Source organism: Micromonospora sp. NPDC049274, assembly GCF_040678875.1.
Classification (GTDB): Bacteria; Actinomycetota; Actinomycetes; order Mycobacteriales; family Micromonosporaceae; genus Micromonospora.
Map to the genome: position 1 here is coordinate 57,672 of NZ_JBFAQS010000010.1, position 115,343 is coordinate 173,014.

The 115,343-nt window shown below is 71.6% G+C and carries 105 protein-coding genes (2 of these 105 cut by a window edge); 61 read left to right on the top strand and 44 right to left on the bottom strand.

Going from position 1 to position 115,343, the window contains the following annotated elements; genetic code table 11:
• Nucleotides 1-557 carry the 3' portion of an MFS transporter gene (locus tag AB0K10_RS19855; RefSeq protein WP_363685406.1) on the top strand. The gene continues 769 nt to the left of window position 1, outside the view, so the window shows 557 of its 1,326 coding nt (coding positions 770-1,326); its start codon lies beyond the left edge, outside the window; it ends in the stop codon at nt 555-557.
• Between the two features lie 74 nt (nt 558-631).
• Complete coding sequence (locus AB0K10_RS19860; RefSeq protein WP_363685407.1) at nt 632-1,360, top strand: metalloregulator ArsR/SmtB family transcription factor; 729 nt, start codon at nt 632-634, stop codon at nt 1,358-1,360.
• A 189-nt stretch (nt 1,361-1,549) separates the two neighbouring features.
• Here AB0K10_RS19860 and AB0K10_RS19865 read toward each other — a convergent pair whose 3' ends face one another.
• From AB0K10_RS19865 to AB0K10_RS19885, 5 genes are all read right to left on the bottom strand, one after another.
• Complete coding sequence (locus AB0K10_RS19865; RefSeq protein ID WP_363685409.1) at nt 1,550-1,969, bottom strand: YchJ family protein; 420 nt, start codon at nt 1,967-1,969, stop codon at nt 1,550-1,552.
• A 37-nt stretch (nt 1,970-2,006) separates the two neighbouring features.
• Entirely contained in the window at nt 2,007-2,777 is a 771-nt protein-coding gene (locus AB0K10_RS19870) for an SGNH/GDSL hydrolase family protein (RefSeq protein WP_363685741.1), read from the bottom strand.
• A 79-nt stretch (nt 2,778-2,856) separates the two neighbouring features.
• Nucleotides 2,857-3,963, bottom strand: coding sequence for a magnesium and cobalt transport protein CorA (locus AB0K10_RS19875; RefSeq protein ID WP_363685411.1), 1,107 nt, complete (start codon nt 3,961-3,963; stop codon nt 2,857-2,859).
• A gap of 86 nt (nt 3,964-4,049) precedes the next feature.
• On the bottom strand, nt 4,050-4,661 hold the full coding sequence (locus AB0K10_RS19880) for a class F sortase (protein WP_363685413.1): 612 nt from the start codon (nt 4,659-4,661) through the stop codon (nt 4,050-4,052).
• A gap of 86 nt (nt 4,662-4,747) precedes the next feature.
• On the bottom strand, nt 4,748-5,242 hold the full coding sequence (locus AB0K10_RS19885; RefSeq protein WP_007459435.1) for a hypothetical protein: 495 nt from the start codon (nt 5,240-5,242) through the stop codon (nt 4,748-4,750).
• 318 nt (nt 5,243-5,560) lie between these two features.
• On the opposite strand from AB0K10_RS19885, the gene AB0K10_RS19890 reads away from it, so the two are divergent.
• The gene (locus AB0K10_RS19890; protein WP_363685415.1) at nt 5,561-6,868 is read left to right on the top strand and encodes an MFS transporter; all 1,308 of its coding nucleotides are present in this window, start codon (nt 5,561-5,563) and stop codon (nt 6,866-6,868) included.
• 47 nt (nt 6,869-6,915) lie between these two features.
• Nucleotides 6,916-8,169, top strand: a complete 1,254-nt coding sequence (locus AB0K10_RS19895; protein WP_363685417.1) for a lycopene cyclase family protein — start codon at nt 6,916-6,918, stop codon at nt 8,167-8,169.
• A gap of 76 nt (nt 8,170-8,245) precedes the next feature.
• On the opposite strand, the gene AB0K10_RS19900 is transcribed toward AB0K10_RS19895, so the two are convergent.
• Complete coding sequence (locus tag AB0K10_RS19900) at nt 8,246-9,352, bottom strand: serine hydrolase domain-containing protein (RefSeq protein WP_363685419.1); 1,107 nt, start codon at nt 9,350-9,352, stop codon at nt 8,246-8,248.
• 75 nt (nt 9,353-9,427) lie between these two features.
• Complete coding sequence (locus AB0K10_RS19905) at nt 9,428-10,156, bottom strand: tyrosine-protein phosphatase (protein WP_363685421.1); 729 nt, start codon at nt 10,154-10,156, stop codon at nt 9,428-9,430.
• Nucleotides 10,157-10,237: 81 nt separating this feature from the next.
• On the opposite strand from AB0K10_RS19905, the gene rnhA reads away from it, so the two are divergent.
• The gene (gene rnhA, locus AB0K10_RS19910) at nt 10,238-10,711 is read left to right on the top strand and encodes a ribonuclease HI (RefSeq protein WP_363685423.1); all 474 of its coding nucleotides are present in this window, start codon (nt 10,238-10,240) and stop codon (nt 10,709-10,711) included.
• Nucleotides 10,712-10,877: 166 nt separating this feature from the next.
• Here rnhA and AB0K10_RS19915 read toward each other — a convergent pair whose 3' ends face one another.
• The 3 genes from AB0K10_RS19915 to AB0K10_RS19925 form a co-directional block, all read right to left on the bottom strand.
• Nucleotides 10,878-11,114, bottom strand: coding sequence for a preprotein translocase YidC (locus AB0K10_RS19915; protein ID WP_266241643.1), 237 nt, complete (start codon nt 11,112-11,114; stop codon nt 10,878-10,880).
• Nucleotides 11,115-11,368: 254 nt separating this feature from the next.
• Complete coding sequence (locus AB0K10_RS19920) at nt 11,369-12,256, bottom strand: pentapeptide repeat-containing protein (protein WP_363685425.1); 888 nt, start codon at nt 12,254-12,256, stop codon at nt 11,369-11,371.
• 74 nt (nt 12,257-12,330) lie between these two features.
• On the bottom strand, nt 12,331-13,437 hold the full coding sequence (locus AB0K10_RS19925) for a DUF5919 domain-containing protein (protein WP_363685427.1): 1,107 nt from the start codon (nt 13,435-13,437) through the stop codon (nt 12,331-12,333).
• A gap of 163 nt (nt 13,438-13,600) precedes the next feature.
• On the opposite strand from AB0K10_RS19925, the gene AB0K10_RS19930 reads away from it, so the two are divergent.
• Nucleotides 13,601-14,209: a hypothetical protein gene (locus tag AB0K10_RS19930; RefSeq protein WP_363685429.1), complete on the top strand. Its 609-nt coding sequence runs from the start codon at nt 13,601-13,603 to the stop codon at nt 14,207-14,209.
• Nucleotides 14,210-14,218: 9 nt separating this feature from the next.
• Here the strand turns inward: AB0K10_RS19930 and AB0K10_RS19935 are convergent, their stop codons facing one another.
• Complete coding sequence (locus AB0K10_RS19935) at nt 14,219-15,025, bottom strand: SDR family oxidoreductase (RefSeq protein WP_363685431.1); 807 nt, start codon at nt 15,023-15,025, stop codon at nt 14,219-14,221.
• A gap of 43 nt (nt 15,026-15,068) precedes the next feature.
• On the opposite strand from AB0K10_RS19935, the gene AB0K10_RS19940 reads away from it, so the two are divergent.
• Nucleotides 15,069-15,671, top strand: a complete 603-nt coding sequence (locus AB0K10_RS19940; RefSeq protein WP_363685433.1) for an MBL fold metallo-hydrolase — start codon at nt 15,069-15,071, stop codon at nt 15,669-15,671.
• Nucleotides 15,672-15,716: 45 nt separating this feature from the next.
• On the opposite strand, the gene AB0K10_RS19945 is transcribed toward AB0K10_RS19940, so the two are convergent.
• The 7 genes from AB0K10_RS19945 to AB0K10_RS19975 form a co-directional block, all read right to left on the bottom strand.
• Nucleotides 15,717-17,147: a DUF6297 family protein gene (locus AB0K10_RS19945; protein ID WP_363685435.1), complete on the bottom strand. Its 1,431-nt coding sequence runs from the start codon at nt 17,145-17,147 to the stop codon at nt 15,717-15,719.
• Nucleotides 17,144-17,767: an ABC transporter ATP-binding protein gene (locus AB0K10_RS19950; RefSeq protein WP_007459467.1), complete on the bottom strand. Its 624-nt coding sequence runs from the start codon at nt 17,765-17,767 to the stop codon at nt 17,144-17,146. The genes AB0K10_RS19945 and AB0K10_RS19950 overlap by 4 nt, the downstream gene beginning before the upstream one ends.
• A gap of 71 nt (nt 17,768-17,838) precedes the next feature.
• Entirely contained in the window at nt 17,839-20,217 is a 2,379-nt protein-coding gene (locus AB0K10_RS19955; RefSeq protein ID WP_363685437.1) for a tetratricopeptide repeat protein, read from the bottom strand.
• Nucleotides 20,214-21,983 (bottom strand): hypothetical protein, encoded by a 1,770-nt coding sequence (locus tag AB0K10_RS19960; protein WP_363685439.1) that lies wholly within the window; start codon nt 21,981-21,983, stop codon nt 20,214-20,216. Before AB0K10_RS19960 ends, AB0K10_RS19955 begins: the two co-directional genes overlap by 4 nt.
• Complete coding sequence (locus tag AB0K10_RS19965; protein WP_363685441.1) at nt 21,980-23,257, bottom strand: extracellular solute-binding protein; 1,278 nt, start codon at nt 23,255-23,257, stop codon at nt 21,980-21,982. Before AB0K10_RS19965 ends, AB0K10_RS19960 begins: the two co-directional genes overlap by 4 nt.
• Nucleotides 23,254-23,886, bottom strand: coding sequence for an ATP-binding cassette domain-containing protein (locus tag AB0K10_RS19970; protein WP_363685443.1), 633 nt, complete (start codon nt 23,884-23,886; stop codon nt 23,254-23,256). The genes AB0K10_RS19965 and AB0K10_RS19970 overlap by 4 nt, the downstream gene beginning before the upstream one ends.
• Nucleotides 23,887-23,975: 89 nt before the next feature.
• Entirely contained in the window at nt 23,976-24,959 is a 984-nt protein-coding gene (locus AB0K10_RS19975) for a WYL domain-containing protein (protein ID WP_363685445.1), read from the bottom strand.
• 44 nt (nt 24,960-25,003) lie between these two features.
• Between AB0K10_RS19975 and AB0K10_RS19980 the strand changes: the two genes are divergently transcribed.
• The 4 genes from AB0K10_RS19980 to AB0K10_RS19995 are packed head-to-tail and all read left to right on the top strand — an operon-like array spanning nt 25,004 to nt 28,438.
• Nucleotides 25,004-25,483, top strand: coding sequence for a hypothetical protein (locus AB0K10_RS19980; protein WP_363685447.1), 480 nt, complete (start codon nt 25,004-25,006; stop codon nt 25,481-25,483).
• Nucleotides 25,483-25,956 (top strand): hypothetical protein, encoded by a 474-nt coding sequence (locus tag AB0K10_RS19985; RefSeq protein WP_363685449.1) that lies wholly within the window; start codon nt 25,483-25,485, stop codon nt 25,954-25,956. Before AB0K10_RS19980 ends, AB0K10_RS19985 begins: the two co-directional genes overlap by 1 nt.
• A gap of 56 nt (nt 25,957-26,012) precedes the next feature.
• Complete coding sequence (locus AB0K10_RS19990) at nt 26,013-27,539, top strand: NAD(P)/FAD-dependent oxidoreductase (protein WP_363685451.1); 1,527 nt, start codon at nt 26,013-26,015, stop codon at nt 27,537-27,539.
• A gap of 23 nt (nt 27,540-27,562) precedes the next feature.
• Nucleotides 27,563-28,438, top strand: coding sequence for an SDR family NAD(P)-dependent oxidoreductase (locus AB0K10_RS19995; protein ID WP_363685453.1), 876 nt, complete (start codon nt 27,563-27,565; stop codon nt 28,436-28,438).
• Here AB0K10_RS19995 and AB0K10_RS20000 read toward each other — a convergent pair whose 3' ends face one another.
• From AB0K10_RS20000 to AB0K10_RS20010, 3 genes are all read right to left on the bottom strand, one after another.
• On the bottom strand, nt 28,439-29,908 hold the full coding sequence (locus AB0K10_RS20000; protein ID WP_363685455.1) for a cryptochrome/photolyase family protein: 1,470 nt from the start codon (nt 29,906-29,908) through the stop codon (nt 28,439-28,441).
• A gap of 75 nt (nt 29,909-29,983) precedes the next feature.
• Nucleotides 29,984-31,159: a low temperature requirement protein A gene (locus AB0K10_RS20005; protein WP_363685457.1), complete on the bottom strand. Its 1,176-nt coding sequence runs from the start codon at nt 31,157-31,159 to the stop codon at nt 29,984-29,986.
• Nucleotides 31,160-31,169: 10 nt separating this feature from the next.
• Nucleotides 31,170-31,589 carry a hypothetical protein gene (locus tag AB0K10_RS20010; RefSeq protein ID WP_363685459.1) on the bottom strand — a complete coding sequence of 140 codons (420 nt, stop codon included), beginning with the start codon at nt 31,587-31,589 and terminating at the stop codon, nt 31,170-31,172.
• A gap of 188 nt (nt 31,590-31,777) precedes the next feature.
• Here AB0K10_RS20010 and AB0K10_RS20015 point away from each other — a divergent pair, with 188 nt between their 5' ends.
• Nucleotides 31,778-32,863: an S-(hydroxymethyl)mycothiol dehydrogenase gene (locus AB0K10_RS20015; protein ID WP_363685461.1), complete on the top strand. Its 1,086-nt coding sequence runs from the start codon at nt 31,778-31,780 to the stop codon at nt 32,861-32,863.
• Nucleotides 32,863-33,492 carry an MBL fold metallo-hydrolase gene (locus tag AB0K10_RS20020; RefSeq protein ID WP_363685463.1) on the top strand — a complete coding sequence of 210 codons (630 nt, stop codon included), beginning with the start codon at nt 32,863-32,865 and terminating at the stop codon, nt 33,490-33,492. The genes AB0K10_RS20015 and AB0K10_RS20020 overlap by 1 nt, the downstream gene beginning before the upstream one ends.
• Before the next feature lie 68 nt (nt 33,493-33,560).
• Here AB0K10_RS20020 and tsaA read toward each other — a convergent pair whose 3' ends face one another.
• The 3 genes from tsaA to AB0K10_RS20035 form a co-directional block, all read right to left on the bottom strand.
• On the bottom strand, nt 33,561-33,989 hold the full coding sequence (gene tsaA, locus AB0K10_RS20025) for a tRNA (N6-threonylcarbamoyladenosine(37)-N6)-methyltransferase TrmO (protein ID WP_363685465.1): 429 nt from the start codon (nt 33,987-33,989) through the stop codon (nt 33,561-33,563).
• 57 nt (nt 33,990-34,046) lie between these two features.
• Nucleotides 34,047-34,682, bottom strand: a complete 636-nt coding sequence (locus tag AB0K10_RS20030; RefSeq protein WP_363685467.1) for a malonic semialdehyde reductase — start codon at nt 34,680-34,682, stop codon at nt 34,047-34,049.
• 204 nt (nt 34,683-34,886) lie between these two features.
• Nucleotides 34,887-35,363, bottom strand: coding sequence for a MarR family winged helix-turn-helix transcriptional regulator (locus AB0K10_RS20035; protein ID WP_363685469.1), 477 nt, complete (start codon nt 35,361-35,363; stop codon nt 34,887-34,889).
• 120 nt (nt 35,364-35,483) lie between these two features.
• Here AB0K10_RS20035 and AB0K10_RS20040 point away from each other — a divergent pair, with 120 nt between their 5' ends.
• The 3 genes from AB0K10_RS20040 (at nt 35,484) to AB0K10_RS20050 (ending at nt 37,970) form a co-directional block, all read left to right on the top strand.
• A complete protein-coding gene (locus tag AB0K10_RS20040; RefSeq protein WP_363685471.1) occupies nt 35,484-35,936 on the top strand; it encodes a VOC family protein in 453 nt (150 codons plus the stop codon).
• Nucleotides 35,920-37,032: a DUF3626 domain-containing protein gene (locus AB0K10_RS20045; RefSeq protein ID WP_363685473.1), complete on the top strand. Its 1,113-nt coding sequence runs from the start codon at nt 35,920-35,922 to the stop codon at nt 37,030-37,032. Before AB0K10_RS20040 ends, AB0K10_RS20045 begins: the two co-directional genes overlap by 17 nt.
• Before the next feature lie 209 nt (nt 37,033-37,241).
• Nucleotides 37,242-37,970: a hypothetical protein gene (locus AB0K10_RS20050; protein WP_363685475.1), complete on the top strand. Its 729-nt coding sequence runs from the start codon at nt 37,242-37,244 to the stop codon at nt 37,968-37,970.
• A gap of 72 nt (nt 37,971-38,042) precedes the next feature.
• Here the strand turns inward: AB0K10_RS20050 and AB0K10_RS20055 are convergent, their stop codons facing one another.
• The gene (locus AB0K10_RS20055) at nt 38,043-39,455 is read right to left on the bottom strand and encodes a hypothetical protein (RefSeq protein ID WP_363685477.1); all 1,413 of its coding nucleotides are present in this window, start codon (nt 39,453-39,455) and stop codon (nt 38,043-38,045) included.
• A gap of 272 nt (nt 39,456-39,727) precedes the next feature.
• On the opposite strand from AB0K10_RS20055, the gene AB0K10_RS20060 reads away from it, so the two are divergent.
• The 4 genes from AB0K10_RS20060 (at nt 39,728) to AB0K10_RS20075 (ending at nt 43,534) form a co-directional block, all read left to right on the top strand.
• Nucleotides 39,728-40,039 carry a MazG-like family protein gene (locus AB0K10_RS20060; RefSeq protein WP_363685479.1) on the top strand — a complete coding sequence of 104 codons (312 nt, stop codon included), beginning with the start codon at nt 39,728-39,730 and terminating at the stop codon, nt 40,037-40,039.
• A gap of 696 nt (nt 40,040-40,735) precedes the next feature.
• Complete coding sequence (locus tag AB0K10_RS20065) at nt 40,736-41,296, top strand: hypothetical protein (RefSeq protein WP_363685480.1); 561 nt, start codon at nt 40,736-40,738, stop codon at nt 41,294-41,296.
• A gap of 553 nt (nt 41,297-41,849) precedes the next feature.
• Entirely contained in the window at nt 41,850-42,821 is a 972-nt protein-coding gene (locus AB0K10_RS20070; protein WP_363685482.1) for a pirin family protein, read from the top strand.
• 44 nt (nt 42,822-42,865) lie between these two features.
• Nucleotides 42,866-43,534: a hypothetical protein gene (locus tag AB0K10_RS20075; protein ID WP_363685484.1), complete on the top strand. Its 669-nt coding sequence runs from the start codon at nt 42,866-42,868 to the stop codon at nt 43,532-43,534.
• A gap of 248 nt (nt 43,535-43,782) precedes the next feature.
• On the opposite strand, the gene AB0K10_RS20080 is transcribed toward AB0K10_RS20075, so the two are convergent.
• Nucleotides 43,783-44,451, bottom strand: a complete 669-nt coding sequence (locus AB0K10_RS20080; RefSeq protein WP_363685486.1) for a DUF1345 domain-containing protein — start codon at nt 44,449-44,451, stop codon at nt 43,783-43,785.
• 33 nt (nt 44,452-44,484) lie between these two features.
• Entirely contained in the window at nt 44,485-44,757 is a 273-nt protein-coding gene (locus AB0K10_RS20085; RefSeq protein ID WP_363685488.1) for a DUF2795 domain-containing protein, read from the bottom strand.
• Nucleotides 44,758-44,936: 179 nt separating this feature from the next.
• Between AB0K10_RS20085 and AB0K10_RS20090 the strand changes: the two genes are divergently transcribed.
• The 8 genes from AB0K10_RS20090 (at nt 44,937) to AB0K10_RS20125 (ending at nt 49,189) form a co-directional block, all read left to right on the top strand.
• Nucleotides 44,937-45,347 (top strand): DUF2267 domain-containing protein, encoded by a 411-nt coding sequence (locus AB0K10_RS20090; protein ID WP_363685490.1) that lies wholly within the window; start codon nt 44,937-44,939, stop codon nt 45,345-45,347.
• Between the two features lie 208 nt (nt 45,348-45,555).
• Nucleotides 45,556-46,578 carry a TerC/Alx family metal homeostasis membrane protein gene (locus AB0K10_RS20095; RefSeq protein WP_363685492.1) on the top strand — a complete coding sequence of 341 codons (1,023 nt, stop codon included), beginning with the start codon at nt 45,556-45,558 and terminating at the stop codon, nt 46,576-46,578.
• Between the two features lie 76 nt (nt 46,579-46,654).
• On the top strand, nt 46,655-47,254 hold the full coding sequence (locus AB0K10_RS20100; RefSeq protein ID WP_363685494.1) for a sulfite oxidase-like oxidoreductase: 600 nt from the start codon (nt 46,655-46,657) through the stop codon (nt 47,252-47,254).
• Between the two features lie 7 nt (nt 47,255-47,261).
• On the top strand, nt 47,262-48,026 hold the full coding sequence (locus AB0K10_RS20105; RefSeq protein ID WP_363685743.1) for a ferredoxin reductase: 765 nt from the start codon (nt 47,262-47,264) through the stop codon (nt 48,024-48,026).
• A 31-nt stretch (nt 48,027-48,057) separates the two neighbouring features.
• Entirely contained in the window at nt 48,058-48,351 is a 294-nt protein-coding gene (locus AB0K10_RS20110; RefSeq protein WP_363685496.1) for a DUF6510 family protein, read from the top strand.
• 41 nt (nt 48,352-48,392) lie between these two features.
• A complete protein-coding gene (locus tag AB0K10_RS20115; RefSeq protein ID WP_363685498.1) occupies nt 48,393-48,812 on the top strand; it encodes a hypothetical protein in 420 nt (139 codons plus the stop codon).
• A 12-nt stretch (nt 48,813-48,824) separates the two neighbouring features.
• Nucleotides 48,825-49,010 carry a Scr1 family TA system antitoxin-like transcriptional regulator gene (locus tag AB0K10_RS20120; protein ID WP_363685500.1) on the top strand — a complete coding sequence of 62 codons (186 nt, stop codon included), beginning with the start codon at nt 48,825-48,827 and terminating at the stop codon, nt 49,008-49,010.
• Entirely contained in the window at nt 49,001-49,189 is a 189-nt protein-coding gene (locus AB0K10_RS20125) for a DUF397 domain-containing protein (protein WP_363685502.1), read from the top strand. Before AB0K10_RS20120 ends, AB0K10_RS20125 begins: the two co-directional genes overlap by 10 nt.
• A 63-nt stretch (nt 49,190-49,252) precedes the next feature.
• Here the strand turns inward: AB0K10_RS20125 and AB0K10_RS20130 are convergent, their stop codons facing one another.
• The gene (locus tag AB0K10_RS20130; protein ID WP_363685504.1) at nt 49,253-50,146 is read right to left on the bottom strand and encodes an LLM class flavin-dependent oxidoreductase; all 894 of its coding nucleotides are present in this window, start codon (nt 50,144-50,146) and stop codon (nt 49,253-49,255) included.
• Nucleotides 50,147-50,443: 297 nt separating this feature from the next.
• Between AB0K10_RS20130 and AB0K10_RS20135 the strand changes: the two genes are divergently transcribed.
• Together AB0K10_RS20135 and AB0K10_RS20140 are read left to right on the top strand one after the other, a co-directional pair.
• Nucleotides 50,444-51,160, top strand: coding sequence for a VOC family protein (locus AB0K10_RS20135; RefSeq protein WP_363685745.1), 717 nt, complete (start codon nt 50,444-50,446; stop codon nt 51,158-51,160).
• A 245-nt stretch (nt 51,161-51,405) separates the two neighbouring features.
• Nucleotides 51,406-52,266, top strand: coding sequence for a class I SAM-dependent methyltransferase (locus AB0K10_RS20140; RefSeq protein WP_363685506.1), 861 nt, complete (start codon nt 51,406-51,408; stop codon nt 52,264-52,266).
• Nucleotides 52,267-52,348: 82 nt separating this feature from the next.
• Here AB0K10_RS20140 and AB0K10_RS20145 read toward each other — a convergent pair whose 3' ends face one another.
• Nucleotides 52,349-53,080, bottom strand: a complete 732-nt coding sequence (locus AB0K10_RS20145) for a VOC family protein (protein WP_363685508.1) — start codon at nt 53,078-53,080, stop codon at nt 52,349-52,351.
• Nucleotides 53,081-53,189: 109 nt separating this feature from the next.
• Here AB0K10_RS20145 and AB0K10_RS20150 point away from each other — a divergent pair, with 109 nt between their 5' ends.
• Nucleotides 53,190-53,717 (top strand): GNAT family protein, encoded by a 528-nt coding sequence (locus tag AB0K10_RS20150; RefSeq protein WP_363685510.1) that lies wholly within the window; start codon nt 53,190-53,192, stop codon nt 53,715-53,717.
• 52 nt (nt 53,718-53,769) lie between these two features.
• On the opposite strand, the gene AB0K10_RS20155 is transcribed toward AB0K10_RS20150, so the two are convergent.
• A complete protein-coding gene (locus tag AB0K10_RS20155) occupies nt 53,770-55,221 on the bottom strand; it encodes a M20/M25/M40 family metallo-hydrolase (RefSeq protein ID WP_363685512.1) in 1,452 nt (483 codons plus the stop codon).
• A gap of 119 nt (nt 55,222-55,340) precedes the next feature.
• Here AB0K10_RS20155 and AB0K10_RS20160 point away from each other — a divergent pair, with 119 nt between their 5' ends.
• Both AB0K10_RS20160 and AB0K10_RS20165 read left to right on the top strand, forming a co-directional pair.
• A complete protein-coding gene (locus AB0K10_RS20160; RefSeq protein WP_363685514.1) occupies nt 55,341-57,494 on the top strand; it encodes a glycogen debranching N-terminal domain-containing protein in 2,154 nt (717 codons plus the stop codon).
• A 46-nt stretch (nt 57,495-57,540) separates the two neighbouring features.
• Entirely contained in the window at nt 57,541-58,842 is a 1,302-nt protein-coding gene (locus AB0K10_RS20165) for an NAD(P)/FAD-dependent oxidoreductase (RefSeq protein WP_363685516.1), read from the top strand.
• 23 nt (nt 58,843-58,865) lie between these two features.
• On the opposite strand, the gene AB0K10_RS20170 is transcribed toward AB0K10_RS20165, so the two are convergent.
• The 3 genes from AB0K10_RS20170 to AB0K10_RS20180 all read right to left on the bottom strand — a co-directional run bounded on the left by AB0K10_RS20170 (nt 58,866) and on the right by AB0K10_RS20180 (nt 62,030).
• Nucleotides 58,866-59,978, bottom strand: coding sequence for an AI-2E family transporter (locus AB0K10_RS20170; protein ID WP_363685518.1), 1,113 nt, complete (start codon nt 59,976-59,978; stop codon nt 58,866-58,868).
• A gap of 115 nt (nt 59,979-60,093) precedes the next feature.
• Nucleotides 60,094-60,885, bottom strand: coding sequence for a fused MFS/spermidine synthase (locus AB0K10_RS20175; protein WP_363685520.1), 792 nt, complete (start codon nt 60,883-60,885; stop codon nt 60,094-60,096).
• 170 nt (nt 60,886-61,055) lie between these two features.
• On the bottom strand, nt 61,056-62,030 hold the full coding sequence (locus AB0K10_RS20180) for a DUF2267 domain-containing protein (RefSeq protein WP_363685522.1): 975 nt from the start codon (nt 62,028-62,030) through the stop codon (nt 61,056-61,058).
• A gap of 201 nt (nt 62,031-62,231) precedes the next feature.
• Here AB0K10_RS20180 and AB0K10_RS20185 point away from each other — a divergent pair, with 201 nt between their 5' ends.
• A complete protein-coding gene (locus AB0K10_RS20185) occupies nt 62,232-62,546 on the top strand; it encodes a hypothetical protein (RefSeq protein WP_363685524.1) in 315 nt (104 codons plus the stop codon).
• Between the two features lie 93 nt (nt 62,547-62,639).
• Here AB0K10_RS20185 and AB0K10_RS20190 read toward each other — a convergent pair whose 3' ends face one another.
• Nucleotides 62,640-62,984 (bottom strand): STAS domain-containing protein, encoded by a 345-nt coding sequence (locus AB0K10_RS20190; RefSeq protein WP_363685526.1) that lies wholly within the window; start codon nt 62,982-62,984, stop codon nt 62,640-62,642.
• 58 nt (nt 62,985-63,042) lie between these two features.
• Entirely contained in the window at nt 63,043-63,441 is a 399-nt protein-coding gene (locus tag AB0K10_RS20195; protein WP_363685528.1) for an STAS domain-containing protein, read from the bottom strand.
• Nucleotides 63,442-63,651: 210 nt separating this feature from the next.
• On the opposite strand from AB0K10_RS20195, the gene AB0K10_RS20200 reads away from it, so the two are divergent.
• The 5 genes from AB0K10_RS20200 to AB0K10_RS20220 all read left to right on the top strand — a co-directional run bounded on the left by AB0K10_RS20200 (nt 63,652) and on the right by AB0K10_RS20220 (nt 68,131).
• Complete coding sequence (locus AB0K10_RS20200; protein WP_363685530.1) at nt 63,652-65,418, top strand: PP2C family protein-serine/threonine phosphatase; 1,767 nt, start codon at nt 63,652-63,654, stop codon at nt 65,416-65,418.
• A complete protein-coding gene (locus AB0K10_RS20205; protein ID WP_363685532.1) occupies nt 65,415-66,461 on the top strand; it encodes a cobalamin-dependent protein in 1,047 nt (348 codons plus the stop codon). Before AB0K10_RS20200 ends, AB0K10_RS20205 begins: the two co-directional genes overlap by 4 nt.
• A gap of 107 nt (nt 66,462-66,568) precedes the next feature.
• Nucleotides 66,569-66,916 carry an STAS domain-containing protein gene (locus AB0K10_RS20210; protein WP_363685534.1) on the top strand — a complete coding sequence of 116 codons (348 nt, stop codon included), beginning with the start codon at nt 66,569-66,571 and terminating at the stop codon, nt 66,914-66,916.
• A gap of 70 nt (nt 66,917-66,986) precedes the next feature.
• The gene (locus tag AB0K10_RS20215; protein WP_354861669.1) at nt 66,987-67,430 is read left to right on the top strand and encodes a response regulator; all 444 of its coding nucleotides are present in this window, start codon (nt 66,987-66,989) and stop codon (nt 67,428-67,430) included.
• A 179-nt stretch (nt 67,431-67,609) separates the two neighbouring features.
• Nucleotides 67,610-68,131, top strand: a complete 522-nt coding sequence (locus tag AB0K10_RS20220) for an ATPase (RefSeq protein ID WP_363685536.1) — start codon at nt 67,610-67,612, stop codon at nt 68,129-68,131.
• Between the two features lie 8 nt (nt 68,132-68,139).
• Here the strand turns inward: AB0K10_RS20220 and AB0K10_RS20225 are convergent, their stop codons facing one another.
• The 3 genes from AB0K10_RS20225 to AB0K10_RS20235 all read right to left on the bottom strand — a co-directional run bounded on the left by AB0K10_RS20225 (nt 68,140) and on the right by AB0K10_RS20235 (nt 70,736).
• On the bottom strand, nt 68,140-68,988 hold the full coding sequence (locus AB0K10_RS20225) for a hypothetical protein (RefSeq protein WP_363685538.1): 849 nt from the start codon (nt 68,986-68,988) through the stop codon (nt 68,140-68,142).
• Between the two features lie 321 nt (nt 68,989-69,309).
• Entirely contained in the window at nt 69,310-69,735 is a 426-nt protein-coding gene (locus tag AB0K10_RS20230; RefSeq protein ID WP_363685540.1) for an OsmC family protein, read from the bottom strand.
• Between the two features lie 71 nt (nt 69,736-69,806).
• Nucleotides 69,807-70,736, bottom strand: coding sequence for a serine/threonine-protein kinase (locus AB0K10_RS20235; RefSeq protein WP_363685542.1), 930 nt, complete (start codon nt 70,734-70,736; stop codon nt 69,807-69,809).
• Between the two features lie 198 nt (nt 70,737-70,934).
• Here AB0K10_RS20235 and AB0K10_RS20240 point away from each other — a divergent pair, with 198 nt between their 5' ends.
• From AB0K10_RS20240 to AB0K10_RS20250, 3 genes are all read left to right on the top strand, one after another.
• Nucleotides 70,935-71,165 (top strand): hypothetical protein, encoded by a 231-nt coding sequence (locus AB0K10_RS20240; RefSeq protein WP_363685544.1) that lies wholly within the window; start codon nt 70,935-70,937, stop codon nt 71,163-71,165.
• Nucleotides 71,166-71,266: 101 nt separating this feature from the next.
• Entirely contained in the window at nt 71,267-72,013 is a 747-nt protein-coding gene (locus AB0K10_RS20245) for a response regulator transcription factor (RefSeq protein ID WP_039906116.1), read from the top strand.
• A gap of 43 nt (nt 72,014-72,056) precedes the next feature.
• The gene (locus AB0K10_RS20250) at nt 72,057-73,526 is read left to right on the top strand and encodes a HAMP domain-containing sensor histidine kinase (RefSeq protein WP_363685747.1); all 1,470 of its coding nucleotides are present in this window, start codon (nt 72,057-72,059) and stop codon (nt 73,524-73,526) included.
• 49 nt (nt 73,527-73,575) lie between these two features.
• Here AB0K10_RS20250 and AB0K10_RS20255 read toward each other — a convergent pair whose 3' ends face one another.
• On the bottom strand, nt 73,576-74,433 hold the full coding sequence (locus AB0K10_RS20255; protein ID WP_363685546.1) for an arginase family protein: 858 nt from the start codon (nt 74,431-74,433) through the stop codon (nt 73,576-73,578).
• Between the two features lie 180 nt (nt 74,434-74,613).
• Between AB0K10_RS20255 and AB0K10_RS20260 the strand changes: the two genes are divergently transcribed.
• The 4 genes from AB0K10_RS20260 to AB0K10_RS20275 all read left to right on the top strand — a co-directional run bounded on the left by AB0K10_RS20260 (nt 74,614) and on the right by AB0K10_RS20275 (nt 79,690).
• Nucleotides 74,614-74,763 carry a hypothetical protein gene (locus AB0K10_RS20260; RefSeq protein WP_007459587.1) on the top strand — a complete coding sequence of 50 codons (150 nt, stop codon included), beginning with the start codon at nt 74,614-74,616 and terminating at the stop codon, nt 74,761-74,763.
• Between the two features lie 14 nt (nt 74,764-74,777).
• Nucleotides 74,778-76,208: a class I SAM-dependent methyltransferase gene (locus AB0K10_RS20265; RefSeq protein ID WP_363685548.1), complete on the top strand. Its 1,431-nt coding sequence runs from the start codon at nt 74,778-74,780 to the stop codon at nt 76,206-76,208.
• A complete protein-coding gene (locus AB0K10_RS20270) occupies nt 76,201-78,216 on the top strand; it encodes a sulfatase-like hydrolase/transferase (RefSeq protein WP_363685550.1) in 2,016 nt (671 codons plus the stop codon). Before AB0K10_RS20265 ends, AB0K10_RS20270 begins: the two co-directional genes overlap by 8 nt.
• Nucleotides 78,217-78,406: 190 nt before the next feature.
• Entirely contained in the window at nt 78,407-79,690 is a 1,284-nt protein-coding gene (locus AB0K10_RS20275; RefSeq protein WP_363685552.1) for a citrate synthase, read from the top strand.
• Nucleotides 79,691-79,912: 222 nt separating this feature from the next.
• Here the strand turns inward: AB0K10_RS20275 and AB0K10_RS20280 are convergent, their stop codons facing one another.
• Together AB0K10_RS20280 and AB0K10_RS20285 are read right to left on the bottom strand one after the other, a co-directional pair.
• Nucleotides 79,913-80,557, bottom strand: coding sequence for a maleylpyruvate isomerase N-terminal domain-containing protein (locus AB0K10_RS20280; RefSeq protein ID WP_363685554.1), 645 nt, complete (start codon nt 80,555-80,557; stop codon nt 79,913-79,915).
• A gap of 297 nt (nt 80,558-80,854) precedes the next feature.
• Nucleotides 80,855-82,318 (bottom strand): glycosyltransferase family 4 protein, encoded by a 1,464-nt coding sequence (locus AB0K10_RS20285; protein WP_363685556.1) that lies wholly within the window; start codon nt 82,316-82,318, stop codon nt 80,855-80,857.
• Nucleotides 82,319-82,653: 335 nt separating this feature from the next.
• Between AB0K10_RS20285 and glgX the strand changes: the two genes are divergently transcribed.
• The 8 genes from glgX (at nt 82,654) to AB0K10_RS20325 (ending at nt 95,656) form a co-directional block, all read left to right on the top strand.
• Entirely contained in the window at nt 82,654-84,771 is a 2,118-nt protein-coding gene (gene glgX, locus AB0K10_RS20290) for a glycogen debranching protein GlgX (RefSeq protein WP_363685558.1), read from the top strand.
• A 1-nt stretch (nt 84,772) separates the two neighbouring features.
• Nucleotides 84,773-87,079, top strand: coding sequence for a malto-oligosyltrehalose synthase (gene treY, locus AB0K10_RS20295; RefSeq protein WP_363685560.1), 2,307 nt, complete (start codon nt 84,773-84,775; stop codon nt 87,077-87,079).
• On the top strand, nt 87,076-88,800 hold the full coding sequence (treZ, locus tag AB0K10_RS20300; RefSeq protein WP_363685562.1) for a malto-oligosyltrehalose trehalohydrolase: 1,725 nt from the start codon (nt 87,076-87,078) through the stop codon (nt 88,798-88,800). The genes treY and treZ overlap by 4 nt, the downstream gene beginning before the upstream one ends.
• Before the next feature lie 363 nt (nt 88,801-89,163).
• Nucleotides 89,164-91,146, top strand: coding sequence for a hypothetical protein (locus AB0K10_RS20305; RefSeq protein WP_363685564.1), 1,983 nt, complete (start codon nt 89,164-89,166; stop codon nt 91,144-91,146).
• Between the two features lie 185 nt (nt 91,147-91,331).
• The gene (locus tag AB0K10_RS20310; RefSeq protein ID WP_363685566.1) at nt 91,332-92,522 is read left to right on the top strand and encodes a helix-turn-helix transcriptional regulator; all 1,191 of its coding nucleotides are present in this window, start codon (nt 91,332-91,334) and stop codon (nt 92,520-92,522) included.
• A gap of 543 nt (nt 92,523-93,065) precedes the next feature.
• Nucleotides 93,066-94,250, top strand: a complete 1,185-nt coding sequence (locus tag AB0K10_RS20315) for a helix-turn-helix domain-containing protein (RefSeq protein ID WP_363685749.1) — start codon at nt 93,066-93,068, stop codon at nt 94,248-94,250.
• A 112-nt stretch (nt 94,251-94,362) separates the two neighbouring features.
• Entirely contained in the window at nt 94,363-94,524 is a 162-nt protein-coding gene (locus tag AB0K10_RS20320) for a hypothetical protein (RefSeq protein WP_363685568.1), read from the top strand.
• Nucleotides 94,511-95,656 carry a helix-turn-helix transcriptional regulator gene (locus AB0K10_RS20325; RefSeq protein ID WP_363685570.1) on the top strand — a complete coding sequence of 382 codons (1,146 nt, stop codon included), beginning with the start codon at nt 94,511-94,513 and terminating at the stop codon, nt 95,654-95,656. The genes AB0K10_RS20320 and AB0K10_RS20325 overlap by 14 nt, the downstream gene beginning before the upstream one ends.
• A gap of 44 nt (nt 95,657-95,700) precedes the next feature.
• Here AB0K10_RS20325 and AB0K10_RS20330 read toward each other — a convergent pair whose 3' ends face one another.
• Nucleotides 95,701-96,492 carry an SDR family oxidoreductase gene (locus tag AB0K10_RS20330; RefSeq protein WP_363685572.1) on the bottom strand — a complete coding sequence of 264 codons (792 nt, stop codon included), beginning with the start codon at nt 96,490-96,492 and terminating at the stop codon, nt 95,701-95,703.
• Nucleotides 96,493-97,200: 708 nt separating this feature from the next.
• Entirely contained in the window at nt 97,201-97,500 is a 300-nt protein-coding gene (locus tag AB0K10_RS20335; protein WP_363685574.1) for a hypothetical protein, read from the bottom strand.
• A gap of 278 nt (nt 97,501-97,778) precedes the next feature.
• Here AB0K10_RS20335 and AB0K10_RS20340 point away from each other — a divergent pair, with 278 nt between their 5' ends.
• The 7 genes from AB0K10_RS20340 (at nt 97,779) to AB0K10_RS20370 (ending at nt 115,236) form a co-directional block, all read left to right on the top strand.
• Nucleotides 97,779-100,562: a CHAT domain-containing protein gene (locus AB0K10_RS20340; protein WP_363685576.1), complete on the top strand. Its 2,784-nt coding sequence runs from the start codon at nt 97,779-97,781 to the stop codon at nt 100,560-100,562.
• A gap of 1 nt (nt 100,563) precedes the next feature.
• The gene (locus tag AB0K10_RS20345; protein ID WP_363685578.1) at nt 100,564-100,743 is read left to right on the top strand and encodes a hypothetical protein; all 180 of its coding nucleotides are present in this window, start codon (nt 100,564-100,566) and stop codon (nt 100,741-100,743) included.
• A gap of 9 nt (nt 100,744-100,752) precedes the next feature.
• Complete coding sequence (locus AB0K10_RS20350) at nt 100,753-101,493, top strand: DUF6338 family protein (RefSeq protein ID WP_363685580.1); 741 nt, start codon at nt 100,753-100,755, stop codon at nt 101,491-101,493.
• A 183-nt stretch (nt 101,494-101,676) separates the two neighbouring features.
• Nucleotides 101,677-101,934: a hypothetical protein gene (locus tag AB0K10_RS20355; RefSeq protein WP_363685582.1), complete on the top strand. Its 258-nt coding sequence runs from the start codon at nt 101,677-101,679 to the stop codon at nt 101,932-101,934.
• Between the two features lie 59 nt (nt 101,935-101,993).
• A complete protein-coding gene (locus AB0K10_RS20360) occupies nt 101,994-102,281 on the top strand; it encodes a hypothetical protein (RefSeq protein WP_363685584.1) in 288 nt (95 codons plus the stop codon).
• A 401-nt stretch (nt 102,282-102,682) separates the two neighbouring features.
• Nucleotides 102,683-113,689, top strand: coding sequence for a hypothetical protein (locus AB0K10_RS20365; RefSeq protein WP_363685586.1), 11,007 nt, complete (start codon nt 102,683-102,685; stop codon nt 113,687-113,689).
• 428 nt (nt 113,690-114,117) lie between these two features.
• Nucleotides 114,118-115,236 (top strand): tetratricopeptide repeat protein, encoded by a 1,119-nt coding sequence (locus AB0K10_RS20370; protein ID WP_363685588.1) that lies wholly within the window; start codon nt 114,118-114,120, stop codon nt 115,234-115,236.
• A gap of 4 nt (nt 115,237-115,240) precedes the next feature.
• Here AB0K10_RS20370 and AB0K10_RS20375 read toward each other — a convergent pair whose 3' ends face one another.
• Nucleotides 115,241-115,343, bottom strand: partial view of a CHAT domain-containing protein gene (locus tag AB0K10_RS20375; RefSeq protein ID WP_363685589.1) — the 3' end only. Its footprint extends 2,696 nt past the window's final position; only the last 103 of its 2,799 coding nucleotides appear in the window; its start codon lies beyond the right edge, outside the window; it ends in the stop codon at nt 115,241-115,243.

Genomic DNA, 115,343 nt, shown 5'->3' on the forward strand with positions numbered 1-115,343 from the left:
AAGGCGTGACGCAGGTCCGGACACGGCCCCCCGTGCGAGCTGCCGTGCTGCTGGTCGCGGTGGTGGCCGCCGACTGGGGCGCGCTGGACGAGTACACCCCACTGCTGGCCGTGGACACCGGTGTCGGCGCGCGGGCCGTACCGCTGCTGCTCCTGCTGCTGTGGGCCGGCGTGACAATCGGTGGGCTGCTCGCCCCGGCGGGGGAGCGGCTGGGCCGCCGGGGTTATGCCGCACTGCTCGGCCTGGTCGCCGTCACGCTGGCCGGGGGTGCTCTCGTCCGGCACCCGGCCGGTTTCGTGCTGCTCGCGGTGGCGTTCGGTGCCGCCCAACTGGCCACCGTGCTGGCCGACGCGCGGTTGCAGGCGCGGATCACCGGCAACAGTCGGGCCACCGTCACCTCGCTGGCCGGCATGGCCACCGACCTGCTGATCATCGGGACGTACGCCGGCTACGGTCTCGTCGCCACGGCGGCCGGCAACGCGGTGGCGTTCGCGGTGGTGGCCGGGGCGTACGTCGTCGTGGCGCTGGTGTTGCTGGTCCGCCGGCGAAGCGCGTGACCTGGGCCACCTGTGCGTAGAGTTATGTCGGAAATCGTTGACGTGTCGGGAAGCTCCGACGCATCATTGCCGACGTGCCCGACGACGACCTCTTCCTCGCCCTGGCGAACCCGGTCCGCCGACGGCTGCTGGAAATCCTCACCGACGGTCCCCGGACGGCCGGCGACCTCGCCGCCAGCTTCGAGCTGAGCCGACCGGCCGTCGCCGAGCACCTGCAGATCCTGCGGCGGGCCGGGCTGGTTCACGACCAGCCCGCCGGACGACAACGGCACTACCACCTGACCGCCGAGCCACTCGCCCAGGTGGGCGACTGGCTCCATCCATTCGAGCGGTTCTGGCGTCATCGCCTCCGCACCCTTGCCGATCTGCTCCAGGAGGAACCCGTGACCGAAACCGCCACCATCGCCGTCGACCAGTTCATCGCCGCCGCGCCGTCGAAGGTCTGGCGCAGCCTTACCGAGCCCGAGTTGCTCGCCCGGTGGTGGGTGCCCGGGGACGTGGCCGCCGTGGTCGGCCACCGCTTCCACCTGCAGATGCCCGGCTGGGGCGCGGTCGCCTGCGAGGTCGTCGAGGTCGAGCCCGAGCGGCGCCTGGTCTACACCTTCAACGAGAACTGGACGCTGACCTGGCGGCTGGTCCCCGAGGGCACCGGCACTCGTCTGTTCCTGGACCATTCGGGATTCGACCTCGACGACCCGCGGAGTCGCGACGCCTTCGCTCGAATGGGGCCGGGTTGGCGTGACACGATCGTGCCCGCGCTCGGCCGTGTGGCGGCCGACCTGGCGGACGAGTCGGGCGTGTAACGGCGGGATCCCCGGCGGTGGGCCTCGTCGACCCGCTCGCGGCTCTCGGCCGACAACCCCACGATGACCTCCCGGCTGGTCGCCGGGTCCGTGGCGGGCACACCCGTCTCCGGACGCTGACCCGGGCCTTCGACTCGCCGACCGCGTCGAAGCCGACGACGATCCGGGTGGGACCGGCCCGCGCAGGAGTCAGATTTGGTCGCCGTCGAGGTAGACCCAGCGGCCGTCCTCGCGGACGAACCGGCTGTGTTCGGTAAGCGTCCCCGGCCGGCCCGCCTCCCGGTAGTGGGCGTGGAACGTCACAGTGCCGGTGGCGTCGAGCAGACCGCCGCGCTCGGTCTCGGCGATCTCCAGCCGGGTCCACCGCTGCCCCGGGGTCAGTTCCAGCCGCGCGGGCCGGGTCGACGAGTGCCAACTGCGCAGCAGGTAGTCGGCGTCGCCGAGGGCGAAGGCGCTGAACCGGGAGCGCATCAGCGCCTCGGCTGTCGGCGCCTGGGCGGTGCCGCCGTGGACCGGTGAGCAGCAGTCGGCGTACGCCTGGCCGGAGCCGCACGGGCAGACCCGTCCGGCCGTCGCGTTCGCCCGCCGGCCACCCGTACCCCTGCCCATCCCGCCATCCTGCCGCACCGCCGGGCGGCCCCGGCCGTCAGCCCTCCAGCGGCACCGGCAGCGGAACCGGTCGTTTCGCGATCCGGTCGTCCCCGGAGGACCGGCCCCGCAGGTGCCGGGCCACCCAGGGCAGCAGGTGCCGGCGGGCCCAGGCCAGCTCGGCGCCGAGCACCTCGGCACGACGCCGCAGCGGCGCCGGCGGCAGCGGCGCCGTCCAGGAGTCGTCGAACCCGGGCAGACCCGCGGTGTACGCCAGGGCGGCGGCGATCCGCGCGTGCCCGGCGCTGTTGGCGTGCAGCCGGTCGTCGCTCCACAGCCTCGGATCGGAGGCGACGGGATGCGCGCCGAGGTCGAGCAGCGTGGCCCCGGTCTGCGCGGTGGCCGCCCGCAGGGCCTCGTTGAGCGCCAGCATCCGGCCCCGCAGCGGCCGGGCCAGCGGCATCACCGGCGCCGGGTCCGGCATGGTGAACGTCAGGACGGTGGCGCCCTGCCCGACGAGCGCCCGCTGCATCGCCGCGACGTCCTCGGCGACCTGGGCCGCGTCGAAGGAGGGGCGCAGCACGTCGTTCATGCCGGCGACCACGGTGGCCAGGTCGGGGGCGAGATCGAGGGCCGGCTGGAGCTGCTCGGCGCGGATCAGCGCGGTGGTCCGGCCGCGGATGGCCAGGTTCGCGTACTCCAGGCCGCCCTGGGAGCGCGCTACCGCCAGGGCGAACCGGTCGGCCCAGCCCCGGTAGCCGCCGGCGCCGTCCGGATCGTCGAGCCCCTCGGTGGTGCTGTCACCGATCGCCACGTACCGCTGCCACATCACCCGGGCGAGGTTAGCCCCCGCCCGACACGTGCCGACCGCTGACCCGGCAGACCTCCGTACACGATCGCGGGGAGGGTCAGAGCCAGCCGGAGCGGCGGAACAGGCGGTACAGGGCCAGGGCGATCGCCGCCATCAGGGTCAGGGCGCCGGCGTAGCCGTAGCGCCAGGCCAGCTCGGGCATGTGCTCGAAGTTCATGCCGTAGAGGCCGGCGATGCCGGTCTGGGTGGCCGCGATGGCCGCCCACGCGGCGATCTTGCGCATGTCGTTGTTCTGCTCGACGGCGAGTTGCGCCAACCGGGACTGCACGATCGAGGTGAGCAGGTCGTCGTACGCGGCCACCCGGTCCACCGCCCGCGCCAACCGGCCGTCCACGTCCACGAACCAGCGGTGCAGGGCGCGCGGCGGTCCGTCGGTGTCCGGGTCGAGGAGTGTCCGTACGGGCGTCTGGAGGGGGAGCACGGCCCGCTTGAACTCCACCACCTCCCGTTTGAGCTGGTAGATGTGCTGGATGTCGGCCGAGCGGTCGCGGGCGAACACCGCCTCCTCGACCCGCTCCAGGTCCCGCTCCACGTGCCCGGCCACCTCCAGGTACGTGTCGACCATCCGGGCGCAGACCGCGTACGCCACCGCCCAGGGTCCGGCGGCCAGCAGCGCGGGGCGGCGCTCGATGTCGGCGCGGACGTCGCGCAGCGCCCCGGCGGCGCCGTGCCGCACGGTGATGGCGAACCGATCGCCGAGCAGGACCATCACGTCGCCGGTGTCGATCACCTCGGAGGTGTCGGTCAGCTCGGCGTGCTCCACGTACCCCGCGGTACGCAGCACCAGGAGGGTGACCGGCCCGTTCCGCTGCATCGTGGGCCGGTGCCCGTCGGCGAGCGCCTGCTCGACGGTCAGCTCGTCGAGGCCGAAGGTGCGGCCCACGGCGGCGAGCACCGCCGGGCCGGGCTCGTGCAGTCCCAGCCAGACGAAGGCGTCGCGGCCGCGCCGGGCACGGGCGTACGCGTCGGCGTAGTGCGGCCGGCCCGGCTCCCGTCGACCGTTGACGTAGACGGCGCAGTCGACAACGGCGTCCGGATTGGACCGGCGAGGGGTGGGGGAGTCGGCGTCGGGGCGGCCGAGCAGCCATCGGGCCAGGGCGCGTACGCCACGACCGGCCCGGTCCCGTACCGCTCGCTGATCCACGCGTGCCTCCCCGCCGCCGGCGCCCCCGATCAGGGATGGCGCCATTCTGCCGAGCGGGGTCCAGCTTCCGACAGGGGGCCGCCGGCTCAGGCGGTGCGGGTGGCGAAGACGACGATGTTGTCCACGTAGTTGCCTGTCGCGTCGTCGAACGGGCCGCCGCAGGTGATCAGGCGCAGCCCTGCGGCGTCCGCCGGCCCGTAGACCAGGCCGCTGGGAAAGGCATTCTTGGGGTACGCGTGGACACCGTCCACTGTGAACGTGGTGACCCGTGTGTCGGCGCGGGTGACCTGGATCTCCTGGCCGGCGCGCAGTCGTCCCAGGTCGAAGAAGACCGCCGGGCCGGCCGGGGAGTCGACGTGGCCCACCAGGACGGCGTTGCCGGTCTCGCCGGGGCTGACCCCGTGCCGGTACCAACCGGCCACTGTCGGCTTGTCCAGCGGCGGGACCTCCAGCACCCCGGCGGCGTCCACGCCGACGGCGACGATCTCGGCGCGTACGCCGATGGCGGGAATCCGCACCTGGACGGGCGCGGCGCGGGGCAGCGGCGCCAGGTCGGGCGCGGGCCGGGAGCGTGTCGGCGCGTCGGCCGGCGGCCGTGGGGGGCGGTCCGGCTCGGCGGTGAGACCGACGGTGATCAGCCCCAGCCCGGACACGGCGAGCAGGGCGACCACCGCCGGCAGGGTCCGCCGCCACCACACGTGCTGACCTCCGTGGGGATCGTCGGGTGCCCGTGCCGGTGTCACCGGCACGGGCACCCGTTCTCAGGGATGGAGCGCGTCGCCGGTCAGGCGACGGTGGACACCGGACGACGCCGGCGGAACAGGACCACCGCGCCCGCGGCGGCGGTGCCGAGCAGGGTGCCTCCGGCGGCGAGGGCGCCCGCGTCACGACCGTCGCGGTTGTCGCCGCCCGAGCCGGCCGGCGCGCCACCGATCGGGGTGACGGTGAACGTGGCGCTGCCCGCCGAGCTGCCGTCGCCGCAGGTCGCGGCCACCGTGTACGTGCCGAGTGTGAACCCGGCGGTGAACAGTTCGGCGCTGAGCCCGCCGCCGGCGGCGGCCGTGGTGGATCGGACGTTCTCGTCGCGGTTGGGTCCGGTGACCCGGAAGATGACGTCACCGGACTTCGGGTTGCAGGTCGTCGCGGTGAGTACGACGGTTCCTCCGACCGGGGTGGTGGCCGGTGACACGACGGTGTCGGCCAGTGCGGCGCCCGGCAGCAGGAGCGTGCCGAGGCCCACGCCGAGCGCCGCCGAGCAGAGTGCTGTTGAGACCTTCATACGCGTCTTCCCTCACTTTTCGTCCGCTGACTGCGTGGGACGTCGTTCGGGTGGCCAACTCCGTGACTAGCACCGGTGTGCCCAACACTAGGTGGGTTGGCCCCCCGATCAGGTGAAAATGAGAAACCTTCGTTGCCGTCACGTGTCCACCCGAAGACGGGGGTGAGCAGCCGTTAGGCCCGGACGGCCCGACCGGCGTCGGTGCTCCGGTCGATGTCGCTCCGGTCCGGCTGTCACTCCTGGGTCGATGGCGAGGTATCGGGTGACCACGACTCGATTGCGGTGTCGGCCGGCCTTCTGCCGACCGGAAAAGCACAGGTGGCGGCGGGAGACGCGCTGGTATGTTCCCTGGCCGTGGCACGGGACATGGACGGCGGTATGGGGACGGGGTTCGCCCGGCTGTGGGCAGCCAGCACCCTGTCGGCTCTGGGCAGCGGGCTGGCCACGGTAGCCGCGCCGTTGTTCGTCGCCTCGCGTACCGACGACCCGCTCGTGGTGGCCGCGGCCTCCGCCGTGGCCTGGCTGCCCTGGCTGCTCTTCGCCCTGCCCGGCGGGGTGCTGGCGGACCGGATGGACCGCCGCCGCCTGATGATCGTCATCGACCTGGTCCGGGTGGTCGCGCTGGCCGTCCTGGCCACGGCGATCATGACCGGCCGGGCCGGGGTCGCGCTGCTGTACGTGGTGCTGTTCGTGATCAACACCGGCGAGATCGTGTTCCGCGCGGCCAGTCAGGCCATGCTGCCGACAGTGGTGCCCCGACACCGCCTGGAGCGCGCCAACGGCTGGCTCGGCGGCGGCGCCACACTCATGAACAGCATGCTCGCCGGCCCGCTGGGCGGCTTCCTCTTCGCGCTGGCGGCGGGCAGCCCGTTCCTCGTCAACGCCGTCACATACGCCCTCAGCGCGGTGCTGGTGGCGTTGATCAGCGGCGACTTCCGGGCCGCCGGCAGCGACCCGAGCGCGCCCCGGACCCGCTCGATGCGCGGGGAGATCGTCGAAGGGCTGCGCTGGCTGGCCCACCAGCGGTTGCTGCGCACGATGGCCGTGCTGATCGGCCTGCTCAACGTGACCCTCACGGCGGCCCTCGCGGTGCTGGTGCTGCTGGCCGACGAGCGGCTCGGCCTCGGCTCCGTCGGCTACGGACTGCTGTTCACCTGCATGGCCTGCGGCGGAGTGCTCGGCGCGCTGCTCGGCGACCGGCTCGTCGCCTTGATCAGCGCCACCTGGACGGTGCGGATCGGCCTGCTGATCGAGGCGGGGTTGCACCTGGCGTTGGCCGCGTCCCGCAGCACCGTCGTGGTGGGGATCGCGCTCTTCGCCTTCGGCGTGCACGGCGGCCTGTGGAACCTCGTGGCGAACTCGCTGCGCCAACGACTCACCCCACCGAATCTGCAGGGGCGCGTGGCCAGCACCACCATGTTCGTGGCCGCGGGCGGCAACTGCGTGGGCGCGCTGCTCGGCGGGCTGCTGGCCGCCCAGTTCGACATCACCGCCCCGTACTGGGTCGGGCTGGTCGTGGCGATCGGCGTCTCCGCCGCCACCTGGCGGGTCTTCAACCGCGACGCGGTAGCGCGCGCCTACGCCGACGAGCCTGGGGTCGAGCAGCGACCCGCCCCGGTGCCCTGAGGGGCGCGGCGCGCGGCCCGGCCGGACGGTGTGGCAGCGTGGTGCGGGTGACCGATTCCGCGCCGCTCGACGTCGATCTCGCGCTGCTCGGCGGCGGTGGCGCTGCCTCGCTGCTGCTCGCCGCGCTGGACCGGCACGGCGTCCGCGACCTGCGGATCGCGGTCGTCGACCCGGTCCGTCGGCGCGGCCAGGACCGCACCTGGGCGTTCTGGGGTCACCCGAGCACCGACCTGGACCCGCTGCTCAGCGCGAGCTGGCGGCAGGTCGAGGTGGCGACGCCCGCGCGGCGTCGCGTCCTCGACCTGACCCCGCTGCAGTACGCCATGCTGCGCTCCGGCCCGGTCTACGACCGGGCTGCCGAGGCCGAGCGTCGGCTGGACGCCATCCGGATCGCCGCCCCGGCCGAGGCGGTGACCGACGACGGCGCCCGGGTGCTCGTCCGCACCGGCGGTGGGCCCACCGTGCGGGCCGGCTGGGTGCTCGACTCCCGCCCCCGGCCACCGGCGCGAGCGGGGCGGACGACCTGGTTGCAGCACTTCCGCGGCTGGTGGCTGGAGGCCGACCGGCCGGCGTTCGACCCGGCGCGGGCGGTGCTCATGGACTTCCGCACCCCTCAGCCGGCCCGGGGCGTCTCCTTCGGGTACGTGCTGCCGGTCAGCGACCGCTACGCCCTGGTCGAGTACACCGAGTTCTCGCCCGGCCTGCGCACCGACGCCGGGTACGACACGGCGCTCGCCGGCTACCGCGACCTGCTCGGGCTGGACCCGGCCGGGCTGCGCGTCCGCGAGGTGGAGAACGGGGTGATCCCGATGACCGACGCGCCGTTCCCGGCCCGGCCCTCGCCCCGCGTCGTACGCCTCGGCACGGCCGGCGGCGCGACCCGGCCCTCCACCGGCTTCACCTTCTCCGCCATGTACCGCCAGGCCGACCAGGTGGCAAGCGCGCTGGCCTCCGGCCGCCCGCCGGTGCCGGCGCCCGCGTACCCGGCGCGGCACCGCTGGATGGACGCGGTGGCCCTGCGCGCGCTGGACCGGGGCGGCGTCGGCGGCCCGGAGTTCTTCGACCGGCTCTTCGACCGCAACCCGCCCGAGCGGGTCCTGCGCTTCCTCGACGGCCTCACCAGCCCGGCCGAGGAGATCGCGATCATGAACTCCACCCGACTGCTGCCGATGATCGCCGCCACCGCCGGCGACGCGGCGCACCGCGTCCGTGACCGGCTGCGGCCCGCCCGGCCCGTACCGCCCGTCCCGGCGGCCGTGGTGGGCGGACCGCAGCGGCGAGTCGCCGACGCGGAAACCTGAGCCGGGCCGGGCCGCGCGGCCGTGGTGGGCGGACCGCAGCGGGCCGTCGCCGACCCGGAACCCTGAGCTGGGCCGGTCAGCGCCGGGCCGCCACCGCGTCGCGGACCAGCGCCCGTAGGTCCTCCATCGGGTCGCCGTCGCCGGCGCCGAGCAGCGTCTTCGTCGCCGCGACAGTCAACCCCAGCTCCGGGTACGCGTACGCGAGGCTGCCGCCGCTGCCGGCCGCGCCGAACGAACCGTCGGCGTCCACCGCGTACCCGAGACCCCAGGTCGCCTCCTGCCCGAACACCCACTCCGGCCCCGCCCCGGCCGGCGTCGTGGCGGTGCGCAGTCGGGCCGGCGAGATCAGCCGGACGCCGTCCACCTCGCCGATCAGCGCGGCGAGCATCCGCGCCGCCGCGCGGGCGGTCATGGTGCCGGTCGCCGGCACCTCGGCGGCGAGGACGTCCGCCCGGCTGCCCACCTCCGCTCCCGGCCGGACGCCGGGCGGGGCGACCCGGTCGAAGTTCGGCAGGTTGGCGCTCGCGAAGTCGAACAGCGCGGCCATGTTGCGGTCCTCGACCCGGGCCAGCCGGGCCAGGTCGGCGGCCGGCACCGCGAGGTACAACTCGTCGGCCACCCCGAGCGGCCCGGCCACGTCCTCGGCGAGCACCGTCGAGACGCGTCGGCCGGTCACCCGGCGGACCACCTCACCGATGAGCCAGCCGAAGGTCCACGCGTGGTACGCCTTCACCTCGCCCGGCGGGGCGATCGGCTCGGCGTCGGCCACGATGGCGCACATCCGCTCCCAGTCGGTGAAGTCCTCCGGCGTCACGTCCGCAGGCAGGGCGGGCACACCGGCGGTGTGGGTGAGCGCGTGCCGCAGGGTGACGGTGTCCTTGCCGTGCCGGCCGAACTCCGGCCACACCTCGGCGATCCGCAGGTCGTAGTCCACCTCGCCGCGCTCGGCCAGCACGTGCACCACGGTCGTGGTGAGGACCTTGCCGGTGGACACGCTCCAGATCGGCGTGTCGGCGGTCAACGACCGGCCGGTGGCCCGATCGGCGCTGCCGGCGTGCACCTGAAGGATCGGCTCGCCGTCGAGGTACGCGGCGACCTGCACCCCGGACTCCCGTCCGCTGGCGATCAGCTCGTCAATCGTCTTACGTACGTCGGCCCGCAGGCCGTCCCAGTTCCCGTTCACGACGGTCGACTCTGACAGACCGGTCCCCGATCGCGCGCCCGATTATGGGCCAGGCCCGGCGGGACTCGTGCGGCTTCAGTCGGTGAGCAGCCGTTCGCGCAACCGGGCGGTCAGCGCGTCGTCCACGCCGAGCCGTTCGGTGGCATAGCCGACCACTGACCCGTGCGTGGCCGTCAGGTCAGCCAGGAAGTGGCGGATGATCGCTTCCGGGGCACGCCCGTACCCCGGCCACACCAGCGCACGGTCCGGGTTCAGGGCCTGCCAGTCGGCGACCAGGCGTGCGGTGGCCAGTTCGGTGAGCGCGAAGTCGGCGGCGATCTGCTCCTCGTCCACACCGAGCAGGGCCAGCAGCAGGGCGGCGAGCAGCCCGGTGCGGTCCTTGCCGGACGCGCAGTGGAAGACCAGCGGAGCATCGGCGGCGGCGATCACGTCGAGGGCCTCGCGCAGCTCGGCGACGCCGTCCTCGGCGACCTCGGCGTACCGATCGGCCAGGTGGCGCCACGGGTCCACCGCCGGGTCGATGACCGCCTGGTCGTAGGGGCGGTGCTCGATGCTCAGGTTGTGCCAGGCCAGCCCGTCGATCTCCGGTGCCCGGCCGCGCGCGGCGATCTCCCACGGGTATCGCAGGTCGATCACCGTACGGACGCCGAGCGCCTGGAAGCGGTCCAGGTCGGCGCCGGACAGCTTGCCGAGCGAATCCGACCGGTAGAGCAGGCGCCAGCGCAGCGTGCGTCCGTCGGCGGCGCGGTAACCACCGAGGTCGCGGAAGTTGTGCAGGCGGTCGAACGTGACGTGCCGATCCATCCGGCCGACCCTAGTGGGTCCGGCCCGGCGCGGCTGCCCCGACCGGGGAGGACGACGTCAGCGCCCGGTAGGTTGCCTGCCATGGTGGATGCGGCGGCCGGCAGGGGCGTACAGATCTGGACCGACGGGGCGTGCAGCGGTAACCCCGGGCCGGGCGGCTGGGGCGCCCTGCTGCGCTACGGCGACCACGAGCGGGAGCTGTGCGGCGGCGAGGCCACGCCGACGACCAACAACCGGATGGAGCTGATGGCGGCCATCCAGGCCCTGGAGAGCCTGAACCGGCCGGTCACCGTCGAGTTGCACACCGACAGCACCTACGTGCGCAACGGCATCACGAGCTGGCTGGCGTCGTGGAAGCGCAACGGCTGGCGGACCGCCGCGAAGCAGCCGGTCAAGAACGCCGACCTGTGGCAGCGGCTGGAGGCGGCCTGCGAACGCCACGAGGTCACCTGGCTGTGGGTGAAGGGGCACAACGGTCACCCGGAGAACGAGCGTGCCGACGGTCTGGCCAACAAGGGCATGACCGAGGCACGGGCGGCGCTGGCCGGCCGCTAGGGCTGTGTGTGCTGTTGAGCGGTATACCTCAGAGGTATAAATATGACTCTGAGGTATACCGCTCACACCAGCATCCGCCCCCACGGAGGTGACTGACGGTAACGGCCGGCTACTCCCACCGCCCCAGCCAGGGCTGGGCCGTGCTCGTCCAGGTCGTCCGCTCGGGTCAGCGGGTCGCGTCGGGGTGTCCCGGCATGCTCGATCCACCGCCGCTGCTGCCGGACGAGCCCCCGGCGACCCCCGAGTTGTCGCCCTCGGTCACGATGTCCGGCCGTTCGTCCGTGTCGGCCGGGGGCGGGACCTCGGTGTCCGCCTCGACCTGCACCAACGGCACCTGACCGGCCTCGTCCTCGCTGTGCTGCGGGTCGCCCGGCAGCTCACCGTCACGCTTTCGGTAGCCCACGCCGTGCCCCCCGTCGATACCGGACCGCGTCGGCCGTGGCTACCCGGCGTCGTCACCCACGAAACCTCGCCGGTAGGCAGTCGCCGCTTCGCTGCGCGGGGCCGCCTCCGGCGGGGCGCTCGGCAGGCGCAGGGTCCCCCGGCCGGCGCCGTGGACCCGCTCGGCTGGCGCAGGTTCCGCCGGCGTCCTCGTACCGCTCGGCAGGCGCAGGGTCCGCAGGCCGACGCCGCGTACCCCCGCTTGTCGTGCCGCCGTCAGCGGCGGCGGCCCCGGCGGGTGGGGGCGGCGGCCCGTGCGGGGCGGCGCACCGGCGTGAGCGCGAGCGCCGTCCAGTGCGCCGGCCGGGTCAGCGTCGCCGGCAGGCCGGTGCGGACGTCACCGCGGGCGGCGTCCACCTGGGCCTGGTGCAGGAACAGGGTGGCGCGCAGGTCCGCGCCGCGCAGGTCGGCCCCGCGCAGGTCGGCGCCCGTGACGTCGGCCAATGTCAGGTCGACGCCGCGCAGGTCGGCGCCGACCAGCAGCGCGCCGCGCAGGTTGGCCCGGCGCAGGTCCGTCCGGCGTAGGTCCGCCCCGAGGAGCTGTGCTCCCCGCCGATCGATCCCGCCCGGGGATCGGGCCGCGTCGCTGGCGCGCGACAGCAGCGGGTTGACGCGGGCCCGGTGGGCGTCGACGTCCACGGCGCGCAGCCGCGTCGGATCGCTCTGGGCGAGTGCGGCGATCTCGGCGCGAGCGCGATCCAGCTCGGCGCGCAGCGCGGCCGGTGGGCGCAGCGACACCGCCTCGGTGAGATACCAGAGCAGTTCGTGCAGCGGGCGCAGCACCGTGAACGCCTCGGCCATCGCGGGCAGCGTCTCCGGGGCGTCCCGCCAGTCCCGCCCACCGAAGGTGACCTGGGCGACCTGCTGGCCGGCCCCGAAGCAGTCGAAGACCGTGCAGCCGGCAAACCCCCGCTCCCGTAGCTCGGTGTGGATGCCGCAGCGGTGGTCCGGGCGCAGGTTCGGGCAGGCACGCCCGGCCGGCTTGTCGATGGCGAAGTCGGCCGACGCCGCGAAGGCGGGAACCACGCAGCACAACCCGAAACAGCGCGCGCAGTCGGCGCGCAGCTGCGCCGACCGCGACGGCGGCGCGGGATGGGTCGACACGGGGAACGGTCCTCCTGGCGATCGAGGCGGCGACCCATTGTCTCGCGCCGCGGCGCAACCCGGCGGGGCGGGGTTCACCGTCCGTGCGCGTCGTCTTCCGCCGCGGAGCGGGGAGCGGGGGTACGCGAACCGTCCGGTGGCGGCACCAGCCGGCGGATCTCCCGCTGACCGTCGCCGCCGCCGTACTTCTGGTCGAAGTGCCTGCGGACGGTCGCAACCGGCGTGCGGTCCCCGTCGACCGGCTCCGCCAGGGCGAACACCCCGGGGGCGCCGCCCGGCGCGCGCGGTGGCAGCACCGCCCGCACGGTCAGCGGCCCCCTCGCCTTGAACCCGCCGCAGTCGACGTAGTGCTGCCCCTCCACGCTCACGTAGGGCACCTGCATCTCGATCACGTCGGAGTCGTCGTGGCGCAGCATGACGGCGACGGACCAGTACCGCTCCAGGTTGACGGTGGCCTGCTCGTGCTCCCACAGCTCTTCGAAACGCGCGTGCACGAACCCGCCCCACGGGCTGTCCATGTCCACTTCGAGCTGGGGCACGTTGAACGACAGCTTCCCGATCGGGAAGAACGAGATCAGCGCGCGGCTGTCCCACTGGTAGAGCTGGATCGACGGGGACGCGTCGTAGAGCCGAACCTGCAACCGGTGCCGCAGTCGGGCGTCGAGGGTGTCCTGGAACAGCGCCAGGTGCCGCAGGTTGGTGCGGATCTGGCGCGGCACGTCCACCCGCTGCCGCTCCAACTCCTCGGAGCGCTGCTGCGCGGCCGTGCAGTCCGGGTCGAGCAGGAGCAACTGCACCTGCGCCCCGTTGGCGAGCGCCGCCCGCATCCCCCGTAGCGCCTCCTCGCGTTGCGTGTCCTCCAGCAGGATCGTCCAGGTGTCGAGGATCCGCACCCGGCGTCCGGAGCGGTGCAGCCGGGTCACGAACGCGTGCTGGTCGAAGCTCAGGTGCTCCTGCACCCGCGCCCTGCGGGCCTCCTCGAACAGCGGGTCGAAGATGACGTACGAGATGGCGGCCAGGACCACGCTGGAGCCGATGTTGAGCAGCAGGTCGCTGAGGAAGCCGCTGCTGCGCCAGGCGGCCAGCAGCATCACGAGGGCGATCCCGAGCAGCGCCCCACCGACGCCGAAGGCACGTCGTTGCCGGCCGCCACGGTCGCCCCGCCCCGCCCACTCGGGCATCCGTGCCCCTTCCGTCCTGGCCACCGATCATCGAGATGCGGAGGATACGTGCCGGCTTTGCCGCTCGCTGTCCCGTTCGTGAGGGGCAGTTTCCTCGGCCCGGCCCGCCGTACCGCTCGTAGGGTGACGGTATCGGAGTCGCGCGAGCGCGGAAGGTGACGGTGTGGACGACGCGGAACGCGAGAAGGCGCTGTTGAGCGTCCTCAGCACCGAGCACTACGCCCTACAGACGTCCCGCTCCGGCACGATCGACGAGGCCACTGGCCGCGCCACCATCTTCCTGTCCGTGCTGTCGGCGGCCCTGATCGGCCTCGGCTTCGCCGCAGGCAACGAGAAGGTGGTCCGGCCCTACCTGGGCGCGGTGTTGCCGATCCTGGTGATCATCGGGGTCCTGACCTTTCTGCGGCTGGTGGAGACCACCGTGGAGAACTCGCTGGACCTGAGGCGGATCCAGCGCATCCGTGCCTACTACCACCATCGTCTGGCCAGCGAGCACGACTTTTTCGCCGACGCGGTGGTCTCCGAGGACACTGCGGAGGCGGCCTGGACGCTGGTGGGCACCCGGCCGGGGCGCTGGGAGTTCCTGCTCACCACAGCGGCGCTCGTGGGTGCGGTCAACGCGGCGCTGGTCGGGTCGGGCGTCGCCCTGCTGCTCGGCATGGTCGGGCACTGGCACTGGCTGATGGTCGTGGCGGGGGTGGCGGTCGCGCTGGCGGCGTTCGCGGCCCAGTTCGTGTACATCGTCCGGATGTCGGCGGGATCCAGGGCCTGAGGGTCCCCCTCAGACCCGACGCCAGTCGTCGCTCGTGAGCGCGTTGGCCTGCGGGCCCATCAGCAGCATGCCGCCGTCCACGGGCCAGGACGCCCCGGTGACGTAGCTGGCGGCGGGGGAGGCCAGCAGTGCGACCACTGCCGCCACCTCGCGGGCGTCGCCGGGCCGCCCCACCGGTACGCCGGGCCGCTCCTGGGTGAACGGGTCGACGTCCTCCTGACCGGTCATCGGTGTGGCGATCTCGCCCGGAGCGACGGCGTTGACGGTGATCCCGTCGGCGGCCAACTCCTGGGCCATCACCCGGGTCAGCAGGCCCAGGCCACCCTTCGCGGCGCAGTACGCGGCGGAACCCACCCGGGGCGCGTGCTCGTGGACGCTGGTGATGTTGATGATCCGTCCGCCGGCGCCGGCGGCCCGCATCCGTCGCGCGGCCCGCTGCGCGCAGAGAAAGGGCGCGTCGAGGTCCACGGCGAGCACCTCACGCCACTGGTCCCACTCGGTGTCGACGAACGGCGTCGAGGCGCCGGTGCCGGCGTTGTTGACAAGCACCCCGATCCCGCCGAGCCGGTCGGCCAACTCGTCGATCACCGCCGCCGCGTCCGGCAGGCGGGTGAAGTCCGCCTCGGCGATCTCGCAGCGCCGCCCGGTGGCGCGGACCTCGGTAGCGGTCCGCTCGGCGCCGTCGGGGTCGCCGTACCAGGTGATGCCGATGTCGAACCCGGCCTCGGCCAGGGCGACCGCGCTGGCCTTGCCGATGCCGGAGTCCGCGCCGGTGACCACGGCGATCCTCGGGTAGGTGTCGTATCGCTGGGGCATGCGGTGCGCAGTACCCCGACCCGGCGCGGCGTACCGTCGCCGGATGCGGATCACCCGATTCACACACTCCTGCGTCCGCGTCGAGCACGACGGTGGGGTGCTGGTCGTCGACCCGGGCACCTGGAGCGAGCCGCGGGCGCTCGTCGGCGCGGACGCCGTCCTGGTCACCCACGAACACACCGACCACGTGGACGTGCTGCGCCTGGCCGGGCTGGGCGTCCCGGTGTACGCCCCGGAGGGCGCCCGGCTACCCGACCTCGCCCCGCTGCCGGTGACGCCTGTGCGTGCGGGGCAGCGCTTCACCGCCGCCGGCATCACGGTCAGCGCGCACGGTGGTCGGCACGCCGCCATCCACGAGGGGAAGCCGGACTGCCCCAACCTCGGCTACCTGATCGGCGACGGGCTCTACCACCCGGGCGACTCGGTGCACGTGCCGGACGAGCCGGTGCACACCCTGCTCGTTCCCGCCCAGGGGTCGTGGCTGCGCCTGGACGAGGCGATCGGCTTCGCCCGCGCGGTGGGCGCCGCCGCCGCGTACCCCATCCACGACGCGCAGCTCAACGAGCGCGGCCTGGCCAGCGTCGCCGGTTGGTTCGCCGAAACCATCCCCGGCTACCGCCACCTCACCCCCGGCGACACCGCCTGACCGGCGTCGCCCCCGCGGCTGCGGCCGAGGGGCCGGCCGGCGCGCTCAGCCCAGGAAGAGCTGGACGAGCACCAGCACGGCCAGCAGCGCCGGCCCGCGTGAGCCCTGGCGCAGCAGGTCGACAGGAATCATTCCGAACGGCGTGTTGACAGTCGCGCCGCCGTAGTTGATCGGCGGACGGGTGCCGGCCCGCCAGGCGGCGGCCACCACCCCGACCGCCAGCGTCGGCACCAGCCAGGCCGGCCCGGCGTCGAGGGTCGGCAGGCTCGGCAGGGTCAGCAGCCACCACAGGACCGCGCCGACCGCCGGCACCGCCACGTGGATTCCTCTCAGCGCCGCGTCGCTGCCGCCGAGGGCTCGGCGCAGCCCTGGTGACCGGCTGACCGCGCGCAGGCCACCGGTGAGCCGGTCGGTGGCGACGTACGCGAACACCACCTGCGTGGCGCCGGCGAGCCCCGGCAGGGCGAGCGCGGCGGCGTACTGGACGCCGATCAGCCCCGCCCAGATCAGCAGGGCGCTGGGGTGGCGGCGCAGCCGGCGTACGTCGGCCTGCAGCAGCGCCCACCACGCGGGGCCGGGCAGGAAGCGGCGGCTGCGGACCCGGCCGATGCGCCGCCACCGCCGGCTCTCCACCAGGCTGGTGAGCATGCTCGGGTCGAGCAGGATCGTTGCCGTCGCGGCGGCGTTGGCGAACTGCGCGCCTGTCGTCAGCGTGGCCCGGTCCACCCGGGGCAGCGCCCGCACCGCGAGGACCGTGCCGAGGACCGCGAGGGGCACCCCGACGGCGACCAGCGCGCCGGTCGGCAACGCCGCCGGCCGGGGCAGCGCGTCGCCGAGGCGACCGGCGATCACCACCACTGTCGCGACGGCGGCGGCCGCCACCATCGGCGCTGCCCCGACCACCGTCGGCCAGCGGCGACCGGCCCGGCTGCTCTGGGCGACGACGCTCAGGGCGAGCGCGGCGGCGCCCCACCCGGCGCCGGCCGCAGCGGCCCAGCCCACGGCGCCCAGGTCGGTGACGCCGCCCAGCACGGCCACGGCCACCGCGAGCAGCGCGGTGCCGGCGGCCGCGCCGGCCAGCAGGACGCCGAGGCGCGGCGCCAGCCAGGCCCGCCTGTCGACCGGGGCGCTTGTCACCCAGCTCTGGGTGGCCGGGGTCACCAGCAGCGGACCGAGCGCGCGCAGACCTCGCCAGGCGAGCCCCGCGCCGGCCAGCAGCGCGGCCACCGCCAGCCACCAGCGCACCCCCTCATCGGCCCGGCCGACGGTGGGGGAGACCAGCACGTCGCGGCTGGCGCTGACCGCGAACCAGCCGTACATGCCCACGAAGAGCACGACGACGTACGCGTCGCCCAGCACGTCGCCGAGGGAGTGCTCGTGGTGGCGGCGGCGGGCCCGGCGCAGGTGTGTGCGTACCTGGCGGGCGCTGGGCAGCCCGGCGGGCACCTCGGCGATCGTGGCCGGCGGGGCGCTCACCGACCGATCTCGATCCGCTCGTCGACCACCGCGTCGATCAGCTCCGGGTCGTGCGAGGCCAGCAGCACGGCGGTGCCGGCGTCCCGTTCCCGGCGCAGCCGGTCGGCCAGCCACTGCCGGCCGCGGACGTCCAACCGCTGCTCGGGCTCGTCCAGGATCAGCACCCGTCGTGGGCGCACGAAGCACGACGCCAGCGCCAGCCGGCGGCGCTGCCCACTGGACAGGGTCACCGGCAGCTGGTCACGGGCCGGCTCCAGGCCCAACTCGGCGAGCACCTCCTCGACCGGCTCGGCGTCGCCCCCGTGGGCGTACGCGACCAGCTCCAGGTGCTCGACCACCGACAGGTCGGGGAAGAAGTCGATGTCGTCCAGGGCGGCCGCGACCAGCGCCCGCACCTGCGGATCGGTCTCGTCGGCCCGGCGGCCCTGCACCAGCACCTCACCGGCGTCCGGACGGTCCGCGCCGACCACGCACCGCAGCAGGGTGGTCTTGCCGCTGCCGTTGGGGCCCAGCACCACCGCGATCCGGCCGGCCGCCAACGTGAAGCTCACGTCGTCGAGCACGACCAGGTTGCCGAAGTTGCGGCTGAGTCCCCGCACCGAGAGAGCGTCCACGGTCACACACTCTCCCAGACCCGCGCCACCGGCCAACGTGAGCGATGGACATCACGCCGCCCGGCGGGACCCACAGCTCAGGGGCCGGCCGGCGGCGGGTCGGCGTCGCGCTCCAGGCGCTCGTCCGCGGCGGCCAGCGCCCGGTCGTCGTCGACCTCCTCGGCCACCGTCGCCGCGTCCGCCCAGAGCCGCCGCGCCTCGGCCCCGTCGCCCAGCGCGGCGGCGGCGTCGCCCAGGTACAGCAGGGTGCGGCCCAGCCCCGCCGTGGGCGGGGTCTCCGCCCGCAGCCGCCGGCTCTCGGCCAGCAGCTCGTACGCCGCCCGCGCCTGCCCCGGCGTGCTGGTCAGCAGCGTCGCGCCGGCGTTGAGCAGCGCCGCGGCGCGGCTGGTCGGGTCGTTCACCGACTCGTACTCGCGCAGCGCGGCCCGCCACGCCTGCGCCGCGTCCAGGTGCTCGCCGAGCGTGGCGTGCACCAGCACCAGGTTGGTCAGCGCCGCCGCGTAGCCGCGCGCGTCACCCACCGACCGGAACGTGTTCGCCGCCCGCACCAGGTGGTGGTGCGCGGTGTCCAGCTCACCTCGGGCGAGTTGCGCCGCGCCCAGGCCCAGGTCGGTGAGCGCGTGACCGGACTGGTCGGCGGACGAGCGGTGCCGGCGGGACAGCTCCAGGTGCTCCACCGCGTCGTCGAGCTGCCCGAGGTCGAGCAGCGCCAGCCCGAGATTCATCCGCGCCTGCGCGGTGCCCCGGCGGCCGCGTTCGGCCACCGCGAGGGTGAGCGCCGCCGCCGCGCCCTGCGGGTCGTGCCGGCGTCGCCGCAGCACGCCGAGCTCGTTGTGCGCCCATCCGGCGATCTCCGGCCGGTCGTCGGCCGTCGGGGTGGCCAGGACCGTACGGCAGACCTGCTCCCACTCGTCGAGCCGCTCGACGTGCGCGAGCCACCCGCACAGCGCCACGGCCAACCGGAACCACCACCGGCGGACCCGCCGGGGCAGCGTCTCGGCCGCCCCGGCCGGCACCCGGACCACCGCCAGCAGCAGCTCCTGGTGCAGGTCGAACCAGCCGTACGGGTCGTCGTCGAGCGGTAGCGACCACTCCCGGTCCGGTGGGGAGCCGAGCACGGCCAGGTTGGCCGCGTGTCGTTCGGCCCGGCGGGCCAGGTGCCGGGTCAGCCGGGCCTGCGCGGCGACCCGGGAGCGGGCCGGTTCGGCGTCGCGCAGGTGCAGTCGGGCGTTCGCGGCGAGCAGCGGGCGGACCTCGTACCTGTCGCCGGGCGCCCCCACCACGAACGCGGCGGCGGCCAGCTGGTCGAGGAGCGCGCTCACCCGCTCGGGGTGGCGGCGGGCCAGCGCGGCGATTGTCGGCCGGTCCACCGGGGCGGGGGCCAGCGACATCAGTCGGTACAGCCGGCGGGCCTCGCGGGTCAGCGCCCGGTAGGCGGTGTCGCGTTCGGTGACGAGCTGGGCCGCCGGCGAGACGGCGACCCGCTGGTGCGGCGGGGTACGCACCGCGCGGCGCAGCGCGTCCAGCACGTCGGAGTGCCGCCAGCCGTGCTGGGCGGTGCGGTAACCGAGCGCCCGTACGGTGCGGGGTTGCCGCCCGCACAGGTCGACGATCTCGCGTACCGCCGGGTCGGTGCGTGGGTCGGCGCGGCGGATCCGGGCGGCGGGCGCGGCCCCACCGGCCGCCGCGAACAGCTCGACGGCCTCGTCCGGGCCGGGCTCGGCGAGCCAGTGCTCCACGACTCCGTTGAGACCGCTGAGCGCGGGGCCGCCGGCCAGCAGCAGTCGGCAGGTGCGGGCGGTCGGCGGCAGCAGCGCGCGGACCTGTTCGGGCCGGTCGACGTTGTCCAGCACCAGCAGGATCTTGCGACCGTCGAGTTTGCGGCGTAGCGCGGCGGCGGCGGCCGCGAGGGCGTCCGGGCGGCCCGACGTCGGTGGCGTGGTGCCCAGGACGCCCGCCAGCGCGGTGAGCACCTGCCGCGGGGAGCGGGGATGACCGCCGCGGCGCAGGTCGAAGTGATATTGCCCGTCCGGGAAGTCGTCGCGGAGCAGGTTCGCCGCCTGGACGGCGCAGGCGGACGTGCCGACCGCCCGCCGGCCCAGCACCGCCACCGCGTGCTCGCGGGCGAGCAGGTCGAGCACCGCTTGGACGTGCTCCTCGCGGCCGGCGAACCCGGCCGTGTACGGGAGGGTGGGTACGTCGGTCTGCGGTGTGGTGACGACGTCGGTGGGCTCCGGGCCGGTCTCCCGGATGGCACGACGTCGGCGTAGCTCGAACACCACGAAACCGAGGCCGCCGAGGACCGCCAGCACGATGCTGGCCGGGCCGAGCACGCTCGCCGCGAACTCGGAGAGCAGGTTGCTGGCCAGGTTGCCGAACACCCCGCTGAGCAGCGTGCCGATCGTCACGAGCACCGGCCAGCGCGGCACCCGGCCGTTACCGGTGGGGCCGGTCACCGGACGCCCCCGGAGACCAGCCCGGCGACGAGCTGCCGCCGCGCCAGCACCATCAGCACCACCGGAAGCACCGAGGCGAGCACCGATCCGGCGGCCAGAACGCCACTGTTGGACACGAAGCCGCGGCTCTGGCCGGCCAGGAACAGCCCGACCGGGGTGGCCTCCGGCCCGCTGAACAGCAGACCCACCGCCAGGTCGTTCCAGACCTGGACGAACTCCAGCACCGAGACGGCGATCACGGCCGGCAGGTTGTGCCGGGCCAGCCGGTGCAGGGTGCCCCACCAGCGCCGACCACCCAGCCGGGCGCCGCGCACCTGCTCGGCGGGCAGGTCGGCGAACGCGTTGCGCAGCACCAGCACCGCGAACGGCACCCCCAACGCCACGTGCACGATGGCAAGCCCGCGGGAGGTGCCGGAGGAGAGCACGACGCCGAGCACCTCGTTGACCGGCCCGGCGATCACCTGCACAGGCACGACGGTGGCGGCCATCAGCAGCAGCCCGGTCGCCTGCGCGGCCGGCCCGGTCAGCCACGCCAGCGGGTACGCGGCCAGCAGCGCGATCACCAGCACCGTGGCGGTGACGACTGTCGCCAACAGCAGCGTGAAGCCCAGCGCCCGCCACAGCTCGTCACCGCCGAGCAGCGCCGCGTAGGAGCCCGTCCCGGGCGGGGCCGACCACCAGCCGCGGGCGGCGGCGTCCACCTGCCCGTGCGCGGATGTCGCCACGAGCACGACGAGCGGGATCAGCCAGACCACCGCGCCGCCCGCGGCGAGCAGCCGGAACAGCCGTCGCGGCGGCGGCGTCGTCGGTGCGGGCCCGGGTGTCGCCTCGACGCGGGGCGGCGGCCACGCCTGACGGACGAAGAACGCCGCCACCAGCATTCCGGCGACCACCGCGACCAGCCAGACGACGCCGAGCGCGGCCCCCTGGCCGGTGGTGGTGCCGCCCGAGGTCTGCCAGACCCGCAACGCCAGCACCGCCGCGTCGTCGCGGACCGACCCGGGCGTCATGACGAGGATCAGGTCGAAGGTGCGGCTGGTGCCGAGCGCCACCAGCGCGAAGACCACCGCGACGGTGCGCAGCAGCAGTGGCCGCCACTGCGCGTCCCACAGGACGTGTCGTCGTCCGCCGCCGTAGGCGCGGACCGCGTCGGCAAGGCTCGGCGGCAGCCGGTCCAGTGCGGCCCGGAAGACAAGCACCGCCAGACCCACCCACGCCCAGACGAACGCCGACATCAGCGCCACCGTGACCAGGCCCGGCCCGAGCAGTTGCGGCGCGTCGTCGGCCGAGCGGCCGGTCAGCCGTGCCGCGAGCAGGGTGGCCAGGCCCCGGGTCGGGTCGGGGTCGTACATGAGGCGGAAGGTCACCCCGGTGACGACGAGCGGCAACGCCACCGGCACCAGCAGGATCAGGCGGACCAGCCCACCCTCGCCGGAGCGGCGGGACGCCACGGCGAACAGGTAGCCCAGCGCCGTCACCACCGCCGGCACCAGGATCGCCCACAGCACCGTGCGGCCGACCACCGCGCCGGTGCCGGGCGCGGCGAGCGCGGCGCGGAAGTGCTGCGCGCCGACCCAGCGACCGTCGGTGGTGACGCTGGCGTGCAGCGTACGCAGCACCGGCCACAGCACCAGCCCGCCGAGCAGCAGCGCCGCCGGCAGCAGCAGCGCGGACGTCGCCCCGGCCGCCGGATAGGCCCGTCCGCGCCGGGGCGGGCCCACGTCGTCGAGCACCGCCAGCTCGCCGAGCACCTTGACCTGGCTCATCGGCCACCGCCCGCGTCGCGGGCCGCCGCCGCGAGCTGCCCGGTGGCCCGGCGAACCGCCTCACCGGCGGAGACACCGTCGGTGACGTCGGAGAAGAAGTCCTGCATGATCCGCCAGATGCCCACCCCGTCGGAGCCGGTGAACGCCCCGGGCAGTTGGTCGGAGAGGTCGAAGTGCAGGGTGTCCGGACCGCGCATCTCGCGGGCCAGTTGGCGACGGACCGGGTCGGCGTAGTCGGTGAGCGCGATGGTGGTGTTCGGCGACAGGTAGCCGCCGGCGCGCAGCCACGGCCGGAACGAGTCGGCCCGGGTCAGCCACTCGACCAGCTCCACCCCGCCCCGGGCGTCGGCGAACACCACCGCCACGTCCCCGCCCACGATCAGGGCGCCGCCGCCCGTGCCGGCGCTCGGGAACCGGAAGGTGACAGGCTCCTCCGGGCCGCGCCGGAACCGGCCGACCACCTCCGCGGTGAAGTCGGCCTCGAAGACCATCACCGCCCGTCGGGAACGCACCACCTGGATCACCGACTCCTCGTACTGGGTGAGCAGGGCACGCCTGCCGCCGCCGGGGAAGGCCCCGTCGATGCTCCACAGCTCGGCGAGCCGGTCCAGGGTGTCGCGCACCGGCCGGCCCTGCCAGTCGGCGTCCGGCCCGGCGAGGGCGTCGTAGGCGCTCGGCGCGAGGTCGGCAAGCACGTTCTCGAACCAGTCGGTGAGCACCCACCCGTCGGCCGCGCCGATCGCCAGCGGCGCCGGGCCTCCGTCGCGCCGTGAGAGCGCGCCGAGGCGGCGGGTCAACGAGACCAGCTCGTCCCAGCTGGTCGGCTGCTCGGGCAGCATCGAGGGCAGGTGCCAGACCAGGGACTTGTGCGCGGCCTTCACCCAGACGCCGTAGCGCTGCCCGCCGGTCAGCAGCAGGTCGCTGAGCCCGATGGGCACCGCGTACTCGGTCGAGGGGCGCACCGGGCGCAGCCAACCCCGCGCGGCGTACTCCGTCACCAGGCCGGGACGCGACAGGATCGCCACGTCCGGCGAGGTGCCCGCGAGGTGTCGGGCGCGGAGGAACGCGTCGATGTCGTTGCCGGCGCTGACCACGCGCACCGGGTCGGGATAGGTGGCCACGACCTCCCGGAAGCGGTCCAGCTCGCTGCCGCTCCACACCACCGCGACCTGCACCGAGCGGCCGCCGCCGGCACACCCGGCCGCGGTCGCCGCCGCGCCGGCCGCGGCGGCCCGCAGCAGCGTACGCCGGGTGAGCCGGCCGGCCGGCGTCACCGCAGCGCCTCGTCGGGCTCGGTGACCAGCTCGTGGTGGCGGGGGATCTCGGCGAGCGTCGCCGGGTCGGCGGTGCAGACGAGCACGGCCACCCCCGGCGCGTCCGGCGGCGCGAGTCGGGGCAGCAGGTCACCGAGGCGACTGCCGCCGGACGGGTCGACAGGCAGGTCGACGACGAGCACCTCGGGCAGGCAGACCGCGGCGCGGGCCAGCGCCACCCGGAACCGCTGGGCGTCGGAGAGCAGGTGTGGCAGCAGATCCAGTGTCGGCGCGAGCTCCAGCCGGTCCACCACCGTCGCCGTCCAGTCGTCGGCCACCTCGTGCACCCGTTCGCGTTTGCGCTGGCCGTACTCGATGTTGCGGCGCACGGTGAGCTGCGGCAGCAGCGCGCCGCCGGCGGGTACGTAGCCGATCTGCCGGCGCGGCGGCGCGAGAGCCGTGACGTCCCGGTCGCCGACCATGATCCGCCCGGTGACCGGTGCGGCGAGCCCAGCGAGGACCCGGGCCACGGCCGTGCCGACCCGGGGCGGCGCGACCAGGGCGAGCGTCGCGCCGGACGGGACGTCGAGGGTCACCGGCCCGGTGCCGGGGACGGCGACCAGTGCGCGTAGTCGTAACGTGGCCCTCACCTCCGGTGACCGCTGATGCCCGTCCCAGGGTGGCACACCCTGCCGACAGTCGATGTCCCGCCGATCTTCCACTGTGGAAGAGGGGGTGGCTACTGGCCGGCGGGGGCGTAGAGGGCTGCCAGCGCGGCGGCGGTGGCGGCCAGGCGATCGCGCAGCGCGACAGGGGTCAGGACCTCCACGTCGGCGCCGAGGCGCAGCAGCTCCCCGTGGGCGTGGGTGAGCGACTCGATCGGCAGGACCGCGGTCACCCAGCCGCGCGCGTCGGGCGGCCCGGCGCTGGCGTCCACCGCGGACACCACCGGGTCGCCGCCGATCTCCCGCAGCCGCTCCCGACCGGCGGGGGACAGCCGTACGGTGGCCTCGTCGCGGTGCAGCCGGGCCCGGAACCGCACCACGTGCTCCCGCCACCAGGCCGGCAGGTCGAAGTCTGCCGGCCGGTCGAACTCCTGCGCCAGCGGGGTCAGCGCGAGGATCTGGTTGACCCGGTAGGTCGCCGGCTCGACCCGGCCCGGTCGGGTGGCCACCACGTACCACCGGCCGCCCTTGAGCACCAGGCCGTACGGCTCCAGCACCCGTGTCACCTCGCCGCGCCAGCCGCGGTAGCGCACCTCGACGCGCTGCTGCCGCCAGACGGCCTCGGCGGTGCGGGCCAGCTCGGGGGAGGCGTCGCCGTCGGCGTACCAACCGGGTGTGTCCAGGTGGAAGCGCTGCGACAGCTGGGTCGCCCGGTCGCGCAGCGGCTCGGGGAGCGCGGCGTGCAGCTTGCGTTGCAGCGCGGCCACCACGTCGCCGTCGCCCAGCTCCCCGGCCGGGCCGGGCAGTCCGGCGAGGAAGAGCCGGTCGGCCTCGTCGGCGGTCAGGCCGGTCAGCCGGGTCCGCCAGCCGTCGACGAGTTGGTAGCCGCCGGCGTGCCCGGCCTCCCCGTAGAGCGGGACGCCGGCGGCGTGCAGCGACTCCACGTCCCGGTAGATGGTGCGCGGGGAGACCGACAGCCGCTCGGCGAGCTGCGCGGCGGTCAGCCGGCCGTGCGACTGGAGCAGCAGCAGGACGGAGAGAAGTCGACTGGCCCGCACTTCACTGACACTAGCTGTCAGGGGACGGGTTCTACCGTCCCGGCATGGCATTTCACGACAAGGATCTACGAACGCCGGGACCGGTCACGGTGGATGGTTGGCAGCTCAAGCGTTACCACATCGACCAGCCGGAGCGGCCCATCGAACCGGAGGTGGAGAAGGCCGCGTACGACCAGGTGCCCCTACTGTTGGTCGACATCATCGACGACGGCACCCCGGCCGCCGGGTGGGTGGTGCTGCACCGGGGCGCGGACACCGGTGCCTACCTGCTGGCGTACACCTGGGTGTGGGACAACGCGGTGGAGGTTCGTGTCGCCGCGGCCGGGCAGCCGGCGCTGGACTGTCCCGACGACGACCCGACCCACTTCGTCGAGGTACGTCGGCCCGCCGTCGGCTGCGTCTGGGAGCTGGCGGTGCTGGAGCACGAGCGGGCCGCCTGGGTCCGGCACATGCTGGCGCCGGAGGCTCCCGACCTGACCGGCTACCTGAGTGACACGCGAGCGGAAGGGCCGGTGGGCCGCTGATGGGCGACTTCGACTTCTACGTGGGCACCTGGAACGTGGTCAACCGGCGGCTGCGCGAGCGGCTGACCGGGTGCGACGAGTGGGAGGAGTTTCCCGGGGTGTCGGTCGCGCACAGCTTCTTCGGCGGGGGCGGCAACTTCGACGAGATCACCTTTCCGACCAAGGGTTTCTCCGGCGCCACGATCAGGATCTTCGACCCGGCGAGCGAGCTGTGGTCGATCTACTGGATGAACAGCGGTCGCGGCGAATTGGAGCAGCCGCCGATGGTGGGGCGTTTCGTCGACGGGGTGGGGCGCTTCTACGCCGACGACCAGCACGAGGGGCGTCCGGTGCGGTGCCGGTTCATCTGGTCGGGCATCACCGCGACCACGGCCCGCTGGGAGCAGGCGTTCTCGGTCGACGGCGAACGCACCTGGGAGACGAACTGGATCATGGAGTCCACCCGGGCGTCCGACCAGGTCACCGCGCACTAGGTGCCGGGTGTCCGGGGCGGTGTTAGTGTCCGTTCACCGCCCCGGAACCGAGGTTCGTGATGCCCTCCGACCACGTCGACGTGCTCATCATCGGCGCCGGCCTGTCCGGCATCGGCGCCGCCTGCCACCTGCGCCGCGACTGCCCCGACAAGACGTACGCGGTGCTGGAGGCCCGTGACGCCATCGGCGGCACCTGGGACCTGTTCCGCTACCCGGGCATCCGGTCCGACTCGGACATGTTCACCCTCGGCTACTCCTTCAAGCCGTGGGCCGACGCCACGGCCATCGCCGACGGCGCGGCCATCCGCGCCTACGTGCGGGAAACCGCCCGGGAGTACGACGTGCAGCGGCACATCCGCTTCTCCCACCGGGTGGTACGCGCCGAGTGGGACAGCGGCACCGCCCGCTGGACGGTGCACGTCCGGCGCACCGACACGCCTGGGAGCGACACCGCCGCGACCGTGGTGTTGACCTGCTCGTTCCTGTTCGCCTGCACCGGCTACTACCGCTACGACGAGGGCTACACGCCGGCGCTGCCCGGCGTCGACGCGTACGCCGGGCGGCTGGTGCACCCGCAGCACTGGCCCGACGACCTCGACCACACCGGTAAGCGGGTGGTGGTCATCGGCAGCGGCGCCACCGCCGTGACAGTGGTGCCGGCCATGGCGCAGCGAGCCGCGCACGTGACGATGCTGCAACGCTCACCCACGTACGTCATCGCCCTGTCCTCGCGCGACCGGCTGGCCGGCGCGCTGCGGCGCTGGCTGCCGGCGAAGTCCGCGTATCGGGTGGTGCGGTGGAAGAACGTGCTGCTCTCCACTGTCAACTTCCAGCTCAGCCGACGCGTGCCTGGCCTGGTCAGGCGGCTGCTGCGGCGGGGCGTGAAGCGTCGGCTGCCGGTCGGCTACGACGTGGACCGCCACTTCTCGCCCCGCTACGACCCCTGGGACCAGCGGCTCTGCGTGGCGCCCGACGGCGACCTGTTCACCGCCGTGCGGGAGGGCCGGGCCTCGGTGGTGACCGACACCATCGACACGTTCACCGCGCACGGCGTCCGGCTGACCTCCGGCGACGAGTTGCCCGCCGACATCGTGGTCACCGCGACCGGGCTGAACCTGCTCGCCCTCGGTGGCCTGACGCTGCGCGTGGACGGCGTCGACGTCGACCTGTCCGACACCGTGGCCTACAAGGGCATGATGCTCTCCGGCGTGCCCAACTTCGCGCTGACCATCGGCTACACCAACGCGTCGTGGACCCTCAAGGCCGACCTGGTCGCCGGCTACGTCTGCCGGCTGCTGCGTCACCTGGACCGCACCGGCCAGCAGGTCGTGACCCCGCTCCCGCCGCCCGACGCGCGGCGGGTGCCGCTCATCGACCTGCGTTCGTCCTACGTGCTGCGCGGCGTCGACGTGCTGCCCAGGCAGGGCGCGCGGGCGCCGTGGCGGCTGCACCAGAACTACGCCCGTGACGTGCTGCTGATGCGGCACGGCCGGCTCACCGACGAGGGGGTGCGGTTCTCGCGCGCTGGCGAGGTGACCGCGCCCGGCAGCACCAGACGTCCCGTCGCGTCCGAGCGTCGGTAACCGCCAGCAGAGGAGCACCGATCATGCAGAGGTTCGACTTCGCCGGCGCGACAGCCGTGGTCACCGGAGCGGCCAGTGGCATCGGTGCCGCGTTGGCGCACGGTCTGGCCCGCCGGGGCAGCGATCTGGTCCTGCTGGACCGCGACGCCGAGCGGCTGGGCGCGGTCGCCGCCGCGATCCGCGCCGACCACCCCGATCGACAGTTGCACACGTACCTCGTGGACCTCGCCGACGCGGCGGCCGCCGCCCGCGTCGCGGTGGAGATCCGCCAGCGGCATCCCCGCGTCCGGTTGCTGGTCAACAACGCAGGCGTCGGCCTCGGCGGTCGGTTCGACCAGGTCACGTTCGACGAGTTCAGCTGGGTGATCGACATCAACTTCCGGGCCGTGGCGCAGCTGACCCACGCGCTGCTGCCCACCCTCAAGGCCGAGCCGGGCGCGCACCTGGTCAACATCTCCAGCCTGTTCGGGCTGATCGCGCCCGCCGGGCAGACCGCGTACGCGGCGAGCAAGTTCGCCGTCCGCGGCCTCACCGAGGCGCTGCGCCACGAACTCGTCGACGACGGCATCGGCGTGACGTCGGTGCACCCCGGCGGGATCCGCACCCGGATCACCGAGAACGCCCGGGTCGGCAGCGGCGTGTCGATCGAGGAGTACACCGCCGGTCGGGCCCAGTTCGAGAAGCTGCTCACCATCGCGCCCGAGCGGGCCGCCGAGGTGATCCTGCGCGGCGTCGAGCGGCGTCGGGGCCGGGTGCTGATCGGCTGGTCGGCGAAGCTGCCCGACCTGCTGGCCCGGCTCCTACCGGCCTCGTACAACCGGCTGCTGGTCGTCGGCCTCAACGCCGGCGTCGCCCGGCCCGCCGCGCAGCCGCCGGCACCGGCTGCCGACACCGCCTGATCACGGTGCGGTGCTGCCCCGCTTCTCCTCCTGCGCCACCACCGCGTCGCGACGCTCCGGCTCGTCGCGGCGGGCCAACTCCGCGGCGAGCCGCGGGTCGGCCACCAGCCGTTCCCGGTTGCGGTGCAGGAAGCTCTCGAAACCCCCGGTGTACGGGCAGGCCAGCTCGCCGAGCGCCCGTTCCGGGGTGTAGCGGCAGCCGCCGCAGTAGTCGCTGATCTCGTCGATGTCCGTGCCGTCCACCGCGTACGGGCGGGTGTCCACCCTGGCCAGGTCGGCGTACTGGCTCATGCCGATGACTGTCGCGTTCATCACCCAGTCGGTGCCGTCGACGAAGCAGCGCCGGAACCAGTCCGCGACCTCGGTGGGACGCCAGCCGCGCTGCAACGCGTAGTTGCCCAGCACCAGCAGCCGGGGGCTGTGGTGCGTCCACGCCCGGTCCCGGACGGCGGCGAGCACGTCGGCCAGGCAGCGCGCCTCCACCGCGTCGGCGTCCAACTCGGCGAACCACTGCGGCATCGGCTCGGTCGCGGCCAGCCAGTTCGCGCCCCGGAACTCGGGCTCGTGGTACCAGTACAACTGCCAGAGGAACTCCCGCCAGCCGAGCAGCCCCCGGATGAACGGCTCCACCGCCGTACGGGGGGCGGCGCCGGACCGCCAGGCCTGCTCGGCGGCACGGACGGCCGGCTCGGGGTGCAGCAACCCCAGGTTGAACGACGACGACAGCGTCGAGTGCGCGAACAGCGGGTCGTCGGCGCTCATCACGTCCGCGTAGCGGCCGTACCCGGGCAGCCGGTACGTCAGGAAGTGCGCCAGCCGGGCCTGCGCCTCGGCGTGCGTGGCGGGGTGCTGCCGGGGGCCGTCGCGGCCGACGAACCGGACCCCGTCGGCCTCCCACCGGTCCAGATCGTGGCGGACCTGCGCGTCGATGTCGTCCTCGACGATCGGAGGCGGAGGCGGTGGCGTCGCCGACGCGGCCGGGGCCTCCGCCCGGGGACGACGTGGCGTCGGGGCCCCACCGATTCCCCGGGCCGGCCCGCTCAGCACGTCGTGCCAGCGACGGGCCTGCCGGTAGAAGTCAGCCATCCGCAGCGGCCCGCGACGGATGCGGTCCGCCCAGGCCACGAAGTCGGCCTGGTCGGTGATGAAGCCGCGCGGTGGCAGCACTGTCAACCCGGGCACCGAGCGGGCGAAACCCAGCGCGGCCCGGGAGTGCGGGTGGCACACCTCCACCGGCTCGGCGACCTGCGCGAGGGCCTCGCGGAACGTGTCGGTACGCAGCAGCAGCGCCCGGTCGCCCAACTCGGCGGCGCGGTGGCGCAGGGCGGAGAGGATCAGGTGCGCCTTCTGCCGGTGCAGCGGTCGACGGCGAAACAGCTCCCGGATCTCCACCAGCAGGACCGGCTGATCGGGGTCGTCGAGGAAATGTGGCCCGAGTTGGTCGGCCAGCAACCATCGGCGGCGAGGCATGCCGCGATTCTGCCCAATTCTGGGCCGTACCGCGCGTCGGCAGGCCGGGTGGTCGATGCCTGATCCAGATCGGGGTCAGGCCGCAGGCGTCGCGGACGCCCCGGCGTCGCGTCCGCGCAACAGCACAGTCAACGTGACGAGCGCGACAAGCAGCAGCGCGAGCACCTGCACCGGGGCCGGACCCAGCGGTACGAGCAGCGCCAACCCGGCGACGACCGGGTAGGCGACGACCACCGCGCCGTGCTGCTGGCGGCGGACGAGCAGCACCCAGACCGTCAGCAGGTAGACGGCGATCGGCACGGCCACCGCGTAGGCGGCTGTCGTCGCGGAGACGTGCGCCAGGTGCCGCTCGTGGTCCACCGCCACGGGCAGGCCGGCCCCGAGCGCGGCGATCGCCCCGAAGATCAGGTAGTGGCCGTAGCCCCAGATGAGCGAGTACGGCAACCGGTCCGGCGCCTCGACCGGACGGTCGAAGTAGAGCCACCAGAGCGCGAACACGATGACCGCGCCGGCCGCCGCGAGTGCCCAGAGACCATGGTCACCCGCGTCGAGCCCGGTCTGGATCGCCACCGAGATCGCCAGCACCGCCTCGCCCAGCACGATCAGCGTGAACAATCCGTACCGCTCGCCGATGTGCCCGGGATGCCACGGCGTCATCCCGGGACGCTCGGCCACCGCCGGCACCAGCAGATCGGCGAGTGCCAGCAGCACGAACGCCGCGACGCCCCAGCCGTCGGGCAGCGCCAGCCGCAGCAGCCAGCCGAGCTGCACCACTGTCACGCCTATCGCGTAGCGGCGTGCCGCCGCGCGGTGCGCCTGATCGCCGGCGGCCGCCCGGATCCACTGCGCGACGGCGGCCAGCCGCATCACCACGTACCCGTACGTGATGACTGTGAAGTCACCGTCGGTGAAGGCGCGTGGCACCCCGGCCGCCAGGATCAGCGCCCCGGTGATCTGCACCAGCGTGGTGATCCGGTAGACGTCGTCGTCGGTGTCGTACGCCGAGGCGAACCAGGTGAAGTTCATCCACGACCACCAGATCGCGAAGAACACCATCAGGTAGCTGGGCAGCGCGTGGCCGAGGTGGCCCTCGGCGACGTCGTGGTGCAGGCTGGTCGCCGCCTGCGCCACGGCCACCACGAAACACAGGTCGAAGAAGAGCTCCAGCGGGGTGGCCGCGCGGTGCGGCTCGTCGCGGCGGCGGGGCCTCATCGGCCGGTAGAACGGCCGTACCGAACGAGTGTGGCTCACCGCAGCTATCTCAGCCGCGCCGACGGCCGTGAGTCAACCCCTCCAGCACCAGGGTCAGGCCAGCGCCCACCAACCAGACGTCCTTGGCCAGCCCGGCACCCTGCTGGGTCGGGCGGATGCTGCCCGGCTCGCGCATCCCCGGCGTCTTCAGGTACAGCTGCACGAGGCCCGCGCCGAACGCGGTCAGGCCGAGCCCCACCAGGGGCGCCGGGACGAACGGCGCGAGCAGCGCGGCCCCCAGGGCGATCTCCGAGTACGACAGCAGCTTGGCGAACCGCGGCGGCTCGAACTGACTGAGCTGCGGCATGGCCGCCACCGCCATCCCGTGCATGGCCTGCGCGGCCTCGCCCTCCAGGTTCCGCTTGCCCAGACCCGAGTTGAGGAAGTACGCGCCGATGCTGACCCGCAGCGGCAGGTGCGCGAATTTCATGATCACTCCTGGTGGCCGTGGTCCGAATTGTGGCCCGCGTACCCCGCGTGACAGCCGATAACCGCACCGCCCGGTCGACTGGGCCGGCCGTGATGATCGCGGTAGGTTCGCCGGGGGCCCACCGCCGAGCCCGGTTCACCCGCCTGCCCGGCGTCCGGTCCCGCCGCACACCACCAGCAGGAGGCGAAGTGAGCCAGGAAGTCCGGGGAGTTATCTCCCGCAGCAAGGGCGCGCCGGTCGAGGTCACCACCATCATCGTGCCCGATCCCGGCCCCGGTGAGGCGATCGTCCGGATCCAGTCCTGCGGGGTCTGCCACACGGACCTGCACTACCGCGAGGGTGGCATCAACGACGACTACCCGTTCCTGCTCGGGCACGAGGCGGCGGGGGTCGTCGAGCAGGTGGGCGACGGCGTCACCGACGTCGCCCCGGGCGACTTCGTGGTGCTCAACTGGCGGGCGGTCTGTGGGGTCTGCCGGGCGTGCCGCCGTGGTCGGCCCTGGTACTGCTTCAACACGCACAACGCCGCGCAGCGGATGACCCTCACCGACGGCACGGAACTCGCCCCGGCGCTGGGCATCGGCGCGTTCGCCGAGAAGACGCTCGTGCACGCCGGCCAGTGCACGAAGGTGAACCCTGCCGCCCGGCCGGCCGCCGTGGGCCTGCTCGGCTGCGGCGTGATGGCCGGGCTGGGCGCGGCGATGAACACCGGCAACGTGACCCGCGGCGACTCGGTCGCGGTGATCGGCTGCGGCGGTGTCGGGGACGCGGCGGTCGTCGGCGCGGCCCTCGCCGGCGCCACCACGATCGTCGCGGTGGACACCGACAGCCGGAAGCTGGACTGGGCCCGGAAGTTCGGCGCCACCCACACCGTGAACGCCTCCGAGACCGACCCGGTCGAGGCGATCCGTGCCGCCACCGGCGGCTTCGGCGCCGACGTGGTGATCGACGCGGTGGGTCGACCGGAGACCTGGAAGCAGGCGTTCTACGCCCGGGACCTCGCCGGCACCGTGGTGCTGGTCGGCGTGCCGACGCCGCAGATGCAGGTCGAGTTGCCGCTGCTGGACGTCTTCGGGCGTGGCGGCGCCCTCAAGTCCAGCTGGTACGGCGACTGCCTGCCCAGCCGGGACTTCCCGATGCTCACCGAGCTGTACCTGCAGGGTCGTCTCGACCTGGACGCCTTCGTCACCGAGGAGATCGCCCTCGACCAGGTCGAGAACGCCTTCGACCGGATGCACCACGGCGACGTGCTCCGCTCGGTGGTGGTGTTCTGATGACCGCTCGGGTCGACCACGCGGTCACCTCCGGCACGTTCTCCCTGGACGGGCAGACGTTCGAGGTCGACAACAACGTCTGGGTGATCGGCGACGACGAGGAGTGCGTCATCCTCGACGCGCCACACGACGTGGCCGCGATCCTCGCGCTGGTGGGCGACCGTCGGGTCCGGGCCATCCTGGCCACCCACGCCCACGACGACCACGTACGAGTGGCCCCCGAACTGGCCGAGGCCACCGGCGCTCCGGTGCTGCTGCACGCCGCCGACCGGGTGCTCTGGGACCTGGTCCACCCCCACCTGCCGCCACACGGCGAGTTGTGGGACGGGCAGAGCATCGAGGTGGCCGGCACCGCGCTGTGGGTGCTGCACACCCCCGGGCACAGTCCCGGCGCGTGCAGCTTCCACGCCCCGGACCTTTCGGCGGTGTTCACCGGCGACACCCTGTTCCAGGGTGGGCCGGGCGCGACCGGTCGCTCGTACAGCGACTTCGACACCATCGTGCAGTCGATCCGGACCCGGCTGCTGACCCTGCCCTCGGAGACGGTCGTGCACACCGGGCACGGCGACGACACCACGATCGGCGCGGAGGCCCCGCACCTACCGGAGTGGCTGGCACGCGGGCACTGACGGTGGCAGGTCGGCCGGGCTGCGTGTTGCGGTCGTGCTGCGGGTCGCGGGCGGGCTGGCCCTGCGGCTCAACGTTCGTCGGCGGCGCCCAGCACCGGCTTGACGTCCAGGACGGGTGTGCCGTCCAGGGCCTCCAGGTCGGCCACCTCGACGCGCAGCCCGTCCACCGCCAGCACCCGCACCCGGTGCAGTCCGATCGGGTTGGGCCGGTGCGGGGAGCGGGTGCTGAACACGCCCGTGCGGGGGCGGGTCTCGTCTCCGCGCGGGTGCACGGTCAGCACGTCGCGCCGGGCGCGGTCCAACCAGGTCAGCACCAGCAGCTCCGCGCCGGCCGACAGGTCGCTCAGGGCCCGCTCGACCCGCGGCTCGAAGATCAGCCACGCCGTCGGCGCCCCCTCGTCGCCCTGCCGGGGCGCACTCGCCGCGTCGGTCAGCGGCGAGGCGACCCGACCGACCGGGCGCAGCAGGTACGCGTCGTCGCCGTACGTCTCGACCATCGTCGCTCCCTTCCCGACTGTCAGCCTAGGTGCGGGGTTGGGAAAGCCCGAGCTTGTTCAGACCCACTGCAACACGTCGTCGTTGCCGAGGCGGGGGAGGCGGGCGTACCAGGGGTCCCTGCCCGGGTGGCCGATGTTGACCACCAGGATCGAGTGGAACCGGCCGTCCGGGAAGAACTCGGCGTCGACGGCCGCGGTGTCGAAACCGCTCATCGGCCCGGCCGCCAGTCCCTGAGCGCGGACGGCGAGGATGAAGTAGCCGGTTTGGAGCGTCGCGTTGAACGAGGCGCTTCCCACGCGCAGATCGTCGTTGCCCGCGAAGACGTCCTTCAGCTCCGGCTTGTGCGGCAGGAGGGCCGGGATGTACTCGTGGAACCGGGTGTCCATGGCCAGTACGGCGACCGCGGGGGCAGCGGCCGTCTTGGCTCGGTTGCCCTCGTCCATGTGTTTCACGAGCCGGTTGCGGCCCTCGCCCTCGCGCACGAACAGCACCCGCAGCGGCTGTGAGTTGGCAGAGGTCGGCGCCCACTTGGCCAGCTCCCAGATGTCGGTCAGCTCGGCGTCGGTCACCGGGGTCTCGGCGAAGGTGTTGGCCGTGCGGGCACCGGTGAACAGCGTGTGCTTCCCCTGCTCGTCCAGGCGGCTGAGCCGGTGCTCCCCGGAGCTGGTGACATCGCTCGGAACGGAACTCATGGTAGGCCTCGATTCGGTTGACGTGTGAACCAAAGCGTACGGCGATCTGGTTAACGCATCAACCAAAGTGTGGCGGTGGCGGTGTGAGCCCGGCCTCCCTCGGACGGGTGCCGGGTGAGATACACAGAACGGCCCTGAGCGCGTGCTCAGGGCCGTGGTGGGTTGCTCGTGGCGGGGCCGGGTCGGAGAGCCGCCGGGAGGAGGTCAGCCTCGCGTGGCGGGATCCAGCGCAGCGAGTCGTCGGCGCACCTTGTCCGTGATCGTGGCCAGGGTCTTCAGCTCGGTGGGGGTGAGCTGGTCGACAACCGCTTCGCGGGCATCGGCGACGTGCTGCCGGGCGGCGGTGGTGATCAGCTCCATGCCCTGCGGGGTGATGGTGACAGTCGCCCCCCGCTGGTCGACCTCCGAGCGCTCACGCACCACCAGGTCGCGTGCCTGCATGCGGGAGAGGTGTTGGGACAGCCGGCTCTTCTCCCAGTGCAGCAGAGCTCCGAGCTCGAACGATCGCAGCCGCCCGTCGGGCGCCTCCGACAGGTGTGCCAGCACCCGGTAGTCGGCGTGCGAGAGGCCGCAGCCGGTGCGGAGCCGGCGATCGATGAAAGCCGCCAGGCCCTCATCCATCAACATCAGGCCGCGCCACGCCCGCTGCTCCTGCTCGTTCAACCAGCGCGGCTCCGTCACGCCCACGAGTCTACCAATGGTTGAGGCGTCAACCATGTGGCGATCACTGTCGGCCCTCGTCAACGATGTGCCGCCACACGATCGTCAGGACGCGCCCCGGGCGTTGTTAAGATCCGGCGCATGGTCGCCGAGCACCCCGTACCCGTCGTCCGTCAACTGCGCCTCGTCGTGGAGGCAGCGGACCACGAGGCAGCGGTGGCGTTCTACCGGGACGCCCTGGGCCTGCCCGAGGAGGCGGCGTTCACCGGTGACGGGGACGCCCGGGTGGTGATCCTGGACGCCGGCCGGGCCACCCTGGAGATCGCCAACCCCGCCCAGAAGCGCATGATCGACGAGGTCGAGGTGGGCCGGCAGGTCGCTCCGCGCATCCGGGTGGCCTTCGAGGTGGACGACGCTCGGGCGGCCACGGCCCGACTGGTCGCCGCCGGGGCGAGCGAGATCGCGCCGCCGACGCGTACACCGTGGCAGTCGCTGAACTCCCGCCTGGACGCCCCGGCGGACCTGCAGATCACCGTCTTCGAGGAGCTGGGCACGCCGGCAGCCGTGGACCCCGGACATGACGGCGACGTCTGAGCGGGGTGGGCTCCGCGCCGCCGCCCTCACCTCGGCGCAGGTGGCTGCCCTCGCGTACGTGCGGTCGTCGGCCGTGGTCGAGCGGCCCGCGGCGCTCGCCGCGATCGAACGGGAACTCGTCGCCGCCGACGTCGGCCACCGGCCGGAACTACTGCTCGCCGCGGCAGCCGACCGTGGCCGGCTCACCGTCAACTTCCACCCCGATCGCCTGTGCGCCGACGGGCGGGCCGTCGCGTCCGCGCTGGCCGAGGACGGGGTGTACCGCAGTCAGTTCGTCACGGGGATCTCCAACGGTGGGCTGACCGCGTACCCGGGTGGCGACCGCGACCGGTGGGAACACCGGATGTTCGGCGGCGCGTACCAGCGGTCCGGGGTGGCACCGACGGATCGGCCCACGTACGGCGGACTGAACCTGCTCGACCACGCGGACGGCGCCTGTCCCCGCTTCGGCTCCTGTCACCTGCGGCTACGCCCGGAGGTGCTGGCCCGGGCGACCTTCTGCCTCGGCGACAGCCACCTGGACCCCACCGTGGTGGGTACGGCCGATGCGTTCGAGGCGGTCCTCGCCGGACTGCTGGCCGGCGTCGCCGGCACGGGCGAGTGCCTGGGCCGGTCCGGGACGGACGTCGCCATCCTGGCGCGGACGTTGCTGGAGGCGTCGAGCGCGCGGGCCACGGTCGGGCGCGCGCTCGACGACTACGTGGAGGCCCAGATCCACGGCCCCCTCGACCTCGCGCACGACGTCGAGGAACTGGTGGTGGATCCGTCGTTCGCCGGCACCCCGACCGGGGCGACGCTGGAATCGATCGCCCAGCGTTACGGGTTTCCGCTGCGCTGGCACCCCGGCTTCACGCTGGCCGTCGACCGTGTCGACGCCGAGTTCCGGGGCCCCGCGATCCCGGTGCTGGCCGCTCGGCTGCACCGGGAGTTCGCCCGGCCGGGCGCCCCGGTGGACGCGGCGCTGATCGGTCGGGGCGCGGTGTCGGTGGTGACCGAACCGGAGCGGTGGGCGGATCGGGGTCCGATCGCGGACACCCTTCAGCACCTCAAGCAGCTCTGGCACGTTCTCGTCTGGTCCGGCGAGCCCTCGCGCTGACAGTTTCGCCCGTTAGGTGAGGGCTGAGCCCTCGCGTCCCATTTCCCCGGGGTGACCAGGACCGCACCTCGCGGCTGCCCGGCATTTCCGGAATGACCGACACGTCAACCCGGTTGTGTCCCCGTACCGCCGGAGCCCAACCCCTTTCCGCGGTCATCTCCCGAGGAGCGTTCACCCCGGAGCGCTCCGCACGATCGAAAGGAACCATCGTGAAGCCCGACTTCACTCGATGGCTCCCCGCCATCGCTAAGGACTCGTATCGCAAGACCGCGTTGAGCGTGGCGGGTGTGGCTGCCCTCGGCGGTCTGGCCCTCGCACCGACCGCGGCCGCCGCGCCGGTCACCTCCGGCCCGCACCAGGGCGCCGTCGCCGCCATCGACCTCGCCACCGGCAAGGCCACCACGGCCAAGGCCGCCACCGCGGCGCACCACGAGGAGCAGCCCGTCGAGTCCGGGCTGACCACCGGCTCCGCCACCGGCAAGCCGCCGGCCGGCAAGCCGAGCCGCGACGAGCTGATCCCGCACGGCATCGAGGGCGCCCAGTCGCGCATCCCGCTCGACGGCGCGCAGCTCGACAACGCCCGCAAGATCGTGGACGCGGCCAAGAAGACAGGCGTCGGCGACCGTGGCGCGGTGATCGGCGTCGCCACGTCGTTGCAGGAGTCGAAGCTCTACAACCTCGGTCACCTCGGCGCGTACAACGACCACGACTCGCAGGGCCTGTTCCAGCAGCGTCCGTCGTCCGGTTGGGGCACGCCCGAGCAGATCACCGACCCGGAGTACGCCGCCACGGCGTTCTTCAGCGCCCTCAAGAACGTGGGCGGCTGGCAGGACCTGCCGCTGACCGCCGCCGCGCAGACCGTGCAGGTCTCCGCCTTCCCCTACGCGTACGCGCAGTGGGAGGAGCAGGCGGCGGACGTCGTCCAGCAGCTCTGGTGACACCACACGCACACGCCGGCCGGTTCCCCACTCGGGAGCCGGCCGGCGTCGTCGTGTCCGAAAGGTGCTGCCTCAGCAGGCCGCGTACAGGCGGCGGGTACCCAGCCCGGCGGCGTACGCGGCCCGGTCGCTGAACCGGCAGCCGTACTCGGGTCGGGCCACCACCCCCGGATCGGTCACCGTGTCGCCGGCCGGGCGCTCGCCGGTGCGTACCCAGGTCACCAGGTCGTCCCAGGCGGCGCCGGCCTCGGCCGGGCTGAACTCGCAGTGCTGCGCGGCCCGGATGGCCCGCTGCACCACCAGCCGGCTGCGACCGTTGCGTGCCACGTCTGTGGCGTACGCCTGCTCCATGCTGAACGGAACGAACATGTCGCCCAGGTCGTGCAGGCTGACCACGGGGGCGCTCGGCCGCCCGGCGATCTTCGGCACCTCGGTCAGCGTCGGCAGGAGCCGCTGCACGATGTTCTCCGGGGCCACCCGCTGCACGGACGAGTTGACGGTGACGGGGCTGTTCGGGGTGTAGCGGGTCAGCAGGTTTGTGGAGATCTGGCTGGGCCGCTGGGCGGGGGAGTCGCCGCCGTCGGTCACCGCGATGGAGAAGAGGAAGTCCTTCCAGACCGCGAAGGCCGCCTCCGCGCCGGGCCGTGGCCCGCCCGACCGGTTCACGGTGATGGCCCGCAACTGCTTGCCCCGGTCGGTCGTGGTGTCCGGACCGGTAGGCGTGAGCCCCGCCAGCCCAAGCGCCACCTGGATGCGCGGCACGGCGTTGCTCAGGTAGTCGGCAGGCGTCGGGTAGGCCCGCACTCCCGCGAGGGCCTGCGCGACCAGGTTGTAGTCGAGATAGAAGTCCAGCAGAGTCTGGTCACCGAGCACGCCGCACATGGGCAGCGCTCCGTCGTAATAGCCGGGGTACTGCTCCAGCGAGCGCCCGATGACGTACCCGCCCATCGACACTCCGGCCAGGTAGGTGCGGTGGGGTCTGCGCACCATCCGCCCGAAGTGGTCGGCGAGGTCTTTCGTGCTCAGCACCCCCGAGCGGATGTCGAAGCCGTTGCGGTCGTACGACGACGACGCCCACGCGTACCCCTGCGTCAGCAGCCGCTGGCGTAGCTCGAAGGCCGGCGGCTCCGGCGAGAGCACCGTGCCCTGGCCACGGTAGCCGTGCGCCCACACGACGAGGTCACCGTTCCATCGGGCGGGAACTTCGATGATGTACGCGGCGTGCCGGTGCACGCCCTGGCGTACCGTCGTGGGTTTGCCGGCCACCTCCAGCGGCGCCAGCGGTGGGTTCTGGAAGGTGTAGCCGGGCAGCGGCTGGTCGTCGTGGGGGTCGTGGCCGGCGTTGCCGGCTGCGGCGGCGGTGGATCCGGCGGCGGTGGATGTGGCGGCGGTGCTGGGTGCGGCGCCGAGCAGCCCGACGGTGAGGGTCAGTGTCGCGGTGGTGGCGACCAGGCGGCGCAGGGTGCGAATGGGTACGGACAGCATCGATGCTCCCCATCGGACGGATGTCGCCTGCGGGGCGACCAGGCGGGACGGTTGCCTACCGGCCGGTAGCGTCCTGAACCTAGGACTGCCGTCGACAGGAGTCAATGCCTGAGCTGACCGGCCGGTCAGAGTCGCCTGTCCGGCCGATCAGACCAGCCCGAGTCGTCCGTGGGCGGCCGTGTGACCTGGAGGATGCCCGGCGGCGCGGTGCGCCCCTCGATTGTGCGGGCCGGGTGTGTGGTTGGTCGGGGCCGTCGGGTTGACTGGTCGCCGTGGACGACTCGATCTGGGCGGCGGCCCGGGCTGCGCGGAGCTGGCTGGACGGGGCGAACGGCACCGGGCAGACGGAACTGACCTGCCGCATCCTCAAGCTCACCGAGGAGGCGGGGGAGGCATCCGCAGCCTGGATCGGTCTGCTCGGGCAGAATCCGCGCAAGGGTGTCACCCACACCCGCGAGGACGTGGCAGCCGAGTTGGCCGACGTGGCGTTCACCGCGCTCGTGGCCATCGAGAGTCTGGGACTCGACGCGCAGGCCGTGGTGGGGGCCTGTGCCGGAAAGGTCCGCTCTCGCCTCGAGGGGTGACACCAACCCCTCCCTTGATCGACTCGACTTCGCCGATGTCGCGGTAACAACCCACGTCGGATACCCCGATATCACCGAACCCGAGTGGATCGCCGTACGAGCCCCGCCGTCCGACCCGCGTCCCGGCGGGTCAGTTGGGCGCGGTGACCGGTGTGCACCGTGCCGGATGAGTGGGATGTCCGGTTGTCGGCATCATGGGGTGTGACCGGCGGCATCCGCGGGCTGGAATCGTGGCCAGCCGGTGGTCGTTACACATCCTGACGATCGCAGGACCACGGCCAGCCCCGCCGCCCCCGTCGTGGGGGTGGGAATGGCCGGCCCGGTCGGATGGTTGCAGATCCCCGAACGACCGCAGGCCCGCCGAGCGCACCCGCTAGATCCGGTAACCACGGCGGGGCTGATCGGCCCGCACGGCCATCTGCTGCCGCACACCCGCTCACCCGGCCGACCCGCCAGCGAACTGACCCGCCGGCCTCGGGAATCACCCCGGCCCGACGGTCGTTACACACGGTCCCGGCGCCACGAGCCCACCGCTCGCAGGCCGCCACCCCCGGTGCCGCAAGCCCCGCTCGCAGGCGCCGCCTCCCAGACTTTTCCCCCGTGAATTGTGCAGCGCCGGACGAGGTGCTCACACCCGCGCCGGACCGACCCCCATCGGTCGCGTGGGTGTTCCTACCCCCGAAGGAGCTACCCCTCATGAACACGATCTTCCGTAAGAGCATGCTGTCGGTTGCTGGTCTCGCGTTCGCCGGTGGTGTCTTCGCCGGCCCGATCGCCGCCCACGCCAACCCGGTCGACGCCAAGCCGGTCGCCGTCGCCGTGCAGACCAGCGCGCCGAAGCCGCAGGGCGACCAGTCGCACATCGACCTCAACGACGAGCAGACCGCCAACGCCAAGGCGATCATCGCCGCCACGAAGAAGGCCGGCCTGCCCGAACGCGCCGCGATCATCTCCATCGCCACCAGCCTGCAGGAGTCGAAGCTCGACAACCTCGGCCACCTCGGCGACGCCAACGACCACGACTCGCTGGGCCTGTTCCAGCAGCGCCCCTCCTCCGGTTGGGGCACCCCGGAGCAGATCACCAACCCGGAGTACTCCACCACCGCGTTCCTCAAGGGCCTCAAGCAGGTTGACGGCTGGCAGGACATGCCGCTGACCGAGGCCGCGCAGACCGTACAGGTCTCCGCCTACCCCGACGCCTACGCCCAGTGGGAGCAGCAGGCCACCGACCTGGTCGCCCAGCACTGGAACAGCTGACCCACCGCACGATCCCAACCGACTGGCCGGCACCCGAACCCGGGGTGCCGGCCAGCGGCATGTCCGGCGCATCCTGCCCCGCCCGCCCCGGCCCGGCTTCGCCCCGGCCCGGCTTCGCCCCGGCCCGGCTTTCGCCCGGGCCTGGTTCCGCCCGAGCCCGGCTGCGCCCAAGCCCGGCTTACCGAAGGGTGCGGCGTCGTGCCGTGCGCAGGGTTCGGCGTAGTGCCGTGCGCGCAGGGTTCGGCTTCACGCCGGTTGCGGCTCGCCTGGCCCGGCTCGCACGCTGTCTGGCTTCAAATCTTGGACAGTTTCCGTTCGGGCCGAACGGAAACTGTCCAAGATCTCGACGCTCGGAGTGTCGCAGGGGCCGGCCGGCGGCGGCGGGCTTGGTGAGAGGGCATCGAAGTCGCGACCGGAACTGGTGCAAGGGCTACGCGGGCCCGAGCCGAGATCGGAAGCTGTCCAGGATCTACCGACACGATGTGGTGGGTCGGCGGTCACCCCGGACGGGAAGCGCCGCAGCCAGGGGAGGGCGCGAGCGTACAGTCGGGCGGTGGAGCGTACCGAATCGATGCTGGCACAGACCCGACCGCCCGGCGTGGCCGACGTCGATCCCGGCAGCGTGCTGCTGCCGGGCCACGACGTGCCGCTGGGGCGGTACACGACGGTCCGGCGGTTGTTGCCGCAGCGGCCCCGGCGGATGGTCGGCGCGTGGTGCTTCGTGGACCATTTCGGCCCGGACGACGTGGCCCAGCGACCCGGCATGGAGGTGCCGCCGCACCCGCACACGGGTCTGCAGACGGTGACCTGGCTGCTCGACGGCGAGATCATTCACCGGGACAGTCTCGGCAACGTCCAGGCGATCCGGCCCGGCCAGCTGAACGTCATGACCTCCGGGCACGGCATCGCCCACTCGGAGCGGTCGCCGGCCACGCACCCGCCGGTCATGCACGGTGTGCAGCTCTGGGTGGCGCTGCCGGACCCCGCGCGGGCGGGCGACGCGGACTTCGCCCACCACGCCGACCTGCCACGCTGGCGAGACGGCGACGTGGACGCGACCCTGCTCGTCGGCGAGTTCGCCGGCCAGCGGTCCCCTGCTGTGGTGCACACCCCGCTGGTGGGCGTGCAGCTCGAGCTGGGCGGGTCGGCGCCGACCACACTGCCGTTGCGGCCCGATTTCGAGTACGCCGTGCTGGCGATGTCCGGCTCCGCGGAGGCCGCCGGGGTGGGTTTCGAGCCGGGAGCGCTGCTGTACCTGGGTTCGGGTCGACGTGAGGTGACAGTGCGCGGCGGTGCGGGGGCACGGCTGTTGCTGCTGGGCGGTACGCCGTTCGAGGAGCCGCTGGTCATGTGGTGGAACTTCGTGGGCCGCTCGCACGAGGAGGTCGCCGCCGCCCGGGAGGACTGGATGGCCGGCCGGCGTTTCGGGGTCGTGGCCGACGACGCGGCGTCACCGCTGCCGGCGCCCGCCCTGCCCACCACCCGACTCAAGGCCCGCGACCGCACCGGGGGCCTGCACGGCTGACCGGACGCGGCGGTTGACCGACGGCGGCGCGGGTAGTCGCCGGCATGGCGACGACTCTGATCACGCCCGTGGAGGACCGGAAACGCCTGGCCCGCCGCCTGGCCGGCAGTGGACGGGGCTTCGCCGAGCAGTACGGCTTCCGGGTGACGAACAATCCGGCGAGCCTGTTCCAGGTGCTCTACCTGGCGGTGCTGCTCGCCCGGCGGGGTGACTTCCGGCGGGCGTTGGACGGCGCGCGGGCGCTGCGCGACGAGGGGTGGGACAGCGCCGCACGGATGGCCCGGTCGCTGCACCGGGACCGGGTGCGGGTGCTGCGCGACAGTGGGCAGCGCGGTGACGTCGACGCGTTGGCCGACGTGCTGGGCGATCTGGCACGGACGGTCGTCGAGCGGTACCGGGGTGACCTGCGCCGGTTGCGCGCGATGGCGCATCACGAGCCGGCTGCCGAGCGGTCGCTCCTCACCGACCTGCCCGGGGTGGACGAGCAGGTCGTCGACCTGTTTCTGCGCGAGGCGCAGGCGTTGTGGCGGGAGGTGGCCCCCGTCGCGGACCGGCGGGCGCTGGTGGCGGCCCGCCGGCTCGGACTGGGCCGCTCGGCCGATGACCTCGCCGGGTTGGCCAGCGGCGAGTCGGAACAGCTGGCGTGGCTGGTGGGGGCCCTCGCACGGGTGGATCTGGAGCACCGGTACGCGGAGCTGACCGGTCACTCCTGACGTGCCCTGGCCCACAGTTCGGCAAAAACTGACCGTACGGAGGATGTTCTGTCGTATGGTTGTACCCGGCAGTGCTGGCCGCTCGGTTCGAGCGGCCGTCCACCGCCTGGTGACCGCGACCGGTTCGGGAGCGGTTCACCGCCTGGGCAGGCCTGCGTGGCGCCCCCGGTCGCGGTTCGTGGCCACGGGGCGCCCGCCTGTCCCGGCGAACTCCCGCCCCGTGCCAACCCCGGGCCGCGGTCGAGCGCTCAGTGGGCCAGTCCCGCCAGCAGGTTCACGGTGACGGCGATGATGAACGCGCCGAACAGGTACGACACCATCGAGTGCCGCAGCACCGTACGGCGCATCTCATTGCTGGTCAGGTTGGTGTCGGAGACCTGGAACGTCGCTCCGATGGTGAACGCCACGTACGCGAAGTCCGTGTACCGGGGCGGTTCCGGCTGGTTGAAGTTCACCCCGCCGTCGGGGCCGGTGTAGTAGATCCGGGCGTAGCGGGCCGCGAAGACTGTGTGCACCACCAGCCAGGACAGCAGCACGCTGAGGACGCCCAGCCCGCCGTACAGGTCACGATGCAGGCCGGGCGGCGCCGCGTGGGCGCTGGCCACGACGAGGCCGACGGCCAGCAGGCTGGCGAGGCAGGCGATCAGCAGCACCACGTCCCGGGTGGCCCGGTTGGGGTCCTCGTGCACGGCGAGTTGGGCGGTGCGGGCGGCGTCCATCGGCCAGAGCTTGCGCCACACCAGCACCAGCCAGCTCAACGCGGCGGCGTCCCAGCCTGCCAGTGGGGCGAGCGACGGCGACAGTGTCAGGGCGAAGGCGCAGCCGGCGATGACGCCGGCCACCGCCACGACGACGAGCTGCGTCGCCGCCGGGGTGTGCCCGTCCGGGGGGCGGGACAGCGGACCGGTGCCGGTCATCGGCGGCTCACGGTCGGGTCCGCCACCGCCGGGTCAGATGCCGCGCAGATGCTGCGACACCCGGTTGTGCTTCTTGTCCCGGGCCTGCTCGGCGCGTTGAGCGGGGCCCACCTCGGGGGCGGCCTCGATGCCTGCGGACCGGGCCACCTCATTGCCGTTGGCGTAGTCGACGGGCGGCAGGGCGCGCAGCGCCTTCAGCACGTCCGGCGGGGCGCCCTCGCGTTCGGCCTCGCGGACCACGTCGTCCTTCTCGGCCGGGTAGTCCAGGCTCGACAGGTACTGCAGGACGTCCGCGTAGCTCGCCATGTCTGGGGCTCCCTCGGGGCATCGATGTGGTCACGACCGGCGGCGGTTACCCGCCCGCCGCCCGCTCACGCCGACCCGAGCGAGGAAATCGCCCGCGCCGGCGGAGAAAGGCGGCGTCGTTTCCACGGCACGGCCGCGGGTACCCGCAGGCGCCGTCGACAAGCCCGAGGGAGTACGCGATGAACTACGACACCTTCGTCGATCAGGTTTCCCAGCGCACCCGGACGTCGTCCGAGCAGGCGGTCGAACTGACCCGGGCGGTGTTGGAGACGTTCGCCGAGCGGCTGACCGGCGGTGAGGTGCTGGACCTGGCCGCGCAGCTTCCGCAGCCGCTGCAACTGGTGCTCAAGCCGAGCCCGAGCACCGAACAGGCGGACCGGTTCGGTGCGGCGGAGTTCGTGGCGCGCGTCGCGTTGCGTGCCCGGGTGCAGGAGCCGGCCGCGCGCGATGCCGTCCGCGCGGTGTTCACCACCCTGCGCGAGGCGATCACGGGCGGGGAGTTCGACGACGTGGCGACCCAGTTGCCGCGTGACTACCGGGGTCTCGTGGAGCAGGCGATGGCGCCGGGCGCGACGTTGCGCCGCTCCTGACCGGTACGGGCGCACAGCGGTTGGCCAGGGCAACCATCGACGTCCGGCTTGGCGTGTCGATCGGGCCTGGCCTAACCTTGTCGTGCGAGGGGAGTACTTCCCACGAACCATTCCGGTCAGTACGGCACGCCCGGCGTGCCTCGGGTGGTTGCCCATCTTCGATGGGTGAAGGAGACCTCGAACATGACACGGTGTTCGAGGAGACCCCATGACCGAATTGTCATACCTGTCCGCGGCGAGCGACCTGTCGTCGGTGGGTACGCCCACGCTCTGGGCGCTGACCATCGCCGGCGTGGTGCTCCTGCTGGTGCTGGACTTCCTGGTGACGCGCAAGCCGCACGAGGTGTCCATGCGGGAGGCGCTCGGCTGGTCGGCGTTCTACGTCGCGCTGCCGCTCGCGTTCGGCGGTTGGGTCTGGTCCCGCTACGGCTCCGAGCAGGGCGTGCAGTACCTGACCGGTTACCTCGTGGAGAAGTCCCTCTCGGTCGACAACCTCTTCGTCTTCATGCTGCTGCTGGCCGCGTTCGCGGTGCCGGTCGTGCTCGCCCAGCGGGTGCTGCTCTACGGCATCGCCGGCGCGCTGGTGCTGCGGGCGGTCTTCATCGCCCTGGGCGCGGCGGCGTTGCAGACCCTCGACTTCGCGTTCCTGCTGTTCGCGATCATCCTCATCGCCACCGCGGTGAAGCTGCTGCGCGACGCCCTCTCCGGGCACCAGCAGGAGGTCGACATCAACACGATGCGCTCGGTGAAGCTGCTGCGCAGGATCATGCCGGTGGTCGACGAGTACCACGGCGCGCGGATGACCGTGCGACAGGGCGCGAAGCGGGCACTCACCCCGTTCGCCCTGGTGGTGGTCGCGGTGCTGGCCACCGACGTGGTCTTCGCCGTCGACTCGGTGCCGGCCGTCTACGGCATCACCGAGGACCCGTACCTGGTGTTCGCCACCAACGCGTTCGCCCTGCTCGGCCTGCGGGCGCTCTACTTCGTCCTGCACGCGGCGCTGAGCCGGCTGGTGCACCTCAGCTACGGCCTGGCGATCATCCTGGCGTTCATCGGCCTGAAGCTGGGCCTGCACTGGGCGCACGGCATCTGGGCGAGCGTGCCGCAGATCCCCACCCTGGCCTCGCTCGGCGTGATCATCGGCGTGCTGATCGTGGTGACCCTGACCAGCCTGCGCGCCACCCGGGGCGACACACCCGAGCAGCGCGAGGTCGTCACGGAGCGGCACTGACCACGCCGCGCCGGGCCGACGAGGGGGTACGCGGGAAAACTCCCGCCCCGGCCGGCCCGGGTGGTACGACTGTGCCATGGGAATCGTGTCACCGGGCTTCTCGGGTCGGCCTCGAACGCAGGAGCCGGCCCTGCCACCCGGCCAGTACCTGACCGAGGACTTTCCGGTGCTGTCGGCCGGCCCGACACCCCGGGTCTCGCTGGACACCTGGGAGTTCGTCATCTCCGCCGAGAACGGCACCGAGTACCGGTGGTCGTGGCAGGAGCTGATGGCGCTCCCACAGGAGACGCCGATGGTCGACATCCACTGCGTCACCCACTGGTCGAAGCTCGGCACCACCTGGACCGGCGTCTCCCTGGACACCCTGCTCGACGGCGTGGACACCGGCGCGCACTTCGCGCTCGCCCACTCGTACGGCGGGTACACGACGAACCTGCCGCTGGACGACCTGCGCGGCGGCCGGGCCTGGGTGGCGCACACCTTCGACGGCGCGCCGCTGCCGGCCGAGCACGGCGGCCCGGCGCGGCTGCTGGTGCCGCACCTGTACTTCTGGAAGTCCGCCAAGTGGGTGCGCGGCATCCGGCTCAAGACGATGGACGAGCCGGGATTCTGGGAGACGGCCGGCTACCACGACTACGGCGACCCGTGGCGCGAGCAGCGGTACCAGGGTGACTGAGCGGGCCGTGGCGACGGGCACCCCGGCCCGCGCGCCGATCAGGTGGCAGGTGGCGCGGCTGGTGGAGCGCCGGGTCGAGACGGCGACCGCGCAGACGCTTGTGCTGGAGGTGCCGGACTGGCCGGGGCACCTGCCCGGACAGCACGTCGACGTGCGGTTGACAGCGCCGGACGGCTACCAGGCCGCCCGGTCGTACTCGATCGCCGGGCCGGCAGTGGACGGCCCCGGTGGCCCGCGCATCGAGGTGACAGTCCAGCGGGTGCCCGACGGCGAGGTGTCCCCGTACCTCATCGATGTCTTCGGCGCCGGCGACCCGGTGGAGGTCCGCGGACCGCTCGGTGGCTGGTTCATCTGGCGGTCGGAGGACACCGCACCGGTGCAGCTGGTCGCGGGTGGCTCCGGCATCGTGCCGCTGATGGCGATGATCCGGGCGCGGCGAGCGGTCGGCAGCAAGGTGCCGTTCCGGCTGATCTACTCGGTGCGTACGGCGCAGGACGTGATCTACGCCGACGAGCTGCGCCGCCGGGGCCGCGACGACTTCGGCCTCGACGTGGCGTACGTGTACACCCGTGAGGCGCCCGACGGCTGGCGCGGCGAGCCGCACCGGGTCGGACTGGCCGACGTGAACACCCATGGCTGGCCGCCGGACCTGGAACCGCTCACCTATGTGTGCGGCCCGACCGGGTTCGTGGAGGCCGTGGCCGATCTGCTGGTGGGCCTGGGCCACTCGTCGCGGCGGATCAGGACCGAACGCTTCGGCCCCACCGGCTGAGAGCCCGCCCCGCAACGTCGAGGAGACCCCGATGACCGAGATGTCGTACCTGGACGGCAACATGCTCGACGGCCCGATGCGCGAGCTGTTCACCGTCGACCTCAGCACCGCGATGGGCCGCTGCGAGAACTGCGGGATGACCGGCTCGATAGCCAGCCTGCACGTCTACTCGCACGCCCCGGGCCTCGTCGCGCGCTGTCCGTCCTGCGAGTCGGTGATGGTGCGGCTGGTCCGCGCGCCGGACCGGGCCTGGCTGGACATGCGCGGCGTCACGTACCTCCAGGTGCCGATGCCGATGGAGCAGACGCTTCCCGAGCCGCTCTGACCGCTCGCTCGGCGCTCGCGCCGCTGCGGCAGACTGGCCGGATGGGCACCGGTCGGTGGCACGGCGTACCCCTGCGGGTCCGGCTGGTCGTGTCGGCGGCCGTGCTGGTCTTCGCCTACGGCGCCGTCGTGCACATCCTTCAGGTGCTGGTCCCCGGGCTGCGACCGCAGCTCGCCCTGCCCGGGTGGCTCGCTGTCTACTTCGCGTCCCTGACCCTGTGGGATCCGTTGGCGGCACTGCTCTTGGCGGCTCGCCGCCCGGTGGGGCTCGCGCTGGGCTGCGCCGTGCTGGTGACCGACGCCGCCGCGAACGGGTACGCCAACTACGTGCTCGATCCCGCCGGTGGCGTCACCCCGGGCCGGATCGGGCAGGCCGTGATCACCGCCCTCGCCGTCGCCCTCGTCGCGCTCACCCCGTGGCTGGCCCAGTGGTACGCCCGGCGGGTCAGTCCGGGGCGATGAACGGGGGCCTTCGTGGTCGCCGCCCCGTCGGACGGCGACGACGTGGCCTATCTGGACAATCCTCTACAGGGGACGGTCGTCGAGCGGCCCGCGGACGTACCATCGCTGCGGCAGTCGTGGGAATCGGTAGGGGCCGAGGCGATGTCGCACGGGCAGACCCTCAGGATGATCTCGGAGGCGGCAGAGGCATGGACCTGACCGGCGCGATCTGGTGCAGGAGCACCCGCAGCAGCGGCAACTCCGGCGACTGCGTCGAGGTTGCCGACAACCTGCCCGGCCTGGTGGGCGTCCGCGACAGCAGGGACCCGAGCGGCCCGGTGCTTGTCGTCGCCCCGGCCGCCTGGCGTGCCTTCGTCACCTTCGCCAAGCGTCACTGAACGACCGGGGCCGCCGCGTCGACGCAGCGCGTGCTGCCGACGCGGCGGCCCCGATCCGGGGGCTCAGCGCACGATTTCCGCGAGCATGTCGACCTGCCCGGGGTCGGCGCCGTAGCAGTACAACACCAGTTCGTCCGCGCCGAACTCCCGGTACGCGGCCACGGTGTCGGCGATCTGCGCCGGATCGCTCAGCGGCTCACCCCACCCCGGCCGGCCGGTGAACGCGTAGTAGCCGGCGATGGCGGCGCGCGCCTCGTCGATCGTGGCGGCCGGGCCGACCGCCACGTTGACCTGGCACACCAGGCGCGGCCGGCCCGCACGGCCCGCCGCCTCCCACCCCTCCTGCACGGTACGGACCAGGGGGCCGGCCCAGGTCAGGGGTGCTGCGCAGACGAACCCGTCGGCGTAGCGCCCCACGCGTCGCAGTGCCGGCGCGGCGAACCCTCCGATCAGCAGCGGTGGCCCCCCGAGCGTGAAGGGGCGCGGCCCGATCGTCGTCCCGCGATACGGCTGGCCCCGCCAGATCTCGCGCAGGGCGGTGAGTTGCGCGTCGAGCAGCCGACCCCGCTGCCCGATCGGCGTGCCGGCGGCGACGTGGTCGTCGTCGCGACCACCGACGCCGATGCCGAGGACGAACCGGCCGGCGGACATCCGGTCGAGGGTGGCGACCTGCTTGGCCAGCAGGGCGGTCTCGCGCAGCGGGCCCAGCAGGACTTCCGTCTGGAGGCGGATGCGCGTCGTGGCGCCGGCGAGGACCGCCAGGGCGGTCAACGGTTCGGGATTGTCGAACGTGAGGCGGTCCAGCAGAGCGAGGCTGTCGAAGCCGCGTGCTTCGGCGGCGGTGGCCCAGTCGAGCAGGCGGGCCGGTGCGCTGATGGGTAGGCCGAGGCCGATGTCCATGTCGATCTCCGTACGGTAGGCAGCGTGAACTGAAGCCGCCACCTCCTCCTCGCTCACGGCGAGGTCCCGAGTTCATCTGCGACGTGTTTCTCGAACCAGGGATACGAAGTTCCGCGGCAACAGTACGCGGCATCCGCCGGAGCGTCGCGGCGGGCGATGATCGACTCCGTTTCACGGAAATCGGGGTGTCCGAGCGCCCGGGACACCCCGATTTCAAGGATGTCGAGTCGATCAACCGCCGCCGCCGCGGTGACGCGTCGAAAACTCGGGTGCGGGCGGCACTGCGGGATCCGTAGGCTCCGATCTCCGGCCCGTCCGGGCTGTCCCCTGCACGGATCGGAGATGAGCGCAGCGATGGCAAGCCACCTCTTCGCGGTGTGTTTCGGCGCGAACGAACCCCTGCGTGTCGCACGGTTCTGGTCCGCGATCCTGGGCCGGGAGCTGGTCGACGACCCTCGCGACGGCGTCCTCGTGCTGCCCGGCGACAAGACCGGCTTCCGGCTGCGCTTTCCGCGGATCCCGGAGCCGAAGGTCCTGCAGAACCCGGCACACCTCGAACTGACAAGCGACTCGCCGGAACACCAGCGGCAGACGGTGGCCAGGGCACTGGAGCTGGGCGCGCGGCACACCGACGTCGGCCAACTCCCGGAGGAGAGCCACGTCGTGCTCGCCGACCCCGAGGGCAACGAGTTCTGCGTCCTCGGGCCGGGCAGCGTGTTCCTCGCCGGCTGCGGCTTCCTCGGTGATGTGGCCTGCGACGGAACGCGGGCCGTCGGCTACTTCTGGAGCGAGGCGCTCGGATGGCCGCTGGTCTGGGACCAGGACGAGGAGACCGCCATCCAGTCACCCCTGGGCGGCCCGAAGATCGCCTGGGGTGGTCCGCCGTTGATGCCCAAGGGGACCAGGGACCGGGTGACGTTCGACCTCGCCGTCGACGACGGCGACGACCCGCAGGCCGAGGTCGACCGCCTGCTCTCCCTCGGCGCCACAGCGGTCGGCACCGAGGGGGAGGACGCGGTGGTGCTGGCCGACCCCGACGGCACCGAGTTCCGCCTGCTGACGCGCCGCTAGGCGGTTAATTCCTCACCCCGGCGGGGCGGTGGCCAGCGATGACCGTCGGTCACCGCCGTGGGGGCGGGTGCGCTCGTGAGCGGTATACCTCAGAGTCATATTCATACCTGTGAGGTATACCGCTCACCAGCAGATCGACACGGCGGGCAGCCAAAGCGGATGGCCGTAGCTGGTGGGCTCTCGTCGCGCTCGAGGTTCGAACGTGCACGATGTGGGGTGCCAGGGAGCCTGGCTAGGCTGGACGCGTGACTGACGCGGCGGGACCGGTCGAGCCGTCCGGGGTGTGGGCCACCGCCGTGGGCGTGGCCCGGGTGCGGGCGATGGAGACGGCACGCGAGCAGCCGCTGTTCCGGGACCCGCTGGCGCTGGCGTTCGCCACCGCCGGTGGGAGAGGCCCCGGGACGCCGCCGCCCCCGCACGCGGACGAGGCGGCGCGACGTCGCTGGCTCGGTGTGGCCTTCTCGATCGTCATCCGGACGAAGTTCCTGGACGACCTGCTGGATCGGGCGGTCGAGTCCGGCGTTCGGCAGGTCGTGCTGCTCGGCGCCGGGATGGACAGCAGGGCCTTCCGGATGGACTGGCCTGCGGGCACCCGGTTGTTCGAGGTCGACACGGCCGAACCGCTCGGCTTCAAGGCCGCGGTGCTGCGTCGGGAGCGTGCCGTCGCGCGCTGCGAGCGGATCACCGTCCCGGTCGACCTCCGCGAGGACTGGCCCGGCGCCCTGGCCACGGCGGGGCACGACCCGGCGCAGCCGACCGTGTGGATCGCCGAGGGGCTGCTGATCTATCTACCCCAGGACGCGGTGGAGTCGCTGCTCGAACGGGTCGGCGCGCTGTCCGCCGCGGGCAGCCGGATGGGTCTCACCCTGGGCTCGCGCGGTGTGGTCGAACGCTTCCGCGAGGACGCCGCCTCGGGATCGGCGGCGTCGATGTGGGTCTGGGAGATGCCGGAGGACCCGGTCGGCTGGTTGGACGGCCTCGGCTGGGAGGCGGAGACCTTCACCCTGCGTGAGCGCGCTGCGGCCTACGGGCGTCCGGTGCCCACCCCGCCGCAGCAGGACGAGGGCGTGGGCGGGCTCGTCTCGGCGGTTCGCGCCGCGCGCTGAGCACGCATCGTTACGGCACTTGTGCGGCCGAAGGTCGCCGGGGCGAACATCGGCCGCGCCGCGCGGATGACGAGGGTGCGGGTCAGGCCGGCGTGAGGAGGCAGAACTCGTTGCCCTCCGGGTCGACCAGGACCGTCCACGGGACGCTGCCCCCGCCCAGGTCGGCGTCGGTGGCCCCGAGAGACCGCAGTCGGGCCGCCTCGGCCTCCAGGTCGTCGCCCGGGTAGGGGCGGACGTCGAGATGGACGCGGTTCCACACCGTCTTCACGTCGGGCGTGCGGAGGAACTGCAGGTACGGGCCGACGCCCTGAGCCGAGCGCAGCACCGCGCTGTGGTCGGTCACCTTGTGCACGGTCCAGTCCGTGGCCTCGCCCCAGAAGCGGGCCATGAGACGCGGATCCGCGCAGTCGACCACCACCGAGGCGATGGGTCCGGTCTCCTCGTAGAGCGAGTCCAGCACGCAGAACTCGTTGCCCTCCGGGTCGACCATCACCGTCCACGGCACGTCGCCCTGGCCGATGTCCGCGAGGGTCGCGCCGAGACCCGTCAGCCGCGCCACCACCTCCGCCTGGTGTTCCGCCGAGGTGGTCGCCAGGTCGAGGTGCACGCGGTTCTTCACCGTCTTGGGTTCCGCGGAGACGACGAGGTCGACGCACACGGCGACGGGGTCGGGGTAGACGAAGCCCTCGGGTTCGAGGTTGGTGACACCCGGTCCCTCGCTGGAGATTCCCCAGCCGAGCACCTTCGCCCAGAAACCGCCCAGGGCGGCGTCGTCGCGAGCCTTCATGTTGATCTGCACGAGCCGCGTTGCCATGCCGACGATCCTAAGCAGGCGCGGGCTCGGTGTGAACGGGGCTGGCCATCGGGTTCGGGCGGTGTGCCGGTTGGACAACGGCCGCGCCGGTCGGTCAGAGTGGTCCGCCGTGAGATACCTGCGTACCGGTGGTCCCGCCGCGATCCGGCGACCCCGGCCCACCGACGTCGACGAGTTCGTGGCGGCCACGCGGCGCAGCCGGGACCTGCACCATCCATGGCTGGCCGCGCCGACGAGCCCGCAGGAGTACGACAACTACCTGCGCCGCATCCGCCGCCGGGACAGCGCCGGCTACCTGATCTGCGACCGGGCCAGCGGCGCCATCGCCGGCTACGTGAACATCAGCGGCATCGTGCTGGGCGCGCTGCGCGGCGGTTTCCTCGGGTACGCGGCGTTCGAGCCGTACAGCGGCACCGGCCACGCCTCGGCGGGCATCGCGCTGGTGATCGACCACGCGTTCACGACGGCGGGGCTGCACCGCCTGGAGGCGAACATCCAGCCGGGCAACGAACCGTCGCGGCGGGTGGCCCGCAAGCTCGGCTTCCGTCTGGAGGGCTTCTCCCCGGACTACCTGTTCATCGACGGGGCGTGGCGCGACCACGAACGCTGGGCGATAACCGCCCCCACCCCCGCGTGATCAAGAGGTTCGTGCCACCGTGTCGTGACGCGAACCTCTTGATCAACACGCGTCAGGCGCCGGGGCGGGGGAAGGCCACCGGGCTTCTGCGGCCTTTCCGGTCTACCGCGCGGATGCCGAAGAAGACGTTGTCCTTGGACAGGTCGATGCTGACCTCGGTGACGTCACCCACCGCGATCACCCGCTGCCACTCGGCGGCAGTGGTCTCCCGCCACACCACCTCGTAGCCGGCCAGGCCCGGCTCGTCGCCGCGCTGCCAGCGCAGCGTGGTGTTGTTGGTCAGGTCGGTGGTCACGATGATCGCGCCCTTGGGCGTGCCGGGGGCCTGGGCCAGCGACCACAGCGCCGCGCCGTTGACCCGGGCCACCCGGGCGATGTACGCGAAGTCGCAGAACTCGGGCAGGTCACCGAACTGTTGGCCGTCCTGCACGCGGACGTCCTGGTGCTGGTGGGCGAAGTCCTCGTTCGGCTCGGTGAACCGCGCCGCCGGCCAGCCCTCACGCAGGAACGAGATGTGGTCGCTGCCGCGCAGGTAGCGGTCCCGTCGATAGATCACCCGCACCCGCATGCCCGTCGCGTCGTTCTCCGCCACGTCCCGGACGAACCGGGCGAGCTGCCGCGACGGTGAGTCGTTCTCGCCGCCGACGGACTGCCGGGTGGTGGCCTCCGCCGGTGTCTCGGCGGTCGGCACCCCCTCGGCGAAGAGGCGCACCGCGTACGGGTCGCGGGTGCCGTCGTCGGCGGTGCTGCTGCCCACGATGTCGTCGCTGAACATGCCCTGCACGTCCGCGCCGGCGGCCTTGAGCTGCGCGGCCAGGTACGCCGATCCGTACAGGCCCTGCTCCTCGGCGGCGACCGCGGCGAAGACCACAGTGGCGGCGGTGGGCCGGGTGGCCATCAGTCGGGCCAGCTCCAGCACCACCGCCACGCCGGACGCGTCGTCGTCGGCGCCGGGCGCGTCGCTGACGGCGTCCATCACGTCGCTGACTCGGGAGTCGTAGTGGCCGGTCACCACGTAGGTGCGGTTCGGCGCACTCTGGCCGCGCAGGGTGGCCACCACGTTGGTGATCCGGGTGGCGGTGGGGATCCGCGACGCCGGCTGCTGGACGTACGACTGGAGTTCGACTGTCATCCGGCCGCCGGAGGTGGCCGCGTACTCCTGCAATCGCGCGTAGATCCAATCCCGGGCGGCGCCGATGCCCCGCTGGGGGTCGTCCTGGCTGGAGAGGGTGTGCCGGGTGCCGAACGCGGCCAGCCGGCGCACGATCGCCTCGATCCGGCGGGGGTCGACCTGGCGCAGCAACTCGCGCAGCTCGCGGTCGGGCCGCTGGGGGCGAGCCGGGCGGCCGGGGCCGGCCGGCGCGGCGTCGGTGGCGGCGGCAGGCGCGGCGAGCGCGGGCACCGCGACGGTGGCGGCGGTCGCCGCGGTGGCGGCGGCCGAGGCGGACAGGAAGGTACGGCGGGTGGACCTCGTGGGCCCCGCGCCGGTGTCGTCTGATCCCATTCCGGCATCCTGCCCATCGATGACGGTGTCTGTCCATATCGTGCGAGGTCGATGCCGGCGGAGTTTTCACCCGCATCGGGTGATGACGGGTCGTGACGGCCGTTCCTACCGTGGGTGTCATGGCTGCCGTGCGCGCGACCCCCGCCGACCCCACGCCCGGCCTGGTGGGCAAGGCCGGGCAGAACGGCGACCAGCGGGCGATTCCGCCGGAGCTGGGCCCCGACTCGCTCGCCGTGCTCAGCGGCCCCACGTTCATGTACTCGAATTCGAGTGGCGATGTGCCGCCGGGCAGCATCGGCGGGCTCGTGCACCTGGACACCCGCCTGATCAGCGGCTGGACCCTGACCGTCAACGGCGGTGAGCTGCTGGTGTTGCGAGCCGAGACCATCGACCACTACTCGGCGCAGTACGTGCTCACCAACCGCGAGCTGCCCGGCCTGCCCCCGAACAGTCTCGGCATCCGGCGGCTGCGCTACGTCGGCGACGGCTTCCACGAGCGGGTGGAGCTGGTGTCGTTCCGGCCGGAGCCGGTGCGGGTGCAGCTGCGGCTCGCCGTCGCCGTCGATTTCGCCGACCTGTTCGAGGTCAAGTCGGTGGTTCGGGACCGCTCCGCGCAGATCAGTCGCGACCACGCCGCCGACGGCTCCGAGCTGTGCTTCTCCTACCGCAACGGAGACTTCTCCGCCCAGACCCGGGTGTGCTGCGCGACGCCCGCCGACCGCATCGAGGGTGACGAGCTGGTTTGGGACCTCTGCCTCGCCCCGCGTGAAGACTGGCATATGGATCTGGACGTACCGCTGCCGCCCGGGATGGGCGTGGTCGAGCCGGTCCGGGGCGACATCGCCGACGTCGTCCACGGTCGGGCCGACGATCCGCTGCGCCGGTGGGCCGAGGAGCGCGCGGTGCTGCGCAGCGACAACCAGGCGCTGGAACGCACCGTGCGTCAGTCCCGCGACGACCTGGCGGCGCTGCGGCTCGACCTGGAGGTCAAGGGCCAGAAGATCCTGCTGCCCGGCGCGGGACTGCCCTGGTTCCTCAGCGTCTTCGGGCGGGACACGCTGATCAGCGCGTACCAGACCCTGGTGGCCGGGCCGGAGCTGGCCAAGGGAGCGCTGCTCGCGCTGGCCCGTCTCCAGGGTGAGACGTGCGACGACTTCACCGACGAGGAGCCCGGCAAGATCCTGCACGAGGTCCGCAGCGGCGAGCTCACCCGCAGCGGCCAGAAGCCGTACGGGCCGTACTACGGCACTGCCGACGCCACCCAGCTCTGGCTGATCCTGCTGTCCGAGTACTGGCGCTGGACCGGCGACGACGAGACCGTCCGGCACCTGGCCGACAACGCGATTGCCGCGCTGCGCTGGATCGACGACTACGGCGACCGCGACGGCGACGGCTACGTCGAGTACGCCACCCGCTCACCGGAGGGCCTGGGCAACCAGTGTTGGCGGGACTCGCCGGACGGGATCTGCTTCGCCGACGGGCGTATCCCGGTGCTGCCGCTGGCCACCGCCGACATCCAGGGCTACACGTACGACGCGAAGCTGCGACTGGCCGAGCTGCTCGACGGGCCGTTGGACAATCCCTCCCTGGCCCGTCGGCTGCGCGACGAGGCCGGCACCCTGTACGAGCGGTTCAACCAGGACTTCTGGATCGACGAGCGGGGCGGCTACTACGCGGTCGCCCTCGACGGTGACAAGAACCTGGTCGACTCCAAGACGTCCAGCATGGGTCACCTGCTGTGGAGCGGGATCGTGCGGCCGGGGCGGGCCGACGCGGTGGTCCGGCAGCTCATGTCTCCCGAGATGTTCTCCGGTTGGGGCATCCGGACGCTGTCACGCGAGGAACGGCTCTACAACGCCCTCGGCTACCACCTCGGCACGGTCTGGCCGCACGACAACTCCATCGCCGTGCTGGGCCTGGCCCGCTACGGCTACCGGGCGGAGGCGACCCGGATCAGCCTCGCCATGCTCGACGCGGCCGAGCAGTTCGACCACCGGCTGCCGGAGGCGCTCAGCGGATACGACCGTGAACGGCTGTTGTTCGCCGTGCCCTACCCGACGGCGTGCAGCCCGCAGGCGTGGGCCGCCGGCACCCCGCTGGCGCTGGTCCGCGCGCTGCTGGGGCTCAACCCGGTCGGCGGGCGGCTCGTGATCGACCCGGACATCCCACCGGAGCTGGGCCGGATCACCGCCGACCGGGTGCGCGCCTTCGGGCAGGAGTGGGGGGTGGAGGCGCTGCGCACCAGCGGTAACGTCCGGCTCCAGGCGAGCTGACCGTACGCCGACGTTTGTCCCGGGCTGCGACGGGAAACGGCCCGCAATGACGAAACCTCGTGTGGTGATCGTGGGGGCCGGGTTCGCCGGTTACCACGCGGCGAAGACGTTGAGCCGGATCGCCCGGGACCGGGCCGAGATCGTGGTGCTGAACTCCACCGACTACTTCCTGTACCTGCCGCTGCTGCCCGAGGTCGCGGCCGGGGTGGTCGAGCCCAAACGGATCGCGGTGCCGCTGACCGGCACCCTCAAGGGCGTCCGGGTGGTGATCGGCGAGGCGGACCACGTCGACCTGCAGAACCGCTGGGTCGGCTTCACCCAGGCCGAGGGGGAGAAGAACCGCCTGGCGTACGACCGGCTGGTCCTCGCCGTGGGCAGCGTCAACAAGCTGCTGCCCATCCCGGGTGTCACCGAGTACGCGCACGGCTTCCGCGGCCTGCCCGAGGCCGTCTACCTGCACGACCACATCGTCCGCCAGATCGAGCTGGCCGAGCAGGCCGAGGACCCGGCGGAGCAGAAGGCGCGCTCCACGTTCGTGGTCGTCGGAGCGGGCTACACAGGCACCGAGGTGGCCGCGCACGGTCAGTTGTTCACCGACGCGCTGCACGCCCAGCGACCCCGGCTCACCGTCCGGCCCCGCTGGATGCTGCTCGACGTCGCCCCGCGGGTGCTGCCCGAGCTGGACAAGCGGATGTCCGACACCTCGCACAAGGTCCTCAACCGGCGCGGAGTGGACGTGCGGATGGGCACGTCGGTGGCCGAGGCGACCTGCGACGGAGTGAAGCTGACCGACGGCGAGTACGTGCCGACCTGCACGCTTGTGTGGTGTGTGGGGGTGCGGCCCGACCCCTTCGTCAACGAGCTGGGCCTGCGCACCGAGAAGGGCCGGCTGGTCACCGACGAGTTCCTCAACGTCCCCGGCTACCCGGAGGTCTTCGCCTGCGGCGACGCCGCCGCCGTGCCCGACCTGGTCAACCCGGGACAGCTCTGCGGCATGACGGCCCAGCACGCGCAGCGGCAGGGCAAGCGCGCGGCGCACAACATCGCCGCGTCGTACGGCTTCGGTCAGCGCAAGCCGTACAAGCACCACGATCTGGGGTGGGTGGTCGACCTGGGTGGCAAGGACGCGGCCGCGAACCCGCTGCACGTCAACCTGGCCGGGCTGCCGGCCAAGGCGGTCACCCGGGCGTACCACCTGATGGCGATGCCGGGCAACCGCACCCGCGTGGGGGCCGACTGGGTGCTCGACGCCGCGCTGACCCGCTCGGCCGTGCAGTTGGGGCTGGTCCCCGCGAACGCGGTTCCGCTGGAGAGCACCTCGCCGGAGGTCGCGGTGCGGGGCCGCTGAGCGGAACCCGTCGACCCGGCCGGTCAGCCCCGCGAGGGGGCGGGACCGGCCGGTCCGCGTGCCGGCGGGTGCGGCTTGCCGGGATCGGCCGGTGGGGGTGGGTTCAGCCGTCGCGGCCCGTACTCCCGCAGCAGCGTCTGGACGATGCCGGCGGCGGGAATGGCCAGCAGCGCGCCGAGCAGCCCGGCCAGCTCCGCCGCGAGCAGCACGCTCAGCAGGACGGTCAGCGGGTTGAGCCGCACCGCGCGGGAGAGGATCAGCGGCTGGAGCAGATGGTTCTCGACCTGCTGGTAGACCACGAAGAAGACGAGCACGACGATCCCGGCGGTGGGGGAGTGCAGGAACCCGGCCCCGGCTGCGATCACCGCGCCGATCGTCGCGCCGACAAGCGGTATCAGGTCGGCGACCGCCACCAGCAGCGCGATCACGCCCGCGAACGGCACCCCGGTCAGGGCCAGCACCACGAACGTCAACGCTCCGCAGATCACGCTGATCAGCAGGTTGCCGGTGAGATAGCCGGTCACCGTCCGCGACACCTCCCGGCCGACCCGGCGCAGGCGCTCGCCCTGCCCGTCCCCGGCCGCCGCGAGCAGGCTCCGGGTGATCCGCGGCGATTCCAACACCATGAGGTACGCCAGCACGACGACGGTGACCAGCCCCGCGACCGTCTCCAGGACGCCGCGCAGCACCCCGACGGCGGGTTGCCGCAGCCGGCTGCCGAAGTCGCGCAGTTGATCGGAGTGCTCGCCGACGTAGCGCCGTGCTCCGGTGCGCTCCACGAGCTGGCCCACCGGGCCGCGTCCGGCGCGTGCGTCGCGCAGCAACTCGGGCCCCCGATCGGCGAACCGGCCCAGCTCGTCCAGCAGGGGCACCAGGATGACCGTGGCCAGGACCGCCACCACGACGAAGGCGGCGAGAAACACGAGCAGCGTGGCCACTGCCCGCCGTCGGACGAACCGGCGTTGCAGCCAGTCCACGGACGGCTTGAGGGCGACCGCGAAGAAGGCGGCCACCACTGCCCAGACCAGCACCCGGCGGGTCGCGTACACGAAGGCCAGCGCGAGCGCGGTCGCCAGCACCAGACCGATCACGACCAGGGCACGGCGGGCGGTTGCCCGATCGTCGGCGTTACTCACCCGCCCGGCCTTCCCCGCGCACACCCCAGGAAACCCGGCAATGCGGACGGGCCGGCACTCGGCGGGCCGGTGGTCGGAGCGCCGTGACGCGCCGAGGGCCGCCGGTGTCGGACGGTCAGCGGCGGGCGTCGGTGGCGTCGGTGAGCGGACGGGCGCCGGCGACGAACGTGTCGAGCGCGGCGGCGTGCAACAGTCCGCCGGGGATCGGATCGCGCAGGGCCGCCGCCGCCAGCCTGCCGACCGGGAGCCCGCCGGGCCGGTGCGTCGCGGCGAGCACCAGGTTGCCGTAGCGCCTGCCGCGCAGCATCCGCCGGTCCCCGAACACGCAGACGTCCCCGAAGACCGCCCGCAGCGTCGCCACCTGCACGCGGGTGCCGACCAGCGGCGGCAGGTCCGTCACGTTGACCAGACACAGCCCGCCGGGGCGCAGAACGCGAGCCACCTCGGCCGCGAACTCCACGGTGCGGACGTGCGCTGGCATCCGGGCCGCCCGGTAGATGTCGGCGATCACCAGGTCGTACGCCCCGGCCGGTGCGGCCGTGACCGCGTCCCGGGCGTCGGCGACCTCCACCCGCACCTCCGGCGGCAACGGCGGCAGTTCCCGGGCGACCAGCTCGACCACCGCCCGGTCCCGTTCGACGACCCGCTGCGCGGAGCCCGGCCGGGTCGCGGCCAGCCAGCGCGGCAGCGTCAACGCGCCGCCGCCGAGGTGCAGCACGCTCAGCGGTACGCCCGTCGGGGCCGCCACCTCCACGGCCGAGGCGATCCGCCGGACGTACTCGAAGTGCAGGTGCCGGGGATCCTCGACATCCACGTACGACTGCTCGACGCCTGCGGACAGTAGCGTCCGTCCGGTTCGGCGGACCGGATCGGCGACCAGCTCCAACCGGTCGGCGGCGCGGTTCATGACGGCACGCTAACCGAGCCGCGGCCGGCGCCCGCTGACGGGCTGCACCGGGCTGCCCGGCGTGCGCGCCCGCCGGTCCGGTGCCGGCCCGCCGGACGTGCGTGGGCCGACGGGCCGACGGCGCGGGTCGTACCCCGCGTCCGTCGGCCCGCCTGTGCCGTGCCGGCCGGTCAGCCGCTGGCCATCCCGGCGCCCACCTCGTCGATGGCGTCGTCGATCGAGTGGGCGAGGTCCACGTCGAGCGCGGTCACCCCGTCCGCCTGGTTGGTGCGGACGGTCAGCACGGCGGCCGTGCCGCCCGGTCGCCCGATGCTCGGGCCGCGTCCGGTGTCCACGCGTAGCCGGTCCAGTCGGGCGAGCACCCGGTCCAGGTTGTCCGGAGGCAGCGCGATCACGCGGTACAGGCCGCCGCTGTCACCGGCCCAGTACGGCAGGTCGTCCAACGCCGCCCGGAGCTGGGCCTCGTCCAGGGTGGGCGTGGTGGTGGAGGCGCCCACGATGCCGCCGCCGGCCGCCGGCGGGTTCAGCAGCTCCCGCAGGCCGTCGGGGACGTGCAGCGACTCGACCAGGTCGCCGTCCTGTTCGGCGAGCGCGGCGAGTGTCGCCTCGGCCTGGTAGCGGGCCTGCTCGGGCGTACGCCCGCTGATCCGGCCCACCTCGGCCAGGAAGCCGGGCAGATCCCGGTGCCGCTCGATGCCGTCGACGGGCACGACGTCGTGCAGCGAGTTCGGCACGGCGGCGAGCAGCCGTTGCCGCTCCGCCGCGTCCAGTGCGAAGGCCAGCACCAGCACGGTCGCCTCGGCGCCCACCTTGGCCGTCGAGAAGTCGACGCCGGAGCGTCGTCGGATGTCGTCGACCAGGTCCTGGTAGCCCACGCTGTTCACCCCGGCACTGCCCCCGGGAGGAGGCTGCGGTCGCGGGTTGTCCGCGGTGCCCCGCGACGGCGGGGCCGGTCCGCCGCGCGTGGTGTCCGACTTGTGCCGTCCGGCCGGTGGCGGGCCGGCTCGCTTGCCCTGGTCCAAGCTGGTGAGCTGCTTGGAGGCGCTCAGGCTGGCGCCGAACTGACTGGGCTGACTGCCCTGTTCGCGGGCCTGCCGGGCCAGCGCCCGGCGCCGCTGGTTGTCGCCCTCCATCTGCTTGCGCATGGTGACGCCCCTTTCACTGGGGATCGATCCTGCGCCCGTCGCCTTCCCGCCCTCCCGGGAGCCGAAACGGGCGCTGCCGGCCCGGTAGCGCCGAGCGCGGACCACGCTTCATCCGGCGCGGGTGAGGGGTGCTCACCCGTGCGGGGAGCACGATCGGGGCAGGACCGCAGTTCTTCCGAGGTACGCGGAAGGAAGGTCGTCATGAAACAGATCATCGAGATCGTTCCCGCTCGACCCGGCTGGTACGCCCGCTGGCAGCTCACGCCCGACGCCACCCGGTGCTATCCGGTCAGCCTCTGGGCGCTGCTGGAGGAGGCCGACGGAACCGGCCGGGAGGTGGTCGGAATGGACTGCATCGGCCAGTGGCCGGGTGCGGACGACAACGAGGCGGGTGGGGAGTTTGTCCGCTACCTGTACCAGACGCCCGATTCGGGGAAGCCCGACGACATCGAACCCCCGGCGACCGTCGAGCTGCGCGACGCAGCGCCCCGGCTCCAGCCGATGACCGCACCCTAGACATTCCTCCGGCCCCCGACCCCAGGTCCCAGGGTCGGGGGCCACCCGCCTTTGTGCTCAGGTGGGCGGCCCGGCGGTGGGTGGGTGCGGTGGTCAGCCGATGGCGCGCAGGTTGTCGCCGTCGTCGGCGGCCGTGCTCTCCACGGCCAGCAGCTCGGTGAGCCCGGTGCGGTCCAGCATCTGCTGGAGTCGGACGCTGACCCCGGTCAGCCGAATGGCCCCGGCGCCCCGGTGCACCACCAGCAGGGCGCTGAGCCCGGACGAGTCGCAGAGGCCAACCCCGGCCAGGTCTATCGTCACGAGCTGCTCGCCGTGCAGCTCGGCGGCGGCGGCGATCAGCTCGGGCGCGGTGTCGTAGTCCAGCTCGCCGGTCAGCCGCAGCCGGACGTGACAGGCGTCGAGCCGGGTCACCTCGATGGTCAACAGCTGGTGGGACATGCCCCCATGTTTCCAGTCCAACGGCGGAACGCAAACCCCGGGGCCGCGAGCCGCCGGATCACGCGGTGGCGGCGGACGGCGTCGAGCCGGGGCCCATGGCCGCCCGGGTGGCCGGCAGCGGCCGGCCGAGCAGCGTCGCCACGCCGGTGATGTCCAGGATCGCCGTCACGAAACGGGGAACCGCCCGCAGCCGCAGGGTCGTGCCGACCGACTGGCCCTCCCGCCAGGCGTGCACGATCACGGCGAGACCGGTGCTGTCGAGGAAGGTCAGGTCGGCGAAGTCCAGCACGAGGGCGCCCGGCGCGTCGGCGAGGACCCGGTCGACCTCGGCGTGCAGGGGTGCCGCAGTCGCGTACGCCAGCTCGCCGCCCACCCGGATCAGGGGCATGTCGGGATCGGACCTGTCGACGAACACGCTCAGCGGTGTCGCCTCGGAGCCCCGCCCCACAGATGCCACGATCACGCCCTTCCGCACGCCGCCGTTCTGGCCGCTGCGAGGGGATCGTAACAACGGTCCACCCGGTCCGCCCGGCACGCGAGTACGGGCCCGCGACCTGCCGTGGGATGCCGGTCCAGGCGTACCGGCGTAGGGTGGTCGGAGAGTTTTGACCATAGACGCCGGTTCCGGTGCGGGTTCGGGTGGACGACAAGGAGTGAGGCTCAGCTGGTGACTGCTTCCGACGTCAGGGGCGCAGACCCGGGCGACGGACGGATCTCCACGCCGAGTACCACACGGGCCCCGGCGTGGTCCGCCGACGCACCGTCCTGGCCACCGTCCGCGCTGCCGCCGCTGGCCCCCGACCGCGATCAGGCCACACCGGACTGGTCCGAGGTCGTCGAGCACTTCCGCGAGGGCCTGGTGGTCTGCGACGCCGACGGCATCGTCCGACACGTCAGCCCGGTGGCCGAGCGGCTGCTGCCCGAGGTGGTCCCCGGTGCGTCGCTCGCCGCCTCCGGCGTGCCGGGCCTGAGCGCGGGTGTCCCCGGGGGCTTCACCCACCACGGTCGTCGCCTGACCGCCCGCCAGGTGCCGCTCTCCGCCGGCCGCTGCTGCTGGTACGTGGAGGACGTCACCGAGAGCGTCAGCCGCGCCGACGCGCTGCTCGCCGAGCGCGCCCGTTCGGCCTTCCTGGCGGTGGTCGGCGACAAGCTGGGCAACCCACTGCACCCCGACCGGGCCGCCGCGGCGGTCGTCCGGCTCGCCGTGCCGACCCTGGCGGAGGTGGCCGTGCTGGTGCTGGCCCCGCGCGCGGGGCGGGCACGGTGGTGGCGGGCCTCCCGGGCCGACGACGAGGCGCCGATTGTCGACAGCGGCGTGCTGGCCGGCCCCGCGCTGCCGGCAGCGATCGCCGAGGGGCTGACCGGGGTCGAGCCACACGCTCTCGACTGGCTGGTGGAGCAGGCGGTCGACGCCGGCTGGCTGCCCGGCCTCACGGGTGCCGACAGCGCCGCCCGGGTCGTTCCGCTGCCCGGCTGGGACGCGCCCGTCGGGGTGCTGCTGGTCGCCCGGCGCTCCAGTCGGTGGTACGACGAGGACGACGTCGGGTTGATCCGCGCCTTCGCGGCTCGGGCCGGCGCGGCGCTGACGACCGCCCTGCTCTACCGCGACCAGGCCGAGGTCGCCGACACCCTCCAGGCGAGCCTGCTGCCTGTCGAACCGACCGAGACCCCCGGCGTCCAGTGGGGCACCGCGTACCGGCCGGCGCAGGCGGGGCTGCGGATCGGCGGCGACTTCTACGGTTCGCACCGGCTGGCCGACGGCGGTTCCGTGTTCTTCCTCGGCGACGTCTCCGGCAAGGGCGTCGAGGCGGCCGTCTTCACCGGCCAGCTCCGCCAGTGCCTACAGGCCCTGCACCGGGTGGAGTCACACCCCGGACGGCTGCTGCGACTGCTCAACGACGCGCTGCTGGAGACGACCCAGGCGCACGGTCAGGGCCGCTTCGCCACCATCGTGCTCGGCGTGGCCCGTCCGCAGCGCGACGGGAGCGTCACCCTCACCATGGCCGGGGGCGGGCACCTGCCGCCGCTGGTGCTGCGGACGTCGGGCGAGGTCGAGTCGGTGTCGCTGCGCGGCATGCTGATCGGCGTGGTGCCCGACCCGCGCGTCGGCGAGGTGACCGTGCGGTTGGCGCCGGGCGAGACCTGCCTGCTCTACAGCGACGGCGTGACCGAGGCCCGTGGGGGCGGCCGCGGTGACGAGCTGTTCGGTGCGGAGCGGTTGGTCACGGCCGTGACCGGGTGTCAGCGGATGCCGGCGCCGGCCCTGGCCGAACGCGTCGAGCAGGTCACCGGTGACTGGCTGGGGCACGGTGACCACGACGACATCGCGGTGCTGGCGCTGCGCGCGGTCAGCCCGGGTGGGCGAGCCGCGCGGCACCTGCACGCGGTGCCCGCGTCGTCGAGCGCCGACGAGCAGTCGGAGGGCTCTGCATGACCGCCGTCGCCGTGACCACGGACCCGACCGACGCGTACTCCGGCTACCTGGCCTGCCTCGCCGACGCCGACGAGTACGCCGCGATCGACCTGGCGCTCGGCCTGCTCGACGCGGGCGTGCCGGCGGAGCGGGTCCTGCTCGACCTGGTCGCGCCGGCCCAGGCCGAGGTGGGTGAGCGGTGGGCACGCAACGAGTGGAGCGTGGCCCAGGAGCACGCGGCGACGCACATCAGCGAGCGGGTCGTGGCCGCGGTGGCGGCGCACACCAACCCGCGTCCGACCGGCGGGCGGATCGTGGTGGCCTGCATGGACGGCGAGTGGCATGCGCTGCCGCCCCGGCTGGTGGCCGAGGTGCTGCGGCTGCGCGGCTGGCAGGTGACCTTCCTGGGCGCCAGCGTGCCGGCGGCGCACCTGGTGTCGTACCTGCATCGGCACGACGCGCAGGCGGTCGCGCTGGCCTGCGCGCTTCCGATGCGGCTGCCGCACGCCCACCGGATGATCGAGGCGTGCCGGCGCTCGGACGTGCCTGTCGTCGTGGGTGGACGTGGCTTCGGCGCGGACGGCCGGTGGGCGGCCCGCCTCGGCGCGGCCTGGGCGTCGAACGCGCCGGCGGCGGCCGAGCTGATCGCCGACGAGCGGGCGCTGCGGCGGGTGCCGGCGGCGCAGCTCGCGCACCTGGCCGACGACGAGTACGCGAGTCTCGTCCGCCGCCGGGGTGAGCTGATCGACAGCGCGCTGACCGACCTGCGCGAGCGGGTACCGGCGACCCGGGAGTACACGGCCGCCCAGCTCGACTCGACGGTGAGCGACCTGGGGCACATCGTCGACTCGCTCGCCGCCTCGCTCTACGTCGACGACGCCTCGCTGTTCACCGAGTTCGTCGGCTGGCTGGTGGAGATCCTGACCAGTCGGGGGGTGCCGGCCAGTGCGCTCGCCCTGACCCTGGAGCACTACGCCGCCGTGCTGCGCGACTTTCCCCGCGCGTCGCACGCGCTGGCCCACAGCCGCGCCGGGCTGCCCGCCACGTCCCGTTCCGAGGGCTGAGGGACCCCTCCCGGACGATCACCACGCGCTGCGGACCGTCGTACCCCCCTGCGTATACTTGCCGGACTGCAAACGTCCCACCCACCGGTGGAGCGAGGGGGAGAACGGTGACGTTCAGCGTCAGCCACGCCGAACGCGACGGCGGCGCGGCCTGCCTGCGGCTCGCCGGTGAGCTGGACCTGAGCACGGCCGGTGAGCTGGCTGCCGCCATCGACACACTCACCGCCGCCGGCGAACGGCGGGTGCTGCTCGACCTCGCCGATCTGACCTTCTGTGACTCCACCGGGATGGCCGTGTTCGTCAGGGGCGACAACCGGGTCGCCGCCGACGGTGGTTGGTTGCGGATCACCGGCGCCACCGGCCGGGTCGAGCGGGTGTTGCGGGTCACCGGTCTGGCCGATGTGCTGCGCTACCTTCCGGACACGGCCGACCCGGCGTCCCAGAGCGCCTCCTGATGGGCTAGATTTCCCCGCCAGCACGGTGACCGTTCCGGTCTCCTTCTCCGCCGACCCGAGGCAGGTAGTGATGGGCGACAGCCCGCAGCCGGTACGCATCCTGGTGGTCGACGACGATCCGGGTGACGTGCTGATGATCGAGGAGGCGTTGGCCGACTCCGACGTCGAGAAGATCATTGACGTGGTCAGTGACGGCGAGGAGGCGATGGAGTTCCTCCGTGCCGAGGGCCGGCACGTGCAGGCCCGGCGACCGGACGTCATCCTGCTGGACCTGAACATGCCGCGGATGGACGGCCGACAGGTGCTCGGCGCGGTCAAGCAGGACGAGGATCTGCGGACCATTCCGATCGTGGTGCTGACCACCTCGAACGCCGACACCGACATCGTGGGCAGCTACACGTTGCAGGCCAACGCGTACGTCACCAAGCCGATCGACCTGGACGACTTCAACGACGTGGTGCGCCGCATCGACGAGTTCTTCGGCCGCGTCGTCGTCCTGCCCAAGCGCCCCTGATCACACCCGGCGCGGTCGGTGGCATTGTCCCCGCCGCCGGGCCGCACGTGGCCCCTCGCCGCGCCGCGTCGCCCGACGCGCGCGCATGCTGAACAATTTTCCCGAACCGCCTCGGCCGCTGTCGCCGCGTCCGAGGATCCAGGTGGGGAAGTAACAGCGGCTGCCTGGGGGGCGACAGTATGAGGTTCTCCGTCGTGAAGACCGGCTACGACCAGCGGCAGGTGGATTCCTGCCTGGACGAGCTGGGGCTCCGGTTGTCCCGACTCGCGGCGCGGGCGGAGGGTGCCGCCGGGGCGACCCGCGAGTGGGACGAGATCCGCCAGGAGGCGACCTGGCTCAGCGGGCTGCTCCAGCGGCTCGACCTGGGCGACGCCGCGACGACCCGGCAGGCCGGCGACGCGGTGCGGCGGGAGGCGGCCGAGATCCTGGCGCAGGCCCGCTCCGAACTGGACGAGGCCCGCGAGGAGGCCCGGCGCGTTCGCGAGCAGGCGTACGCGGACGCCGTGCAGGCTCGGCGGGACTTCGAGGAGGCGTTGCACGCCCGGCGGCGCCGCGAAGCGCTCGTCGACGAGATCCTCACCGGCGTGACAGTCGAGCCGGTGCCGGCCGACACGCCGACGGCCGCGGCCGGAACGGGCGTACCGGCGACCCGGGTGGGGGACACCGGCGCGCAGCCGCCCAGCGGGCGTACGGCCCACTGAGCGCAGGCTCAGACGGTGAGTGCCGCCGCCACGGTGGCCGCGCGCTCCTCGTGCTGGGCGTACGCGTCGGGGAAGGCGGAGATCTGCACGGCCTGGGCGGCGGCGGTGACGCTCATGTCCTCCCAGCCGGGGATCTCGGCCAGCGCCGTGTAGAAGGCCCGCGCGGCGTACGACGGACGCATCAGCTCGGCCACCGTTCCCCAGCCGCTGCTGGGCCGCTGCTGGAACAGTCCGACTGAGTCGTGGTCGGCGCCGGTGCCCTGGTGCGGGTACTGCGTCGACTCCGGCAGCACGTCGCTGGCGAGGTTGTAGAGGTTGCTCTCCTGCATCGCGGTCGCCAGCGCCACCACCAGGGCGCGGCGCGGCATCTTCAGCTCCCGGCCGACGTCCACGATGATCTTGGCGTTGTCCATCTGGGTCTGGTCGAGCCCGGCGACCGGGCGGGGTCGGCGGGGCTTGACAGGCTTCTTGGGCGCTGCCTTGCGGGCGGCGGTGGGGCTCGGCGACGCCGTGGGGGTGGGGATGACCCGGGCGGGGGCGGCGTCGCGGTCCAGCGACCGGGAGGCGCGCTCGTCGGCGATGGAGGCGCGGTCGGCCAGCGCGTCGGCCATCGGTCGTACCGGCGGTGGGCTGTCCTCGGCGCCGCGGGCGGCGGCGAACGCGCCCAGACCGAGGCAGCAGGTGACGCCGGTGGCCAGGGCGACCCGGACGGGGGTGGAGCCCAGTCGGGTGCGGCGCGGCGGCGGCTCGGGGGCCCGGTGACGGCCGATCGTCCGTTCGGTTGATACGGCGTCGCCCGAACGGGTGGTCGGGAGCGCGTCGGTCAGCTTCTGGGCGGCGGGGTCGACGGGATGCACCCGCCGAGGCTAGATAGTCGATCGCCCGCTGCCATCACCCCGTACGGTGGCATGCGCCACAATTTGCCCGGATCATGGTCGCCATAGCGGGCGAAAGACCTGTTATACCCGCGAAACCTCGCTCATCAGGCGAGACGGTTATTCCCGATTAGCCCGGCAAACTCGGTCACCGCTGCGGACCCGCCTGCCGGCTGCGGCCGATCGCCGGCGCTCCTCCGTTCGGAGGGGTCCCCTTCCGCCGAACGGTGGAGGCCCGAGGTGTGCGCCCGGTGGATGCGGCACGCGAAAAGCCGCGAACCGGCCGCGGGCGCGGCACCGCGATCAGTGCCGGCCGTTCTCCGCAGGAGTGACGGTCAGCCGATGCCGGGTGTTGTCGCCGCTGGAGAACGGCCAGAGCCGGTCGGCGTACTCGACCAGATCGGCCAACTGCGACCGGCTCAGGCCGGCGGAGGAGATCGAGGCGTGCACGTCGGCCCGGTAGCGGCCGTCGTCGTCGCGGCCCAGTTTCGCCTCGGCGCGTACCTGGACCGTGTGCGCCTCGTTCGTGATCTCCCCGGCCGCCTCCACCGCCGCGTGGTGCAGGCAGGACGCGAAGGCCGCCGCCAACAGTTGCTCGGGTCGCAGGCCGGTGCAGTGCGCCGCCAGTGGCGACGCCAGCGGCGTGGAGAGCCCGCCGTCGTCGGTGCGTACGTGGCCGCCCTCGGCCGTCGCGGTGGCCTGATGCAGCCAGGAACTCGGACTCGGCATCGCGTTCCTCCCGTCGCTCACCCGCCCGGCTACCCGGCCGGGGGCGGGCGAAACGCCACGCGACCCCGCGGTCAGGTCCCCTCGACCACCGACAGCGCCTCGGTGGCCTCCGCCGCGGCCTGCTCGCTCCACGGCGACATCGCCGTCGGCCGGCGCGGCGAAGGGATCGTCATCGGCACGTACACCCGGGCGTCCACGGCCTCGGCCAGCAGCAGCGCGGCGACCAGGCTGGTCGGACGCTCCGCCGGGTCGTCGGCCAGGCAGGAGCGGCACAACTCGGACACCTCCGGCGGCAGCCCGTCGATCTCGGGCAGCGGCTGCGGAGGCCGGGTCCGACGCTCCGTCAGCAACTCGGCGGCATTGGTCGCCAGGTACGGCAGCCGGCTGGTGAGGGAGTAGTAGAGCAGCACGCCGAGGGCGTACATGTCGGCCGCCGGGGTGGCCGGGACGCCGTCGAGCTGCTCGGGCGCCAGATACGCGGGAGTGCCCAGCACCATGCCGTCAGGCATCGGGTCCGCCGCTCCGGCCGGGGTGGCGATGCCGAAGTCGAGGACCTTCACCCCGGCGGGGGTGAGCATGACGTTTGCCGGCTTCACGTCGCGGTGCACGATGCCGCTGGCGTGGGCGGCGGACAGCGCGGCGGCGACCTCGGCGCAGACCCGCACCGAGATGCGCCAGTCCAGCGGACCGGCCCGCAGGTGCGCGGCGAGCGTCTCGCCCTCGGCCAACTCCATCACGATGTACGGCGCCTGGCGACCGGGAAGCGTCGAGGAGGTGCCGAAGTCGTGCACGCTCGCGACGTTGGGGTGCACCAGCCGTGCCGCGGAACGGGCCTCAGTGCGAATGCGGTCCACCGTGTCGTGGTGGCCCTCCGGGCCGGGCGAGATCAGCTTCACCGCGACCGGCCGGTCCAGCACACGGTCGTGGGCTCGCCACACCTCGGACATCCCACCCACGCCGATACGCTGCTCGAGCTGGTACCGCCCGTCCAGCGTACGCATCGACCGCTCCTCGCCCTCGCCCGCCGACCGCGGGTGCCTCCGATCGCGGTACCCGGGGTCCGAGCTGGGCAAACCGTGCGGCGATCGGGCGTGGCCGATCCCGCCGTACCTCGGCGCGGGCCGGTGGTGGGTGCGGTAGCTTGCGAGCCAGGGCTGGCGCACCGAGCGTGCCGGCACGGTCACCGGGGAGACAGCGCGATGAGCGAGGTCACCGTACGCTTCGTGGGCGGTCCCGCCGACGGCCTGGTTCGCCCGGTGCCGGCCGAGCCCGACGGCGGCCCTCCACGGCGGTGGATCATGCGGCATCCGGACGGCACCGGCCCGACGCAGCCCGGCCCCGACCACCTCTACGAACGCGACCAGCCGGACGGTCTGGGCGGGTGGAGCATGCGGTTCGTCCGGACCGACGCCCAGGGAGTGTCCGAGTGACCACGGGCGAGGGCTGAGCGGTGCTCCGGCGGCCCGGCCGCACAGCTGGCGCACAGGTGGGGCAGAGGCGCGTCACAGCGGACCCGCCCACGATGGGGGGCATGGTCATCCAGGGACAGACCGCGCCGGGCCGGATCGAGTTGCGCCGCCCCGACGGCGAACCGGTCCGGGTGCTGGTGGTCGACGACGAGGCGACACTTACCGACCTGCTGGCGATGGCGCTGCGCTACGAGGGTTGGCAGGTGCGCAGCGCCGGCAACGGCATGGCGGCGCTGAGCACCGCGCGGCAGTTCCAGCCGGACGCCGTCGTGCTCGACGTCATGCTGCCCGACCTGGACGGCTTCCAGGTGCTGCGTCGGCTGCGCGAGCACGCCCCCACCGTGCCGGTGCTGTTCCTGACCGCCCGCGACGCCGTCGAGGAGCGCATCGCCGGGCTGACCGTGGGCGGCGACGACTACGTGACGAAGCCGTTCAGCCTGGAGGAGGTAATCGCCCGGCTGCGCGCCCTGCTACGCCGCTCCGGGTTCGCGGTCGCCGCCCGGGAGGAGGCCGTGCTGACCGTCGGCGACCTCAGCCTCGACGAGGACAGCCACGAGGTCCGCCGTGCCGGCCAGCTCGTCACGCTTACCGCGACCGAGTTCGAGCTGCTGCGCTACCTGATGCGCAACCCGCGCCGGGTGCTCAGCAAGGCGCAGATCCTCGACCGGGTGTGGAACTACGACTTCGGCGGCCAGGCCAACGTGGTGGAGCTGTACATCTCGTACCTGCGCAAGAAGATCGACGCCGGCCGACCGCCGATGATCCACACGCTGCGCGGCGCGGGCTATGTCCTCAAACCCGCCGACTGATCCACGGCCGCGCCGCCGGCCACTGCGGACCGCCCGGCGGTGGCTGGCCGGCCGGTCGCTGCGGGCCCGGCTGGTGCTCGCCCTGGTGGCGCTGCTCGCCCTGGTCAGCGTCGCGATCGGCGGGCTCACCACTGTCGCCCTGCGGCACTTCCTCGTCGGCCAGGTCGACAGCCAGTTGACGATGGGGGACCGGCCCCGCGCCGACGTGCCACAGTGGTTCCGCCAGGGCGGCGACCCCGGGTGGCCCGCCTCGCGACCGGACGGCGTCGGCCCGCCCCCGCCGGAGCCTCCGCGCGGCTTTCCGCCCGGCTCACTGGCCGTCCGCCTCGCCGACGGCGTCACCACGGCGACGAGGAGCACCGAGAGCGGCAGCCTCGCCGACGTCCCCGCCACGGACGCCGCCCGGCTGGCCGCGCTGCCCACCGACGGCCGACCACGCACCGTCGGCCTCGACGACGGCAGTGACGTCCGGGCCGTGGCGCGGCGTCTCCCCGACGGGATGGTGCTGGCCGTGGCGATCCCGCTGTCGGGCGTGCAGGACACCGTCTGGGCGCTTGTCGCCGCGCAGGCCGGAGTGGCCGCCGTCGGGCTGCTCCTCGCCGGCGCGGCCGGCGCGCTTATCGTGCGCGCCACGCTGCGACCGCTGAACCGGGTCGCCGCCACCGCCACCCGGGTCACCGAGCTGCCGCTGGACCGCGGCGAGGTCGCGCTCGCCGTCCGCGTACCGGCCGGCGACACCGACCCGCGCACCGAGGTCGGCCAGGTCGGCGCGGCGCTCAACCGCATGCTCGGCCACGTCGCCGACGCGCTTGCCGCGCGGCAGGCCAGCGAGACCCGCGTACGCCAGTTCGTCGCCGACGCCAGCCACGAACTGCGCACCCCCCTCGCGGCCATCCGGGGGTACGCCGAGGTGGCCCGGCGCGGCCGCGCCGAAGTCCCCGCCGACGTGGCGCACGCGCTGCGCCGCGTCGAGTCGGAGAGCACCCGGATGACAACCCTCGTGGACGACCTGCTGCTGCTGGCCCGGCTCGACGCCGGCCGGCCGCTCGCGGCGGACCCGGTCGACCTGTCCGCCCTCGTCGTGGACGCGGTCAGCGACGCTCACGCGGCAGGCCCCGAGCACCGCTGGCAGCTCGACCTGCCCGAGGTGGTCATCCGGGTCCCCGGCGACAGCGCCCGCCTGCATCAGGTGGTGGCGAACCTGCTCGCCAACGCCCGCGTGCACACCCCACCCGGCACGACTGTCACCACCACGCTTGCCGTCGAGGCGGACGCCGCCGTGCTCACCGTCGCCGACGACGGGCCGGGGGTGCCGGCGAAGCTGCGACCGGAGATGTTCGAGCGGTTCGCCCGGGGCGACAGCTCACGGTCCCGCGCGCACGGCAGCACCGGCCTCGGCCTGGCGATCGTGGCGGCCGTGGTGGAGGCCCACCACGGCACTGTCGCGGTCGACAGCCGGCCGGGGCGGACCGTCTTCGCCGTCCGCCTGCCGAACCCCACAGCTGACGCATAGTCGGCAGCACCGACGAGGCTTACCTGTCGACGGGGCCGGGAGCGTCGACTCAGCCGCCCAGCACGTCCGCGAGGACCTCGACGACGCGCCGCGCGTGGCGTCCGTCGGGGTCCTCGTCGGCGTTCAGGTCGGTCACGCTCATCCCGAGCAGCCGGTCGGCGCGGGCCAGCGGGGTGACAAGCGCCGTCAGGTCGGGCCAGCGCAGCCCGTCCGGCTCGGGGTAGGTCACCGCCGGCAGGTCGCGCGGGTCCACGGCGTCCAGGTCGAGGTGCAGCCAGGCCGGCCCGTCGCCGTCGGCCGCCAGGGCCGCCCCGACCGCTCCCGCGCCCCGGCGCAGCAGGTCGGCGGCGGGCACCTGGTGGATGGCCCTGTCGATCCGGGCCACCTCGACCCGCCCGTCGTCGTCGGACGACGGGCGGTGCCCGAGCAGGTGCACCCGCGCGGGGTCGAGCAGCGCTTCGTCGACGCCGATCGCGGCGGCCGGGCCGTGCCCGGTGACCACCGAGAGGTCCATGTCGGCGGCCTCGCCGGTCGGCGAGGTCGCGCCGTCGAGAAAGTCGGGGTGGGCGTCGACGAACCACAGCTCCGTCCTGCGCGGCAGGCCCCGGCAGATGCCGGGCAGGATCGCGCAGTCCCCGCCCAGCACGAGCGGCCGACGGCCGTCGGCGATCAGCGCCGCTATCCGGCTGGTGATGGCCGCGCCGGCCCGGACCAGGCCGGCCGCGCCGATCACCCCGCTCGCCGGGTCACGCGCCGGGTCGCGCAGCCGTGCCTCGTCCACCTGCCCGTCGTCGTCCGCGGCGAGGGCGTCCAGCAGACCGGCCCGGCGCAGGGCAGCCGGTGCCCGCTCCTCGCCGCGCCCGGCGCCGGAGGAGTCCAGAGGCGCGTCCACGACTGTCCAGCGCACCCTCGCAGCGTACCGACGCGGACGGCTTCCTGTGGCGAGGCTGGGAGTCCTCCGATGTGGCCGCGACAGCGCTGACGAGCAGCGTACGGTGATGGACAAGTCCGGCTTTCTGGGTTAAAAGCCTCACCGCTGCATTCCCGGGACGCCGGTGTCGAGACGGGCGAGGGGAAGGAGCGGTCGGTGATCCATCTGGCCTACCTGGACGCGGGATCCGGCAGCCTGATCGTGCAGGCCGTCGTGGGCGGGGTGGCCGGCGCCGCGGTCGCCGCCAAGCTCTACTGGCGGCGGCTCGTCGACCGGTTCCGCCGGCAGCCCACCGACCAGCGGTAGCGGTCGCCGCGACGATGACGACCTCACCCACCGGCGTACGCCCCGAGCCCGCCTCCTTCCGCGACCCCGCCAACCGGGTGTTCCACGTCGGCGACGAGGTGCTGCGCGGGCTGAACGCCCAGGCCGCCGAGCACTGGCGAACCCTCGCGGCCAGCCCGTTCTTTCCCACGCTCGTCTCGGCCGGCAAGGTCTGCGCCACCGAGGACGCCCCGCCCACGTTGGTGCCCGCCGCGACCGGCACGCCGTGGGCGGCGGTGCTGCGCCACGAGCGCATCCCGTTCGTCTCGCACCCGTACGAGTGGTCGTTCGGCATGCTGCGCGACGCCGCGCTGCTGCACCTGGAGATCCTGCGTACCGCCCTCGCCGACGGCTTCACCACCAAGGACGGCTCCGCCTACAACCTCCAGTGGCGCGGCGCGAAACCGGTCTTCATCGACATCGGCTCCTTCGAGCCGGTCCGCGACGGCGAGCCGTGGGCCGGCTACCGGCAGTTCTGTCAGACCGTGCTCTACCCGCTGCTGCTCACCGCCCACCTGGGCGTGGACTTCCAGCCCTGGCTGCGCGCCCAGGTCGACGGCATCGAGGCCGACCAGCTGCGCCCGCTCTTCGGCGGCACCCGCCGGCTGCGCCCCGGCATCCTGACCCACCTGCACCTGCACGGCGCCATGCAGCAGCGCAACGCCGCCGCCAGCACCAGCGACGTGAAGGCCCAGCTGCGCGCCGCCGGCTACTCCCGGGACCTGCAGGCGGCCACCGTACGCGGCATCGAGAAGCTCGTCCGCCGGCTGGAGCACCGCCCGTCGGGCAGCCACTGGTCGGACTACCAGCGCACCTGCGGCTACTCGGCCCGCGACCGGGTCGCCAAGGAGCAGTTCGTGGTCACCGCGGTGGCCGCCGCCGCACGCCCGCGCCTGGTGCTCGACCTGGGCGCCAACGACGGCCGGTACGCCCGACTGGCCGCCGGCCACGCCGACTACGTGGTCGCCGTCGAGCAGGACCCGGCAGTGGTCGACGAGCTGTACCGGGCGCTGCGCTCCGAGGGGCAGCAACGGATCCTGCCGCTTGTCGTCGACCTGGCCGACCCGTCCCCCGGCGGGGGCTGGCGCGGCGTCGAGCGCGCCGGCTTCGCCCAGCGGGCGTCGGCGGACGTCGTACTCGCCCTGGCGTTGGTGCACCACCTGGCGATCGGCCGCAACGTGCCACTGCCGGAGGTCGTCGACTGGCTGGCCGGACTGACCGCGCCCGGCGGCGCCGTGGTGGTGGAGTTCGTCCATCCGGACGACCCGATGGCCGCTCGGCTGCTGGCCAACAAGCCCGACGGCATCTTCCCGGACTACCGGCGCGACACCTTCGAACGGCTCATCGAAGCCCGGGGCCGCATCACCGACCGGCTGGAGCTGCCCTCCGGCACCCGCACGCTCTACCGGGCGGTTATGGGTGGCTGAACCGCCATCCACCGGCCGTTGGGAGGAGGGCTGGCGCGGCGAGGTGGGCCGACTGCTGGAGGTCGTGGCACTTGTCGGACTGGTCGTCACCCAGCCCCTGCTGGACGTGCTCGGCCGCAGCCCCGACTTCTTCCTCTTCCACCGCGCCGACCGCGCCCAGATCCTGCTGCTCGTCGCCCTGGTGGCCGTCGCGCCCACCGTGCCCGTGGCGCTGCTCGGCGCGCTCAGTCGCCTCGCCGGCCGCACCGCTCGCGCGCTCACCCACACGGTGCTCGTCGGGCTGCTGCTCGCCGCCCTCGCGGTGCAGGTGGGCCGGCACGCGGTGCCGCTTCGGGGCGTACCCCTGCTGGTGCTTGCCGGTCTGGCCGGTCTGGGCGGCGCGGCCGCGCACCGGCGGTGGCGGTCGCCGGGCCGCGCGCTGCGACTGGCCGCCGCCGGACCGGTGGCCTTCGTGGCGCTGTTCCTGTTCGTCTCGCCCACCTCGGCGGTCGTGCTGCCGCGCGGCGACGGCGGTGCGGTCGGCACCGCGCAGGGCGCGGCCGTGCACCCGCCGGTGGTCATGCTGATCCTCGACGAGCTGCCGCTGGTCAGCCTGCTCGGCCGCGACGGCCGGATCGACGCGGCCCGGTTCCCGCACTTCGCCGAGCTGGCCGGCGGCTCGACCTGGTACCGCAACGCCACAGGGGTCAGCGGCTGGACGCCTAACGCGCTGCCGGCGATGCTCACCGGCCGCTACCCGGCGCGGGCGGTCGCGCCGCACTACTCGCAATACCCGGACAACCTCTTCACGGCCTTCGGTGGCCTCTACGACATCCAGGCCCAGGAGAGCATCACCCGGCTCTGCCCACCCAGCCGCTGCGACCAGCCGGTCGCGCCGGAGCAGGGCCTCGGCGTGCTGGTCCGGGAGACCGGCAAGCTGCTCGGCCAGGTCGCCGGGCCGACGAACACCCGGGTCGACCCCGAGGACTCCTACCGGGAGCAGACCCGCGTCGAGGCCGGCCTGGACGCCGCCGAGCCGGTCCCCGCCGACCCGAAGTTCCGCTGGGACAGCCTCGACGACAACCAGCCGGTCCGGTTCACCCGCTTCCTCGCCGGGCTGAAGCCGCAAACCCGACCCGCCCTGCACTTCCTGCACCTGCTGATGCCGCACTCCCCGTGGACGTACCTGCCGTCCGGCGCCCGCTACGACGCCCCGGAGGACCTGCCGAACGACGGCGCCGGCTGGGTCGAGCTGGCCCGCCAGCGCCACCTCGCCCAACTCGGCTACACCGACCGGCTGATCGGCGAGACCCTGCGGACGCTGCGCGCCAGCGGCCTCTACGACCAGGCCCTCGTCGTCGTCACCGCCGACCACGGGGTGAGCTTCCACCCGGGCGCGCAGGGCCGGGGCATGGACGCCATCAGGGCCGCCGCCGGCGAGGTCGCGTGGGTGCCCATGTTCGTCAAGGAACCCGGGCAGCAGACCGGCCGGGTGGACGACCGCAACTGGGAGCACGTCGACCTGCTGCCCACCGTCGCCGACGCCGCCGGAATCCGCCTGCCCTGGCACGTCGACGGCCGCTCCGCCCGGCAGGCCCCCCGCGCCGACGCCACGAAGCACTTCTACGACACCCCCGGGCGGGCGGTCACCTTCCCCGGCGGGGTGCCCACCCCGCCGCCGCTGCCGACGCCGCACCCCCTGGTGGGCACCGAGGTCCGCGCCGGCCCGACCGGGGGCAGCGCCCGGGTCGCCGACCTGGCCGCCTTCCGGGCGACCGACCCGGACACCGGCACCCTCCCGGCGCTGGTCTGGGGTGACGTGCCGGACGCGATACCGGACGGCACGCTGCTGGCCGTCGCCGTCAACGGCCGGATCGGCGCGGTGGTCCCGGTGGTGCCGACCGACCCGGGCGGGCGCCGCTTCGCCGCGCTGCTGACCGACGATCGGCTGTTCCGCGCCGGGACGAACCAGCTCGACGTCTACCAGGTCGCGGCGGACGGTACGCTACGACGCCTCACGTTGTCCTGATCGTCCGGCCTCTCGGCGGGGTTTCTTTCGGCTCCCGCCTGGCGGGACGGCGGGTTTCCCGGCTGCCCGGTCGGGAATCGGGTGACGCATACCTCACCGTCGAACCACGGCGGGCGGTGTCCCCCGGGCCGCAATTACGGTAGAAGCGAAGGCAATTCAACGTAGATCTGCCGGCGAAGCGAGGAACCACATGACGGAAGTCAAGCTCGATCACCCCGGTGGGCAGCTGTCGATGCCGGTCCATTCCGCGGTCGAGGGCCCCGCTGGCATCGGGGTGAGCAAGCTGCTGAAGGAAACCGGGATGACGACGTACGACCCCGGTTTCGTCAACACCGCGGCTGCCTCATCCGCGATCACCTACATCGACGGCGACGCGGGGATCCTGCGTTACCGGGGATACCCGATCGAGCAGCTGGCCGAGAAGTCCTCCTTCCTGGAGGTCTCCTACCTGCTCATCTACGGTGAGCTGCCCACCGAGCAGCAGCTGACCGAGTTCACCGAGTGGATCCGGCGGCACTCGCTGCTGCACGAGGAGATGCGCCGCTTCTTCGACGGCTTCCCCCGGGACGCCCACCCGATGGCGGTGCTGTCGTCGGCGGTGAGCGCGCTGTCGACCTTCTACCAGGACAGCCTGGACCCGTTCGACTCCGAGCACGTGGAGATCTCCACGGTCCGGCTCATGGCGAAGGTCCCCACCATCGCCTCGTACGCCTACAAGAAGTCCATCGGGCAGCCGCTGCTCTACCCGGACAACTCCCTGGGGTACGTGGACAACCTGCTGCGCATGACGTTCGGCGTGCCGGCGGAGCCGTACGTGGTCGACCCGGTCATGTCGAAGGTGCTGGACATGCTGTTCGTCCTGCACGCCGACCACGAGCAGAACTGCTCCACGTCGACCGTCCGCCTGGTCGGCTCCAGCAACGCCAACCTGTTCGCCTCGGTCTCGGCCGGCGTGAACGCGCTGTTCGGCCCCCTGCACGGTGGCGCGAACCAGGCGGTGCTGGAGATGCTCCAGCAGATCCACGCCGGTGACGGCGACGTCCGGTCCTTCGTCCGCAAGGTCAAGGACAAGCAGGACGGCGTCAAGCTGATGGGCTTCGGCCACCGGGTCTACAAGAACTACGACCCGCGGGCGGCCATCGTCAAGAAGGCCGCGCAGGACGTGCTGGGCCGCATGGCCAAGCCGGACCCGCTGCTGGACATCGCCATGGAGCTGGAGGAGATCGCGCTCGCCGACGACTTCTTCGTCTCCCGCCGGCTCTACCCGAACGTGGACTTCTACACCGGCCTGATCTACAAGGCCATGGGCTTCCCCACGAAGATGTTCACGGTGCTCTTCGCGCTCGGCCGGCTGCCCGGCTGGATCGCCCAGTGGCGCGAGATGATCAACGACCCGGAGACCAAGATCGGCCGTCCGCGGCAGGTCTACGTCGGTGCCCCCGAGCGGGACTACGTCCCCTTCGCCGAGCGCTGACCTCCGCCCCTCGCACCACAGGCAGGCCGCCGACCCGATCCGGGTCGGCGGCCTGCCGCTTTTCCGCGTCCGGGACCCTTGATCGACTCGGGTTCCAGGAAACCGGGGTGTCCGGGCGGGATCGATGCCCCGACTTCCAGGAAGCCGAGTCGATCAAGCGCGACCGCGAACGGCGACCGGCGGCGCGGCGGCGCGGCGGGCGGCGGGCGGCGGCGCGGCGGGTCAGAAGGCGGAGATGTCCCCGGCTCGCTCGCTGCGGCTCAGTGCGCCGATCAGCGCCGACTGGCCACGCCGGCGGACGGCCAACCGGACCAGCAGGTCGCGTACGGGGTCGAAGACCTCCGCCGGGAATTCCGGTGTGGGCACGCCGACGCTCACCGCGAGGTCGTCGGAGTGCACGACGATCTCCAGTTGGCGCGTGAGCAGGAAGTCGGCGCGGCGCAGGGACCAGCCCTGCCACGGGATCGGCACGACGTCGAGGGCGGCACCCCGCGACAGCAGGTCGTTGACCGCGTTGAGCGCGTCGGCTGATCGGGCGTGCAGGTCAGCCGGGCCGCGTGCCGCGTCGGCCTCGTCCGGGCCCGCGGCGACCGCGTCGGCGTCCGGGGTGCCGTCGGTGACCCAGGCGGCCCGCTCGTAGTGGCTGTCGGCCGACTCCAGCGTGGGCAGGTCGGCGGGGCTCGGCAGCAGCTCCGCCGCGCGTACGGCCTGACGCCCGAGGTGGCACGCCAGGGCGCCCACGGACAGGTGCGGCAGGGCGCTCGGGCGCGACCACTGCGCGGACACCTCGGGGCGGCGGATCAGGTCCAGGGCGATGGAGGCGGCGACCGGAAACGCGGAATCCAGGGCGTCAACAGGACGAGACATCCGCACATTCTGACAGGGCCGGCCGGCCCTCGCCGGGCCAGCTCGGCCTGGCGACCGGCGCTGGGCAGCGAAGCCCGGCCAGCCCGCTTGCGCTTGATCGACTCGGGTTCCAGGAAGTCGCGGCATCCCCGGCATGGGGACACCCCGACTTCAAGGAACCCGAGTCGATCAAGCCCGACCGGCACGGGGACCCCGCGACTTCAAGGAACCCGAGTCGATCAAGCCCGACCGGCATGGGGACACCCCGACTTCAAGGAACCCGAGTCGATCAAACGGGCCGGAGGAGCCGGAAGCGCCTCAGCGCAGGCCGGCGGCGGCGAGCAGGTTGCCCTCGGGCAGTGCCGGGAGTGCCCGACCCTGGGACATGCGCTGCTCGGTGCGCTCGGCGGTGAACGCGGCGTCGTTGGCGATGGCGGCGGCGTAGCTGGCGGCGGTGTGCTGGGCGATGGCCGTCCAGCCGTACTGGTCCTGGACCATCCGGCGGGCGCGGCGGGCCATGGCGCGGGCGCGCTCACTGTCGGACAGCAGCGCGTCGACGGCGTCGGCGAGCCCGTCCGGGTCGTGCGGGCGGAACGTCATCCCGGTCGCGCCCGGCTCGACGATCTCGGCGAGGCCACCGGTGGCGGCGACGGCGAGGGGCGCCCCGGCGGCGGCGCCCTCCAGGGCCACCATGCCGAACGGCTCGTAGATGCTCGGCACCGCGAAGCAGTCGGACGCCGCCATCAGCGCCGGCAGGTCGTTGCCGTCGAGGAAGCCGGGCATGCTGACCATCCCGCCGAGGCCGCGGCGGTGCACCTCGGCCTCCAGTTCCGCGCGGTACGGGCCGTCGCCGGCGATCACGGCGCGCAGCCCGGGGTGCCGTTCACGCAGCCGGGGGAGGGCGGCGATGAGGTGCTGCACGCCCTTCTCGTAGACGAGCCGGCCGGCGAAGGTGACCAGGGGGCCGTCTGCGGCGAACCGGGCCCGCGCCGCTGCCACGTCCCGCGCCGGCACCTTCCAGCGGTGCGACTCGACGCCGTTGGCGACCACGTCGACGCGGCCGGCCGGTACGCCGAACAGCGCGCCCACCTCGTCGCGCATGTAGCCGGAGCAGACGATGACCCGACCGGACTCGCTGCTGAGCCACTGCTCGACACCGTGGATGGTGCGGTTCATCTCCTCGGGCAGCCAGCCCTGGTGCCGGCCCGCCTCGGTCGCGTGGATGGTGCTGACGAGCGGGATGTCCAGGTGGTCGCGCAACGTCATCGCGGTGTGCGCGACGAGCCAGTCGTGGGCGTGGATGACGTCGTAGCTGCCGGCCTGGGTGGCGCGCAGGGCGGTGCGGGTGAGGGTGTGGTTGAAGGCCATCGTCCAGGCCAGGAGGGAGCCGGTGGCGAGGGGAAAGGTGACCGGGTCTTCGGGTGCGCGCAGGATGCGCACGCCGTCGGCGTACTCCTCGAGGGGTGCGCCCTCGGCGTGGCGGGTGACGACAGTGACGTCGTGGCCGGCGGCGGCGAGGGCTACCGACAGGGCGTGCACGTGGCGGCCGAGGCCGCCGACGAGCACCGGCGGGTACTCCCACGAGAGCATCAGGATGCGACGGGTCTGCGGCGGCACCCCCGGGCCGGGCTGCGCCGGCACGATCGCGGCAGGCTGCGCGCCGAGGCCGGAATGCGCGGACGGGCCGGGCTGCGCCGGAAGCTGGGGCCGGGAGGTGAGGGTGGGCCGGTGGGCCCGATCCGTGGCGATAGCGAGCTGCTCGCCGACCCGCAGCGTGGTCACATCAGTCTCCGTCCATACGTGGTGGCACGCGCCGGCAGCAGTGGCGGCGGAGTGAGGGTGGGAAGGGGTGGCCGAGGGCCGAGTGAGGCACGCGCGAACGCGTGTCCCCCGACTAGCAAAGGGCATCGAGCCCGGGAACGCATCTTCAAAACGCCCATGGTGACGGAGGACACCTGAGGGTGTAGCGCGCATCAGACAGGTGGTTTTCGGTCATCGCCTGAAAGGATGGATTGGCGCGTGGGGGCGCAGGGCAATACCGGCGTGCGCGCGGGCGGGTCCGACCTCCCGTGCGCTCACGACGCGGTTCGCTCGTGATCAAGTGCTGAAGGAGCGACATGCAGGTCTGGCCGGGCGAGCGGTATCCCCTGGGCGCCACCTACGACGGGATGGGCACCAACTTCGCCATCTTCTCCGAGGTGGCCGAGCGGATCGAACTCTGCCTCTTCGACGAGTGGGACACCGGCGCCGAGCGCCGCGTCGAGCTGCGCGAGGTGGACGCCTACGTCTGGCACGCGTACCTGCCGGGGATCGAGCCGGGGCAGCGCTACGGCTACCGGGTGCACGGCCCGTACGACCCGGCGAACGGGCTGCGTTGCAACCCGCACAAGCTGCTGCTCGACCCGTACGCCAAGGCCGTCGACGGTGACGTCCAGTGGGACCCGGCGGTGTACGACTACGAGCTGGGCGAGCCGGAGAAGATGAACGAGACCGACTCGGCGCCGTTCATGCCGAAGTCGGTGGTGGTCAACCCGTACTTCGACTGGGGCAACGACAAGCCGCCGCGTACGCCGTACCACCACTCGGTGATCTACGAGGCGCACGTGCGCGGGCTGACGATGCGGCACCCGGACATCCCGGAGGAGCTGCGCGGCACGTACGCGGGCATCGCCTCCCCGCCGATGATCGAGCACCTGACCCGGCTCGGGGTGACGGCGATCGAGCTGATGCCGGTGCACGAGTTCGTGCACGACCACCGTCTCGTCGACCTGGGGCTGCGCAACTACTGGGGTTACAACACGATCGGCTTCTTCGCCCCGCACCACGGCTACTCGGCGCTGGGTCACCTCGGTCAGCAGGTGCAGGAGTTCCGGGGGATGGTCAAGGCGCTGCACGCGGCGGGCATCGAGGTCATCCTCGACGTGGTCTACAACCACACCGCCGAGGGCAACCACCTCGGGCCGACGTTGAGCTTCAAGGGCGTGGACGCGCCCAGCTACTACCGGCTCAGCGAGGAGGACCGCCGCTACTTCGTCGACTACACGGGCACCGGCAACAGCCTCAACGTGCGCAGCCCGCACTCGCTGCAACTGATCATGGATTCGCTGCGGTACTGGGTGACCGAGATGCACGTCGACGGCTTCCGCTTCGACCTGGCGGCCACCCTGGCCCGCGAGTTCTACGAGGTGGACAGGCTCTCCACGTTCTTCGAGGTGGTCCAGCAGGACCCGGTGGTCAGCCAGGTCAAGCTGATCGCCGAGCCGTGGGACGTCGGCCCCGGCGGCTACCAGGTGGGCAACTTCCCGCCGCTGTGGACGGAGTGGAACGGCAAGTACCGGGACACCGTGCGGGACTTCTGGCGGGGCGAGCCGGCCACCCTCGCCGAGTTCGCGTCGCGGATCTCCGGCTCGGCCGACCTCTACCAGGACGACGGCCGCCGCCCGTTCCACAGCATCAACTTCGTCACCGTGCACGACGGGTTCACGCTCAACGACCTGGTGTCGTACAACGACAAGCACAACGAGGCCAACGGCGAGGAGAACCGGGACGGCGAGAGCCACAACCGGTCCTGGAACTGCGGCGTGGAGGGCGACACCCACGACGACGCGGTGCTCGCCCTGCGGGCCAAGCAGCGGCGCAACTTCCTGGCCACCCTGATGCTCTCGCAGGGCGTGCCGATGATCGGCCACGGCGACGAGCTGGGCCGCACCCAGCACGGCAACAACAACGCCTACTGCCAGGACAGCGAGCTGGCCTGGATCGACTGGGACAACGTCGACGAGCAACTGCTGGACTTCGTCCGTACGCTCACCGACTTCCGCAAGCGGCACCAGGTGTTCCGCCGCCGCCGGTTCTTCACCGGCCTGCCGGTGAACGGGCGCGGCATCGACGAGCCACTGCCCGACCTGGCCTGGCACACGCCCGACGGGCGGGAGATGACAGGCGAGGACTGGGGCAACGACTTCGGTCGTTCGGTGGCGCTGTTCGTCAACGGCGAGGGCATCCGGGAGCGCGGCCAGTACGGCCAGAAGCACCACGACGCCTCGTTCCTGCTCTGCTTCAACGCCCACGACGCGCCGCTGGACTTCACGATGCCCGGCTCCGAGTACGGGCAGAAGTGGGAACGGGTGATCAGCACCGCCGAGCCCGAGCCGGACGACGCCACGGTGATCAGCGCGGGCGGCACCATCCGGGTGCCGGACCGGTCCCTCGTCGTGCTGGAGAGGACGATCTGACATGCCGGCCACCCCTCCCAAGGCCACCTACCGCGTCCAGGTCCGCCCCGGCTTCGACCTGGACGCCACCGCCGCGATCCTCGACTACCTGGACGAGCTGGGCGTCAGCCACCTCTACAGCGCCCCGCTGCTGGCCGCCACCCCCGGTTCCGCGCACGGCTACGACGTGGTCGACCACCGGGCCGTCAACCCGGAGCTGGGCGGCGAGGCGGCTCGGCAGCGGCTGCTGCGGGCGCTGCGCGAGCGGCAGCTCGGCCTGGTCGTCGACATCGTGCCCAACCACGCAGGGGTCGCCGTGCCGCCGGCCAACCCGGCCTGGTGGGACGTGCTGCGCCGGGGGCGCGACTCGTCGTACGCCGACTGGTTCGACATCGACTGGGACCGGGGCCGGCTGCTGCTGCCGGTCCTGGCCGACGACCCGGCCGCCCTGGACGACCTGAAGCTCGTCGACGGCGAGCTGCGCTACCACGAGCACCGCTTCCCGGTCGCCGACGGCACCGGCGACGGCACCGCCCAGGAGGTGCACGAGCGGCAGCACTACGAGCTGATCTCCTGGCGGCGCGGTGACGCCGAGCTGACGTACCGCCGGTTCTTCGCCATCGCGGGCCTGGCGGGCCTGCGCGTGGAGGACCCGGCGGTGTTCGCCGCCACCCACGAGCTGATCCTGCGGTGGGCCGCCGCGGGGGAGGTCGACGGTATCCGCGTCGACCACCCGGACGGCCTGCGTGACCCCGCCGGCTACCTGGCCCGGCTGCGCGAGGCCGCGCCGGACGCCTGGCTCGTGGTGGAGAAGATCCTGGAGTACGGCGAGGAGCTGCCGGACTGGCCGGTGGACGGCACGACCGGCTACGACGCCCTCGCCGCCGTCAACGGCCTGTTCGTCGACCCGGACACCGAGGGCGACTTCACGGCGCTGGACACCCGCCTCACCGGGCACCACACGTCGTGGCAGGACCTGACCCACACCACCAAGCTGGCCGCCGCCACCCAGCTCCTCGCCGCCGAGCTGACCCGGCTGGCCGCGCTCGCCCCCGAGGTGCCCACCGAGCAGGCCCGCGCCGCGCTCGCCGAGCTGGCCGCCGCCTTCGATGTCTATCGGGGCTACCCGCCGGAGGGCGCCCGGCACCTCGCCGCCGCCCGCTCAGAGGCCGGCCGCCGCCGCCCCGACCTGACCGGCGCCCTGGACGCGATCACCCGCCGGCTGCGCGACCCGGACGACGAGCTGGCGATGCGTTTTCCGCAGCTCACCGGCGCGGTGATGGCCAAGGGCGTGGAGGACACCGCGTTCTACCGCTGGACCCGGTTCGTGGCGCTCAACGAGGTCGGCGGCAGCCCCGCCCACTTCGGGGTGCCGCCGGCGGAGTTCCACCGCTTCGCCAGCGCCCAGCAGGTCCGCTGGCCGGCCAGCATGACAGCGCTCTCCACCCACGACACGAAGCGCGGCGAGGACGTGCGCGCCCGCCTCGCCGTGCTCAGCGAACTGCCGGGCCGCTGGGCCGAGCAGGTCCAGACCTGGATGGAGTACGCCCCACTGCCCGACCCGGCGTTCGCCCACCTGCTCTGGCAGACCGCCGTCGGCGCGTGGCCGATCGAGCGGGAGCGGCTGCACGCGTACGCCGAGAAGGCCGCCCGGGAGGCCGCGGCCTCGACCAGTTGGGCGGACCCGGACCCGGCCTTCGAGCAGGCCATGCACGCGGTCATCGACCGCATGTACGACGACGAGCGGCTGCACGCCGAGCTGACCGAACTCGCCGCCGCCATCACCCCGGCCGGCTGGTGCAACTCGCTCGGGCAGAAGCTGATCCAGCTCACGATGCCGGGCGTGCCGGACACCTACCAGGGCACCGAGCTGTGGGACAACTCCCTCGTCGACCCGGACAATCGGCGGCCCGTCGACTTCGACGTACGCCGGGAGATGCTGGCGCGGCTCGACGGCGGCTGGCGTCCCTCGATCGACACCGACGGAGCGGCGAAGCTGCTCGTCGTGTCGCGGACGCTGCGGTTGCGGCGGGCGCACCCGGAGCTGTTCACCACCTACCGGCCGGTGCCGGCGCACGGGCCGCAGGGCCGGCACGTGCTGGCCTTCGACAGGGGCGGCGCGATCACCGTGGCGACCCGCCTGCCGCTGGGCCTGGCGCGCTCCGGTGGGTGGCGCGACACAGTCCTGTCGCTTGGTGTTAACGAGGTGAAGGACCTGTTCACCGGGCGGGTCTACAGTGGCGGGGAGACCTCTGTGGCCGACCTGTTGGCCGACTATCCCGTCGCACTGCTGGCTCCTCCCACCGATGACGCGGAGGTTGCTTCATGACCGAATTCTCCGTGTGGGCGCCCGACGCCACCCGCGTGCGGCTGCACCTACCCGGCGCCGACGACCACGAGATGCGCGCCGCCGCCGACGGCTGGTGGCGGGTCGAGGTGCCCGACGGCGGCCCCGACTACGCGTTCCTGCTCGACGACGACGACATCCCGCTGCCCGACCCCCGCTCCGCGTGGCAGCCCGACGGCGTCCACGGGCCGAGCCGCCTCTACGACCATTCGGCCTTCGACTGGTCCGACAGCTCGTGGACCGGTCGGCAACTGCCCGGCAGCATCCTCTACGAGCTGCACATCGGCACCTTCACCCCCGAGGGCACCTTCGACGCGGCCATCGACCGCCTCGACCACCTGGTGTCGCTGGGCGTCGACCTGATCGAGCTGCTCCCGGTCAACGCCTTCAACGGCGAACACAACTGGGGGTACGACGGCGTCTGCTGGTATGCCCCGCACCAGCCCTACGGTGGCCCCGACGGTCTGAAACGGTTCGTCGACGCCGCCCACGCCAAGGGCCTGGGGGTGATCCTCGACGTCGTCTACAACCATTTCGGGCCCTCCGGGGCCTACGCGCCGCGGTTCGGGCCCTACCTCGCCGAGCAGAGCAACAGTTGGGGCCGCTCGGTCAACCTGGACGGCCCGCACTCCGACGAGGTACGCCGCTACATCATCGACAGCGTCCTCATGTGGCTGCGCGACTACCACGTCGACGGCCTACGTCTGGACGCCGTGCACGCGTTGCCGGACTCGCGGGCGGTGCCGATCCTGGAAGAGCTGGCCATCGCGGTCGAGTCGTTGTCGACGCACCTGGGCCGGCCGTTGTCGCTGATCGCCGAGTCTGACCTCAACGACCCTCGGCTCATCACGCCTCGGGAGGCGGGTGGGCTCGGGCTGCACGCCCAGTGGAACGACGACGCGCACCACGCGCTGCACACGTTGCTGACGGGGGAGCGGCAGGGGTACTACGGCGACTTCGGCTCTCTGGAGACGCTGTCGGACGTGCTGACCGGTGGGTTCTTCCACGCGGGAACCTGGTCGAGCTTCCGTAACCGGCACCATGGGCGGCCTGTCGATCCTCGGATTCCCGGGCATCGGATGGTGGCCTACCTGCAGAACCACGACCAGATCGGGAACCGGGCCACCGGGGATCGGATCTCCGCTTCGTTGTCGCCTTCGCTGCTTCGCGTTGGGGCCACGTTGCTGTTGACCGCGCCCTTTACTCCGATGCTGTTCATGGGGGAGGAGTGGGCCGCGTCCACGCCTTGGCAGTTCTTCACGTCGCATCCGGAGCCGGAGTTGGCCTCTGCGGTGCGGACCGGGCGGCGGCGGGAGTTCGCGGCGCACGGGTGGCCCGAGGGGGACGTGCCCGATCCGCAGGACCCGCAGACGTTCGTGCGGTCGCGGTTGGACTGGGCGGAGCTGGACAAGCCTGAGCATGCTTCGATGTTGGCGTTTTACCAGCGGTTGATCGCGCTGCGGCGGTCTTGTTCTGATCTTTCGGATCCTCGGTTGCACGCGGTTTCCGTGCAGCATGGGGACCAGTTCCTGCTGATGCGGCGGGGGGACACGCTTGTCGTCGCGAACCTGGCGGGGCGGGGGCAGGGGGTCTCGCTGCCTGGGGTGGCTCGGCGGGTGTTGCTGGCTACCGGGGAGGGCGTCACCGTGATGCGGGACCGGATCGAGCTGCCTGCGGAGACTGCGGCGATCGTGGCGCTCTGACCAGGGCGTGTTCCACGCCTTGGCGAAGGTAAATTTTGAGGTGCGAGGTTGTACGAGAGCCACGCACCGGATGACCTTTATTGGGCTTGGTATTGCTACCGGTAGGGCGTTGAGCGGGTCTAGGAGCCCGTGCCCGACTGTGAAGACGTCAACAGGGCCGCACCCCAATAGAGTGTTCATGCCCCGGGGTGCGCGCCTGACTACCGCTGCTTCGGCGATGGTGCTCTGATCTAGGGGTAGACCCATAAGGAGGGGCAGGCAGCCGTGTGAGCATCTTCTGGCAGAAGGCGAGAGCTGCTCATAAGGGTACTTCTCTGGTAGAGATAGATTCCCTTGTCGACGGACGTCGCTTAGGATGCACCCATGACCCCGCCCTTCGCAGCCTTCGACCCCCTGCAAGTCAAGGGAAGGCTAGAAAACAGCCTTGCAGCACAGCGCGCTGTGCGACGCGAAATCAACAACATTTTGAGTTCGTATGTCGGCTGGTACGATCCGTTCTGCGAGTTGATTCAAAATGGTCTAGACGCGTTAGAGGCGCGGGGTCGGGTCGAAGTTGCGGCCGGAACAATTTCGGATTTCGAGCAGCACCTGCGGGTCATTGTTGACTTGGACAGGAATGAGCTCACAGTTTCCGACAATGGCTGCGGAATGACGTACGACGAGTTCAAGCGGTTCCTGGCGCCCAATTTCTCATTCAAGGAAGAGGTTAACTCTCGAGGACACAAAGGCGTTGGTGCCACGTACCTTGCATACGGCTTCAATTATTTGCGAGTGCACACAAAGTCACCCGGATACGAGGCATGCGGAAGGATATTGAATGGCAGAACCTGGCTGGCGGGATCAGCAGATGGAGATCCTCCGCTTGTCGAGCCAGACTCCTCTGCGGATATCGATGAAGACTTCGAAAAAGTGGAGCGCGGAACCACTGTAACCGTCCGCTTCGATGAATATACCCACCCTAAAAAGCTCTCCTGGCTTGCGGCAAAGGACGCCGATACATGGCTTACTATCCTCCGAGTTAAAACCGGCGTCGGCTCGGTCGAGCCGAGCATGGATAAGACGATTGAAGTCACTTGCATTGCAGGGGGAGAGTCGACAACGGCAACAATCTCGGAAGTTTCTTATCTATGGCTTCATAATGACAAGTGCAAGTCGGCCCGCATCAGTGAAGTTGCGTCGAAGGCCCAGGAGCAGTTCAAGAAGTACGGTACCGCCAAGCCGCCACCGAATGCCCATCGCAAGTTGGACTTCTTGTATGAGGAGTACCACTGGGATTCATGCAAAGAGCTCCTCACGCCGGAAGCGTTTGCCGAACATGAAGAGGTAGTTGTAAAACACCGGCCCACCATCAAGGTGGAGTACGGCTATACCACGAAGCTTTGGAAGAGGTTCAACGAGAAGTTGGGCATTCGCAGCAACATGCAGGTACTCCGTGCTGGAATCCAGCTGGCTGCTAACTTGATGCCTCAAGGCGATGTTCTCCAGGTTCCTTTAACAAGATACACTGGTCGACAGAATCAAGTGCACTTCCTTATTCATTTTGAGAATTATACTCCGGATCTTGGCAGGAAGGGATTTGCCAAACCTCTTGTTGATTTCGCCACGGACGTAGCGAGCGCGATTGTCCAAGGGCCGATAACTCGACTCAGGCCGAACATGAAGCGAGACTCTGGGACGGTCCCAGACTTGGACCGTGAGCTCAGGCTGGATGCGTGGAAGGAGCAGATGATCGCACATGAAGCAAGCTCGCCACTCACCCTGTCTTCGGATCACTTCTTCGCTCCAACAAAACGAATCAGCATTACGTCTACACCCACTCGGGAACAAGATGTTATAGCACTCTTCCACGAGATCATTTCGGGCGGCGTGGTTCGTGGTCTAGCGATTATGTCAACCAACGAGCGGTTCACCTACGACGGATTGTTTCGGATAAACTTCGACCATGATCGGGAACTGTTCGAATTTGACCAAAGTAGCAATCCCCTCGGCATCGATAGTGAAGTACTCGACGGCCTGCTGGGAAGGTTAACCAAGCCGAAGGTTCTTGAGTACAAGTATTCACTAGATGGCTTAATAAACGATCTTGATGCACAAGAAAAGAATCTGAAGGATATCGACCTGTGCGTCGCGTGGGAGATGGGATCGCAATGGCGCGAGAAATTTGCCGTCACCTCCCTTCTTCTTCCAGAAAACACGTCTCAGCGCTCCTATCACGGCCTGACGCATGTACTTCAAGATCCTGATTCAGGTGCACGTCATTGCGACTTAATCATCCTCAAGGATCTTGTAGCGCTCCTCGTCGACGAGTCGACCTGCCACGATGAACAAAGACTGGCTTACGAATAGACCCGCGGAACCAGCGCGACGTTGTCGATTCCTCTGTCTTGGATCAAGGCACCGCGTCGTGGCTAACATCGCGTCCGTCACCTAGCAGCGTCACCGCTTGCACACTCAGTCGGTGTACCGTCCAATGGGGCAGATAGTGGGGCCATGGCCGGTGCTCCAATTCTTGACCTGGGGGTGGCGTGAGGATGGTGAAGAAGCCGGACACCATCGGTGCCAGGATCCGGTACTGGCGGATGCGGCGGGGCGGGATGACTCAGGCCGTCCTCGCTGGGTTCGCTGGTGTCACTCAGTCGTACGTGTCGCAGGTCGAGTCGGGTCGCAAAACCATCGACCGTCGCTCCACTCTGGTGGCCTTCGCTGCCGCGCTCCAGGTCACGGTTGCTGACCTGCTCGGCCAGGGCGCCGAGTCCGGTGATCCGGCGCGCGAGAGCGCCGCCGAGTGCGTGCCGGCGATCTGGTCGGCCCTGATTGAGATCGAGGACGGCGAACGCCGCCCGTCGACCTACACAGCGGAACGCCTCGCGGCCGAGATCGCCCGCGTCGAGCAACTTCGCACCTCTTGCAACTACCCGGCAATGGCTGGCATGCTGCCCAACCTCCTGCTCGAAGCTGCCGCCGTTGGCGGCACAGCGCTCGTCCAGGTCGCCTACCAAGCCGCCACCTGCCTCCGGAACCTCGGCTACCGCCACCTGGCCCTCAACGCCGCCCGGCTCGCTGGGGCGGTCGCCGAAGACACCGAAGACCCGGCGTGGATCGCGGCCTCCCGCTTCGCCTACGCGCAGAGCCTGCCGATCGAGTCCGCATCGGTCGCCGCCCGTGCCGCCGACCGGTCACTGACCGAGCTGCAAGCTGACGCCGCCGACAAACGAGTGCGACAGATGCTCGGCCAGCTCCATCTATCGGCCGCGTTGACGTCGACCGTCAGCGGTCGGTTGGACGTGGCTCGCGATCACCTTGCCGAGGCAGCCCGCGAGGCGGCGACGCTCGGAGATCCCGTCGACGGGGCTGGCTTCAACGGTTGTGGCTTCGGGCCGACCAACGTCGGGCTCTGGGAGATGTCCATTGCGGCCGAACAGGGGGAGTCGGGCCGGGTCATCGAGCTGTCTCGGACGGTCCGGCCGCAGGTGCTCGCAGCGTCGATCCGCCAGCAGTCCTACTGGCTTGACCTTGGGAGAGCGCTGGCAGACGGCGGTCGTCGGGACGCCGAAGCCCTCGGGGCATTCGTACAGGCCGAGCAGTCCGCGCCGATCCCGTTCGCCATCAACCCGCTCGCCCGCGACGCCGTGGTGACTCTGGCGCAGCGCGCCCAGCGCCGAGCCATCCCCGACGAACTGCGCCTGCTCGCCAGCCGCATCGGCATCAACCTGGCCGCATAACTGAAAGTTGTCGAGCCTTCGGGCGTTCTGCCCCGACGTCCGGCTTCGGAGTTGAATAGCCCGTCCGGAGGAACCTGGCACCGCCATGCTGTAGTTGGCACCAGTCTGTCCAGACTGACTTTGCGTCTACGCCGGGCCGTGCTTGTGCTCATGATCCGGCGGCTTCCGCACGCTGTTCACCTCCGGGGCACTCCTCGGGCGGGGCGTAGGCACGAATGGTGCCGTTGTGCCGCGCAACTCTTCCGTCAGCGGTGAGGGCTACGGTGCGTTTACAGACGGGGCAACGGCCCCGCTGGTGCTGCGAGCGCTGAGCCACCTTGCCTCCCCAAGTGGGTCGTTGCACGTCTTCAGTTTCATCCGTCGAGCGATATCGCCGATTGTTGCCGATCGAGGCTCGGAAGCCGGCTGACCATGGAAGGTGCCTGACCCGGCCGGACGACGTCGAGCGTCACCGATGCGATGCTCTGCGGGTGTAGCGTCCAACCGGGCGGGGGTAGCGGGCTCAATGCCAGATCGGTCCTCTAACCGGGAGTAGGCATGGTGATGAAGCCGGACACCATCGGTGCCAGGATCCGGTACTGGCGGATGCGCCGGGGCGGCATGACTCAGGCCGTCCTCGCCGGGCTAGCCGGCGTCACCCAGTCGTACGTGTCGCAGGTCGAGTCGGGTCGGAAAACTATCGACCGCCGCTCCACTCTGGTCGCTCTCGCTGCCGCACTTCAGGTAACGGTGGCTGACCTGCTCGGCCAGGGCACCGAGTCCGGTGATCCGGCCCGCGAGAGCGCTGCCGAGTGTGTGCCGGCGATCTGGTCGGCCCTGATCGAGATCGAGGACGGCGAACGCCGCCCGTCGACCTACACGGCGGAACGACTGACGGCCGAGATCGCCCGCGCCGATCAGCTTCGCAACTCGTGCAACTACTCGGCCATGGCGCGCATGCTCCCGAACCTCCTGCTGGAAGCCGCTGCCGTGGGCGGCACCGCCCTCGCCCAGGTCGCCTACCTGGCCTCCACCTGCCTCAGGCACCTCGGCTACCGCCACCTGGCCCTCAATGCGGCCCGAGTATCCGTATCGGCTGCCGAGGACGTCGAAGATCGCGCGTGGATCGGCGCATCCCGGTTCGTCTACGCGCAGAGCCTGCCGATCGAGTCGGCCCGCCTGGCGGCCAATTCCGCTGACCGATCACTGGCGGAGCTTCAGGGAGACGCCTCCGACGTCCGAGTGCGCCAGATGCTTGGCCAGCTTCACCTCATGGCGGCGCTGGCCTCGACCGTGGACGCTCGCCCGGACGTTGCCCGCGACCACCTCGCGGAGGCCACCCGGGAGGCGGTGAGTTTGGGAGATCCGGCCGACGGTGGTGGCTTCAACGGTTGCTGCTTCGGGCCGACCAATGTCGGGCTCTGGAAGATGTCCATCGCGGCCGAGCAGGGCGAGTACGGCAAGATAATCGATCTGTCCCGGAGGATACGGCCGCAGGTGCTCAAGGCATCGAATCGCCAACTGTCGTACTGGCTCGACATTGGGCGAGCGCTGGCGGACGGCGGTCGTCGGGACTCCGAGGCCCTCGCAGCATTCATTCGAGCGGAGCAGGCCGCGCCGATCCCGTTCGCCATCAACCCCCTCGCCCGCGACGCCGTGGTGACCCTGGCGCAGCGTGCCCAGCGCCGGGCCATCCCCGACGACCTTCGCCTGCTCGCCGGCCGCATCGGCATCAGCCTGGCCGCATAACTGCCAGTAATCACCGCATCACCAATCCGCCCTACTGTCCGGTTTGGGACGTACATGGGTCCCCATGGCCTGGGGCGGCGAGCCTCCCGGGCCTCTGACGGAGGAGGCGGGGATGAGCGGTCAGGACGATGACGCTTCGGAGAACAACGGTGAGGCGGCCGAGCGGGAGGCTGCCAAACAGCGCCTCCTGGCCCAGGCCGAGGCGGAGCGCGTACCCGTGGAGGACACGACCCGCGCGGTCCCGGACCGGCGGTGGCGGCGTGACCAGCGATGACCTCCCGATCGGCCGCCGGGTGGCGCGCTGGCGGGTGCGGCGGCAGATGACGCAGCAGATGCTTGCCGACCGGCTGCGCAGGTCGAAGAGCTGGGTCGACAAGATCGAGCGGGGTGTCCGCCCCCTGGACCGGTACTCGGTGATCCAGGAGCTGGCCCACGTCCTGCGCGTCGACCCGGAGGTGCTGCTCGGCCAGCCGCGCGGCACTCCTGCCGGCCCTCCGGATGGGGTGGACGACATCCGGGCCGCGCTCGCCCGCTACGACACTCCGCAAGCCCCACAGGAGACGGACGAGCTGAGGCGGCAGGTCGGGTACGCCTGGTTGACCTACCAGCACGCGCACTACGGGCAGTTGACGCGGGTGTTGCCGGGTCTGCTCGACGCCGCCCAGGGCGCGCGGTCGGCGGAGCTGCTGGTGCAGGCGTACCGCATCACCTCGTCGCTGCTGGTCAAGCTCGGCGAGGCCGACCTCGGTTGGCTGGCCGCCGACCGCGCGATGACCACCGCCGCCGACGACCCGGCGCTCGCGGCAACAGCGGCCATCTCGGTCAGCCAGGCGCTCCGCGCCGCCGGCCGCGACCGCCTGGCCCTGGCCGCGTCCCTCGCCGCCGCGAACCGTGTCCGGCCGCAGCGGTCGGCGGGGGAGTGGGCGGTGGGTGGGACGTTGCTGGTCCAGGCCGCCCTGGCCGCCGCCGGTTGCGGCGAGCACCGCCGCGCCGACGAGCTGGCCGACCGGGCCGCGGGCGTCGCCGCAAACCTTCGGGGGTACGACGATCAGCACCGCACCAGCTTCGGCCCGGTCACCGTGGAGCTGGCGCGGGTGCTGGTGGCGGCGTCGCGGGGTGATGCCGTCGAGGCACTGCACAGGCACTCGACTGTGGTGCGGCGGGAGGGGTGGCGGCGGCTGCCGGCCGAGTATCGGGGCGCCTACCTGGTCGACGCCGCGCGGGCGTACCTCCAGGTGGGTGACCTGCGCGGGGCGGCACGCGCGCTTGTCGACGCGGACAGTGTCGCGCCCGCTGAGGTTCGGTGCCGGCCGTTGGCGCGTACTCTCATCGCCGATGTCGCCCGGGCGCAGCCGGCGCCGGCCGGCGTGGCGCGACTGGCGACGTTGGTCGGCCTCACCCGCTGACTGGCCACCGGTACACGCCTCGGCGGGTCAATCCCGCCGCGGACTCACAGAATCGATGTCAGAACACCTCCATCGACGCGGACCGCCGATCCGTTGATTGCGGACGCGGCCGGACTGGCGAGGAAGGTCACGGCGTTCGCGATCTCGCTCGGTTCGATGAAGCGTCCCAGTAGCGAGGTCTGGTTGGCGCCGATGATCGCCACTTTCAGGTCGTCCTCGAGGAGTGACTGGGCATCCGCCAGCGACCTGACCGTTTCGGCGACGCCTGTGGAATAGGTGGGGCCGCCCAGCACCGAGTTGACGGTCACCGCGGTGCCCTTCGTCAGCTTCGCCAGGCCGTTGCTCACTGCGAGCATCGCCGTCTTGGACGTGCCGTAGTGAATCATGTCGGCGGGAATGTTGACGCCCGACTCGCTGCTCACGAACACGATCCGGCCCCACCCACGATCGAGCATTGCCGGCATGAGGTGCCGCGCGAGCCGGACCCCGCTGAGCACGTTCACCTCGAAGTAGCGCCGCCACTCCTCGTCGGAGATGAGGTCGAACGGCTTGAGCTCGAAGAGCCCGACGTTGTTGATGAGAATGTCAACGCTTGGCAGTTCGTTACACAGCCTGTCGACGTCATCGACAACCGAGAAGTCCGCCTGGATACCGGTGACGGATACGTTGGGCGCCTCCCGGCGCAACACGTCGACAGCCTCGGCCAGCTTTGCCGGGTCGCGGCCGTTGAGGACCACGTTGACACCCTCGCCGGCCAGGGCCTTCGCGGTTGCGTAACCGATGCCTTGACTGGATCCGCTGATGAAGGCGGTCTTGCCGCTGAGCTGCAGGTCCACGTGCTGTTCTCCTCGTGAGTGGTCGCCGATCGGTGCCCGAACGGCGTACCTGCCGAACGTCGGCAGGCGTACCTCTCGACCTTGCCGCAGCCCGATGAGCATCTGATGAGCAACGAGTCAGTGGCCGCGGATACCGCCTCCGCACTCCACATTCTGGGTTGGAGCCGCTGTGCACGATGCTGGTTCGGCCGGATCGATCATCGCTGGCCGTCGACCGGGCGACGGCCGCTGCCGGCGGCGAACCGATCCTGGCGGCAACGGCAACCATCTCGGTAGCCCAGGCGGCGATCGTGGCGGTGTGACGGTGATGTCGAATCGCGTGGAGGGGGATGCGCGCGGATCGCGGCAGAAGCGAAGGACGAGCGAGGGTACGAGGATTGCGAGGCGGCGGAAACTGGCGACTACTCCGGCCCCGTCATCGACCGGACCCTTGCCGTTCTGTTCGACGGCCTGCGCCCGCTCGCGGCCCATGAACCCCTGCCGTCGGCATGATGCGGCGAGCACCGCCGCGCCGGGGATCTGGCCGACCGGGCCGCGGACGTCGCCGCAAACCTTCGGGGGTACGACGATCAGCACCGCACCGGGTGGGTGACCTGCCCGGTGCCGCTCGCGCCCTCATCGACGTCGGACAGTGAGGCATCAGGCCGTCAGACCGACTGTGACCTGCACCATTTGCGACCAACCTGTCCGTCCCGACCGGGGCCGGCCTCAGTCACCGGAGATCCAGAGATATCCGCGCGCCCGGGTCGCCTCCTCGATGAGCGCCCCCAGCGCCTGCACGTCGACCCGCAGCTCCGGTTTGCGGCTCGCGATCTCGTCCAGCTCCGCGGTCAACTGCGGCAGCTGGATCAGGTTGATCATGGTGTCGCCGTAGGAATCGATCCTCGACACCAGGTGGTGCCGCTCCCGGTCGCTCGCCGCCACCAGGCGTTCCAGCGAGGAGCTCGCTTCCGCGCCAACATAGCGTTGCTCGTGCACCTGGTTCTCGACATACAAACTGAGCCCCACGGCCGCACCTCCTTGACGAAATGGCCGGCCAGGGCATTGCACACCCGGGCCGGCCAACCTTACGGTCGTCAGTCCTTGCAGGGAATCGGGTACCGCGTACCGAAACGCGCTGTCCGGGATCCGACTCTCCATCACGGAAATGCGTAAGTACGGTGCGAAAGGTGCATTGCGCGGCACGAACGTGAATGTGATGTGGCAGTCTGTCCTACCGAGAGCGACGCGTCCCAACCGGGTTTCCAGAACCTTCAGGATCGGTGCCGAGGAAGGGCGATCGCCGGATGGTCGACAACAGACCACGCGCTTACACGGTGCAGCGGCAGGACGAGGTCGGCGCGGGGCGCAAGGGATTGCTCGCCGCCCTGATCCTGGCGCAGATCGCCGTCCTGGTCGTCCTCGTGAACGCGATGCTCGGTCGGAATCAGCCCAGCATCCTGCAACTGGTGATTCTCCTGGCTCTCGCCCAACTCTTTCGCATCCTGAACGACAAGATATATCTGCCCACTCTCGCGACCCGAGGCGACGCCGTCGTCCTGCGGGTCTACGCAAGCGCCTTCAGGCCGCTGCTCACCTGCACGATCTGGGGGGCACTGGCCTACCTCACCTGGCTTCAGTTCGGGACGCGGGTGGCAGTCGTCGGTGCTCTGGTGCTGGTCGGCATCGGCTTGCAGACACGGATCAAACTCTGGCGCGCGACCGGCGGACTGCTTCGCTGGCGCGACATCCAGCTGATGGATTCGCTTCTGGCGTTCGTGTCGCAGGCGGAGGGCGAGGCCCGACGCGGTGAGCTGGCGGCCGCGAGGGAGTTGCAGGACCGTGCCGCCAACCACCCGGCGGTCCGAAAGTACCCCAAGGTGCTGCACAGCATCGCCATGCAGCGTGCCGCCTGGGCGCTCGGTCAAGGCGACCACGCTCTTGCCGAGCGGCAGTTCAAGGCCGCCGTCGAATACCTCCGGAAGCACCCCGACCGGTCGGCGCTGGGCGAGGCTCTCCTAGGGCTGGGTAATCTGTATCTGGCGCAGGAAAGATATGCCGAAGCCCGAGCGTCGATGACCGAGGCGATCGATGTGGCCGGCGGGAAGATGTACCGGTTGAATCGAGTACGGATCGAATACAACCTCGCGGTCATCTGCGTCCAGACCGACGACACCGAGGCTGCGCTGTCGCACGCGCTCGAGGCGCGCACACTCAGCCGCCAATGGGGCGCGTTGACCGTTCTCGGTAATGCGTGTGATCTGCTCGCCGGCCTGGCTGCCGAGACGGGCCGGCCGGCCGAGGCCGACACCTACCTCGCCGAAGCCGCCGAGGCGTATCGGCAGGACGACGCCGGTCCCCACGTCTGGATCCGTCATCATCTGGCGCGAGCGACAGTGTTCACCCTCACCGGTGACGAGGTGCGCGCGCTGGATGCCTACCTGCTGATGATCCGTCTGCTCAGCGAGGTCAGGGCTGGCTGGGGGTGGAGGGACGCTCAGGCCCACCTCACGCGCGTCATGGGTGAGCAGGAGTTGACAGCGGTCCGGCTCGCCCACGAGCGCTACGACCGGGGCGACGAATCCGCAGTGGATTTCCTCGCCGAGGTGATGGACCTGAGCAGCCGGACCGCCCTCCGGCAGGTTCTCCGGGGCGGCATCGCCGCGGACGACCGGGCCGACGACATCCAACCGGACCTCGTCCGACTGCTGGGCGAGATCGCCAGCTACGAAGATGCGATAAGCGGTCAACAGACCGGGCAGCCCGTGGCGAACCAACCCGACGACCTGGAGCAGAAGAAGAGCGTCAGCCTGGCCGCGTACGAGCGGCTGGAGAGCCTGGTGTCGATCCGCTTCCGGCGCATGTTCCAGGGAACCGCCCCGCAGGCGTCCGGCGCACCCGCGGGCCGGATCCCTCCCGGCTCCCACCTGCTCCAGGCCCGGCTCTTCGACGACGACGGTTCAGTGGTCATCACCGGCATCTGGACGTCCCCGGACGGCGTACGCGTTCCGTACCTCCACACGGCGACGGACCGGCAGGCATCGATCATCCGGGACTTCATCGTGCAGGCACCGCGCCGACTGGCCGGTGTCGAGGGCGGTGCGGGCGAGTCCGTCGACGGTGCCGCCGGCGCACTGCCGACCGCCTTCCGCGCGCAGAACGGAGAATGGGGGACCAGCCGACATTTCCGTCGACTGCGGACCCCGAAGTGGGGCCAGTGGTCAGAGCTCGCCGCCCTGCTCCTGCCCCCGGGGCTCCTGACCATCCTCGGCCGCAGCGACCCGGACGGGGACGTGCCGCACCTGCTGATCGTGCCGGATCCGGTGCTGTGGCGGGTCCCCTGGGCCGTCCTGGCCGTGCGGAACGACGGCGCGGACCGGTTCCTGGCCGACCACGCCATCCTGAGCTACCTACCCAGTCTCGCCCTGCTGGAGGACACCGCAGCGGATGTGGAGCAACAGTCGCACGGACGGGCGGCGGCCTATCTCGCCGACGTCAATGCGGACGGGATCCGCATGGAGGAGGAGGCGTTGACGAGCGCGTACGGGGATGCGGTCGAATTCCTGCCGACGCCCGAGGCGCTGCTGTCCGTGCTGCGGGACCGTGGCACACGATCACCGCTTCGACTGCTGGCGGTGTCTGTGCACGGCAACGGAAGCCCCGGCCTGGCACACGCCCTCAAGCTGACCGACGGCACCGAGTTGTCCGCCGCACGCATGCTCGCGCTGCGGTTCCCCCCACTGCTGCTGATCAACGCCTGTCTGTCGGCCGACCTGGACCAACGTCAGGGCACCGATCCACTGGGCATCCCGACCGTGGCGCTGTGCCGGGGAGCCGAAACCGTGCTCGGTGGACTGTTTCCCCTGCCGGACGGGACGGCCGGAAATCCCGAGTACAGTCATGCGACGGCGACCATCCTCAGCCACCTCTACGGTCTGCTCAGCTCCGGCGTACCCCCGTCGATCGCCCTGCGCCGGGCCCAGCGTCGGTGGCGGGAGAGCCGGCCCGAAGCGCCGCCGGTGTTCTGGGCAGGGCTCGTCGCCCTCGGTGTCGACAGTCGGATTCCCGCCGGTACGAGTGGAGGTTCATGACATGACGACGCAACAACCGTCCAATCCCGATCCCGACGGGCTCGACGATCTCGACGACCTGGGTCTGGACTGGCGATCCTTCGTCACCAAGGACGCCATCGAGAGCGACGACGACGAGGCCGGACGGCTCGTACCCCCGCCACCGGTGGCCCCACCGCCACCCCGTCCCCCCTCGTCGTAGGCGGCACCCATGCCTGCGAACGTCGTCACGGTCGCCGTGCTGATCGCCGCCCTGGCGCCCGGCTTCTGCTTCGTGCAGACCTACCGACGCCACGTCTTCGCCGACAAGCCCAGCCCGACGAGGGAGGTCATCGAGTTCTTCGGCGCGGGGGCACTGGCCACAGTCGTCGCCGGCCTCCTGATTCTCGCGCTGGGAAACGTGGTGCCGTGGCTGGTCTCACTCCACGACCTGGTGGGGGACACGCGCGACCTGCGGGCCTCCGCATGGCACGTCGTCGCGTCCGCCGGCCTCGTGCTGCTCCTGAGCGTGACGCTGTGCATCGTTGGCGGCGAGGTGCTGGGCCGCCGGGCCCCCAGCCGGGTCGGGCGTATCAACGCCGGAGTGATGTCGGTAGGTGTCCTCGCCACCCCGTCGCCCAAGGGACGAGAGCCCTACCTCGCCGTGGAACTCGACGACGGGCGGTTGGTCGAAGGTTATCTGCGACAGGCGGCGATCGAGGACGACCCGGCCCGACGTGACCTTGTGCTGCAACGTCCCCTCTTCTTCAGCGGCACCGGCTACGCCGAGCGGACGCCGTCCCCGGCCGTCAAGCTCTACGTCCCCGGCTCCATGATCCGCGTCATCCACATCAGTTACCCGCCCGTCATCCGGGAGCCGGAGGATCCGGACCCGACAGCAGTGCCCGATCGTGAGGTCGTCGACAGCGCAGGAGGGGCGCGCGATGGGCAGATGGTTCCACCGCAGTCGTAAACGCGACGACGAGCCACCGCGCGAATCGGAGCCGTCCGGGCCGGTCCTCGAGATCACCGTCAGCGGGGGCGGTCCGACCGCCTTCGGGCTGTAGTTCCACGCCTACCACGAGAAGTACGGCGTGAGCGACCCGCGGACGTTGGAGGCGAGGCCGAGCTGCTGCTGCGCACTGTCGCCGACGGCTTGGCGCGGACGCTGGGCCGCGACAGCGCGGACACCCTCGCTTGCCAGATGAAGCTGGCCGGGCTCCAGCACCTGCAGGGCCGCAGCCAGCAGGCCGAGCGGGCCCTGCGGGACGTGGTCCGGCGGCTGAGTCGGACGGTGGGCCCGACCAGTCCGGTGACGCTCCAGGCCCGCAGCAACCTGCTTGTCGTCCTGCTCGACAACGGTCGGGCCGCCGAGGCGGTCGAGGCCGCCCGGGCACTCGCCGTCTGGCCCTGACCGCGTCCCTCGCCGCCGCGAACCGTGTCCGGCCGCAGCGGTCGGCGAGGGAGTGGGCGGTGGGTGGGACGCTGCTGGTGCAGGCCGCCCTGGCCGCCGGCTGCGGCGAGCACCACCGCGCCAACGAGCTGGCCGACCGGGCCGCGGGCGTCGCCGCACACCTTCGGGGGTACGACGATCAGCACCGCACCAGCTCCGGGCCGGTGGCCGTGGAGTTGGCGCGGGTGCTGGTGGCGGCGTCGTTGGGTGATGCGGTCGAGGCGGTGCGGCGGCATTCGGCGATCACCCGGCGGGAGGGGTGGCGGCGGTTGCCGGCCGAATATCGGGGGCACCTTCTCGTCAGGTGATGCATCGACATCGGAGGTGGTCCCGTGGGCGCAGGCGCTGGAGGATTCCACGCTTCGTCGCGACGGCGACGAGCACGCGCGGCATGTCGGGCTCCTGGCCTGAGCGCCAAGTCCTGGTTGGACGGCTGTTCTGCCGCGGAGCGTCAGATGCAGTGATGAGGCTCTTTGATGAGGAGTTGTGCCGTTGGTGTGGCGGACTCTTGGGATTGAGGGGTGTGGTGGGGGCCACGCCCTTGATTTTTTCGAACTTTTCGTTTGTGGAGTCGTTGTGGTGGGGGTGGGTGTGGGGTGCGCGGTCGAGGGGTGCCCGACCGGTGGTGGGTTGGTGTGGTGGTGGCGGCGGGTGGGTGTTGGTGTCGTGGGGGCTTGGCCGGCTTTGGTGATGGTGGGGTCGTGGCGGCGTGGCGCTTGAGGTTTCTGACGATGTGGCGAGTTTCTTCCTTTTCTTGACCGGTGAGCAGTTCCCGGGTTTGAGTGAGGATGCGTTGCGTCTGTTGGCCGCGCGGTTGGCGGAGGTGGGTGCGAGTCTGGGTGATGTTTCTCCGCAGTTGGCGACGGTGTTGGCGGGGATCGCTGGTGGGGTGCAGGGGAACACGCAGCGGGCTTTTGTGGATCATGCTCGGCGGTATGTGGAGGATCCGGGTTATCTGCCGTTGGCGTCGAAGTATGTGCATCGGGTGTCGCAGGGTTTTGATGATGCGGCGTTGCAGGTGGAGTACACGAAGCTGATTATCGTCGCGACGATCGTCGAGTTGATGATCGAGTTGGCGACGGCGTTGGCGATCGCGTGGTTTTTCCCTGAGGTTCTCAGCGAGATGCTGGTGCGTCTGTTGACGGGGAAGTTGACGATCGCGAAGTGGTTGGCGGAGTTGGTGGTCGCGGTCGCCACGATGCAGGCCGTGGGTGTGGGCATGCAGGTGTTGATGGACCTGTTCGTGCAGGCGGTGCAGATCGCCGATGGAGACCGGCGGGGGCTCAACGGGAAGAGTTTGGCGACGTCGGCGTGGATCGGGTCGTTGGGTGGTGTGGTCGGGTTGGGTGTGCACTCGGCGGGCTCGGCGGTGGCGAAGCGGTTCGCGCACACGCAGCTCAGGACGGTGGGTGAGGCGTTCACGCACGGCGTGGGGGAGAAGAACGCTCGGGCGCTGGGTGAGATGCAGGTCGAGGCGTTCACGGAGGTGTTGACCGAGGGCGCCGCGAACGGTATTCAGGGGCAGGGGTTCTCGGTGCAGAGCCCGTTGATGACCGGCGCGTCGGGTGCCCTGTCGGGTTTGGCGGGTAGTTCCGGGACTCGGGCGGGTGAATGGTTACGGGCGCATCACCCACCGTCGTGGGCGGGCCGCGCCGCAATCCCGCCGAGTGACATCGACGCCAGCGTGGTGCCCACGACACCGCCACCGGCACCACCCGAGACCGACGACGACGACGACGCGAGCATCCCCGACGACGCCAGCATCCCCCCGGCCTACCCACCCCCGCCGGATTACTCGTCTGACCGGGAAGACACGGCGAACCCGGAGCACGCGAACGGCGCGGGCTACTCGCCCGACCGGGAGTCCACGGCGAACCCGGAGCATGTGAACGGCCCGCAGCATGCCACCAACCCGCGGTATACGACGGGTAGGCACGCGCGCGTCGACCCGACCACGGTCGATCCGTCCGGCGTGGACCCGACGACGGTCGATCCGTCCGGCGTCGACCCGTCGGGCGTCGGCCCCTCGATGGTCGATCCGTCGGGCACTGGCCCGTCGGGGGTTGGTTTCGACGGTGGTCGGGGAGCTTTCGTCGCGGCGGGCGGGCAGTCCTCGCCGACGGTGGGCAGCTGGGCGGTGGGGTTGCCGCCGGCGACTCCCGGTCAGTGGGCTACGCCACTGGTGGCCGATGCCCAGACAGCAGGCACCGGCACGAGCGCCGGCACGGCCACGGGCCCCGGTACGGGCGCGGGCGCGGCCCCCGGGACGGTCACCGGCATCGGCACCGGCACCGGCACGGGTGGGTTGGTGGTGGGTGCTTCCGTGTCGACGCCGGGTGCGGTGCCGCGGGTCGTGCATCTGGTGCCCCCCGATACCGGCGCGTGGAGCCCAGACACGGTGGCGCAGGTGCGCCAGTGGGTCACGCACGCCACCGACAACGGCTGGCACGTGCAGGTATGGATCGACACGACAAGCCCGAGGATCCCGCAGGACCTCACCGCGCAAGTGCCCGGAGCGAGCGTCACGAACTGGCGCACCCTCATCCCCCAGCAACCACCGCTAACTCTCGACGGGTCGATACCCGTCGACGCCGTACGCGCCGCAGTCGTGGCGCACCACGGCGGACTGTCGGTTCCGCTGGACATCCCACCGGCCGCGATCCGCCTGCCCAGCGCCCACACCCCACTACCCGCCGGCCACGAACTGGGCGCCTTCACCCACGCCCACACACCCACAACACCCGGCCTCGACCAGAGCAACCCCACCCGAGCCGTCATCCTCGCCCCCACCCCCGCCATCCCCACCCCCATCCCTGCCGTCCCGATGCCTGCCGTCCCCACGCCCGCCGTCGTCACGCCCACTGCCGTCCCCACGCCCACTGTCTCGACGCCTGCCGTTGCCGCGCCCACTGTTCCCGTGCCTGCTGTCCCCGTGCCTGCTGTCCCCGTGCCTGCTGTCCCCGTGCCTGCTGTCCCCGTGCCGGCTGTCCCCGTGCCTGCTGTGGGGACGTCGTTGCCGTCGGCTCCGGTTCCGGTTTCCGCGACTCCTGCCCTCGATGTTTCGGGGGGAGCACCGCGGGTGGGGGTTGCGCGGGACGTGGTGGTGGCGCAGCACGGTGGGGTGTCGGAGATGGCGGCAGCTCGGCGGCCGGCTGGGCAGGAGTTGAGTGTTGGTACTTCTCCTGCCGGGCGGTGGGCGTCGGGTCTTGATGACCAGGGCGCCAACCGGGGGGTCGTTGACGTCGTCCCGGTTGCTCCTGCTGGTTCGGCTTTTGTCTCGCCCATGCCTGTCTTCGTGCCAGGACCCTCCGCCGCGTCGATGTCCGTTTCGACTGAGGTTCCGGGTCCGGTTCCGGTTCCGGGTTCGGTTGTTGGTCGTCGTGGGGTGGTGCGGGGTTCGGGGTGGGTGGGGTTGCCGTACTTCCCTGCTCGGGTGTTGGGGGTGGGTGTTCGGGGGGTGGAGGTTCGTTCGGCGTGGCGGCGGTGGGGCAGGCGTCGTGGTGATGATCCGCGGGTGAGGCGGGTGGGTCGGTTGGCGGCGATGTTGGTGGGGTGGGTGTATGGGGCTGCGCCGGCGGGTGTGGGTCGGTGGGTGTCGGGTCGGAGTGTGGGCCGGCAGCGGGTGGTCGCGGCGGCGGCGGAGTATCTGTATCAGCACGGTGAGGATGTGGTGTCTTCGCGCGAGGCGTTGACTCTGGTGGGGCAGTTGCGGGGTGTGATGCCGGCTTCGGCGCTGCGTTGGGGTGGGGATGGTGCGGCGTCGACGCAGGGGGTGAGTGAGCCGATCGGGTCGGTGTCGGGCTCTGTGGTGGACGCTCGGGTGGCTGATGCGGTGGCGGGGTTGCCGGTGTGGGACGGTCGTCGTGGTGACTGTGTGACACGGGTGGATGCGGTGTTGACCTCGTTGGCGGTGCCACGCGGACGTTGGGTAGGCGACGTGCCGGTGACGGTGGGATCGGTAGCGGCGCGGTTGGGTGGCAGGTTTGTGCCCGCTGGGGTGGCAGATCTGAGTGCTTTGCCGGCGGGGGCGCTCACGCCGGTGTGGGTGCAGCATCCCCACGATGCCCAGCATCTGCTCCTGGTGCACCGTCCCGCGGGCGTCGATACCCCGTTGGTGGTGATCGAGACCCAGATCGACGCGCGGGACCCAGCCGACCCGCAGCGCTACACCGTGTTCGATCCTCGCCGTCGCGCTCACGGCCTGCCCGTTATCGCCCAGGCGTTGCACGGCCCGATCCGGCTTCCCGTCAACGACCACGCACGTCTGCTGCACGTCACCATCGGCGGAACCGTCACCGCCGGTGACGTATCCGTGTCACAGGCCACCACTGCTGGCGCGTTGCTCGACCCCGCCCGCACCGCCCGCCCCGGCATGCCTCACAGGAAACGCCCTGACGATGACGCGCACAACGCTCCCGAGCCCAAACGGCCCCGGCAGGCCAACAGGCCCGCCACCACAGCCCACGACAGCGACGCGCCATGGCCGGCGACACCCGCCACGGCGCTCGCCCGCCAACCCGCAACAGCGGATCAGCACACCCCCACCACCGCGCCGATCACCACTACCAGCGCTCCCGCACCAACCCGCAGCCCCAACGAACCCAGCGGGCTCGCAGTTCCGGGTGACATGTTCTGGGTGCCTTCCGATGGCCGCTGTCTGCTGTATGCGTTCATCGCCACCGACCCGCTCAGAGTCCGGCACGTGCTGGACGCGAACCTGCCGGACGACCTGCGCAGGTTCCTGTCTGAACCCGAGCAGGTTCGTGTAGCTGTCACCAAGATGCTCACCCACGGGTCGGTATGGGACGGGTCTGATCTTGTTCGAGTGGCCGTGCTGCTGCAGAGCCACGTCAGCACATATCTGAGCGCAGCCGCGAACGCTGGGCGGTTGCCCGCTGAGGTCACCCGTCTTCGGATCAACTTCCGCCAAGCTCGCGAAGCGCAGGTGAACGGATTCTCTTCAGACACGGTGTGGAAAGCGCTGGCCAGCCTCGGCCGCGTTTACATCGCCAGCGATGGTTATCTGCCCGCGGACGTCGTTCAGCACCGGTACGACGCTGTGCGGAAGGAGATGGGGTACCAGGGCGCGGCGACTGACGCGCCGCACCGGCAGTTGGAGTTCATCAACCAGGCGCAGCGAGGTTTCCCCGTCACCGGCCTCAATGACGCCCAGGCCCGGGCCTACCTGGTTCAGGAACTGACCGAGTCCGACCGCCCCCTCGACTTTGAGGAAGCCCGGTTGGTCAAGCAGACCGTCGCCAATTGGAAGACAGATTGGGCCGGCAGCGCTGGGGAGTTCCTGCTACCCCTGTTGGCCCACGCCACCGGCAGCCGGATCAGCATCTGGCAAACCACCCCGAACGAGATGAGGCCGCTCACCGCCTACGGGCCGGCCAACGGCCACCCCGTTGTCCTGCACCACGCGGCAGCCGACCCGAAGAACAACCCCACCAACTTCAACCACTACAACGCCAACGTGTTAACCCTCGAACAAGCGAAGCAGCAGATCATCGGCTGGCGGCCTGGCCAGACAGACGAGGACAACCTGACCGACTTTCTGATCAGACACCACATTCGCAGGTATCCGCTGGAGCGCCACGGCGAGGGAGACCTGGCCTCGCCCACAACGTATGACGCGGTGAAAGAGTGGACGCTTGGGCTGATGGACGAGCCCGCCCCCGGCGGCAAGAAATCCTACTCCGCCCGGCGGGTGGTCGCCCTATCCGGTCGCCTGGTTCCGCTAAAAACGGTGCTCGATTGGTGGCAGCCAAAACGTCAGCAACAGGCGCTGCCGGCACCGTCGCTGGAATCGCCGGCTGCGATCGCTGGCTGGCGGCCCACCGGCAAAAATGGAGAAATGGTGGCCGAACTATCCGGTGGCCTGATTGAGGCGTTAACGCCGAAAACATGGCGGCGCCTCCATTTGCAGGAGGGACACGAGCAGCAGCGGCTGGTACCGCAGGATGTGCGCGACTGGCGGCCCGACTCATCCGAGCAAGGAGGCCCAAAGACCCTGGCGGAGTACCTGACGGAGAAACACCCGGACGCATCGATGGCCCGACACAGCAACGGGAAGCTGGCATCGCCCGCAACGCAAGCATGGGTGAATGCGTGGGTGCTCGCCATGTGGGGACAGGCAGAACCCAGTCAGGTGGCCAAGCTCTCCGGCAAGCTGGTCACCATCAGCATGGTGATGACCTGTTGGAGCCGAGGCCTGCAACAGGAGCCTTCGGTGGCGATCGGCGGGCCGGCCCCGGAGCGGGATGGGCAGAGGGGCTCGGTCACGTCGGGGGACACGATGGGGAGCGTCGGCGTCCCTGACCGCGAACAGGGCATGATCAGCTCGCCAACAGTCAACGAATTGTGGCAGGACAGCGGGCCGCAGTGGCCGGTACCGCAGGATGTGCGCGACTGGCGGCCCGACCCATCCAAGCCCGGAGGCCCAAAGACCCTGGCGGAGTACCTGAGGCGAGAACACCCGATGGTGTCGCTGGCCCTCACCGGCACGAAGCTGCTGAGATTGTCCAAGGCCCGGGCGTGGGTGGATGCCTGGGTGCTCGGCATCTGCGAACAATTAAGCCTCAACGGCAAGACGTACTTCGAGCTTGACGGTGAGGTGGCCCGGTACTCCGGCGGGCTGGTCACCGCCAGCACGGTGACAAGACTGAGGCGCAACAGCCAGAAACAGCCTTCGGCGTCGTCGGTGGTGAGCGGCGGTTCGGCCTCCGGGCGGGATGGGCAGGGGGATGCTGTCGGTGACCAGGCCATGATCATGGCTGATGCCGGCGGTGGCTCGGCCGTGGGAGTTCCTGCCGCTGATCCTGGCTTAGCCAGTTCGAAGGACGACGTCTCGCTGGGCGGTGATCCTGGCGGGCCCGGTGAGATGTTTGTGGTGCCTTCCGATGGTCGGTGTCTGCTGTATGCGTTCATCGCCACCGATCCGATCAGAGTCCGGAACGTGCTGGACAGGAGCCTGCCGGCGGACCTGCGCAGGTTCCTGTCTGAACCCGAGCGGGTTCGCGAAACTGTCACCTCGTTGCTGAACCAAGGGCCGGTGCCGGACGATTCTCGGCTTGCTCGAGTGGCCGTGCTGCTGCAGAACCGTGTCAGCGCATACCTGACCGCAGAGGCGGAAGCTGGGCGGTTGCCCGCTGAGGTAACCCGTCTACGGATGACCTTCCTCGATGCTCGCGGAGCGCAGGTGAACGGATTGCCTATACAGACGGTGCGGGAAATGCTGATCAGCCTCAATGGCGTGTACATCACCAACGCGAGGTATCTGTCCCGGGATGTCATTCAGGCACGGTACGACGCTGTGCGGGCGAATATGGGGGACCAGGGCGCGGCGACTGGCGCGGCGCAGCGGCAGTTGGAGTTTATCAACCAGGCGCAGCAGGGTTTCCCCGTCACCGGCCTCGGTGACGCCCAGGCCCGGGCTTACCTGGTTCAGGAACTGACCGAGTCCGACCGTCAACTCTCCGACCAGGAAACCGGGTTCGTCAAGCACGCTGTCGACAATTGGCAGACAGATTGGGCCGGCAGCGCTGGGGAGTTCCTGCTACCCCTGTTGGCTCACGCCACCGGCAGCCGGATCAGCATCTGGCGAACCACCCCGAACGAGATGAGGCTGCTCACCGCCTACGGGCCCGCCAACGGCCACCCCGTTGTCCTGCACAACGCGGCAGCCGACCCGGAGAACAACCCCACCAACTACAACCACTACAACGCCAACGTGTTGACCCCCGAACGAGCGCAGCAGCAGATCGAGGCCTGGCGGCCCGGCACAACAGGCGAGCACAACCTGGCCGATTATCTGCGACGGGAGCACCCCGGGTATCCGCTGGACCGATACGGCAGCGGAAAACTGAAATCGCTCGATACTTATATGGTGACTAGAAATTGGGCGCTTGGAATGATGGGAGAGGTCGCCCCTGGAAGTAACAGATCCTACTCCGCCCTAGAGGTCGTCGAACTATCCGGTAACCTGCTTACGGTGGAAGCGGTGAATGAATGGTGGCAGATGAAGCGTGAGCAACAGGCGCCACCGCCGGCGCTGTCGCCGAAAACGTGGGCTGCGATCATTGCCTGGCGGCCCACCGGCAAAAAGGGAGGCCCATCCACTCTAAGAGGATATCTGCAAATAGAGCACCGGGGCATACCGTTAGACCTCGATGGTGGAGGAAGGTTGCGATGGCCCGTGGCGCGGGAGTTGGTGGAAACGTGGGCGATCGGGCTGAAGGGAGAGACAGGCCTCGATGGAATAGCGTACTACCCCCGGCAGGTGGCGAGACTGTCCGGCAATATGGTGGCCGAATCAACGGTGCGGCTCTATTGGCAGGAGCAAGCAAAACCGCGGCCGGTACCGCCGGATGTGCGCCTCTGGCGGCGTCGCAAAGACATGACAGGCCCGTCCACCCTGAGGGAATACCTGGAGGAGGAGCATCCGGGACTGTTGCTGCGCACTAACTACAAAAATTCGCTGAGCTCGTCCGAGGCTCGGGCGTGGGTGAAAGCGTGGGCGCTCGCGCTGAGGGAACCGGGAGACCCCCTCGACCCCGACCACACGTCCTACACCGCAGCGTCGGCGGCCGAACTCTCCGGCGATCTGGTCAGTAAAAGCGCAATTAGCGATTGGTGGAAGGCGGACGCGCAACAGGCACCGCCGCCACAGCCAGCACCGCCGGATGTGCGCGACTGGCTGCCCCCCGAATTCGGGCAAGAAGGCCCACAGACCCTGGCGGATTACCTGAAACAGAAATACCGCCGGGTGTCGCTGCTCCGTAACGAGACCGGAAAGCTGACATCGCCCGAGACTCGGCATTGGGTGATGACGTGGGTGCTCACGATGTTGGAACGGCGCGACCTCACCGGCAAGTACTACTACTCCGCCAATCGGGTGGCCCGGTACTCCGGCGGGCTGGTCAGCAGCTTCACTGTGTCGGCATGGTGGGACGCCGCCCAGCAACAGCCTCCGGCGTCGTCGGTGGTGAGCGGCGGTTCGGCCTCCGGGCGGGATGGGCAGGGGGATGCTGTTGGTGACCAGGCCATGATCATGGTTGATGCTGGCGGTGGCTCGGCCGTGGGAGTTCCTGCCGCTGATCCTGGCTTAGCCGGTCGTGCCGGTGACGGGCGCGATGATTCGTCTTCTGTCGTTGGTGGATCGCTGCGGCAGCGGACGCCGCAGGGGCTCGATCCTGGCGGGCCCGGTGAGATGTTTGTGGTGCCTTCCGATGGTCGCTGTCTGCTGTATGCGTTCATCGCCACCGATCCGCTCAGAGTCCGGAACGTGCTGAACAGGAACCTGCCGGACGACCTGCGCAAGTTCCTGTCTGAACCCGAGCGGGTTCGCGAAACTGTCACCTCGTTGCTGAACCAAGGGTCGGTACCGGACAATTCTGGGCTTGCTCGAGTGGCCGTGCTGCTGCAGAACCGCGTCGGCGCATATCTGACCGCAGCCGCAAGCGCTGGGCGGTTGCCCGCTGAGGTAACCCGTCTTCGGATCAACTTCCGCCAAGCTCGCGAAGCGCAGGTGAACGGATTCTCTTTAGACACGGTGTGGAAAGCGCTGGCCAGCCTCAACTGCGTGTACATCACCAACGCGACGTATCTGTCCGGGGATGTCATTCAGGCACGGTACGACGCTGTGCGGGCAAATATGGGGTACCAGGGCGCGGCGACTGACGCGCCGCAGCGGCAGTTGGAGTTTATCAACCAGGCGCAGCAGGGTTTCCCCGTCACCGACCTCGGTGACGCCCAGGCCCGGGCTTACCTGGTTCAGGAACTGACCGAGTCCGACCGTCAACTCTCCGACCAGGAAACCGGGTTCGTCAAGCACGCTGTCGACAATTGGCAGACAGATTGGGCCGGCAGCGCTGGGGAGTTCCTGCTACCCCTGTTGGCTCACGCCACCGGCAGCCGGATCAGCATCTGGCGAACCACCCCGAACGAGATGAGGCTGCTCACCGCCTACGGGCCCGCCAACGGCCACCCCGTTGTCCTGCACAACGCGGCAGCCGACCCGGAGAACAACCCCACCAACTACAACCACTACAACGCCAACGTGTTGACCCCCGAACGAGCGCAGCAGCAGATCGAGGCCTGGCGGCCCGGCACAACAGGCGAGCACAACCTGACGGGAGGCGGGCAACAGCGGTCGGTGCCGCGGGATGTGCGCGACGTGCGGCGCGACCAGGCGGGAAGCGGGCAACAGCAGTCGGTGCCGCAGGATGTGCGCTACTGGCGGCGCGACCCATCCGAGCAGGGCGGCCCAAGGAACCTGGCACAGTACCTGGAGCTGAAATACCCGGGCACGTCGCGGAAGCCTCACAAAAACAGACAAGGGCTGGTATCGACCGAGCTGCGGCCGTGGGTGCATGAGTGGGTGCTCGCCCTGTGGGGACAGGCAGAGCCGAGTGAGGTCGTCGAGCTCTCCGGCGAGCTGGTCACCATAAAAATGGTGACCGACTGGTGGACCCAAGCCGTGATACAAGGGCTTCTTGCGCCGATGGTGGCCGACCGGCCGTCCTCCGGGCGGGATGGGCAGGGGGATGCGGTCGCGTCAGGCGACGCGATGGGGGACGGTGGCGTCCCTGTCGGTGACCAGGCCGTCATCATGGCTGATGCTGGCGGTGGCTCGGCCGCGGGAACTCCTGCCGCTGATCCTGGCTCACCCGGTCGTGCCGAGGAGGGCCGCGATGATTCGTCTCCTGTCGTTGCGGCATCGCTGCGGCCGCGGACGCCACAGAGGCTGGACCAGGGACGAGTCGAACACATCTTCGGCGATCTGGACGACGACGTCCCATTGGGCGGCGGCGAGGAACTACGGCTCTTGGGCATGAGACGAATAGAGCATCGAGTAGCACCAGACCCCAGCATGGACAACGCGTTTCCCTGGCGCGACCCGGACGACCCGTACAAGCGGGTACATCCTGACTATGCCGATGACGACGGCCAGGTGCACCCCGAAGTCCTGAAAGGCGCCCACAGAATTAAGGCGACGCTGGAGCCGGGCAAGAAGGACGCGTTGAAGAAGATCGCAAAATTGGATGATGGCCGGCTGGCCGCGGAATTCGCCGAGGTCGCGCCCAGTTTGTGGGCCAAATTGGAGCGAGATGTGGCGGATGAGGTCCGACGGCTGGTTCGTGGCCAGCCAGCAGATCCGCGGCGAGTATGGGTCGGCCCAGTGGAGCCGCATCATGTGCGGGCCCACGAAGCAGCGCTGATAGGCCAAAATGGGCTATTCCTGGGCGACACGGACTTCCGCCTCAGTGACGGCAGGATACTCGGACTCTACCTCGGCGCCTTGCTCAGAACCCCCGAAGACCGAAAAAAATGGGGAGAGAGATATCAGCTCTACCCGCACTATCTCTTTGAATCCGAACTTCTGCCGAAAACGCGAGATCAGAACGACGATTTAGAAGACGAAGATTTCGTGGGGATGAGTGCGGAAGGGGCGGCCAACTCCATGGCCTTCGCCAACACGGCCCTCCTCGACGCCGCGGAGCCGACAACAGACCATTCCGTCGTGAACTCAATATTCCTGCGCTTCAAGATCCGAATGACCAACAAGCACGGCAGGCGATGCGACGAATGGATCGTCGCGCTGGTCGCTTTTGACAACGCGTTCGGCCCAGGCAATGAAGCCCGAGTTGTCATCGTCTCATACGGCGAAAAATACTCCGATAATTTCAAGGAGATCAAAGAGGAACCCGAATAGGCCCGGGAGGCGTCACACGCCGGGCAGCCAAACCTGACTCAGGCCCGTCCCCGCTGGGCTCGCTGGCGTCACCCAGTCGTACGTGTCGCAGCTCGAGTCGTGTCGCGAGGCCATCGATCGCCGGTCCACTCTGGCTGCTCTCGCTGCCGCACTCCAGCGTCGATCGGCTCCGCAATTCGTGCAACTCCCGATGATGGTCGCATCCCTCCTGCCTGCGCCCTGCTCGACGCGGACGGGTTGGCACCGGGTGAGGTCCGGTACCGGCCGTTGGCGCGTACTCTCATCGCCGATATCGTCGGCGCGCAGCCGGCGCCGGCCGGCGTGGCGCGACTGGCGACGCGTGTCGGCCGCACCCGCTCAGCACCTGCCGTGACGGAATCCGTCAGGATCGATATCGTTGGGCGTCGACACCGCAGGGGGTGCGCGCGATGGGCAGATGGTTCAATCGCGGCCGTAAACGCGACGACGAGCCACCGCGCGAATCGGAGCCGTCCGGGCCAGTCCTCGAAATCACCGTCAGCGGGGGCGGTCGTCGCCCGAGCACCACGACGATCGGCGGTCCGACCGCCTACGGGTTGCAGTACCACGCCTACCACGAGCAGTACGGCGTGAGCGACCCGCGGACGTTGGAGGCGGGGACCCGCTACGCGCAGGAGTTGATGCGCAACCACGACGTCGCCGAGGCCGTGACCGTCTATCAGGAGATCGTCGGTTTGCGCAGCTCGGCGCTCGGGCCGGAGCATCCGGACACGATGCGCAGCCAGCACAGCCTGGCCTTCGCGCTCTGGCAGCGCGGCGGCCACGCCGAGGCCGAACGGGTGCAACGAGACGTCTACGAGGCGCGGCGTCGGGTGCTGGGCGACTCCGACGCCGAGACGTTGCGCAGCGGCAACAACCTCGGCTGGTTGCTGATCGAGCTGCGTCGGACGGACGAGGCCGAGCCGCTGCTGCGCACTGTCGCCGACGGCATGGCGCGGACGTTGGGCCGGGACAGCGCGGAAACCCTGGCCTGCCAGATGAAGCTGGCCGGGCTCCAGCACCTGCAGGGCCACAGCCAGCAGGCCGAGCGGGCCCTGCGCGACGTGGTCCGGCGGCTGACCCGGACGGTGGGCCCGACCAGCCCGGTGACGCTCCAGGCCCGCAGCAACCTGCTTGTCGTCCTGCTCGACAACGGCCGGGCGGCCGAGGCGGTCGAGGCCGCCCGGGCGCTCGCCGACGACGCCGGGCGCGCCCTCAGCACCACCGACGGGGTACGCCTGCACGCCCGACACTCCCTGGCCCGAGCCCTAGCTGGGGTGGACCGACGGGCCGAGGCGATCCGGTTGCTTGCCGACACGCTGCCGGACAGCGAACGGGGCCGAGGCGTCGACCATCCGGGGACCCTGGAGATGCGGACGCTGTTCGCCCAACTGTTAATCGAGGCCGGTGACCGGCGGGCGGGTCCGGAGGCGCGCGCCGCGCTGGCCGGCTGCGAACGCGTGCACGGGCCGGGTCACCCCGACACGGAGAGGGCCCGGGCGCTGGTCCGGCTCGTCGACGGGCGTTGAAAGGTCAGCCGCCGGTGTGGATGTGCGCCGCCCACAGCGTCGGCGCCAGCGGATAGCGGTCCCGCAGCCCGCGCACCGCCGAGTGCAGGGCGTACGCCGCCGACCCG

Coding starts and splice junctions, on each gene's coding strand:
- AB0K10_RS19960 (WP_363685439.1), bottom strand. CDS start 21,983: ATGAGCCAGGTCAAGGTGCTCGGCGAGCTGGCGGTGCTCGACGACGTG.
- AB0K10_RS20145 (WP_363685508.1), bottom strand. CDS start 53,080: ATGGCAACGCGGCTCGTGCAGATCAACATGAAGGCTCGCGACGACGCC.
- AB0K10_RS20000 (WP_363685455.1), bottom strand. CDS start 29,908: ATGCCTCGCCGCCGATGGTTGCTGGCCGACCAACTCGGGCCACATTTC.
- AB0K10_RS20125 (WP_363685502.1), top strand. CDS start 49,001: ATGGACCTGACCGGCGCGATCTGGTGCAGGAGCACCCGCAGCAGCGGC.
- AB0K10_RS20100 (WP_363685494.1), top strand. CDS start 46,655: ATGGGAATCGTGTCACCGGGCTTCTCGGGTCGGCCTCGAACGCAGGAG.
- AB0K10_RS20305 (WP_363685564.1), top strand. CDS start 89,164: ATGACCCCGCCCTTCGCAGCCTTCGACCCCCTGCAAGTCAAGGGAAGG.
- AB0K10_RS19980 (WP_363685447.1), top strand. CDS start 25,004: ATGGCATTTCACGACAAGGATCTACGAACGCCGGGACCGGTCACGGTG.
- AB0K10_RS20030 (WP_363685467.1), bottom strand. CDS start 34,682: ATGAGTTCCGTTCCGAGCGATGTCACCAGCTCCGGGGAGCACCGGCTC.
- AB0K10_RS19865 (WP_363685409.1), bottom strand. CDS start 1,969: ATGGGCAGGGGTACGGGTGGCCGGCGGGCGAACGCGACGGCCGGACGG.
- AB0K10_RS19885 (WP_007459435.1), bottom strand. CDS start 5,242: ATGAAGGTCTCAACAGCACTCTGCTCGGCGGCGCTCGGCGTGGGCCTC.
- AB0K10_RS20095 (WP_363685492.1), top strand. CDS start 45,556: ATGACCGAATTGTCATACCTGTCCGCGGCGAGCGACCTGTCGTCGGTG.
- AB0K10_RS19985 (WP_363685449.1), top strand. CDS start 25,483: ATGGGCGACTTCGACTTCTACGTGGGCACCTGGAACGTGGTCAACCGG.
- AB0K10_RS20320 (WP_363685568.1), top strand. CDS start 94,363: ATGAGCGGTCAGGACGATGACGCTTCGGAGAACAACGGTGAGGCGGCC.
- AB0K10_RS20315 (WP_363685749.1), top strand. CDS start 93,066: ATGAAGCCGGACACCATCGGTGCCAGGATCCGGTACTGGCGGATGCGC.
- AB0K10_RS20085 (WP_363685488.1), bottom strand. CDS start 44,757: ATGGCGAGCTACGCGGACGTCCTGCAGTACCTGTCGAGCCTGGACTAC.
- AB0K10_RS19905 (WP_363685421.1), bottom strand. CDS start 10,156: ATGGATCGGCACGTCACGTTCGACCGCCTGCACAACTTCCGCGACCTC.
- AB0K10_RS19870 (WP_363685741.1), bottom strand. CDS start 2,777: ATGTGGCAGCGGTACGTGGCGATCGGTGACAGCACCACCGAGGGGCTC.
- AB0K10_RS20275 (WP_363685552.1), top strand. CDS start 78,407: ATGACGGAAGTCAAGCTCGATCACCCCGGTGGGCAGCTGTCGATGCCG.
- AB0K10_RS20265 (WP_363685548.1), top strand. CDS start 74,778: ATGACGACCTCACCCACCGGCGTACGCCCCGAGCCCGCCTCCTTCCGC.
- AB0K10_RS20215 (WP_354861669.1), top strand. CDS start 66,987: ATGGGCGACAGCCCGCAGCCGGTACGCATCCTGGTGGTCGACGACGAT.
- AB0K10_RS20160 (WP_363685514.1), top strand. CDS start 55,341: ATGGCTGCCGTGCGCGCGACCCCCGCCGACCCCACGCCCGGCCTGGTG.
- AB0K10_RS19935 (WP_363685431.1), bottom strand. CDS start 15,025: ATGCCCCAGCGATACGACACCTACCCGAGGATCGCCGTGGTCACCGGC.
- AB0K10_RS20055 (WP_363685477.1), bottom strand. CDS start 39,455: ATGCTGTCCGTACCCATTCGCACCCTGCGCCGCCTGGTCGCCACCACC.
- tsaA (WP_363685465.1), bottom strand. CDS start 33,989: ATGGTCGAGACGTACGGCGACGACGCGTACCTGCTGCGCCCGGTCGGT.
- AB0K10_RS20220 (WP_363685536.1), top strand. CDS start 67,610: ATGAGGTTCTCCGTCGTGAAGACCGGCTACGACCAGCGGCAGGTGGAT.
- AB0K10_RS20135 (WP_363685745.1), top strand. CDS start 50,444: ATGGCAAGCCACCTCTTCGCGGTGTGTTTCGGCGCGAACGAACCCCTG.
- AB0K10_RS20075 (WP_363685484.1), top strand. CDS start 42,866: ATGGCGACGACTCTGATCACGCCCGTGGAGGACCGGAAACGCCTGGCC.
- AB0K10_RS20235 (WP_363685542.1), bottom strand. CDS start 70,736: ATGCGTACGCTGGACGGGCGGTACCAGCTCGAGCAGCGTATCGGCGTG.
- AB0K10_RS20110 (WP_363685496.1), top strand. CDS start 48,058: ATGACCGAGATGTCGTACCTGGACGGCAACATGCTCGACGGCCCGATG.
- AB0K10_RS20045 (WP_363685473.1), top strand. CDS start 35,920: ATGACGGCGACGTCTGAGCGGGGTGGGCTCCGCGCCGCCGCCCTCACC.
- AB0K10_RS20165 (WP_363685516.1), top strand. CDS start 57,541: ATGACGAAACCTCGTGTGGTGATCGTGGGGGCCGGGTTCGCCGGTTAC.
- AB0K10_RS19995 (WP_363685453.1), top strand. CDS start 27,563: ATGCAGAGGTTCGACTTCGCCGGCGCGACAGCCGTGGTCACCGGAGCG.
- rnhA (WP_363685423.1), top strand. CDS start 10,238: ATGGTGGATGCGGCGGCCGGCAGGGGCGTACAGATCTGGACCGACGGG.
- AB0K10_RS20240 (WP_363685544.1), top strand. CDS start 70,935: ATGAGCGAGGTCACCGTACGCTTCGTGGGCGGTCCCGCCGACGGCCTG.
- AB0K10_RS20340 (WP_363685576.1), top strand. CDS start 97,779: ATGGTCGACAACAGACCACGCGCTTACACGGTGCAGCGGCAGGACGAG.
- AB0K10_RS20280 (WP_363685554.1), bottom strand. CDS start 80,557: ATGTCTCGTCCTGTTGACGCCCTGGATTCCGCGTTTCCGGTCGCCGCC.
- AB0K10_RS20080 (WP_363685486.1), bottom strand. CDS start 44,451: ATGACCGGCACCGGTCCGCTGTCCCGCCCCCCGGACGGGCACACCCCG.
- AB0K10_RS20155 (WP_363685512.1), bottom strand. CDS start 55,221: ATGGGATCAGACGACACCGGCGCGGGGCCCACGAGGTCCACCCGCCGT.
- AB0K10_RS20040 (WP_363685471.1), top strand. CDS start 35,484: ATGGTCGCCGAGCACCCCGTACCCGTCGTCCGTCAACTGCGCCTCGTC.
- AB0K10_RS20230 (WP_363685540.1), bottom strand. CDS start 69,735: ATGCCGAGTCCGAGTTCCTGGCTGCATCAGGCCACCGCGACGGCCGAG.
- AB0K10_RS20310 (WP_363685566.1), top strand. CDS start 91,332: ATGGTGAAGAAGCCGGACACCATCGGTGCCAGGATCCGGTACTGGCGG.
- AB0K10_RS20350 (WP_363685580.1), top strand. CDS start 100,753: ATGCCTGCGAACGTCGTCACGGTCGCCGTGCTGATCGCCGCCCTGGCG.
- AB0K10_RS20245 (WP_039906116.1), top strand. CDS start 71,267: ATGGTCATCCAGGGACAGACCGCGCCGGGCCGGATCGAGTTGCGCCGC.
- AB0K10_RS20115 (WP_363685498.1), top strand. CDS start 48,393: ATGGGCACCGGTCGGTGGCACGGCGTACCCCTGCGGGTCCGGCTGGTC.
- AB0K10_RS20205 (WP_363685532.1), top strand. CDS start 65,415: ATGACCGCCGTCGCCGTGACCACGGACCCGACCGACGCGTACTCCGGC.
- AB0K10_RS20010 (WP_363685459.1), bottom strand. CDS start 31,589: ATGAAATTCGCGCACCTGCCGCTGCGGGTCAGCATCGGCGCGTACTTC.
- treZ (WP_363685562.1), top strand. CDS start 87,076: ATGACCGAATTCTCCGTGTGGGCGCCCGACGCCACCCGCGTGCGGCTG.
- AB0K10_RS19940 (WP_363685433.1), top strand. CDS start 15,069: ATGCGGATCACCCGATTCACACACTCCTGCGTCCGCGTCGAGCACGAC.
- glgX (WP_363685558.1), top strand. CDS start 82,654: ATGCAGGTCTGGCCGGGCGAGCGGTATCCCCTGGGCGCCACCTACGAC.
- AB0K10_RS20180 (WP_363685522.1), bottom strand. CDS start 62,030: ATGCGCAAGCAGATGGAGGGCGACAACCAGCGGCGCCGGGCGCTGGCC.
- AB0K10_RS20370 (WP_363685588.1), top strand. CDS start 114,118: ATGGGCAGATGGTTCAATCGCGGCCGTAAACGCGACGACGAGCCACCG.
- AB0K10_RS20065 (WP_363685480.1), top strand. CDS start 40,736: ATGAACACGATCTTCCGTAAGAGCATGCTGTCGGTTGCTGGTCTCGCG.
- AB0K10_RS19925 (WP_363685427.1), bottom strand. CDS start 13,437: ATGCCCGAGTGGGCGGGGCGGGGCGACCGTGGCGGCCGGCAACGACGT.
- AB0K10_RS20020 (WP_363685463.1), top strand. CDS start 32,863: ATGACCGCTCGGGTCGACCACGCGGTCACCTCCGGCACGTTCTCCCTG.
- AB0K10_RS20190 (WP_363685526.1), bottom strand. CDS start 62,984: ATGTCCCACCAGCTGTTGACCATCGAGGTGACCCGGCTCGACGCCTGT.
- AB0K10_RS20345 (WP_363685578.1), top strand. CDS start 100,564: ATGACGACGCAACAACCGTCCAATCCCGATCCCGACGGGCTCGACGAT.
- AB0K10_RS20185 (WP_363685524.1), top strand. CDS start 62,232: ATGAAACAGATCATCGAGATCGTTCCCGCTCGACCCGGCTGGTACGCC.
- AB0K10_RS20090 (WP_363685490.1), top strand. CDS start 44,937: ATGAACTACGACACCTTCGTCGATCAGGTTTCCCAGCGCACCCGGACG.
- treY (WP_363685560.1), top strand. CDS start 84,773: ATGCCGGCCACCCCTCCCAAGGCCACCTACCGCGTCCAGGTCCGCCCC.
- AB0K10_RS20175 (WP_363685520.1), bottom strand. CDS start 60,885: ATGAACCGCGCCGCCGACCGGTTGGAGCTGGTCGCCGATCCGGTCCGC.